At 62.0% G+C, this 101,861-nt stretch carries 101 protein-coding genes (1 of these 101 running past the window's edge); 36 read left to right on the forward strand and 65 right to left on the reverse strand.

Annotation, left to right across the window (positions count from 1 at the left end):
* On the forward strand, positions 1-247 hold the 3' portion of the coding sequence (locus M729_RS01000000136325; RefSeq protein ID WP_032809733.1) for an NAD(P)-dependent oxidoreductase. It extends 677 nt beyond the left edge of the window; only the last 247 of its 924 coding nucleotides appear in the window; its start codon lies beyond the left edge, outside the window; the stop codon is at positions 245-247.
* Between the two features lie 2 nt (positions 248-249).
* Positions 250-1,044 carry an N-acyl homoserine lactonase family protein gene (locus M729_RS0132070; RefSeq protein ID WP_027164007.1) on the forward strand — a complete coding sequence of 265 codons (795 nt, stop codon included), beginning with the start codon at positions 250-252 and terminating at the stop codon, positions 1,042-1,044.
* Positions 1,045-1,349: 305 nt separating this feature from the next.
* Here M729_RS0132070 and M729_RS0132075 read toward each other — a convergent pair whose 3' ends face one another.
* Positions 1,350-1,952 (reverse strand): general stress protein, encoded by a 603-nt coding sequence (locus M729_RS0132075; RefSeq protein ID WP_024502379.1) that lies wholly within the window; start codon positions 1,950-1,952, stop codon positions 1,350-1,352.
* Between the two features lie 20 nt (positions 1,953-1,972).
* Positions 1,973-2,716 carry a DUF4142 domain-containing protein gene (locus tag M729_RS0132080; RefSeq protein ID WP_027164008.1) on the reverse strand — a complete coding sequence of 248 codons (744 nt, stop codon included), beginning with the start codon at positions 2,714-2,716 and terminating at the stop codon, positions 1,973-1,975.
* A 163-nt stretch (positions 2,717-2,879) separates the two neighbouring features.
* Here M729_RS0132080 and M729_RS0132085 point away from each other — a divergent pair, with 163 nt between their 5' ends.
* The 3 genes from M729_RS0132085 to M729_RS0132095 all read left to right on the forward strand — a co-directional run bounded on the left by M729_RS0132085 (position 2,880) and on the right by M729_RS0132095 (position 3,883).
* A complete protein-coding gene (locus M729_RS0132085) occupies positions 2,880-3,059 on the forward strand; it encodes a hypothetical protein (RefSeq protein ID WP_024502377.1) in 180 nt (59 codons plus the stop codon).
* A gap of 152 nt (positions 3,060-3,211) precedes the next feature.
* The gene (locus M729_RS0132090) at positions 3,212-3,466 is read left to right on the forward strand and encodes a DUF982 domain-containing protein (RefSeq protein WP_013533177.1); all 255 of its coding nucleotides are present in this window, start codon (positions 3,212-3,214) and stop codon (positions 3,464-3,466) included.
* Between the two features lie 90 nt (positions 3,467-3,556).
* A complete protein-coding gene (locus tag M729_RS0132095) occupies positions 3,557-3,883 on the forward strand; it encodes a hypothetical protein (protein WP_027164009.1) in 327 nt (108 codons plus the stop codon).
* Between the two features lie 30 nt (positions 3,884-3,913).
* Here M729_RS0132095 and M729_RS0132100 read toward each other — a convergent pair whose 3' ends face one another.
* The 6 genes from M729_RS0132100 to M729_RS0132125 form a co-directional block, all read right to left on the reverse strand.
* A complete protein-coding gene (locus M729_RS0132100) occupies positions 3,914-4,246 on the reverse strand; it encodes a hypothetical protein (protein ID WP_013533179.1) in 333 nt (110 codons plus the stop codon).
* 2 nt (positions 4,247-4,248) lie between these two features.
* The gene (locus M729_RS0132105) at positions 4,249-4,608 is read right to left on the reverse strand and encodes a hypothetical protein (RefSeq protein WP_027164010.1); all 360 of its coding nucleotides are present in this window, start codon (positions 4,606-4,608) and stop codon (positions 4,249-4,251) included.
* Positions 4,608-5,828 (reverse strand): Nramp family divalent metal transporter, encoded by a 1,221-nt coding sequence (locus M729_RS0132110; protein ID WP_027164011.1) that lies wholly within the window; start codon positions 5,826-5,828, stop codon positions 4,608-4,610. Before M729_RS0132110 ends, M729_RS0132105 begins: the two co-directional genes overlap by 1 nt.
* Positions 5,825-6,280 (reverse strand): hypothetical protein, encoded by a 456-nt coding sequence (locus tag M729_RS0132115; protein ID WP_027164012.1) that lies wholly within the window; start codon positions 6,278-6,280, stop codon positions 5,825-5,827. The genes M729_RS0132110 and M729_RS0132115 overlap by 4 nt, the downstream gene beginning before the upstream one ends.
* A gap of 142 nt (positions 6,281-6,422) precedes the next feature.
* Complete coding sequence (locus M729_RS0132120) at positions 6,423-6,653, reverse strand: hypothetical protein (protein WP_013533183.1); 231 nt, start codon at positions 6,651-6,653, stop codon at positions 6,423-6,425.
* A gap of 84 nt (positions 6,654-6,737) precedes the next feature.
* The gene (locus tag M729_RS0132125; RefSeq protein WP_013533184.1) at positions 6,738-6,956 is read right to left on the reverse strand and encodes a hypothetical protein; all 219 of its coding nucleotides are present in this window, start codon (positions 6,954-6,956) and stop codon (positions 6,738-6,740) included.
* A gap of 218 nt (positions 6,957-7,174) precedes the next feature.
* Here M729_RS0132125 and M729_RS0132130 point away from each other — a divergent pair, with 218 nt between their 5' ends.
* Positions 7,175-9,475 (forward strand): FdhF/YdeP family oxidoreductase, encoded by a 2,301-nt coding sequence (locus M729_RS0132130; protein WP_027164013.1) that lies wholly within the window; start codon positions 7,175-7,177, stop codon positions 9,473-9,475.
* 84 nt (positions 9,476-9,559) lie between these two features.
* Here M729_RS0132130 and M729_RS0132135 read toward each other — a convergent pair whose 3' ends face one another.
* The 4 genes from M729_RS0132135 to M729_RS0132150 all read right to left on the reverse strand — a co-directional run bounded on the left by M729_RS0132135 (position 9,560) and on the right by M729_RS0132150 (position 13,825).
* The gene (locus M729_RS0132135; protein ID WP_013533186.1) at positions 9,560-9,778 is read right to left on the reverse strand and encodes a hypothetical protein; all 219 of its coding nucleotides are present in this window, start codon (positions 9,776-9,778) and stop codon (positions 9,560-9,562) included.
* Entirely contained in the window at positions 9,775-10,038 is a 264-nt protein-coding gene (locus M729_RS0132140; protein WP_013533187.1) for a hypothetical protein, read from the reverse strand. The genes M729_RS0132135 and M729_RS0132140 overlap by 4 nt, the downstream gene beginning before the upstream one ends.
* Before the next feature lie 299 nt (positions 10,039-10,337).
* Complete coding sequence (locus tag M729_RS0132145; protein ID WP_027164014.1) at positions 10,338-10,718, reverse strand: response regulator; 381 nt, start codon at positions 10,716-10,718, stop codon at positions 10,338-10,340.
* Positions 10,715-13,825, reverse strand: a complete 3,111-nt coding sequence (locus tag M729_RS0132150) for a CheR family methyltransferase (RefSeq protein WP_027164015.1) — start codon at positions 13,823-13,825, stop codon at positions 10,715-10,717. The genes M729_RS0132145 and M729_RS0132150 overlap by 4 nt, the downstream gene beginning before the upstream one ends.
* A 334-nt stretch (positions 13,826-14,159) precedes the next feature.
* Here M729_RS0132150 and M729_RS0132160 point away from each other — a divergent pair, with 334 nt between their 5' ends.
* Entirely contained in the window at positions 14,160-14,753 is a 594-nt protein-coding gene (locus tag M729_RS0132160; RefSeq protein ID WP_032809792.1) for a response regulator, read from the forward strand.
* A 102-nt stretch (positions 14,754-14,855) separates the two neighbouring features.
* Here M729_RS0132160 and M729_RS0132165 read toward each other — a convergent pair whose 3' ends face one another.
* Positions 14,856-15,128 (reverse strand): hypothetical protein, encoded by a 273-nt coding sequence (locus tag M729_RS0132165; RefSeq protein ID WP_013533191.1) that lies wholly within the window; start codon positions 15,126-15,128, stop codon positions 14,856-14,858.
* Positions 15,129-15,336: 208 nt separating this feature from the next.
* On the opposite strand from M729_RS0132165, the gene M729_RS0132170 reads away from it, so the two are divergent.
* The 9 genes from M729_RS0132170 (at position 15,337) to M729_RS01000000136330 (ending at position 24,560) form a co-directional block, all read left to right on the forward strand.
* On the forward strand, positions 15,337-16,443 hold the full coding sequence (locus tag M729_RS0132170; RefSeq protein WP_024502367.1) for an SDR family NAD(P)-dependent oxidoreductase: 1,107 nt from the start codon (positions 15,337-15,339) through the stop codon (positions 16,441-16,443).
* A complete protein-coding gene (locus M729_RS0132175; RefSeq protein WP_027164017.1) occupies positions 16,440-17,513 on the forward strand; it encodes an NAD-dependent epimerase/dehydratase family protein in 1,074 nt (357 codons plus the stop codon). Before M729_RS0132170 ends, M729_RS0132175 begins: the two co-directional genes overlap by 4 nt.
* A complete protein-coding gene (locus M729_RS0132180) occupies positions 17,510-18,802 on the forward strand; it encodes a TIGR04295 family B12-binding domain-containing radical SAM protein (protein WP_027164018.1) in 1,293 nt (430 codons plus the stop codon). Before M729_RS0132175 ends, M729_RS0132180 begins: the two co-directional genes overlap by 4 nt.
* Positions 18,803-18,825: 23 nt before the next feature.
* Positions 18,826-19,887 (forward strand): glycosyltransferase family 4 protein, encoded by a 1,062-nt coding sequence (locus M729_RS0132185; RefSeq protein ID WP_245267678.1) that lies wholly within the window; start codon positions 18,826-18,828, stop codon positions 19,885-19,887.
* Positions 19,888-19,889: 2 nt separating this feature from the next.
* Positions 19,890-21,020, forward strand: coding sequence for a glycosyltransferase (locus tag M729_RS0132190; protein WP_027164020.1), 1,131 nt, complete (start codon positions 19,890-19,892; stop codon positions 21,018-21,020).
* Positions 21,017-22,111: a glycosyltransferase gene (locus M729_RS0132195; protein WP_027164021.1), complete on the forward strand. Its 1,095-nt coding sequence runs from the start codon at positions 21,017-21,019 to the stop codon at positions 22,109-22,111. Before M729_RS0132190 ends, M729_RS0132195 begins: the two co-directional genes overlap by 4 nt.
* Complete coding sequence (locus M729_RS0132200) at positions 22,108-23,211, forward strand: glycosyltransferase (RefSeq protein ID WP_027164022.1); 1,104 nt, start codon at positions 22,108-22,110, stop codon at positions 23,209-23,211. Before M729_RS0132195 ends, M729_RS0132200 begins: the two co-directional genes overlap by 4 nt.
* Positions 23,212-23,234: 23 nt before the next feature.
* Positions 23,235-24,281 carry a UDP-glucuronic acid decarboxylase family protein gene (locus tag M729_RS0132205; RefSeq protein ID WP_013533199.1) on the forward strand — a complete coding sequence of 349 codons (1,047 nt, stop codon included), beginning with the start codon at positions 23,235-23,237 and terminating at the stop codon, positions 24,279-24,281.
* Between the two features lie 93 nt (positions 24,282-24,374).
* The gene (locus M729_RS01000000136330; RefSeq protein ID WP_013533200.1) at positions 24,375-24,560 is read left to right on the forward strand and encodes a hypothetical protein; all 186 of its coding nucleotides are present in this window, start codon (positions 24,375-24,377) and stop codon (positions 24,558-24,560) included.
* Between the two features lie 9 nt (positions 24,561-24,569).
* Here the strand turns inward: M729_RS01000000136330 and M729_RS0132215 are convergent, their stop codons facing one another.
* Entirely contained in the window at positions 24,570-26,312 is a 1,743-nt protein-coding gene (locus M729_RS0132215; protein ID WP_027164023.1) for a hypothetical protein, read from the reverse strand.
* A gap of 155 nt (positions 26,313-26,467) precedes the next feature.
* On the opposite strand from M729_RS0132215, the gene M729_RS0132220 reads away from it, so the two are divergent.
* The 10 genes from M729_RS0132220 to M729_RS1000000138155 all read left to right on the forward strand — a co-directional run bounded on the left by M729_RS0132220 (position 26,468) and on the right by M729_RS1000000138155 (position 35,310).
* Entirely contained in the window at positions 26,468-27,571 is a 1,104-nt protein-coding gene (locus tag M729_RS0132220) for a myo-inositol-1-phosphate synthase (RefSeq protein ID WP_013533202.1), read from the forward strand.
* Positions 27,568-28,164: a histidine phosphatase family protein gene (locus M729_RS0132225; protein WP_013533203.1), complete on the forward strand. Its 597-nt coding sequence runs from the start codon at positions 27,568-27,570 to the stop codon at positions 28,162-28,164. Before M729_RS0132220 ends, M729_RS0132225 begins: the two co-directional genes overlap by 4 nt.
* A 14-nt stretch (positions 28,165-28,178) precedes the next feature.
* Positions 28,179-29,279, forward strand: coding sequence for a glycosyltransferase (locus tag M729_RS0132230; RefSeq protein ID WP_027164024.1), 1,101 nt, complete (start codon positions 28,179-28,181; stop codon positions 29,277-29,279).
* A complete protein-coding gene (locus tag M729_RS0132235) occupies positions 29,279-30,082 on the forward strand; it encodes a sugar phosphate nucleotidyltransferase (RefSeq protein WP_027164025.1) in 804 nt (267 codons plus the stop codon). Before M729_RS0132230 ends, M729_RS0132235 begins: the two co-directional genes overlap by 1 nt.
* Before the next feature lie 2 nt (positions 30,083-30,084).
* Complete coding sequence (locus M729_RS0132240) at positions 30,085-30,846, forward strand: TIGR04290 family methyltransferase (protein WP_013533206.1); 762 nt, start codon at positions 30,085-30,087, stop codon at positions 30,844-30,846.
* The gene (locus M729_RS0132245) at positions 30,839-31,771 is read left to right on the forward strand and encodes a beta-xylosidase (protein ID WP_027164026.1); all 933 of its coding nucleotides are present in this window, start codon (positions 30,839-30,841) and stop codon (positions 31,769-31,771) included. Before M729_RS0132240 ends, M729_RS0132245 begins: the two co-directional genes overlap by 8 nt.
* A 7-nt stretch (positions 31,772-31,778) precedes the next feature.
* Complete coding sequence (locus M729_RS0132250) at positions 31,779-32,927, forward strand: glycosyltransferase family 4 protein (RefSeq protein WP_027164027.1); 1,149 nt, start codon at positions 31,779-31,781, stop codon at positions 32,925-32,927.
* Positions 32,924-33,910, forward strand: coding sequence for a GNAT family N-acetyltransferase (locus tag M729_RS0132255; protein ID WP_027164028.1), 987 nt, complete (start codon positions 32,924-32,926; stop codon positions 33,908-33,910). The genes M729_RS0132250 and M729_RS0132255 overlap by 4 nt, the downstream gene beginning before the upstream one ends.
* A gap of 3 nt (positions 33,911-33,913) precedes the next feature.
* Positions 33,914-34,828, forward strand: coding sequence for a class I SAM-dependent methyltransferase (locus M729_RS0132260; protein ID WP_027164029.1), 915 nt, complete (start codon positions 33,914-33,916; stop codon positions 34,826-34,828).
* Between the two features lie 305 nt (positions 34,829-35,133).
* Positions 35,134-35,310, forward strand: coding sequence for a hypothetical protein (locus tag M729_RS1000000138155; RefSeq protein WP_013533211.1), 177 nt, complete (start codon positions 35,134-35,136; stop codon positions 35,308-35,310).
* On the opposite strand, the gene M729_RS0132270 is transcribed toward M729_RS1000000138155, so the two are convergent.
* Positions 35,311-35,874: a sigma-70 family RNA polymerase sigma factor gene (locus M729_RS0132270; RefSeq protein ID WP_013533212.1), complete on the reverse strand. Its 564-nt coding sequence runs from the start codon at positions 35,872-35,874 to the stop codon at positions 35,311-35,313. It lies immediately after the preceding gene.
* Positions 35,875-36,165: 291 nt separating this feature from the next.
* Between M729_RS0132270 and M729_RS0132275 the strand changes: the two genes are divergently transcribed.
* Positions 36,166-38,277, forward strand: a complete 2,112-nt coding sequence (locus M729_RS0132275; RefSeq protein WP_027164030.1) for a catalase — start codon at positions 36,166-36,168, stop codon at positions 38,275-38,277.
* 74 nt (positions 38,278-38,351) lie between these two features.
* Here M729_RS0132275 and M729_RS0132280 read toward each other — a convergent pair whose 3' ends face one another.
* The 3 genes from M729_RS0132280 to M729_RS0132290 form a co-directional block, all read right to left on the reverse strand.
* Complete coding sequence (locus M729_RS0132280; RefSeq protein ID WP_013533214.1) at positions 38,352-38,846, reverse strand: hypothetical protein; 495 nt, start codon at positions 38,844-38,846, stop codon at positions 38,352-38,354.
* Between the two features lie 87 nt (positions 38,847-38,933).
* Entirely contained in the window at positions 38,934-40,229 is a 1,296-nt protein-coding gene (locus tag M729_RS0132285) for an Nramp family divalent metal transporter (RefSeq protein ID WP_027164031.1), read from the reverse strand.
* 244 nt (positions 40,230-40,473) lie between these two features.
* A complete protein-coding gene (locus M729_RS0132290) occupies positions 40,474-41,139 on the reverse strand; it encodes a LysE family translocator (protein WP_245265305.1) in 666 nt (221 codons plus the stop codon).
* A 147-nt stretch (positions 41,140-41,286) separates the two neighbouring features.
* Between M729_RS0132290 and M729_RS0132300 the strand changes: the two genes are divergently transcribed.
* The 8 genes from M729_RS0132300 to M729_RS01000000136335 all read left to right on the forward strand — a co-directional run bounded on the left by M729_RS0132300 (position 41,287) and on the right by M729_RS01000000136335 (position 50,714).
* Positions 41,287-42,297, forward strand: coding sequence for an ATP-dependent DNA ligase (locus M729_RS0132300; RefSeq protein ID WP_027164032.1), 1,011 nt, complete (start codon positions 41,287-41,289; stop codon positions 42,295-42,297).
* Positions 42,298-42,403: 106 nt separating this feature from the next.
* Positions 42,404-44,158, forward strand: a complete 1,755-nt coding sequence (locus tag M729_RS0132305) for a thiamine pyrophosphate-dependent enzyme (RefSeq protein WP_027164033.1) — start codon at positions 42,404-42,406, stop codon at positions 44,156-44,158.
* A gap of 94 nt (positions 44,159-44,252) precedes the next feature.
* Complete coding sequence (locus M729_RS0132310) at positions 44,253-45,134, forward strand: cytochrome c oxidase assembly protein (protein WP_027164034.1); 882 nt, start codon at positions 44,253-44,255, stop codon at positions 45,132-45,134.
* A 257-nt stretch (positions 45,135-45,391) separates the two neighbouring features.
* Positions 45,392-46,363 (forward strand): cytochrome c oxidase subunit II, encoded by a 972-nt coding sequence (gene coxB / locus M729_RS0132315; protein ID WP_348626689.1) that lies wholly within the window; start codon positions 45,392-45,394, stop codon positions 46,361-46,363.
* The gene (gene ctaD / locus M729_RS0132320) at positions 46,360-48,300 is read left to right on the forward strand and encodes a cytochrome c oxidase subunit I (protein WP_050596398.1); all 1,941 of its coding nucleotides are present in this window, start codon (positions 46,360-46,362) and stop codon (positions 48,298-48,300) included. Before coxB ends, ctaD begins: the two co-directional genes overlap by 4 nt.
* The gene (locus M729_RS1000000138675; protein ID WP_013533222.1) at positions 48,297-48,899 is read left to right on the forward strand and encodes a cytochrome c oxidase subunit 3; all 603 of its coding nucleotides are present in this window, start codon (positions 48,297-48,299) and stop codon (positions 48,897-48,899) included. The genes ctaD and M729_RS1000000138675 overlap by 4 nt, the downstream gene beginning before the upstream one ends.
* A gap of 1 nt (position 48,900) precedes the next feature.
* The gene (locus M729_RS0132330; protein ID WP_027164037.1) at positions 48,901-49,242 is read left to right on the forward strand and encodes a hypothetical protein; all 342 of its coding nucleotides are present in this window, start codon (positions 48,901-48,903) and stop codon (positions 49,240-49,242) included.
* A 233-nt stretch (positions 49,243-49,475) separates the two neighbouring features.
* Positions 49,476-50,714, forward strand: coding sequence for a cytochrome c (locus M729_RS01000000136335; protein WP_050596399.1), 1,239 nt, complete (start codon positions 49,476-49,478; stop codon positions 50,712-50,714).
* On the opposite strand, the gene M729_RS1000000138160 is transcribed toward M729_RS01000000136335, so the two are convergent.
* From M729_RS1000000138160 to M729_RS0132475, 25 genes are all read right to left on the reverse strand, one after another.
* Positions 50,686-51,111 carry a c-type cytochrome gene (locus M729_RS1000000138160; RefSeq protein ID WP_084652782.1) on the reverse strand — a complete coding sequence of 142 codons (426 nt, stop codon included), beginning with the start codon at positions 51,109-51,111 and terminating at the stop codon, positions 50,686-50,688. The genes M729_RS01000000136335 and M729_RS1000000138160 overlap by 29 nt on opposite strands.
* A gap of 70 nt (positions 51,112-51,181) precedes the next feature.
* Positions 51,182-51,505: a hypothetical protein gene (locus M729_RS1000000138165; RefSeq protein ID WP_027164039.1), complete on the reverse strand. Its 324-nt coding sequence runs from the start codon at positions 51,503-51,505 to the stop codon at positions 51,182-51,184.
* A 529-nt stretch (positions 51,506-52,034) separates the two neighbouring features.
* Positions 52,035-52,238 (reverse strand): CsbD family protein, encoded by a 204-nt coding sequence (locus tag M729_RS0132350; RefSeq protein WP_013533227.1) that lies wholly within the window; start codon positions 52,236-52,238, stop codon positions 52,035-52,037.
* Between the two features lie 713 nt (positions 52,239-52,951).
* Complete coding sequence (locus M729_RS0132355; protein WP_027164040.1) at positions 52,952-53,449, reverse strand: GNAT family N-acetyltransferase; 498 nt, start codon at positions 53,447-53,449, stop codon at positions 52,952-52,954.
* Positions 53,450-53,517: 68 nt separating this feature from the next.
* The gene (locus tag M729_RS0132360) at positions 53,518-54,792 is read right to left on the reverse strand and encodes a hypothetical protein (RefSeq protein ID WP_245267679.1); all 1,275 of its coding nucleotides are present in this window, start codon (positions 54,790-54,792) and stop codon (positions 53,518-53,520) included.
* A 472-nt stretch (positions 54,793-55,264) separates the two neighbouring features.
* Entirely contained in the window at positions 55,265-56,314 is a 1,050-nt protein-coding gene (gene fni / locus M729_RS0132365; RefSeq protein ID WP_027164042.1) for a type 2 isopentenyl-diphosphate Delta-isomerase, read from the reverse strand.
* A gap of 85 nt (positions 56,315-56,399) precedes the next feature.
* Positions 56,400-57,293 (reverse strand): hypothetical protein, encoded by an 894-nt coding sequence (locus M729_RS0132370; protein WP_027164043.1) that lies wholly within the window; start codon positions 57,291-57,293, stop codon positions 56,400-56,402.
* Positions 57,290-58,840: a hypothetical protein gene (locus M729_RS0132375; protein ID WP_027164044.1), complete on the reverse strand. Its 1,551-nt coding sequence runs from the start codon at positions 58,838-58,840 to the stop codon at positions 57,290-57,292. Before M729_RS0132375 ends, M729_RS0132370 begins: the two co-directional genes overlap by 4 nt.
* 298 nt (positions 58,841-59,138) lie before the next feature.
* Positions 59,139-60,137 carry a polyprenyl synthetase family protein gene (locus M729_RS0132385; protein ID WP_027164046.1) on the reverse strand — a complete coding sequence of 333 codons (999 nt, stop codon included), beginning with the start codon at positions 60,135-60,137 and terminating at the stop codon, positions 59,139-59,141.
* Between the two features lie 107 nt (positions 60,138-60,244).
* The gene (locus M729_RS0132390; protein WP_027164047.1) at positions 60,245-61,588 is read right to left on the reverse strand and encodes a cytochrome P450; all 1,344 of its coding nucleotides are present in this window, start codon (positions 61,586-61,588) and stop codon (positions 60,245-60,247) included.
* The gene (locus M729_RS0132395; RefSeq protein WP_027164048.1) at positions 61,588-62,433 is read right to left on the reverse strand and encodes an SDR family oxidoreductase; all 846 of its coding nucleotides are present in this window, start codon (positions 62,431-62,433) and stop codon (positions 61,588-61,590) included. The genes M729_RS0132390 and M729_RS0132395 overlap by 1 nt, the downstream gene beginning before the upstream one ends.
* Positions 62,420-62,728 (reverse strand): ferredoxin, encoded by a 309-nt coding sequence (locus M729_RS0132400; RefSeq protein WP_027164049.1) that lies wholly within the window; start codon positions 62,726-62,728, stop codon positions 62,420-62,422. The genes M729_RS0132395 and M729_RS0132400 overlap by 14 nt, the downstream gene beginning before the upstream one ends.
* Position 62,729: 1 nt before the next feature.
* Positions 62,730-64,019: a cytochrome P450 gene (locus M729_RS0132405; protein ID WP_027164050.1), complete on the reverse strand. Its 1,290-nt coding sequence runs from the start codon at positions 64,017-64,019 to the stop codon at positions 62,730-62,732.
* A 94-nt stretch (positions 64,020-64,113) separates the two neighbouring features.
* On the reverse strand, positions 64,114-65,316 hold the full coding sequence (locus M729_RS0132410; protein ID WP_027164051.1) for a cytochrome P450: 1,203 nt from the start codon (positions 65,314-65,316) through the stop codon (positions 64,114-64,116).
* 813 nt (positions 65,317-66,129) lie between these two features.
* Entirely contained in the window at positions 66,130-66,840 is a 711-nt protein-coding gene (locus tag M729_RS0132420) for an isopentenyl transferase family protein (protein ID WP_027164052.1), read from the reverse strand.
* 111 nt (positions 66,841-66,951) lie between these two features.
* Positions 66,952-68,133: a 5-demethoxyubiquinol-8 5-hydroxylase UbiM gene (ubiM, locus tag M729_RS0132425; protein WP_027164053.1), complete on the reverse strand. Its 1,182-nt coding sequence runs from the start codon at positions 68,131-68,133 to the stop codon at positions 66,952-66,954.
* A 675-nt stretch (positions 68,134-68,808) separates the two neighbouring features.
* Positions 68,809-68,964, reverse strand: coding sequence for a cbb3-type cytochrome oxidase assembly protein CcoS (gene ccoS / locus M729_RS0132430; protein WP_027164054.1), 156 nt, complete (start codon positions 68,962-68,964; stop codon positions 68,809-68,811).
* Positions 68,961-71,249 (reverse strand): cation-translocating P-type ATPase, encoded by a 2,289-nt coding sequence (locus tag M729_RS0132435; protein ID WP_027164055.1) that lies wholly within the window; start codon positions 71,247-71,249, stop codon positions 68,961-68,963. Before M729_RS0132435 ends, ccoS begins: the two co-directional genes overlap by 4 nt.
* A complete protein-coding gene (locus M729_RS0132440; protein WP_027164056.1) occupies positions 71,246-71,743 on the reverse strand; it encodes a FixH family protein in 498 nt (165 codons plus the stop codon). The genes M729_RS0132435 and M729_RS0132440 overlap by 4 nt, the downstream gene beginning before the upstream one ends.
* A complete protein-coding gene (gene ccoG, locus M729_RS0132445; RefSeq protein ID WP_027164057.1) occupies positions 71,740-73,299 on the reverse strand; it encodes a cytochrome c oxidase accessory protein CcoG in 1,560 nt (519 codons plus the stop codon). The genes M729_RS0132440 and ccoG overlap by 4 nt, the downstream gene beginning before the upstream one ends.
* A 134-nt stretch (positions 73,300-73,433) precedes the next feature.
* Positions 73,434-74,297, reverse strand: coding sequence for a cytochrome-c oxidase, cbb3-type subunit III (gene ccoP / locus M729_RS0132450; protein ID WP_027164058.1), 864 nt, complete (start codon positions 74,295-74,297; stop codon positions 73,434-73,436).
* A gap of 2 nt (positions 74,298-74,299) precedes the next feature.
* The gene (locus tag M729_RS0132455; RefSeq protein WP_027164059.1) at positions 74,300-74,449 is read right to left on the reverse strand and encodes a CcoQ/FixQ family Cbb3-type cytochrome c oxidase assembly chaperone; all 150 of its coding nucleotides are present in this window, start codon (positions 74,447-74,449) and stop codon (positions 74,300-74,302) included.
* A 12-nt stretch (positions 74,450-74,461) separates the two neighbouring features.
* Positions 74,462-75,193 carry a cytochrome-c oxidase, cbb3-type subunit II gene (ccoO, locus tag M729_RS0132460; RefSeq protein WP_027164060.1) on the reverse strand — a complete coding sequence of 244 codons (732 nt, stop codon included), beginning with the start codon at positions 75,191-75,193 and terminating at the stop codon, positions 74,462-74,464.
* Positions 75,184-76,812, reverse strand: a complete 1,629-nt coding sequence (gene ccoN / locus M729_RS0132465) for a cytochrome-c oxidase, cbb3-type subunit I (RefSeq protein WP_027164061.1) — start codon at positions 76,810-76,812, stop codon at positions 75,184-75,186. Before ccoN ends, ccoO begins: the two co-directional genes overlap by 10 nt.
* Positions 76,813-77,317: 505 nt before the next feature.
* On the reverse strand, positions 77,318-78,067 hold the full coding sequence (locus M729_RS0132475) for a Crp/Fnr family transcriptional regulator (RefSeq protein ID WP_027164063.1): 750 nt from the start codon (positions 78,065-78,067) through the stop codon (positions 77,318-77,320).
* 154 nt (positions 78,068-78,221) lie between these two features.
* Here M729_RS0132475 and hemN point away from each other — a divergent pair, with 154 nt between their 5' ends.
* A complete protein-coding gene (gene hemN / locus M729_RS0132480; protein ID WP_027164064.1) occupies positions 78,222-79,571 on the forward strand; it encodes an oxygen-independent coproporphyrinogen III oxidase in 1,350 nt (449 codons plus the stop codon).
* Positions 79,572-79,891: 320 nt separating this feature from the next.
* Here hemN and M729_RS0132485 read toward each other — a convergent pair whose 3' ends face one another.
* The 22 genes from M729_RS0132485 to M729_RS01000000136345 form a co-directional block, all read right to left on the reverse strand.
* Positions 79,892-80,164 carry a DUF2274 domain-containing protein gene (locus tag M729_RS0132485; RefSeq protein ID WP_027164065.1) on the reverse strand — a complete coding sequence of 91 codons (273 nt, stop codon included), beginning with the start codon at positions 80,162-80,164 and terminating at the stop codon, positions 79,892-79,894.
* A gap of 2 nt (positions 80,165-80,166) precedes the next feature.
* Positions 80,167-81,390 (reverse strand): TrbI/VirB10 family protein, encoded by a 1,224-nt coding sequence (locus M729_RS0132490; protein WP_027164066.1) that lies wholly within the window; start codon positions 81,388-81,390, stop codon positions 80,167-80,169.
* A 13-nt stretch (positions 81,391-81,403) separates the two neighbouring features.
* Positions 81,404-82,432, reverse strand: coding sequence for a P-type conjugative transfer protein TrbG (trbG, locus tag M729_RS0132495; RefSeq protein ID WP_027164067.1), 1,029 nt, complete (start codon positions 82,430-82,432; stop codon positions 81,404-81,406).
* Complete coding sequence (trbF, locus tag M729_RS0132500) at positions 82,422-83,153, reverse strand: conjugal transfer protein TrbF (RefSeq protein WP_027164068.1); 732 nt, start codon at positions 83,151-83,153, stop codon at positions 82,422-82,424. Before trbF ends, trbG begins: the two co-directional genes overlap by 11 nt.
* Complete coding sequence (trbL, locus tag M729_RS0132505; RefSeq protein WP_027164069.1) at positions 83,154-84,476, reverse strand: P-type conjugative transfer protein TrbL; 1,323 nt, start codon at positions 84,474-84,476, stop codon at positions 83,154-83,156.
* A 30-nt stretch (positions 84,477-84,506) separates the two neighbouring features.
* Positions 84,507-85,232: a P-type conjugative transfer protein TrbJ gene (gene trbJ, locus M729_RS0132510; protein ID WP_027164070.1), complete on the reverse strand. Its 726-nt coding sequence runs from the start codon at positions 85,230-85,232 to the stop codon at positions 84,507-84,509.
* The gene (gene trbE / locus M729_RS0132515; RefSeq protein ID WP_027164071.1) at positions 85,229-87,679 is read right to left on the reverse strand and encodes a conjugal transfer protein TrbE; all 2,451 of its coding nucleotides are present in this window, start codon (positions 87,677-87,679) and stop codon (positions 85,229-85,231) included. The genes trbJ and trbE overlap by 4 nt, the downstream gene beginning before the upstream one ends.
* Positions 87,673-87,942 carry a VirB3 family type IV secretion system protein gene (locus tag M729_RS0132520; protein ID WP_027164072.1) on the reverse strand — a complete coding sequence of 90 codons (270 nt, stop codon included), beginning with the start codon at positions 87,940-87,942 and terminating at the stop codon, positions 87,673-87,675. The genes trbE and M729_RS0132520 overlap by 7 nt, the downstream gene beginning before the upstream one ends.
* A complete protein-coding gene (locus tag M729_RS0132525) occupies positions 87,942-88,250 on the reverse strand; it encodes a TrbC/VirB2 family protein (protein ID WP_027164073.1) in 309 nt (102 codons plus the stop codon). The genes M729_RS0132520 and M729_RS0132525 overlap by 1 nt, the downstream gene beginning before the upstream one ends.
* Positions 88,251-88,261: 11 nt before the next feature.
* Positions 88,262-89,230 (reverse strand): P-type conjugative transfer ATPase TrbB, encoded by a 969-nt coding sequence (gene trbB, locus M729_RS0132530; RefSeq protein ID WP_027164074.1) that lies wholly within the window; start codon positions 89,228-89,230, stop codon positions 88,262-88,264.
* Entirely contained in the window at positions 89,227-89,640 is a 414-nt protein-coding gene (locus M729_RS0132535) for a CopG family transcriptional regulator (RefSeq protein ID WP_027164075.1), read from the reverse strand. The genes trbB and M729_RS0132535 overlap by 4 nt, the downstream gene beginning before the upstream one ends.
* Positions 89,641-89,757: 117 nt before the next feature.
* A complete protein-coding gene (locus M729_RS0132540; protein ID WP_027164076.1) occupies positions 89,758-91,788 on the reverse strand; it encodes a conjugal transfer protein TraG in 2,031 nt (676 codons plus the stop codon).
* A 343-nt stretch (positions 91,789-92,131) separates the two neighbouring features.
* Positions 92,132-93,955 carry a glutamine--fructose-6-phosphate transaminase (isomerizing) gene (glmS, locus tag M729_RS0132545; RefSeq protein WP_027164077.1) on the reverse strand — a complete coding sequence of 608 codons (1,824 nt, stop codon included), beginning with the start codon at positions 93,953-93,955 and terminating at the stop codon, positions 92,132-92,134.
* Between the two features lie 664 nt (positions 93,956-94,619).
* Positions 94,620-96,590 carry a relaxase/mobilization nuclease RlxS gene (gene rlxS, locus M729_RS0132550; protein WP_027164078.1) on the reverse strand — a complete coding sequence of 657 codons (1,971 nt, stop codon included), beginning with the start codon at positions 96,588-96,590 and terminating at the stop codon, positions 94,620-94,622.
* Positions 96,591-96,769: 179 nt separating this feature from the next.
* Positions 96,770-97,453: a lytic transglycosylase domain-containing protein gene (locus M729_RS0132555; protein ID WP_027164079.1), complete on the reverse strand. Its 684-nt coding sequence runs from the start codon at positions 97,451-97,453 to the stop codon at positions 96,770-96,772.
* Positions 97,441-97,992, reverse strand: coding sequence for a S26 family signal peptidase (locus M729_RS0132560; RefSeq protein WP_027164080.1), 552 nt, complete (start codon positions 97,990-97,992; stop codon positions 97,441-97,443). Before M729_RS0132560 ends, M729_RS0132555 begins: the two co-directional genes overlap by 13 nt.
* Complete coding sequence (locus tag M729_RS0132565; protein ID WP_027164081.1) at positions 97,989-98,225, reverse strand: helix-turn-helix domain-containing protein; 237 nt, start codon at positions 98,223-98,225, stop codon at positions 97,989-97,991. Before M729_RS0132565 ends, M729_RS0132560 begins: the two co-directional genes overlap by 4 nt.
* 150 nt (positions 98,226-98,375) lie before the next feature.
* Positions 98,376-98,699, reverse strand: a complete 324-nt coding sequence (locus M729_RS0132570; RefSeq protein WP_027164082.1) for a DUF736 domain-containing protein — start codon at positions 98,697-98,699, stop codon at positions 98,376-98,378.
* 521 nt (positions 98,700-99,220) lie between these two features.
* The gene (locus tag M729_RS0132575) at positions 99,221-100,948 is read right to left on the reverse strand and encodes a ParB/RepB/Spo0J family partition protein (RefSeq protein WP_027164083.1); all 1,728 of its coding nucleotides are present in this window, start codon (positions 100,946-100,948) and stop codon (positions 99,221-99,223) included.
* Positions 100,949-101,032: 84 nt separating this feature from the next.
* Positions 101,033-101,443 (reverse strand): DUF2958 domain-containing protein, encoded by a 411-nt coding sequence (locus M729_RS0132580; RefSeq protein ID WP_027164084.1) that lies wholly within the window; start codon positions 101,441-101,443, stop codon positions 101,033-101,035.
* Entirely contained in the window at positions 101,440-101,583 is a 144-nt protein-coding gene (locus M729_RS1000000138685) for a hypothetical protein (RefSeq protein WP_156949362.1), read from the reverse strand. The genes M729_RS0132580 and M729_RS1000000138685 overlap by 4 nt, the downstream gene beginning before the upstream one ends.
* A partial coding sequence (locus tag M729_RS01000000136345) for a zincin-like metallopeptidase domain-containing protein (protein ID WP_245267681.1) occupies positions 101,580-101,861 on the reverse strand: 282 nt, incomplete at its 5' end. The genes M729_RS01000000136345 and M729_RS1000000138685, both read right to left, overlap by 4 nt.

Consider the following 101,861-nt stretch of genomic DNA (forward strand, 5'->3'; position numbering starts at 1 on the left):
GCCGCGCACCTTCGATTTCGGTTTCGCCACAGGCCTGTCCTTCAAGGATGTCCGGCTGTGCGTGGATGAGGCGGAGGCAATGGGCGTGCCGATGGTGGTGGGCAGTGCCGTGCGCCAGTTGCTGAGCGTAACGAACCAGCTCTACGGGCCGGACTCCGATTTCACCTGTATGGTCAAAACGGTTGAGACATGGGCGCATGTGGAGGTCGGCTCAGCCCAGACCCCAGACGTCGCCAAAGCGAGCTGATCATGGGTCAATTCGAACGCTATGAAATCCATGCCGTTCGCTACGGCCATTTCGAGCGCCGCTCGGGCGAGAATTTCCTCGGCGGCGATACGCATGACGTTCCCATGCCGCTGGACTACTTCGTCTGGGCGATCGTCGGGCAGAAGCGCACCTTCATCGTCGACACCGGCTTCGACAAGCCGACCGGCGACAAACGCGGACGCAGTGTCGTCAGACCCGTCGACGACGGCTTGGCGGCAATCGGCATCAACCATGTGGATGTCAGCGACGTCATCATCTCCCACATGCATTACGACCATTGCGGGAACCATCATCTGTTTCCGAACGCGACCTTCCACCTGCAGGATGCGGAGATGGAGTTCGCGACCGGCCGCTGCATGTGCCACCATGCCATGCGCCATCCCTTCGAGGCCGAAGACGTCACCACCATGGTGCGGCGCGTCTTTGCCGGAAAAGTTTGCTTCCACGACCCGGAGTCGCAGATCGCGCCAGGCATCACGCTCCACAGGGTTGGCGGCCACTCGCGCGGATTGCAGGTGGTGCGGGTGGAAACCGAGAACGGCGCGGTCGTGATCGCGTCCGATGCAGCCCATTTTTACGCCAATATGGAACGCCAGACGCCGTTTCCCGTCTTCGATCGGCTAAGCGATGTCATCTTCGGCGTGGAGCGAATGCAACAACTCGCCAGTTCCCCGGCTCACATAGTGCCAGGTCATGACCCGCTGGTTCTCAAGCGCTTCGCGCGCACCCGCCAGGACGTCGAGGACATCGTAAGTCTTGCCCATCCTTTGCTCTGAGCCTGTGGCTTCGAGAGATGTGCGATCTGGCGACTTGAAAAGGAGGCCTTGCTAGCGGGCCGCCGCGCTACGAGAGCTCGTCGCGGAGAATTACTTTTACATTCAAGATCTTAAAGCAAAAAATGCACGCTCACGAGCCTCATTGGCCGTAACGGTCCTTTGAGCGGGCAGTATGCCGATGGCCCGTCACGCCAAGCTGCCAGCCGGCAAACCGTCTTGAGAGGCTAGGAAAATTGCGGGTATGTTCCCAACCGTAACACTTCGTGAAACCTCGTCGTTCGGTACGTGCGACCACACCTCCTCGTTCAAGGCCGATTGATCGTCCGAGCGCTGTCGCGATCGGTCTCGTCAGGGATATATTCGCCGGCATTGGCATCGAAGCCGGTCCAGCCGCCAGCCTCGTAAGCCCTGCGGCGTTCGGCAAGATCGACCGATCTGGATTGCCCCAGAATTTCCTCGGCATTTGCAATGAGTTCATCGTCCACCCTGGCCGTGACCAACGTGCCGCCGCGGCGTACGCCCTCCGCATACACGTGGGCATCGTTCTCGGGCACGCCGGACTCCGTCAGAGCGCCGACAATGCCTCCGACCGCACCGCCTGCCACCGCCCCGGCAACGACACCTGTCGCGGTGGCGGCGAGCCAACCCGCCGCGACCACAGGTCCGACGCCCGGGATGGCCATGACCCCCAGCCCTGTCAGCAATCCGCCGGCACCGCCGATCACGGCTCCAATCCCCGCGCCAGCCCCGGCATCCTCGGCAGCCTCCGAACGGTCGCCCTCGTACCAGTCATCCGAGTTGTTGGCGACGATGCTGATGTTCGCATGCGGGACGCCCGTGGCTTCCAGTTCGCGGACCGCGTCGGCCGCGTCGTCATAATTGTCGAACAGTCCAGTTACCGTTTTCATTGATTTCTCCTGATCCGTGCTCACTTGCTGGCGGCAACGACGTTGCCCTGATAGTCCAGGCCGACGGTGAGGCCTTCGCCTGCCTTGGTGGCATGGCCCCGCCAGATGCCCTGGTCGTCCTTGGTAAGCTTCGACACGTTGGTATAGCCTGCACCCTCGATGCGGCTCTTGGCCTGGGCTTCGGTGAAGCTGTTTGCGCCGGGAACGAGAGCGGCGGCATTGGGGGTATTGTCGGTCTTCACCGCCGGTGTTGTCGCTCCCGTGATGGCGTCCTGCCCGGCTGCGATCTTTTCGATCATCTGCTGGTGCGTCTTCAGCGTATCGACCGTTTGCTGGGCGAATGTCTTGAGCCCGTCGTTGTCGCCGCCGCTGGCATAGGTTTCAAACAGCTTGACGGCGTCGGCATGCGCCTTGCGCTGCATGTCGACATAGGCTGGATCGATCGGTGCCTGCGCATTCTTGAGCTTGTCGAGATCGCCCTGGTGCTGGGCATCAAGCGCCGACGGCACTTTCAATTTTTGTTCGCCGGCCACCGTTGCCAGCTTGGCATTGGCCGCGCCGTGATCGCGGATCATCATCTGGGCGAAGTCCTTGATGCTCTGGTCCTGAATCTTGCCCAAGGCAATCTGGCTCGAGTCGACTTCGAACTTGCCGCCGATGGCAGCCTTGTCGACGAAGGCCTGGGCGCTGTCGGCAGCAAAAGCAGGCACGGCGAGAAGAATGGAAGCAGCGGCGAGCGATGCGAAAAATTGTCGTGTTTTCATCGGCTTTGTCCTTGCCTGGGATGCGTCGCCCTAACAGGCCAAGATGCGCTTTGTTCCGATACCCAGACGACATGCCTGCAGGCCCGGCAGCACCACGATCCACGCATGAGGCTGCCGGATTATGTCGCGTGAGATCTGCCACATCGACGGAAAATGTGGAGAAGTGACAGGCGACAGGAACGCCGGCACCATGAACCAGCGTGGCTGCAAAAAAGCCGTGGTCGAGACAAGCAGTTTCCAGGCGCCGCTATTCTACATGCAGCATGGGTTCGAGGAATTCGGCAAAGTCGAATTCGGAATTCCAGGGCACGCACGCATCTTCCTTCGCAAGGACCTGTTGTAAGTCTTGGGACGGGCGCGCACGGATGGCCATCGGCTAGTTGTTTCAAACGCCAGGTGCTCTGGAACAAATCGACGGTTGCGGAGTTAAAGCGCGTCGCGACGCGCAGTCTTGCAGTCGCGTGTCGAATAGAGTGCATCCCGCTGGAGAGGCATGTGCGTACTGGACATTTCAGAAAGCCGATTGTCATTCAACCTGGCCGGATAGACCGCGACAGGGTTGTGGTTTCGGTGTCGGACGCAGCCGAAGTGCTGCTGCGGGACTGGCCAAAGCCGACATCCGAGAGGCGTCTTGCCGCGATCAGAGCGTGCCTTGCCGTCATGCGAGGCGAAAAGCCGACAAGGGCGGCACGACAGGCGTTCATCGTTGCGGCCAAGGACGCCAGGATTCTGCTGAGCGAGCAAGTCTGACCGTGGCGGGTCGCCTCAGTGCATGCAAGCTTGGTTCCGCCGGCGCCTGCAAGTGCGATACTGCCGAGATCGGTTCGAAGGGGAGAGATTATGGCTAAGATTTCAGGTCTCACGCCTGCCGCGGCCAGAGGCGAAGTTCAGGCAGGAGCAACGCACGACAAGACGCCGGGGTTCGATCCCGCCATTGCCCCGCTTGAGACAGACGCAGAGGCCGCGGACACACAAAATCCGGTCGCTGAGACAAGTCCGCCGCGCACTCGTCCAAAATTCGAAAACGATGCCAGCTTTGCCAATGCCATGCGTCCGGTCGAAGGCGAGCCGGAACTGCGGCCTGGCGGCAACTGGCCGGTGTTGGTGATTGCAGCTGTCGTTTTGACAGCAGCCGTGGTCTTCCTCGCGGCAAGCATGCTGCGCTGAGACTAATCCCGACGATGCAGCACCCACGACCTATTCCTGGAGGTCTGGCGCGTCCTTCATGCCTGAGAGTTCGGTCATTGGGCACAGCAGCCGCGGTCGCGCGGGATCGGAGATGTCGAGCTTGTCCCAAGGAATGCGGTATAGACCGTCGCGGCGGCGTAATCGGAAAAGATCCAGCACCGCCACGCCTATGGCCGAGGCCGAAAGACGCTCGAAAGCAGCGTAGACCCCGACGTGGAATTCGGTGACGACGAAATCGTCACCATCCCGTTCGGCGCGGATCTCCTCGATATAACCGACATTCTTGCCGCGCTGCGAGAGTACGCGCCGCCCCGCCAGATGCTCGAGATTGACCGTGATCATCATCAAGCTCCCGGAATGCGCCCGATGATATGGTCGCGCAACCAGTCCTGCCAGGCGAAGATCGACGTTTCTCGCACATCGATGTCGAACTCGATATCGATGCCGATATCTTTCACCTTGCGCCAGGCGACCCGATGAGGTTCGCCATGCTGCGTGCCGCCCAGCTTGACCGCGAGCCGCGCAATCCAGCGCCCGGGCCGTGCGCCGAGGCGACGCGCCAGGGTGATGGAGCCGAGCTCGATGGCAATGATCTGAGGCGGCTTGCCAGGCCGCAACTGCGCTACCAAACCGTCGACCTTGCCGATCTTGACCTGCTCGCGGTCGACCACCTGCTTGTCCAGGAGATCACGCAGCAACTTCATCATGTGCCTCCGAATATCTGCAGCGGGATGGTCACCACCGCCAGTACGAAGCCAAGCGCGATGATGAAGATGACGGCGGCATTTGACAAAATGCCGTTGCGATGCTCGCCGACATAACGTTTGTCGTTCAGCAGAAACAGGAACGGAACGACGGTCAGCGGAAGGCTGGCAGCCGTCAGCGCCATGGAAAAGATGGTGAGCCTCAGCGGGTCAAGACCAAGCGCGATGGGAATAGCCGCCAACAGCAATGATATCGTGTAGGTGGCGCTGAAACCCGGATCGTCGCGCGGCTTGCGATCCTCGCCCCAATTCCAGCCGAACCCTTGGGCCACAAGATAGGCCTGTTGCAACCCGACCTCGAGTGCGGCGCCGAAGCAGGCGATGGCGAGAGAAGCAACAAACAGCACGAAGCCCCAGAAGCCGAATATGGGGATCAGCATCAACGGCAATTGGTGATAGTCGTCCACCTGGGTGACGCCATGCGTGGCGAGCACGAGAGCGGCCACGATCAACACGCCGATCGAGATGGTGCCCCCGAAGGTCATGCCCAACCCCGCTATGGCCCGATTGGCGCCGAGATAGCTTTTGTCCCACCGGTCCTCGATGGCCCCCGAGGAATAGAACATGAACAGGTAGGGCGATATCGAGGCGCCCAGAATGCTGACCGCCATGAACCAGTAATTGGCGGCATCGTGGACCGGCAGCGAAGGCACGGCGCCCCTTGCGACTGCCGTCCAATCAGGTCTCAGCATCACCGCTCCGACGACGAAACACAGCGTCACCAGACCGAGAAACGACACGCCCTTCTCGATGACGCCGAACGTGCCTTTCCAGAGCAGCAGCCACGCCAGCAAAGCCACCGGCAGTGCCCACCACTGGAAGCCTATGCCCGTGGCAAGTTCGAGCGCGATGGCAACGCCGCCGATCTCGGCGGACAGCACCAGGAAATTGACCAGCAAGGCGGCAAGCAACGGCCATAGAAAGACGTTGAAACCGAACCTTTCGCGGATGCCGTCGGAGATCGTGTGATGGCTCACGGCCGCGAACCGGCCGGACATTTCGACAAGGAAGATGATGCAGACGGTGCCAAGCACCACCGCCCAGATCAACTGGAAGCCAAACATCGCGCCTGCCTGCGCCGCCGTCGCCATGGACCCAACTTCGAGGAAGCCGCCGACGCTGGTGACGACGCCGAGGGATATTTCCATGAGCTTTTTCATGGCTTCGGCGCGAAATACTTGGCGTAGGCGGCAGCGAGCGCACGCGACGCCAGCCGTAAATCCTGTTGCGCGTCTTGGACTTCCAGCCGGTCATCTGCCTGCAGTCCGGCCTCGGCACGCGTCACCGCGACCGACAAATCATTGACTGCTTTTGTCAGAGAAGCTTGCTCGGTGGGTTCACTGGTTTCGGCGGACCGGATTTGCGCCCCCGTATCTACGAGCGTCTTGCCGATCGATTGCAGCGTGTCCACCGTGTATGCGGTCGGCGCCGCCCCTGCCGCCCAGGCGTCCAGCGCCATCAACACGGTCTGCGATGCGGACGCCACGGTTCGTGATTGCTGCTCGATCTGATCGGAAGATGAGCATGCCGAGAGCATCAGCAAAAGCAGGCACAGGCAATCGAGCCTGAGATAGCGGCGGCTAACGATCAAATCAGGCGTTTGGTGCGCCACAGAATAGTCTCCCCGACGCAACAAACCGCGGCCGGCGTGAATCTGATCTAGAGCGCTCGACGAGTCCGTCAACAACCGCGGCTCCCGATCCGGAGCACAAGGCGATCTCATCAGGTTTCGGTTGCTAGTGGGGTGCTGAACGTCAATCGGGGCGATCCCCGCTCGAAGCGTCTTGGATTCCGTATTCGTGAATGAGGCCGAGAACCTGACTTCTGACTGTGTCGCGCGCGTCGGGCTGGATGAAAAACATCAGCCGTTCGACCGCTTCCACAACTGCTTCCGGCAGATCCGAAACCGCATCGGTGAGTTCGCTGCCATGCTCGTACATATTGTCCGTCAGCTTCTTGTCGAGATCGGAAAGGATGCCCATCATCCGCACTCCAGATCGGTGCTGTGTTGATCTCAGTTCGACAGCGTCACGGCCAGGTCACCCTCCCCTGTTGCTGCCAGCCATCGATCACTGTTGCCCCGGCATTTCCGTGTTTTCCCTGGGATTTTTCTGGACGCCGGCAGCCGGGGCGGTATCCGCCGGGGCATTGCCGCCCTGGTTCTGCTCCGGCGCGCGTTTCAGCGGCGAGGTCTGCCATCCCATGTCAACGTAGAAAAAGCCGACGACGAAACCGACAATGATGACCGCCGCTATCACCAGCGAGATTATTGCGTTGCGTCGCTCCATTTGCGGCTCCTTCCATCGCCGAACAGCCCATGACGGAAATAGTTCCACAGGCAAGCGCCCTCAGTGAGGACCGGGTCTGGCGCCTGCCGGCCTGGCCTCCAGCGGTGGGGCGATCCGGGATTGGCGGGATTGGATTGAACCAGCGACGTTCCCATCCCGGCAGCGGGGAACAATCAACGAGCGGCGAGGTTTGGTAGTCGCACTTGCGAGGTTCTGCCATGAAACCTGCCGTTACCGATCATGTCGAAATCAAGAAATACGACCACCCGACGGGCGGGTGGGGATCCCTGTCTTCCTTGATCCGTAAAGCCTATGGCGAAGGCCTTCTGATGTCTGGGATATGGAGCACTCTGCTCAAGCAGAACAAGGCAGACGGCTATATGTGCGTTTCATGCTCATGGGCCAAGCCGGCAGAGCCGCGGCCTTTCGAGTTTTGCGAAAATGGCGCCAAGGCCACGCTGTGGGATCAGACGAAGCTGCGCTGCGGCCCCGATTTCTTTGCACGACATTCCGTCACCGAACTGCTCGATTGGCCGGATTGCGAGCTGGAAAAGCAGGGCCGACTGACCGATCCGTTGCGCTACAATGCCGTCACCGACCGCTACGAGCCGGTGTCCTGGAATGAAGCCTTCGCCGAGATCGGCATGGAACTTCGGCGCCTCGATCCGAAATCGGTGGTTTTCTATACGTCCGGCCGGGCCTCTTTGGAGGCTTCCTTCATGTATCAGCTGTTCGCGCGCATCTACGGTTCGTCGAACCTGCCCGATTCTTCCAACATGTGTCACGAATCGACCTCGGTCGGGCTTCCCAGATCAATCGGCTCGCCGGTTGGAACCGTACAACTCGAAGACTTTTCGCAATGCGACATGATGTTCTTCTTCGGCCACAACACCGGGGTGACGGCGCCGCGGCTGTTGCACCCACTGCAGGAGGCCCGTGAACGCAATGTGCCGGTGTTCACCTTCAACCCCTTGCCGGAGCGAGGGCTCCAGCGCTTCAAGAACCCGCAGAATCCCGTTGACATGCTGTCGCCGGGGCCCGGCACGAAAATGTCCAGCGACTTCTTCCAGGTCCGCGGCGGCGGCGATATCGCCGCCATGACCGGCATCGCCAAGGCTGTGCTCGCGCTCGACGATGCGGCCCGCGAGCAGGGAAGCTCGCGTATCCTCGATATCGGGTTTATCGCGGAACATACGCATGGTTTCGCCGAATTCGAGGCCTATCTGCGCGCTGCCGCGTGGGATGACATCGTCGCCCGGTCGGGCATTGCGCGACCGGATCTGGAGCATGTCGCCGAAGTCTACAGCCGGTCCAATGCGGTGATCGGCAACTATGGCATGGGTCTGACACAGCACAGGCATGGCACCGAAAACGTGCAGATGTTGTGCAATCTGCTGCTGATGCGGGGCAATATGGGAAAACCCGGCGCCGGCATTTCGCCCCTGCGGGGTCATTCCAACGTCCAGGGCCAGCGCACCGTCGGCATATCCGAAAAACCTGAACTCGTTCCGCTCGACAAATTCGCCGAGTTCTATGCATTCGAGCCCCCGCGCGAGAAGGGCCTCGATACGGTCGAGACTTGCGAAGGCGTCATCGCCGGCTCGGTGAAAGGCTTTGTCGGCCTGGGTGGTAATTTCGTCCGCGCCGTGCCCGAAACCGGCCTCGTTGAGAAAGCCTGGCGCAGACTTGGCCTGCATGTCGAAATCGCGACCAAGCTCAACCGAAGTCATCTCCTGCCGGGGGCAGTGACCTATCTGTTGCCCTGTCTGTCCCGGTTGGAAAGAGATCGCCAGGCAAGCGGCGATCAGACCGTTTCCATGGAGGATTCGACCGCCTGCATCCATGGGTCCTTTGGATCGCGCCCGCCGGTTTCGCCAAACCTGCTTTCGGAACCGAAGATCGTCGCGGAGTTGGCCAAGGCCACCGTGCCAGACATGAGTTCGATCCCGTGGGACAAGTGGATTGCCGACTATTCTCGCATCCGTGATGAGATCGAGCGCTGCTTTCCACAGCATTTCCGCCAGTTCAACAAGCGGTTCCTGACACCCGGAGGCTTCCATCGCGACATCAAGGCATCGAAGCGAATTTGGGAAACGCCGAACAAGAAGGCCAATTTCAAGCCGCCCACCACGCTGGAGACAGATCCCGATATCGATGTCTCGGGCCAAAAGGTGCTGACGCTGATCACAGTGCGATCCAACGACCAGTTCAACACGACCGTCTACGGTTATGATGACAGGTTGCGCGGCATCCACGGTACACGCATGGTGTTGCTGATGAATGAGGCCGACATCCAGCGGTTCGGACTGACCGCGGGGCAGCAGATCGATCTCGAAACGCATGCCGATGACGGTGTGGAGCGGCGTGTGCGCGGCCTTCGTGTGACACCCTATTCCGTGCCGCAAGGCAACTGCGCCGGCTATTATCCGGAACTCAATCCCCTGGTGCCCCTATGGCATCGCGCTAAGGAGGCCCACGTTCCGGCCGTCAAGTCCGTTCCCGTAAGAATTGTTTGCTGAGGCCGGAGGCCTCGGTTCCGGCCGGAGAGACGTGTCCGGCGACCGCGCCGTTGGGCACAGAAGCGGCCGTAGCCGCCACTTGGCCTAGCCGCCACTTGGCTTTGGAGATGCCGGCTGGGTTGGCTGCGTACCTTGCTGCTCGCCGCCGGTGCTGGTCTGCGGTGTCGGGTTGGTGTCGGTCGTGGGATTCTTGTCGACCGGTTGGCTGTTCGTAGTGTCCGTCTTGGACTTGGCTGGATCGGCATTATCGTTGCACCCCGCCAAGGCGAGCAATGCCGCCGACATCAATAGCACTGCTCTCATGCTGACTTCTCCTGGAGTTCGGGCGAAGCCGCCTGCCAATGACCTATTCGGTCGAACCGCACCGAAAGCCCTTGCTTGACGGCGCTTCTGGCCAGCAGATGGTCCAGTTCGGCATCTTCAATCGGACTTCGTACGACCTGGCGGATGGCTTTGCAGGCAAGTTCCGTCGAGACGAAATCATATCTCCTGCTCCTGGCTACAACATATTGTTCGACCAGCATTTTTACGCGCCTGAGCGCGATTTCTTCGGCGAATTGCATTTTGTTCCTCCTGCACGCCGAACTGCCGAACCGGTACGTTGTTCCCACCCCGGTCCAAAAACATGATCGTCGAGATGATTAAAGGCTCGCGCTTTCCGAGAGAAAGCGCGAGCGGATCAGGCTGAGGGGGACCCGATCGTCCAGCATCAAACGAGGGGAGCGATGACGCTGCACGGCTACCGAACTCGCACGGACTTGAGTTGTTCCACTTCGCGGTCCCTGAGGTGTTCACAGTCGAATGAACCCTAAATCGGGCGGGCCGGAGACACCGGATCGATCGAGGCCAGCACTGCCTGAAATCACGGAGAATGCGTGTCGGGACGAAGCGATGCCAGGTCGGCCAGGGTGTTGAGAAGGGCAGCGTCGCCTGCCGGCTTCGGCACGAATTTGCAGTTTCGGAAGGGTTTGGGAACGTCACGGGGCCCAAATCCGGTCATGAAGGCGAAGGGGATACCGCGAGCCAACAGTGTTTCGGCCACGGGCAGACTTGTTTCACCGTTCAATTGAATGTCCAGCAGCGCCACGTCGACTTTGCCTGCATCGATAAGTTGACGAGCCGCGGCGACCGACGAGACCGGGCCGATCACGGGATAACCCGCCGCACGCAGGCGAGACGCGACGTCTTCGGCGATCAGCCATTCGTCCTCGACCACCAGAACGCGCGGCCTGTCGTCGCTCACGGCGCCTCCTTGTGGTTTGCCGGAAACGCAATCTGGACGCTGAGGCCGTCCTTGTGGAACGCGGTCTCGACATGGCCGCCCAGCCTGTAATCAATTTCACCCTGCAACAAGGTCAGCCCAAAGCCATTGTCCAACGGCGCCTTGACAGGAGGGCCGTCCTTTTCTCGCCAGCCAAATGTGAAACTGTCATCGTCGATCGACCATTGCACACTGACCTTGCCGTCGGTTTTTGACAAAGCGCCATACTTGGCCGCGTTGGTGGCCAGTTCATGGATGGCCATACTTAGGGAAAGCCCCTGTTGCGGACCTAGTTTGACATCCTTGCCATCGAGTTCGATCCGCTCGATGCCGAATGGTTCGAGCTCCTGCTGGAGCATTTCCCTGACCGAGGCTTCCTTCCATCTCTCCCGGGTCAGCAGGCCGTAGGCCCGCGACATGGCATGCAGGCGACCGATCAGCGCATCCGCGAACTCCTCCTTCGTGTCAGAACTTTCCCGCGTGCGGCTTGCAATGCTGGCGATCACCGCAAGCATATTCTTGACCCGGTGGTTGAGTTCCGAGATGAGCACCTGCTGATGCTCTTCCGCCTGTGCCAGAGTGGTGACATCGACAAGTGTCACCACCACGCCCTGGATCCTGTTGCCCTTGTCGCGATAGGGATTGATGCGGACCATGTGGAACAGGCCCCTGGCATCGCGTGCCAGATGGTGATTCAGGATCTCGCCTGTCTCGAAGACCTTGTCGATGTGCTGCTTCAACTCGGGGTAGTCGAGCTGGCTAGACAGATCCGTCAGCGGCCGGCCGACATCGGAGGGACGCAGGCTGAAGAAGGATGACGCCGCCGGCGTGAAGGTACGGACCACAAGGCTGCGGTCGAGGAAAATGGTCGCGATGTCGGTGCTTTCGAACAGGTTGCGCAGATCGCCGTTGGCGTGGTCGAGCTCATCTATCTTGGCCGTCAACTCGGCGTTGATCGTGTTGAGTTCCTCGTTGAGCGACTGCATCTCCTCCTTCGAGGCTTCGAGTTCCTCGTTGGTGGACTGCGCCTCCTCATTGACGGAGACGAGTTCCTCGTTCGACGATTTGACCTCCTCCAGCGCGGTCTCGTATTCCTCGATCGTCGATTGCAGGCGCTCCCTGGTGTCGCGCAGCTCCCGCTCGAGATCGGCGGTGCTGTCACTGTCACGGCCGCCGCCGTCTTCCTCTGAGCGGGCCTGGGTCGGCCCCGACGGTTCGAACAGGACGAGATAAAGCGGCTCGCCATTGCCACGTTCGGTGAGCGGTTCGATCGTGAGCCTGATCGGCTGGACCCGTTCGTCGTCTTCCTCTACGATGAGGTTTTCCCGCACCACTGTGCGGCGCGTCGTCGTCGCTTCCCGCAACGCGGCGCGGAGGTCCAGTCGCAGCCCACGTCTAGCCATCGTCAGCAACTGCCGGCTGGGAATCCCTTGCGGCGCTTCGAGATATCTGCCGGTCCTGGCCGAATAATAGACGACATCGCCCTCGGCGTTGACCAGGACATGCGGCGGAGCGAAGCGCTCCAGCACCTGCGCCTCGACAGCCTGGCGCAGCGGATAACCGGCGGCTCCCTTCCTTAAGCCGGCGCTTTCAGAGGGAAAGACGCCGGAACGGCTCTCACCGATCAAGGCGGGCAGCCTGATATGCGGCGAGGCATGCTCGCGCGCCTGGAAGAGACGATGTTTCTTGTCGACAGTGGCAAACAGATTGTCGTGCTGCCCAACGCTTTCGGAGGTGCCGAGGAACAGGTAACCGCCGGGCTTCAATGCATAGTGAAAGACAGGGATGACACGGCTCTGGATGCTCGGGCCGAAATAGATCAGCAGATTGCGGCAGGAGACCAGATCCATGCGCGAGAAAGGCGGATCGCGAATGACGCTGTGCGGCGAGAAGATGCACAGTTCCCGTATCTCGTTGCTAATGACATAGCTCTCTCCGTCGCCGTTGAAGAACCGCTGTCGGCGTTCGGGTGAAAGCCCTTGCAGCAAGGCTTCGGGATAGCGTGCCGCCCGGGCCACCGCCAGCGCAGGCTCGTCTATGTCGGTGGCAAATATCTGGACGCGCGGAACGACCGTAAGCTTCTCCATGTGTTCGCGCAGCAGGATGCCGATAGAGAACACCTCCTCGCCCGTGGCGCATCCGGGAACCCAGACCCTGACGGTGTCGCTGGCGGTCTTGCCTTCGAACAACTGCGGTATGATCTTTCGCTCGAGCAACTCGAAGGCATCGGGGTCGCGAAAGAAGTTGGTGACATTGATCAGCAGATCGCGAAAAAGGTTCATCACCTCGCGAGCATCTTTCTTCAGCCAGTCTATATAGGCGCTGATGGAATGGACCTGGGCGATCTGCATGCGTCGCTTCACGCGGCGCAGAAATGTCTTGGTCTTGTAGCCCGAGAAGTCGTGGCCGGAGTGGCTGCGCAGAATGGCGTATATCTGTTCTCGCACCTTATCGATGTCGGCCGTATGGTCGCCATCTTCTTCCGCCAGCCCTTCCAGCGTGTCGAAGCCGCGGGCGAAAGCCTCCAGCTTCGCCCCGATCTCCTCGGCGGGCACAGCGACGTCGACGAGCCCGCTGGCAATAGCGCTCTGTGGCATATCGGGATTGCGCGGCCCGTAGCCGTCGTGCGCTTGCGCGACAGTGAGGCCACCCCGCTCCTTGATCGCCTTGGCGCCCAGCGTTCCATCGGAATCACCGCCCGACAGAATGACGCCCACGGCATATTCGCCCTGGTCTTCAGCGAGCGCACTAAAGAAGATGTCGACGGGTTTGCGCTCTTGGGTAAGCCCGTTGGGCCGCCGCAGGCGCAGCACACCGTTGGCGATCGCCAGAGTGACGTTTTGTGGCATCACGTAGACGTGGTCAGGTACAACAGCTATGCCATCCTCGGCCACAACGACAGGCATCTCGGTGTAGCGGCTGACAACTTCATGCAACAGACTTTCTCGCTTCGGGCTGAGATGCGTGATGATGATGAACGCCATGCCGGGCTGGCTGGTAACGCCTTTGAACAAGCCTTCCATCGCGGGAATGCCACCCGCGGACGCGCCGATGCCAACGATGGGAAATCTAGTCGATCGGGCAGTCACGGCATGTCCCCCTTTCGCCGACCCGACATGAAGTCTCCTCAAGGCCGGATCGAACAGGACACAACCATATAGCGCGCAAGACGTATGGAACAAGACGTCAGGGATGACGTTGAACCCGATATCAATGGTGGTTCAATGACGAAACGCTCTGCTGACATAAAACTCCGAGCGCCAGTGGTGTCAGGGGCGCCTGGATCGCTAGCAGATTCCGATGCGGGGCCCGTCCCGGATCGCATGCTGATGCTTGCGAAGCGGTTGCAGGCGGCCCTGGATGACAGAATTCGGGAAGCGAATGCGCTGCATGCTAACCTCCGTTCCAAGAAAGGATGACGATGTGCGCGACCTGCGGGGGCTGCATATTCTGATAGTCGAAGACGAATGGACGCTGGCGGGAGATCTTGCGCGGTTCTTCAGCAATATGGGCGCCATCATTCTCGGGCCCGCCGCAACCGTCGAACAGGCATCCAAACATACCGAAACGGCCGAAGCTGCAATCCTCGATGTCAATCTCAATGGCCGACGTGTGTTTCCAATCGCCGATGAGTTGATGCGCCGGGGTATCCCCTTCGTGTTCTTCAGTGGCGATGACGACATCGCCATTCCCGATCATCTCCGCTACGCCAGCAATTTGCGGAAATCCTCGGGCAGCCAGGCGGTGTTCAACGCACTTTTTCCCCCGCAGGCACCGGGGCGGGCGAGTTCCACGCCGGACCCGTCCGACGATGTCTTCGCGCTTTTGCCTAAACTGCGACTTGCGGCTCGCCTTTTGCTGGGAGACGTCGACGCATCGGATCGGCTCGTCGAGAGGACGCTCGAGCAAGCGATCCGGGATGTCGACCGCAGACAGCTTGGTCAATCCACTGAAAACTGGCTCAACGGCATCATGCGAGAGATGGCGAAAACCCGCGGCGCAAACCTGATGCATTAGTTTTACCCTCCCTCTCAGGCTGAAGTGGTAAGCCGCGGGGCCGTCATTGTTGACCACATCTCGAAAACTGGGCCGTACAGATCAGCCGCTTGGCTTGTGTCATCAGTCCTTCTGATCGCGCTCGACGAATTTGTTGAAACGGCTGGCTTTCCCCTCCCCGGTCTTGGCCTGATATAGAAAGGCCAGATCGTTCTCGTCGAATATCCGGAAGAACTCGTCCCATTCGATGGGCTCGAATGCTTCCTCAGGCTCACCGAAGTCGATCCGCAGGATGCCGCCCTCGCCTTTTGTGCGCACCACTGCCGGCCGGCCGTCCCGCTCCTCGGCCCACTTGCGAATTTCGTCGTGGTCGGTGGTCGTTTGCGACTGAGACATTGAAATCTCCTTTGATCGGCGTTGCCCCCATGGGACACGCGGGCTGTCGGGCGCCCTAACAGCACAAGGGCGTCAATGTTCCAGCACCGCGCCGTGATCGCGATGCCGGCTCCCAACGAAGTCCGCCAAAGGAACTTTGTTGAAGCAAGGGAACAAACCTTTTGCCGAAAAGTTCGGGGCGCCGAGGTTACTTGTCTGAGGAGTCGTCGTGAAACGCATATTGGTTACAGGAGGCTGCGGCTTCATCGGCCGGCATGTCGCACAGGAACTCGTCGAGCAGGATTATTCGGTTCGCATCCTCGATGCGCTGCTGGAGCAGGTGCATGCAGGCGAAGCCGTCGCGCTTCCCGCCGGGACCGAACTGATCAAGGGTGATGTCCGAGACCGGGAGGCGGTCGCCAGTGCGCTGGAAGGTGTTGACGCGGTCATTCATCTGGCGGCGGAAGTCGGCGTCGGACAATCGATGTACGAGATCGCGCGCTATGTCGGCGCCAATGATCTCGGCACCGCAACGCTACTTGAAGCACTGATCAAGCACCCGGTCGAACGGATCGTCGTCGCCTCGTCGATGAGCGTCTATGGCGAAGGGCTCTATGCAACGCCAGACGGCCGGCGCATCGACAATGCCCGGCGCAAGGCGAGCGACATCAAAAGCGGGCAATGGAATCCGCTGTCGCCAGAGGGAGCCCCCCTCTCGCCGCTGCCGACGGACGAAGAAAAGCCGGTCGATCTCGCCTCGATCTATGCGCTGACAAAATACGCACAAGAACGCGCTGTGCTGATCTTCGGCGAGGCCTATGGCATCGATGCTGTCGCGTTGCGCCTGTTCAATGTCTTCGGCGCCGGCCAGGCATTGTCGAACCCCTATACCGGCGTGCTGGCCAACTTCGCTTCGCGTCTCGCCAACGGCCAACGGCCAATGATCTTCGAGGATGGCGAACAGAAGCGCGATTTCGTCCATGTGCATGACGTCGCCCGCGCCTTTCGCCTTGCACTGCAGCAACGCCAGGCAAAGGGTCATGTCATCAACATCGGCAGCGGCCGAGCCTACGCGATCAGCGAAGTCGCACGATTGCTGGCCGAGGCCATGGGGACACCGAACCGCTCGCCCGAACTGCTCGGCAAAGCGCGCTCCGGCGATATCCGCAACTGCTTCGCCGATATTTCCAAGGCCCGTGAGCTGCTCGGTTTCGAGCCGGTGCGGCAACTGGAGAATTCGCTCGGCGATTTCGTTTCCTGGGTGCGTAACACGTCCGCCGTCGACCGCGGCGCCGACATGAAACGCGAGCTCGAAGAACGCGGGCTGGTGTCATGAACACACGCAATCGACGCGACGCGCCGGTCGCCATCGTCGGCGGCAGCGGCTTCATAGGATCGAACCTCGCCGACAGCCTGTTGTCGGATGGCGAACCGGTGCTGGTGATCGACAATCTCAGCCGTCCGGGCGTCCAGCAGAACCTTGAATGGCTGGCACAAAAACACGCCAGTCGCCTCACGGTGGAGACCATCGACGTGCGGGACGCCAACGCCTTGGCGCCGGCTCTGACGGGTTCAAAGGCAATTTTCCATCTGGCCGCGCAAACCGCCGTCACCACAAGCCTGGTCCAGCCGGGCGAGGATTTCGACATCAACCTTCGCGGAACATTCAACGTACTGGAGGCGGCGCGACTGAGCGGTGAGTGTATTCCTGTTGTCTTCGCCAGCACCAACAAGGTCTATGGCAGCCTGCCCGACGTCGCGGTCCGCGAGGACGGCGACCGCTATGTGCCTTGCGACACCGTCATCCAGGCGAACGGCATCGATGAGGCTCGGGGCCTGGACTTCTGCACGCCCTACGGTTGCTCCAAGGGCGCGGCGGACCAGTATGTGCTCGACTACGCCAAATCCTACGGCATGCCGACGGCGGTGCTGCGGATGAGTTGCATCTATGGACCGCGCCAGTTCGGAACCGAGGACCAGGGCTGGGTCGCGCACTTCCTGCTCAGCGCGCTGACGGGACGCCCCATCACCATTTACGGTGACGGCAGGCAAGTGCGCGATATCCTGCATGTTTCCGATGCCGTCGCCGCCTACAGGGCCGTACTCGACCACATCGAGACGACCAAAGGCCAGGCATTCAATCTTGGCGGCGGCCCGGAAAATGCGCTCAGCCTGCGCACGCTGTTGAGCGAGATCCGTGGCCTGACCGGCCATGAGCTTTCAATCCGCCATGATGGCGAACGCACCGGCGACCAGCCCTTCTTCGTCGCCGACACCCGCAAGATCAAAACCGCGCTTGGCTGGATGGCCCAGGTTTCATGGCGCGAAGGCGTCCGCGACCTAGCCGACTGGCTGCAGCGCCACCGGCTCGAGCCTCACCCCGAAGCCGTGAGGTACGTCGCATGAAAATCGCTCTGGTAAACCCATTCTGGACCTACGACGACAGCATCTATTTCGGCTGCCGCCAACCACATCTGCCGCTGGAACTCGGCTATTCGAAGGCCCTGCTCGAAGCCGCCGGACATGAGGTGCTGATGCTGGATGGTCAGTTGCAGAAGCTCGACAATTCCGGTCTTTGCGAGCGGGTGGCCGATTTCGCCCCGGCAATGACTGTCGTCAGTACCGCGCCGACCTATCTGTTCTGGCGCTGCGCACCGCCGGAATTGCGCGTGCCGGCCGATTTCCTCAACCTTCTCGCCGGGCGCGGTGGACGCACGGTCGCCGTCGGGCCGCACGGCTCGGCCACGCCGGCGCCAACCTTGCGCAAGCTCGGCGTCGACATCGTCGTGCGCGGCGAATGCGAAGAAGTCGTCGAGCAACTTGCCCGGCGCGACGATTGGAGCGCAGTGCCCTCAACCGCTTATCTGCGGGATGCCAGGGTGGTTTCGAACGGCGGCGTCCACGCCAGCTCGTTTGTCGATCATCCACCCCTCGAATGGCCTGCGGACTGGATCGCAGCCCATTCGCATCACCATCACAGGTTCGATGACAATCAGGTCGGGTTCGGTGCGGAAGTCGAGGCATCGCGCGGCTGTCCCTACAATTGCAGCTTCTGCGCCAAGATCGATTTCCGTGATGCCTATCGCCGTCGAAACCACCAAGCGGTGGTCGCGGAGATCGATCGGCTGATTGCCCAAGGTGTCGGGTACATCTACTTCATCGACGAAATCTTCCTGCCGCAAAAAGCGCTGCTGGAAGCCTTGGTCGATCGCAATGTGAAATTCGGCATACAGACCCGCATCGATCTGTGGAAGCCCGAGCTGCTGGAATTGCTGGGCGCCGCAGGCTGCGTCTCCATTGAAGCGGGGCTCGAAAGCCTGACGGTTGAAGGCCGGGCGATGCTGGCCAAGCGCTGCCGGCTGGGCACCGAGGAACTTGCCGCGCTGCTCGTCGATGCTAGACGTCACGTTCCATTCGTTCAAGCCAATCTGATCGGCGTGGTCGAGGATGATCCCGCCCTGGTCGAGCACTGGCGAACCCACCTGATCGACCACGGCGTATGGGCCAATGAACCTGTTCCGCTTTATCCGTATCCGAGTTCGCCCAGCTATCGCGAGCTTTGGGGCGAACCCGACGACCTTGCCTGGGAGCGCGCCCATGACCACTATCTCGCATCCTTCCAGAAATTCAGTGACATCCAGGAGAAGCGGCCCCGGCCGCTGGCGGAACTGGAGGCGACATGTTGCGGACACTGACGCCGCGCTCGTGGCGCATCCTGATGACCGTCGATGCCGTGGGCGGCGTATGGCGCTATGCGCTTGATCTGGCAAGGGAACTTGTGAACGGCGGCGACAGTGTGGTGCTTGCCGGGCTCGGTCCCCAGCCGACGAGGCAGCAGGCTGCGGAGGCAGAGGCTTTCACCAGGCTGATCTGGTTGAACACGCCGCCGGATTGGATGACCCACAACGGCGGCGACCTGGATGCGTTACCGCGAGAATTGCTTGCGCCCATGCGCGACCACGCCATCGACCTAGTCCATTTCAATGCTCCGACGCAGGCGGCGGGATTCGATGCGCCGTGCCCAGCCGTGGCGGTCTCCCATTCCTGCGTGACGACATGGTTCCACGCCGTCAGGAAACAGGCAGTGGATGGCGCATGGGCCTGGCAGAAGGAGCGCAACAGGCGTGGCTTCAATCGGGCCGACGCAGTCATCGTGCCGAGCCGCAGCCACGCCGACATGCTTGAGACCTGCTACGGCCCGATCGCGCGTCTGAGTGTGGTGGGAAATAGTGCCAGTCCGGTGCCGAAGGCCGAAAAGCGCCAACCGCTCGTCTTCGCCGCTGCCCGCTGGTGGGACGAGGGGAAGAATGCGGCGGTGATCGACCAGGCCGCGTCGCTGACGCAATGGCCCGTCTTTGCCGCCGGTTCGATGCACGGTCCGAACGGCGGGCGTACCAGCTTCAGCTATGCTGTTCCTCTGGGAGCACTGCCGTCTCACGAGGTGCGCTCCTTGATGGCGCGCGCCGGCATTTTCGTGTCGCCGTCGATCTATGAGCCATTCGGTCTGGCCGCGCTGGAAGCTGCCATGTCGGCGACGCCCCTGGTGCTTTCCGACATCGCAACCTATCGCGAACTATGGGACGGGGCCGCGATGTTCTTTGACGCGCGCAATCCGCACGACCTCGCTGCCGGCCTCAATCGTCTTTCCAGCGATGCCGAACTCAGGCGAGAGCTCGGCCAGGCAGCGATGCGACGGAGCCGCCGGTTTACACTGGCCAGGCAAGCGGCAGCCATGCGAGGCGTCTACGACAAGGCGGCCCTGGCTATGGCGGGGCGTTGACCATGCGCTTTTTGTTCTACACCCACTCGGTCGTATCCGACTGGAACCACGGCAATGCCCATTTCCTGCGCGGTATCATGCGGGATCTGATCGCGCGCCAGCACCAGGCAGTCGCGCTGGAGCCGTCCGACGGCTGGAGCCGTTCGAACCTGTTGGCCGAGAAGGGATCCTTCGCCATCGAACGCTTCCGCAAGGATTTCCCAGAGTTGATGCCGGTGACCTACGATGCCGGGTTCGATCACGAGGCCTGGATCGCCGAGGCCGACGTTGTGATCGTTCATGAGTGGACGGATCCGGAGCTTGTCGCACGCATCGGCCGTGCCCGGGCCGCTGGCGGCAACTTCATCCTTCTGTTTCATGACACCCATCACCGGGCCGTATCGGCGACCGAGGCAATCTCGGCGCTACGGTTGGAGCACTATGACGGCGTCCTCGCCTTTGGCGAAGCGTTGCGCGAGAGCTATCTGCGCGCCGGCTGGGGCAAGCGCGTCTTCACCTGGCATGAAGCCGCGGACGATCGCCTGTTCAAGCCGCACCCAGGGATCCATCCCATGTCCGATCTGGTCTGGATTGGAAACTGGGGCGACGATGAGCGGACTGCCGAACTCAAGGAATTTCTGATCGAGCCAGTACACGATCTCGGTCTCGAGGCCACTGTTCACGGCGTACGCTACCCCAAGCCCGCACTTGCGGACCTGGCCGCCGCCGGACTGCGCTATGATGGATGGATCGCCAATGCCGATGTGCCGAAGGCGTTCGCCGCGCATCGTGTCACCGTTCACATCCCACGGCGCCCCTATCGTGAGGGATTGCCTGGAATTCCGACGATCCGGATGTTCGAGGCGCTCGCCTGCGGCATTCCGCTGATTTCAGCGCCCTGGTCCGATGTCGAGCAGTTGTTCAGGCCCGGCGTCGACTTCCTGTTTGCGGAGAACGGCTCTCAGATGCGCCAACACTTGCGGGCGGTATTGGCCGATGCGGATTTCGCGGCTTCCCTGGTGGCTTCGGGCCTCGAGACCATTCGCTCCCGGCATACCTGCCAGCACCGCGTTGACGAGCTGTTCCGCGTGCTCACGGCATGCACGACCGAACATACCATCAACAACACCACCGCAAAGGAAGCCGCCGCATGAAGATGGCATTCTACGGATCGAGTCTTTTGTCGTCCTACTGGAACGGTGCCGCAACTTACTATCGCGGGTTGCTGAAGGCGCTTTCCCAATTGGGCTACGAAATCACCTTCTATGAACCCGACGTCTACGACCGGCAGAAGAATCGCGACATCGAGGCGCCTGACTGGTGCACTGTCGTCGTTTATGAAGCGACCCAGCACGCGCTGATGCAGGTCGCGGCACGTGCCGCCAGCGCCGACATCGTCGTCAAGGCGAGTGGCGTCGGTTTCGAGGATGAGGCGCTGCTGCGCGCCGTTCTCGACCACGCCCGCAGCGACGCGCTGGTGGTATTCTGGGACGTGGACGCTCCGGCAACCCTTGCCCAGTTGCGCGACGAACCGGACCATCCGCTCCATAGCGCCCTGCAAGAAATCGACCTTGTGCTGACCTATGGAGGCGGTGACCCCGTCGTATGGGCCTACCGTGCCATGGGGGCGAACGAATGCGTGCCGATCTACAATGCGCTCGATCCCCAAACGCATTATCCGGTCACCAGCAATGCGCGTTTCGCTTGCGATCTGGCGTTCCTTGGCAACAGGCTGCCGGATCGTGAGGCACGGGTCGAAGCGTTTTTCCTCGATCCCGCATGCCAGCTGCCGAAACAGCGTTTTCTGCTCGGTGGATCGGGCTGGGGGGACAAGCCGCTTCCCGCCAATGTCGGCTGGCTCGGTCACGTCGGCACCCGGGATCACAATGCCTTCAACGTCACACCCAAGGCGGTTCTGAACATCAGCCGCGACAGCATGGCCGTAAACGGTTTTTCACCGGCCACGCGTGTCTTCGAGGCGGCCGGCGCCGGCGCCTGCCTCATCACCGATGCGTGGCTGGGCGTGGAACTGTTCCTGAAACCAGGCGAGGAGATCCTGGTGGCGCGCGACGGCGGCGATGTCGCCGAGATCATGTGCTCGCTGACCTCCAGTCGGGCAAAGGCAATCGGCCAGGCCGCACTTTGCCGCGTGCTGGCCGATCACACCTACGCGTTGCGGGCGGAGGTAGCCGATGCAGTCTTCAAACGTCACTTCGAGCAGGGGACCGTGGAGGCAGCGGAATGACCAAGCAATTGGACATCGTCTTTCTTGGCCTGTCGCTGTCCTCATCCTGGGGAAACGGCCACGCCACGACGTTTCGAGGCCTGCTGAAAGGTCTGCACGAACTCGGCCACCGCGTGACCTTTCTGGAGCGCGAGGTGCCGTGGTACGCAAACCACCGCGATCTGCGCGATCCGGATTTCTGCGCCTTGCGCTACTACGAAACCACCGCGGAGTTACAACGCGACTACGCCCGGTGCCTGGAGCAGGCCGACATCGTCGTCATCGGCTCGTTCGTGCCGGAAGGGCGCGTGGTCATCGACATCGTCGCTTCACTTTGCAAAGGGCGCTTCTGCTTTTACGACATCGACACGCCGGTGACCGTGGCGCAGCTTTCAGCCGACGATTGCGATTATCTGAGCTGGCGGCAGATTCCTTACTTCGACGTCTACTTCTCGTTCACCGGCGGGCCGATGCTTGGCCGTCTGGTGGAGGACTTCGGCGCGCGCCGCGCCGAGCCGCTCTACTGCTCGGTCGACCCGGAACGGCACCACCGGACCGGCGATCCGATCCGCTGGGATCTCGGCTATCTCGGCACCTACAGTGCCGACCGGCAGGCAACGCTGAACGCGCTGCTGCTCGAGCCCGCACGGCATATGCCGGACCGGCGTTTCGTCGTGGCCGGCTCGCAATACCCATCCGACATCATCTGGCCGGACAATGTCGAACGTATCGAACATCTGCCGCCCGCCGATCATGCCGCGTTCTACAGCCGTCAGCGCTACACGCTGAACGTCACACGCAGTTCCATGATCGCCGCGGGATGGTCGCCCAGTGTGCGCCTGTTCGAAGCGGCGGCTTGCGGCACGCCCATCATCAGCGATCGCTGGCCAGGGCTCGACAGATTCTTTCCCGCTTCCGCGATCCACACCGCCGGGGAAACGGACGATGTCGTCGAGATCCTCTTCGGCGAGTCCGAGCGCACACGCCTCGCCATGGCCCGCCGGGCCCGCGAACGCGTCCTCGCATCCCACACCGGTGCGGCCAGGACCCGCGAATTCGTGGCGGCGTTGACACAGCCAAGGGCGGCGGCCCTCGATTTCGACATCGGAAGCGCAGCATGACCAGCAGACAGGAGAAAACGGCGATGCGACAAACACGAAACGCGCGAAGGGCAAAGGCAGTGCTTGTTGCCGGCGGTGCGGGATTCCTCGGTTCGCATCTTTGCGAAACATTGCTCCGCAACGGCTGGCGCGTGATCTGCGCCGACAATTTTCTGACTGGGCGCATGGAGAACATCATCTCGATCATGGACCATCCGGGTTTCCGGTTGATCGAGCAGGATATCTGCCGGCCATTGGATCTCGGCGAGCCCGTGGAGCGTATCTTCAACCTGGCATGCGCTGCCTCGCCGCCGCGTTACCAGGCCGACCCTATCCACACCACGCGAACCTGCGTGATTGGAACGCTCAACCTGCTCGAACTCGCTGTCCGATATGACGCGCGGTTGCTACAGGCCTCGACGAGCGAAGTGTATGGCGATCCGGAACAGCATCCCCAGAGGGAGGATTATGTCGGCCATGTGAACTGCACCGGTCCGCGCGCCTGCTACGACGAGGGCAAACGCACCGCCGAAACGCTTTGCTTCGACTATCTGAGAGCCGGCAAAGCCGACGTGCGCGTCGCGCGCATCTTCAACACCTACGGCCCGAGAATGGATCCGGCGGACGGCCGCATCGTCTCGAACCTGATCATGCAGGCGCTCGAGAAACGTCCCCTGACGATCTTCGGCGACGGCTTGCAGACGCGATCCTTCTGCTATGTCTCCGATCAGATCGATGGATTGAGGCGCCTGATGGATATCGATCCCAATCCAGGCAAGCCGGTCAATCTGGGCAATCCCGGAGAATTCACCATCGTGCGACTGGCTGCGTTGGTGAAGGCGATGACGGGTACCAAATCGGATCTGAGATTTCTACCGCTGCCGCAAGACGATCCTCGGCGCAGGCAGCCCGATATTTCGCGTGCAAAAGCGCTGCTCGGCTGGACGCCGAAGGTGCCCCTCAACGAAGGGCTCAAGCTGACGATCGATTATTTCGCAGCTCTCGAAGGCAGCCGCATCGGCGATCAGATGACGGGCTTTGCCAAAAGAGCGAGGCCCGCACCCGGAGGGCTGCAGAACCTTCCGGCGTGATGCGAGATGGCGCCGAACCTTTCCCGAGATCGTGCGGAACATCCGCCCAGGCTTGTGGTTTGGCAGGAGGACCCGATACGGAGGATCACCCTCATGCAACCCAAGCGCCCCTCGAGGGATATCGACCAGATGGCCGAACGCGAGACCGCTGCCTATCTGCGGCGCGCCTCGATTACCTATCTCGAGTGCTGCGTCAGTCTGATGATGACGCATCTTCAGCGCGAGGAAGTGGCCACTATTCTCGAGCAGGAAGCAGACATGCTGCGAAGGCTGGACTGATCGGAACGATCATATCCGGCATTCGTCCAGGAACCGTATCAGCGGCATCCTATATCGGTCTGCCATCTCGGCCAGCCTTGTTTTTTCCCCGCCGTTTTCGGATTGCGCAGCCGTGCTCCAGAGCCCGAGTTGGAATGCCAAATAGCATGGTTCGAAAAAGCCGATGTGGTCATGGTCGATGGCAAGTTCCATTCCCTCGACCAAGGTCCTCACATCGCTGTCGGACAGTCCATACTCGACGCGGGCGCCGGCAATGTCCCACTCAATCGGTTGGCAGCCGATCAAATCATGTGCCCGGCAGTGGTCAACAGCATCTGTCTTGAGCACCGTGCCATCTGCACGAACGAGAAACTCCCACGGTTGAAGCTTTCCGTCGATTTCAACGCGCTGCAGCACATGCGCGGAGGTCCGTTTCGAGAGCCAACCGCGCAACGTCGCTGCGCGTTTCTCGTCCAAGGCTTCCGAGGCATTGGAAACAGCCATCTCCGCGAGCGCAAGCAATGATGCACCCGGTTCGCAAGTTCGAAGATTGAGCGCACGCCAGGTCAGGTAGTTTGTGAGCTCCGCGATCAGTTTTTCCCTGGGCAGCGGCGCCTGATCCATCGTGCTGCCATCAATCCACCGTTCAACCAGAAAGCCATGGCAAAGCGCGACAACTTGCGATCCGAACCCGGCTTCGTGCAACATCGCCGCGGCTCGTTTCTTGCGCGGTCCGGTTTCGCCGAGGCCGGCGAATTTGACAAGCCAGCGGTCACGCCCGGCGGACGCCAGGAATTTACGCCGCTCGGCGCCGCGTCGGCTCGGCGGCCAGCGCCCTTCGTCGGCGTAGTGGGCGGCCCGCCACTCGCCACCAGATAGTTCGGTCAGGTTTAATTCCGGCCTGCCGACCGCCTCGGCCACCCAATCGCGCAGCGTGGGAATTTTCGAGCTTTCGGAGAAGGTGCATTCAAACGCCGTCGCCACATGTTTCGGACAGCGCGACCACGTTTCCCGAGCCTCCGGCGACGCTTCGCTGCCCGGGCCGCCTGAATGGCTGGGAAACAGGTGAATGCGGTCCGTATCGACATCCAGTTCACGCAGCCAAACGACAACGGCATGCATCGAACTGCCGGACAGGCCGGGACCCTCGTCGACAACGGCGAAACGCGCCGATGGATTGTTCTTCCAGGCGGTGATCGACCGCGGATCGGCGTTGATGTGCCTGTGGAAGGGATGGCCGATCGGACGAACGCTGAATGGCGCCGGCGCGCCAATCGAGGCCGCCACCATAGCTGCGAGCCCAAGGCCAATGCTGCGGACACCGATAACGCATGTGTTCGCATCGAGCCCCGACTTCTGCGCCGCGTCCAAATAGCTTTCGGGATAAAGCGCATAATGCGCATAACCCTCGGCGGAGCCGGTCAGAACCTCGGCCTGACAGTCGAGCCCGGCCAGTAGCTTAAGAAGTCCCGGATCGATGCCACCGCCAACGTTGAAACCGCTTCGCCACGACTTCGCTACCTCTGCCGCAAGTCCGACCAGCAGCCTGGCGCCTTGCTGTTGCCGTGGCGAAAAAATGTCGATGCCGCAGGTTCCGAAATCGACGTCGGCAAGCGCCTGAACCAGCTCCGACACGCTGATGAACAGTCCGACCAATGCAGCATGGCGTCGGATGCCATGAGACATCCGATCAAGTCTTACGGCCATTTCGCCTGCTGCTTCGCGAAGTTGTTGTGCGTCCTGCGTCCGCTTGTGGTCGCCGTAGACGATCATCGATCGGTTTCCAATGCTTGCCGTGCGGGAACGCATCGGATGCGGCTTCGATCCATGCTGTCTCGCGCAATTTTTCGATGGGTGGAGGAACATTCCGGCAAGCTGATGGTTCGGCGCCAGGAACTTACCTTTGAACAACATAGGGTGGCGGTTTCGTGGGATCGAAAAAGGTTCGTGTTGGTATCGTTGGGGTCGGCAATTGCGCATCCTCCCTGGTGCAGGGCCTCTCGTTCTATCGTCACGCTAAAAGCAACGAACCAATCCCTGGGCTGATGCATGCCGACCTCGGCGGTTACCATGTCGACGACATCGAGATTGTCTGCGCATTCGATGTCGCCAAGAGCAAGGTTGGTCTCGACGTCGCGGAGGCGATCTACGCCGCCCCCAACAACACGTTCCGCTTTGCCGACGCCATGACAACCGGCGTTCGCGTCGAGCGCGGACCGACGCTGGACGGGATCGGCAAATATTTGCGCGACGAGATTGAAGAAGCTCCCGAGCCGGTTGCCAATGTCACCGAGATCCTGCGTGACAGCAGCGCTGACGTGCTGGTTTCCTACCTGCCGGTGGGTTCCGAGGAGGCGACCTGCTTCTATGCCGAATGCGCACTCGAGGCCGGCTGCGCCTTCGTCAATTGCATACCGGTCTTTATCGCGTCACGTCCGGAATGGCGACGGCGCTTTGAGCAGCGCGGGCTGCCGCTGGTCGGCGACGACATCAAGAGCCAGGTCGGCGCGACCATCGTGCATCGGTTGCTAGCCAATCTCTTCCGTGAACGCGGCGTACGCATCGACCGCACCTATCAACTGAATTTCGGCGGCAACACCGATTTTCTCAACATGCTGGAACGCGAGCGGCTGGAATCGAAGAAAATCTCCAAGACACAGTCCGTGGCCAGCCAGTTCGATGTTCCCCTGGAGCCGGGCAACATCCATGTCGGCCCGAGCGACCATGTGCCTTGGCTCACCGATCGCAAGTGGGCCTATATAAGGGTCGAAGGCACGACCTTCGGCGGCGTACCGCTCAATGCCGAGCTCAAGCTGGAGGTCTGGGATTCGCCCAACTCGGCCGGCGTGGTGATCGATGCGGTACGCTGCGCCAAGCTGGCGCTCGATCGCGGCATAGCTGGCGCGCTGACCGGTCCCTGCAGCTATTTTATGAAGTCGCCTCCCGAACAGTTCACCGACGCCGAAGCGCGGCAGCGCACGCTCGCTTTTATCGCAGGCAAGGACGAGCCTTTGCTCGATGCCGCAGAATGACGACGACCTTCTTTCTGATCCGCCATGCGGCACACGAAAATGTCGGCTCCTATCTGGCAGGCCGTATGGACGGCGTTTGCCTCGGCGATGCCGGTAAGGCGCAGGCAACGCAGCTTGGCTGCCGCATGGCCCGGGAGCCCATCGTCGCGATCTTGTGCAGCCCGCGCGAGCGTACCCGAGAGACGGCGCTGCCAGTTGCGCTCGCCTGCGGTGTCGGAGAAATCGCGATCTGCGCCGAACTTGACGAGATCGACTTCGGCGACTGGTCGGGAAAGACTTTCGATGAGCTGAATGGCGACGCCAGCTGGCGAGCCTGGAATGATCAGCGGCAAGTGGCAAGGACACCGAGTGGCGAGACCATGCACGATGTCCAGCAGCGCGTCGTCGCGGTGATGAATGCTGTCCACGAGCAGCATCCGAATCAGTGTGTCGCCCTGGTCAGCCACGCCGATGTGATCAAGGCCGCCGTCTGCAAGGTCCTTGGCTTGCCGGCCGGCGACTGCTTTCGCTTCGACATCGATCCCGCTTCGATCACGACGATCGTGTCGGGGGACTGGGGGGCGAAGCTGATCCGATTGAACGAAGTTGCCTGACGAGGATTTGCCGGATGCAGATGGTCATTTTCGGTCTTACCGTCACGTCTTCATGGGGCAACGGCCATGCCACCTTATGGAGGGGACTGATCCGAGCCCTCGCCCGGCGCGGCTGGTCCGTTACCTTCTTCGAACGCGACACGCCCTACTATGCCGGAGCGCGCGATCTTGATCGCCTGGACGGCGGCAACGTCGTGCTCTACCCGGACTGGGAGGACATCCGCCGGGTCGCGGAGCAAACAGTCAAACAATCGGATGTCGTTATCGTCACCTCTTATTGTCCCGACGCCGTGGACGCCTCGCGGCTGGCACAGCAGGCAGGCCGCGGACTGCGTGTGTTCTACGATCTGGACACGCCGGTCACGCTTGCCCGCATCGAACAAGGTGAGCGTCCACCCTATTTCGGCCCTGAGGGTCTTGCCGATTTCGACCTCGTCCTGAGTTACACCGGCGGCTCGGCGGTCGACGCGCTGAAGACGGTTCTGGGTGCGCGCCATGTGGTGCCGCTCTATGGGCACGTCGATCCCGACCAACACCGGCCGGCAGAGAAGCGGGCCGAATTCGCCGGTGATCTGTCCTATCTCGGGACCTACGCGGCCGATCGCCAGGCCGGCGTCGAAAAGCTGCTGGTCCGCACCGCCGCGCGTCTACCGGATCAACGCTTCATCATCGGCGGCGCACAGTATCCGCAGGAATTCCCTTGGGGCGACAACATCTTCTTCGTCAGGCATCTGCCACCGGCCGATCATCCGGCGTTTTTCTCATCCTCCCGACTGACGCTGAATGTCACCCGCGAGGCGATGGTGCAAAAAGGCTGGTGTCCTTCGGGCCGGTTGTTCGAAGCGGCGGCATGCGGGGTGCCGATCATAACCGACACCTGGCCCGGCCTGAGCAGCTTCTTCGAACCCGGCAGCGAGATCCTGCTGGCCCACGACACCGATGACGTGGTCGCGGCGCTCGCCTTGCCGGCAGATGAACTCGATGCCATCAAAACCCGTGCGCGCGAACGGGTTCTGGACGAACACACTTCTGCCCGACGCGCGGCGGAGCTGGACCACATTCTAAACGACGCCTTTCAAAGATCTCCCGGCGAACCGATGATGGAAGCAGTCTGATGTTGGGCATCGTGCCCGCTGCCGGGCGCGGCAGCCGCATTCAACCGCTCGGCTTCTCGAAAGAGCTGCTGCCGGTAGGCAGTCGGATCGATGGACAGACGGAGCGTCCCTGCGCGGTGAGCGAGTACCTGGTGCGGCGGATGGTGCGCGCCGGCGTCGACAAGATCTGTTTCATCATCGGATCGGGCAAATCCGATATTCTCGAATATTACGCTGCCGGCTATGGTGACGCTGCGGCTCTGTTCGTGGTGCAGCCCAACCCCGTTGGACTTTGCGATGCGATTTTTCGGGCAGCGCCTCTCGTCGCGCCCGACGAGACGGTTTTGATTGGTTTGCCCGATACGATCTGGTTCCCCGAGGACGGCTTCTCCTGCCTGCCGAATAGTTCCCTATCGTTTCTGCTCTTCCCGGTGGACCGCCCGGAATTTTTCGATGCCGTGGTTCTCGACGAGGGAGATCGGGTGAAGGAAATTCAGGTCAAGCGGCAAGACGCTGCCACGAACTGGATCTGGGGGGCGTTCAAGATGCCGGGCCGGATCTTGCACCAGCTCGCTGCACTCTGGCGTGAACGGGACCGGCGTGACGAATATATCGGCACCCTGATCAATGCCTATCTGGCTGCCGGCGGTGAAGCCTACGGTGTCAGGGCCGGAGTCTCCTACGTCGATGTCGGCACCTTCAACGGCTATCGCACGGCTCTTCGGCTGCTCGAAGAGGGCGTCGCATCCGAACAACGCCAAACCGCCATGCTTGTGGGTGGAGCACACCCGCATGTGCCTGTCGTTCCCGGCGAAGGAGCCTGACCATGCTGCATTCCCATGCCGAAATCCGCCGCCGTATCGATGCTCTCGGCCCATGGTTCCACAACATGGAACTGGCCGGTGTCGAAACCGCTCCCAACCATTTTCTCGGCAATTACCCGCTGATCAAATGGCGCAAATTCGCCGAGGCCATTCCCGCGGATCTGACAGGCAAGACGGTGTTGGATATCGGCTGCAATGCCGGCTTCTATTCCATCGAGATGAAACGGCGAGGTGCTGCCCGTGTCCTCGGCATTGATTTCGATGAGGCTTATCTGGCGCAGGCCCGCTTTGCCGCCGAGATCGCCAATTGCGAGATCGAATTCCAGAAACTGTCGGTCTACGACGTCGGCGCCCTGCGCGAAACATTCGATATCGTGCTGTTCATGGGGGTGCTTTATCACTTGCGCCACCCGTTGCTTGCGCTCGACCTTATCCGTGAGCATGTCGCCGGTGATCTGATGATCTTCCAGTCCATGCAGCGCGGCAGCACCGATCTTCCCGAGATGGAAGAGAACTATCATTTCTGGACGCATGACCTGTTCGACCGGCCGGAATTTCCCAAGCTCCATTTCATCGAGCACCGCTATGCCGACGACCCGACCAACTGGTGGATACCCAATCGAGCCTGCACCGAAGCGATGCTGCGCAGCGCCGGTTTCGAGATCGTTCTGCACCCTGAGCAGGAGGTCTATTTCTGCCGGGCCGCAGGCGACCCGGCCAGTGGCGGTCCCGTCTACCCCTCGAAAGGACAGCGCCATGATTGAAGCCGCGATGATCTGGAACGAGCCCAACAACAAATCGCATTGGGATCCCGAGCTCGACCCCGACTGGAGCCGCTTCGCCAGGATGGCAATCCTGGCGGCGGACGCAATCGCATCTGAAAACCCGGCTTTGACCAAAGTGCTCGGTGGCATCTCGCCGATAGACCCGGGATTCATCACCCGCATGAAGGAATTCGGCGTGCTGGATCATGTCGACGCCGTCGCCGTGCACGGCTTTCCGCTCGACTGGAACCTGTGGCAAATCCAGGAATGGCCGCAGAAGATCGGCGAGATCGCGACCGTCACCGACCTTCCCATCTGGGTCAGCGAAGTCGGCGTATCGACCTTCGGCGCCGAGGAAATCCAGGTCTGGGGGCTCAAGCGAACAGCTGAATTGCTGCTCGGCAATGCACCACGCGTCCAGTGGTACAGCCTCTACGATCTTCCGCGTGAATGGGAAGCAACGACGCGTCACCGCGAAGCCGAAGGCTCCTCTTATTACCGTCATTTCCATATGGGGCTGCTGCGCCAGGACGGCACGCCAAAGCCCGCGCTCGAGGAATTCCTGCGCTATACACCCGCAATGGGTCTGGTGCAGTGGTTTCATTTCGAAGATCCGCGGCTGGACGACGCTGTCGCCTGGATGAAGCGGCTGGGTGTCACCAATATGCGTACCGGGCTTTCCTGGGCGGACAGTTTTCGGCCGAATGCGCTGGACTGGTTCGACCGGCAGATGGAAGCACTCGCCGATTTCGACGTGACGGTCACCTTCTGCTTCACACCTCAGCATCGCGGAATGATGCCCCACCACACCAGCCCGCCACTGGTGCCGGAGGAGTTCGCGGAATTCTGCTCAACCATGATCCGCCGCTATGCGCCTGGCATGACATCCGCCTCGCTCCCCACGCGGCGGGCCTCGGCCGCATGAAATCGTCATGCTGCCCATGCATCAGATGCCGGACTTCGCGACACCACTGACAGGTGGGGATGCGGCGCAGGGCACCGGGACGCAACCGGCCGCGACACTCACCGTTCTCAATGTCGCCTACCCTCTCGCGCCCGTCGGACCCGACGCTGTCGGCGGTGCCGAACAGGTTCTGTCGATGCTCGATCGGGCATTGGTTCACGCCGGCCATCGATCTATCGTCATTGCTTGCCGTGGCTCCAGCACGAGCGGCACGCTTGTGGAAATACCGGCCGAAAACGGCATGCTCGACGAGGCGGCGAAGCGCCGCGCGCAAGAGGCCCATCGCAAAGCGATCGCCACTGCCCGCGCCCGATGGCCCATCGATGTGGTTCATCTGCACGGCATCGATTTCGACGCTTATCTGCCTGACGATGGTCCGACCTTGGTGACCCTCCACCTGCCGTTGGATTGGTATCCGGCCGCGGCATTGCGCCCGACGCGTGGCGACCTCTGGCTTCATGCGGTCTCGCCCAGCCAGCAGAAAACCGCGCCGTCAGGCGCCAGGCTGACGGCACCGATTCCGAACGGCGTCGACATCCAAGCACTGAACCTGCCGCAACCGAAGCGCGACTTTGCCCTGGTTCTGAGCCGGATTTGCCCGGAGAAGGGCATTCACCTGGCGCTCGATGCAGCCAAACTGGCAGGCGTTCCGCTCGTCGTCGGCGGTAAGGTCTATCCCTACGAAACGCATACGCGGTACTTTCGCGACGAGGTCCAATCTCGCCTCGATGGCCGCCGCCGCTTCCTTGGTCCGCTCGGCTTCACCGCCAAGCGACGCTTTCTCAACGCAGCGCGCTGTCTGGTCATTCCGAGCCTCGCAGCCGAGACCAGCTCGCTTGTGGCCATGGAGGCCCTCGCCTGCGGGACCCCGGTAGTCGCCTTTCCAAATGGTGCGCTTCCCGACGTCATAGAGCACGGCAGAACGGGCTTTCTCGTCGACACGGTCGACGAGATGGCCCAAGCCATTCTTGCGGCGCCCAGCTTGGATGCCGAGACATGCAGGGCGGAGGCGCGACGGCGATTTTCGCTGGAACGGATGATCTCGTCTTACATGGATGCCTATCAGGCGCTGGCACAGCTTGGCACTGGTCGCCGGCGCTTGGCTGCGACGCCGTGAGCAAAGCGGTGCTGCGCTGCGAAATCATCGGTGACCCCGCGCAGTTCGACGCCTTGACGCCGCACTGGTGGAAACTGTGGCAGCAGAGTCCCTCGGCGACGCCGTTTCAATCTCCCGCCTGGCTGGTGCCATGGTGGCACGCATTCGCACCCGGTGAACTGGCGACAGTCGCGGTCTGGCGCGGCGGCGATCTGGTCGGGCTGGCGCCGCTCTATCTCGAGCACGGGACGGCCGGTTCGAAGCTGCTTCCGGTCGGCATTTCGCTCAGCGACTATCTGGACATCCTGGCTGTCCCTGGGATCGAAGCCGAGGTTGTCGGCATTATCAGCGAGTCGATCTTCTCGATCGGGTGGGCGCAATGGATCTTGTCGGACTTGCCGCAGGACAGCGTCGCCCTTGCGATGAAGCATCCCGAGATGGATCGGCCGACCGCCCATGCCGCCTGCCCCGTGCTCGCCATCGCCGGCGACGAAACGCTGGCAGGCTGCGTCCCCGCAAGACGCAGACGCCAGTTGCGTCGGGCGCGCCAGGCGGCATCAAGATGCGGCGGGATTGCGCTGTCATCGGCATGCGGCAGTCCGCAAACCTTCCTCGATCAATTGATCCGCCTGCACAATGTGCGATGGGCCGAACACGGAGGGGGGGTGTTGGCCAACCCCGCCGTCGAGCAATTCCATCGGCTCTCGCTTCCCTTGCTCGATGCTCATGGTCTGGTGCGATGCTGGCTGCTCGCGATCGATGACAGGACCATCGGTGCCTATTACGGATTTCACCACCGCGGCCGTGCCTACGCTTATCTGGGTGGGTTCGACCCTGCTTATGCCGAGGAGAGCCCGGGCGCGATCCTGATTGGCCACGCAATCGTGGAGTCGATCCGCGAAGATGCGCGCGAGTTCGATTTCCTGCGCGGCCAGGAGGCCTACAAATATGGCTGGGGCGCCGCCGACAGGTGGACGATGCGCAGGGTCTGGACGCGGAGTTGACCCATGAGTGTAACCGCACCGAAAGGCGCCCAGCGCCGGACATCGGTCAGGCTGGCGGTTGAAGACTGCATGGCCGACGGTATTTGCGCCGAAGGTGTTCTCGTCAGGCTGGCGCTCCACCTGCCGCCCACAATTGGGGCAGCGGAATTGGCGGAGGTCGTGCTGAAAGTCCGTCCGGCGGATACCGGCGACGCGGCAAGATTGCGGAAGGTCGCCGGACTGCTGCGCTGCAAACCAGACGTCTTTGCCATGTTGCGAGCGACGGGCGGCGCCGTTCGCCATGAGCGCAATGAGGACGAGACGAATGCCGCTGTCGTCATGCGGCTGGCGTCCAGCTTCGATGCCGCGGCAGCGATTTCGGGAGCCGCGAGTGTCCAACTGGCATCCCTCGGCGATGAGGAAAGGCTCACAGCCACGACCAACGAAATCGTCGCATGGCTGGAAGGCCGAGAATTCACCGGAAGGGAACGGAGCATTCTCGACATCGGTTGCGGCATCGGCCGTTTCGAGCGTGCGCTGTGCAAATCCTTCAAGCGGATGGTCGGTATCGATATATCGTCGCGAATGATCTCCATCGCCTCAGAGCAATGCGCCGCACTCGGCAATGTCGAGTTACGACAAACCTCCGGTCTCGATCTGGCCGATTTCGACGATGCCAGTTTCGATTGCGTGCTGGCGGTCGACAGCTTTCCCTATCTGGTTCTGGCCGGCATGGCAGAGCGGCATTTCGAAGAAATTGCGCGCGTTCTGAAACGGCCGGGCTGGCTCGCCTTGCTGAACTATTCCTATCGCGGATCACTTTTCTCAGACCGCGACGATATCGGCCGTCTGGCGCAAGCTCATCAATTGCGGGTCCTCATCGACGGTGAGAAGCCGTTTCGATCATGGGATGGCAACGCTTTTTTGCTCGCTCGGTGAGACGGAACATTACAGCACGATGCCAGTTCGGACGTCGAGCAAAGGGCACCAACGAGTGTCCTCGATTCGAAGGAGGAGCGCGGGCTGGACGGCAATCGGATCAAGTCCGATGGATTACGCCGCTAATCGATTGCCGAAGGACTGAACGCCACCGCGCGGGCCTGTGGTCCGCGGGACGACCAAGGAGCAAGGAAATAAACCTGTGCAAGGGTCCGCCGGTCAGCTTCTCGGCGGTGGACACAGGCTTGTAATGCCGGGCGCTTATCACCACACTACGATCAAGGGACCGCTATCAAGAGAATGTGATGTCTCGTTCGAGCGACGATACCGCGGATCCGCATGTCGAGATGGCGGTGGATCGGGAGATTGCCTCCCTGCTGGCAGCCATAGAGCAGGAAAAGATTCCGGACCGCCTCACCAAGCTGGCGATCGAATTGCAGAACGCGCTCGTCGAGAAGCGTCGGCGCGACGCGAACAACTGACTATCTGCGGCTGTCGACCTCGACGTCGAGCTGACCGTCCGACAGCTGGTTTCTCCTCTCCATCAATGTCTCCAGCGAACTCTCCCCTAGGAGTTCAAGGATGTTGGCGCGCGCACGGTTCAGGCGGCTTTTGACCGTCCCGACCGCGCAACCGCATATGTCGGCGGTTTCCTCGTAGCTCACTCCCAAAACGCCGATCAGCATCAGCACCTCGCGTTGGTGTTCAGGCAGTCTTTGAATGGCGCCGTGAACTTCCCTGCTCTGAACGGTCCATTCCTGGGTGGCTTCCGAAATTGGTCTCGAAGAGGCGCAGTCGAGCAGGCCTGGCGCCTCCCGGGCAGCGATCTTGACCCGGGTATAATAGGTGTTGCGCATGATGGTGAAGAGCCACGACTTCATTCGCGTACCGGGTTCGAACTTGTCGATGTTGGCGAGACCCTTGGTCAGTGTCTCCTGCACGAGATCGTCAGCATCGTCGGGGACGCGGCAGAAGGTGCGGGCGAATGCCCGCAGGGCGGGTATCAGGTCAACGATGGAAACTTCATTGGTTTCCTGGTCGGCCAAAAGGCAGCCTCCGGATGACAATGGTCCAGCTCCCAGCAGAAAGAGTGTGTGAACGCAGCCTCAGCTAAATGCATGGAAGTTTGGTTCGTTCCTCTTGCTGGAGACAACTCTTCATAATTCTTCGCGGGCGGAGATGTCTGTCATGCGATCGGCGCATACCATCGCCGCAGCAGCGACGCCTCCTTCGACAGTGGTATCTAACAGCGTCCGCTTTTTTACGGGAACAAAGCCGTTCACCGGCAGTTTGATGGCTTGCCACTTCAACCTTCCAGTATCGATCGAGGACCTGTCATGGCCAAATCCGCTCGCCCCTCCGCTCGCCAATCGGCAAGTGGACTGGATCAGAATAGCGCGCGCGGAAATGGCGGCGAGTTGCACCAGATTGCGGGAGACGACACGCCTGTCCTTACCACGGCGCTCGGAACGCCTGTCTCCGACGACCAAAACACATTGCGGATCGGTGAACGCGGACCATCGCTGATCGAAGACTTTCACTTTCGCGAGAAGATTTTCCACTTCGACCACGAACGCATCCCGGAACGGGTCGTCCATGCCCGCGGCTATGGCGCGCATGGTTATTTCGAGACCTACGACTCACTGGCCAAATACACACGTGCCGACATTTTCCAGCGAGCTGGTGAAAAGACGCCGGCATTCGTTCGTTTCTCGACGGTTGCCGGCAACAAGGGCTCGTTCGATCTCGCCCGCGACGTGCGCGGCTTTGCGGTCAAGCTCTACACCAAGGAAGGCAATTGGGATTTGGTCGGCAACAACATTCCGGTCTTCTTCATCCAGGACGCCATCAAGTTTCCCGATCTGATCCACGCCGCCAAACAGGAGCCCGACCGTGCTTTTCCGCAGGCACAGACGGCGCACGACAATTTCTGGGACTTCATCAGCCTGATGCCGGAATCGATGCACATGGTGATGTGGATCATGTCGGATCGCGCCATCCCGCGTTCCTTCCGCTTCATGCAAGGCTTCGGTGTGCATACGTTCCGCCTCGTCAACGCCAAGGACGAATCCACCTTCGTCAAGTTCATCTGGAAACCCAAGCTCGGCATGCAATCGGTGGTCTGGAACGAGGCGGTCAAGATCAACGGCGCCGATCCCGACTTCCATCGCCGCGATCTGTGGGAGGCCATACAGGCCGGCAATTTCCCGGAATGGGAGTTGACGGTGCAACTGTTCGATCAGGCGTTTGCCGACAGTTTTGACTTCGATATCCTGGACGCAACGAAGATCATTCCCGAAGAGGTTCTCGAACCAATTCCGGTCGGTCGGCTGGTGCTCGACCGGATGCCGGATAATTTCTTCGCCGAGACCGAGCAGGTTGCATTCATGACGCAGAATGTGCCGCCCGGAATCGATTTCTCCAACGATCCGCTTCTGCAGGGCCGCAACTTCTCCTATCTCGATACCCAATTGAAGCGGCTGGGCAGTCCGAACTTTACCCATCTGCCGATCAATGCACCGAAGTGCCCGTTCGCCCATTTTCAACAGGACGGGCACATGGCCATGCGTAATCCGGCCGGGCGCGCCAACTATGAACCGAACTCATGGGGACTGGGACCGCGCGAGGATCCGCAGCGTGGCTTCCGTTCTTTCGCCGATGTCGAACAAGGGCAGAAAGTACGTCTGCGCGCGGAGAGCTTCGCCGATCACTACAGCCAGGCCCGGCAATTCTTCAACAGCCAGACACCACCGGAGCAGCGTCACATCGCGATGGCGCTGACGTTTGAACTGAGCAAGGTCCAGGCGCCGGCGATCCGCGAACGCATGGTTTCGCATTTGTTGAACATCGATGAAACGCTGGCGACCACGGTCGCCGACAAGCTCGGCATCCGTGACATGCCCGAACCTGCCGAAGCCGCCGTTCCACCGCGCGATGACTTGCCGCCGTCGCCGGCGCTCAGCATCATCCAAAACGGGCCCGACAGTTTCGAAGGCCGCAAAGTCGGTGTCATGCTCAGCGATGGAGCCGATGTCGCGCTGTTCGAGGAACTTCGTTCCGCCATCGAAGCGGAAGGCGCGGTGATGGAGGTGGTTGCGCCCAAGGTGGGCGGCGTCGAAGCCGCCGACGGCACCCACATCGAAGCAAGGCACATGATCGACGGCGGTCCATCCGTTTTGTTCGACGCGGTGGTGCTGCTCCTCTCCGAGGCGGGCGCCGAGCTACTGGTCACGGAGGCCGCTGCGAAGGATTTCGTGTCTGATGCGTTTGCGCATTGCAAGTTCATCGGCTTCACCTCCGGGGCCGAGCCGCTCCTGATCAAAGCAGGCGTCGCTCCCGATGCCGATGAGGGGCTGAGGCGGCTGGATTCGGCAGCTTCGGTAGCTGCGTTTGTGCAGTCATGCCGCAAACTGCGGCTCTGGGCGCGGGAGGCGGCTGTCAAACTTTGATGCGATGGCGTCAGCTGTTTCCGTTGGCGCGTCCGCACTCTTTGGTTTGCCGCCAACCCAGCCGGCACCGCGGTCTACGAGCGATCTTCCTTGCTGGACGCTTGTCGCCGCTGCTTCTCCAGGACCTCGTCGGTCCCGACCAGCTTCTTTGCTCCGCCTGAAATGGTCGTGGACACCACCGAAGGCGGATCGCTCGCCGGAAAGGAATCCTCCAACCCCGCCTGCAGTTGGTCCTCGAGCGTGCGTGGTTCTTCGGACCGGCCGGGCGTTCTGCGCGTGTCGATCTTCTCCAGCGACTGTTTCTTTTTCGGCGAATCGTTGGCGTTCCGGACCAGGGCGTAAAGCTGCTCGATCGCGAGTTCCTTGATCGTTTCGAAATCGGCCCGATCGTCCTTGGCAGCCTCGATTTGATCAACCATGGCTTTCTCGAAGCGGTCGAGGCTGTCGCCTCCGCAGGCATGGGAAAGGCGCAACAGGGCTTCGTTCAGCATCAACGGAGCGAAATGTGCTGAAGCTTCAAGCCTGAGTTGCCTTAAACGGTCCGGAGTTGCGGCCTGCAACTTTGACATGGACAACCTCCTTTCTCCCACAAGCGTCTCAACGGGATTTGACCGCCGATGTTCCACCGTGCCTGAACATCTGTCATGCCATGCGAGCTACAGGAACCAGCTTGCCACCAATCCCGCCGACGCCGCAAAAATCGCCAGGGTCGTCACGCCGCCCAGGATGTTCGTGCTTGTGCTGTTGACCTTGTCGCCCATGATCTTGCGATTATTGGTCATGATGAGGATGAAAAGCAGCAGCGGCGGCGTTGAAAATCCTTGCACGATGCCGGACCAGACGAGAGCTTTCATCGGGTTGAAGCCGAAGAAATTGAGACCCACCGCCACCAGCGTTATGACCCCGATCGCGATGTAGAATTTGGGAGCCTGCCGGGGTTTGGCATGCAGGCTATTCTTCCATCCCATCGCCTGGGCGAAATCGAAAGCAGCGCCAGCGGTCATGATCGGCACGGCCAGGAAGCCGACGCCAATTACACCGGCCGCAAAGAGAATGCCGGCAGCGTCGCCGGCAAGCGGCCGCAGCGCTTCGGCCGCCTGTGCCGCTGTCTCGATCTGCGTGTGTCCGGCCTTGTAGAGCGTCGACCCGGTCGAAAGGATGATAAAATACATGATCAGATTGGAGAACGTCATGCCGATCAGGATATCGCGGCGGGATCGGCGCAGTTCACCCTCGGTGGCGCCTTTGCGCTCTTCGAGGCTCGTTCGACCCTTGGCGATCTCCTCCTCCACCTCCTGATTGGACTGCCACGTGTAAAGGTATGCGGAGAGAGTGGTCCCGACGATGGCGACGAGGATGGACAGGTACTCTCGGCTGAACTCGATTTGTGGCAACAGCGTGCCACGCAGGACGGAAGCGGCATCCGGTTTGGCAAGCACTGCGGAGACCACATAGGCAAGCAGAGCCAGAGCCAGCCACCGGAACACATTTCGGATCAATTTGTACGACCCGAGCACCTGCAGGGCAAAAATGACGACCGCAACGGCAGTGACGACCAACGGAGCAGGCAGCGGAACGAACAGCACAATAGCCGCCGACATGGCGCCAAGGTCGGCGGCTGCCTCGATCGTGTTGCCGATCAGCACGCCCACCAGCACGAACCATAGCAGCCAACGCGGATAGAAGTCCGATATGACCTGGAAAAGCCCGCGACCCGAAACCTGGCCAAGTTTGGATGAAAGGTAGACGACGAGATACATCATCGGCAGCGTGACAGGTGCCGTCCACAGCAGGTCGGGGCCGAACCGCGCTCCGGCGCTTGCGTAGGTACCGATGGCCGAGCAGTCGTCATCGGCCGCGCCGGTGATCAGGCCAAGCCCAAGCGCCCGAACGACGTCGCCCCCTTTTCGCCTGCTTTCCCTTTGGCCAGCATTCTCAGGCGGCTTGTTCATTGAAGGCGCGTCTTTACCGAGGCCACGCAAGAAATCATGACGAACATTCCAATCGGATGGCGATGAAGCGTTGCAGCTGCATTGAGATCGAGGTTCGAACCTCCGGTCAGGTTTTTTGTTCCTGGACACGGTCCCGGCCCGCGACGGCGGCGGAGCCGACGTCAAAGCGAATGCTCCGTTTGCCTGAAGAAGAGAATGCATGTGTCAAAGCCAGTCCTTCAGGCACAAAAGCTATTTCTTGAAGTCAGCGGCTCGTACTGCCGCCGATCACCATCCGCACGCCGAGGCCGATGATGAGACAGCCGGCGAGCCGCTGCTGCCAAAGCCTTGCGCGAGGGTGCCGCATGACCCATGCGCCGACCGCGCCCGATGCCAAGGCGTAGGCTCCCAGCACCAGCACACCGGTTATCTTCTGTGTTGCGCCGAGCAGCACCAGTTGCAACGTGACGGAGCCCCTATGCGGGTCGACAAATTGCGGCAGGAACGCAACCATGAACATCAAAGGCCAGGGATTGCTCAGATTGGCGATCATTCCTTCCCGGGCGGCGGCGAGCGGCCGCAGGGCCTTGATGTCACCTGTGGGAATGGTTGCCGAGGCTGAAAGCAGCAGCCGGAAACCCAGCCACATGATATAGGCCGCCCCGGCCCATCGAAGCAGATTGAACGCCACCGGCGAGGCGTGGACAAGCGAAGACAGGCCGAATGCAATCAGCGGAAGCTGCACCAGTCCGGCGCCCAGCGTCATGCCGAGTACCGTGAACAACGCCACGCCGCGCCCGTGTCCGATGCCGCGGGCCATCACCAGCATGCTGTCGGGGCCTGGCGGCACCTGCATCAGAATGACGGTTCCGACAAAAGCTGTCCACAATGAGAGGTCGATGGGCATCTCCTTTCGCGCCGCCGATGACATCAAAGCGGCCAGCCGTCACCGGGTTCCGGCGGCAAATGAAAATGTCCATCGCGAAGAACCTCCATGAAACCGTCAGATGGAACGCGGTGCAGTCCTGGAAGTTGAAAAGCCGGAGCCGTTCCTGAACCGGTTTTGGAGGCCTGATCCGTGCATGAACCGATAAACGCCTTCCCGCTCCCGCTGGATACGTCTCCGATGGAGGCCAGGCTTGCCGATGCAATCCCAAGGGATGGGAACCGCTGGCAGTACGAGCCTAAATGGGACGGATTCCGCTGCCTTGCTTTCAAGAGCGACGACACCGTTGACCTGCGCGCCAAATCCGGCAAGCCGCTAGGCCGCTATTTTCCGGAAATCACGGAGATCCTGCGTGACCTCAAGCGCGGGCATTTCGTCATCGACGGCGAGATTGTCATCGAGGTGGACGGTGAGCTTTCCTTCGAGGCGCTGCAGATGCGTCTTCACCCGGCACAAAGCAGAATCCGCAAACTGAGTTCGCAGACGCCTGCCAGTCTGATCCTCTTCGACATGCTTGCCAGGCCGGGCGGCGAGGTCATCACGGGCAAACCACTTGTCGAAAGGCGGCGAGCGATCGAGGACTTCGTGACCTCCTCGAACAGTCCGGATCTTCGCCTGTCGAAGTGCACTTATGATGCAGCGACGGCGGCTCGATGGCTGAACGGGGCCGGCCATGCATCGACCGACGGCATCGTGGCCAAAGTGCTCGACGAGCATTATCTGTGCGGCGAACGTGCGATGGTGAAGGTAAAGCCGAGGCGCACCGCCGATTGCGTTGTCGGCGGTTTCCGCTATCTCGCGGGTAGCCGTGAGGTCGGCTCACTGCTCCTCGGCCTCTACAATGACGACGGCAAGCTCGATCACGTCGGCTTCACGTCGACCATCGCCAGGACCGACCGAGGAGCGCTCACGCGCCGGCTGGAAGGGCTGCGGTCAGAGCCCGGATTCACTGGCAAGGCGCCCGGCGGCCCGAGCCGCTGGAGCACGGAGCGCAGCGGACAATGGGAGCCTTTGGAACCTGAACTGGTGGTGGAGGTCCGCTTCGACCACGTCACCGGCAATCGGTTTCGCCATGGCACCAAACTGCTGCGCTGGCGCCCCGACAAGGCGCCACGGCAATGCACGTTCGAGCAGATCGAATAGACCGCCCCAGGAAGATCGCCCCAGAAACCTGTCACGATTTATTGCGACGAAGGAACCAACTCGGGATTCACCGGTTCGGACACCATCCACCCGGAGCTACCCTGACATGCCAAATGCAGCAGAAATTCTGATCGACACACTCGTCGCCTGGGACGTGGAGGTGGTGTTCGGCTTGCCGGGAGACGGCATAAACGGGGTCATGGAAGCGTTGCGGACGCGGCGCGATAAAATTGCCTTCGTTCAGGTCCGGCATGAAGAGTCGGCTGCCTTCATGGCATGTGCGTATGCCAAGTGGACAGGAAAGCTGGGCGTGTGCCTTGCGACGTCCGGCCCCGGCGGAACACATCTTCTGACCGGCCTCTATGACGCCAAGCTCGACCAGGCTCCGGTGCTGGCGATTACGGGCATGCAGTTCCACGATCTGATCGAGACGTTCACGCAACAGGATGTCGATCTGACGCGCGTGTTCAACGATGTCTCCGTTCATAACGCCCATGTTGCCGATGCCGCGCATATGGAAAACGTCGCCAGCCTTGCCTGCCGAACGGCGCTGGCGCGCAAGGGCGTCGCCCATCTTTCGATTGCCAGCGACATCCAGGAGCAGGAGCGCGATCCGTCGAAGCGCTCCAAGCGCAATCGCCCGGCGCACACGCCGCAGGATATGTTCGCCGGTCACAGCGTACCGCTGGACGTTGAGCTCGACAAAGCCGCCGCCATTCTCAATGACGCTTCGCGGGTTGCGATCCTGGCCGGGCGCGGCGCCATCGGCGCGGCCGCCGAACTCGAACACACGGCGCGCCTGCTGCAGGCGCCTGTCGCGAAGGCTTTGCTGGGCAAGGCGGTGCTGCCGGACGACCATCCCTACACCACCGGCGGGATCGGCATTCTTGGAACCCTTGCTTCGCAAGAGGCGATGGAGAACTGTGACGCGGTGCTGATTATCGGTTCGACCTTTCCCTACATCGAATACTACCCGAAGCCCGGACAGGCCCGTGGCGTCCAGATCGACTGCGATGCGCAACGGATCGGCTTGCGCTTTCCGGTCGAGGCCGGCCTTGTCGGCGACGCGGCAGAGACATTGCGCGCGCTCAACCAGCGCCTGACGCAAAAGCCCTCGGATGAATTCCTGCGCCGTTCCCAGGAGACCATGAGAAAATGGCGCGAGATGATGCGGCAGTCGGAAGACATGCAGGCGCAACCATTGAAGCCACAAGCGATTGCCCGGGCTTTCGGACAAAGATTGGCCGACGACACAGTGCTGGCCACGGATTCCGGTCAGAATACGGAGCTGGCCGCCCGCCATGTCGATCTTCGCAGCGGCCAGGCATTCGGGGTGTCCGGATCGCTGGCGTCGATGGCGTGCGGTCTGGCCTACGCCATCGCTGCCGGCATAGCTTTTCCCGGTCGACCGGTCGCCGCTATCGTCGGCGATGGCGGCTTTGCCATGCAGCTCGGCGAATTCTCGACGGCGGTGCGCTACAAGATCCCGCTGAAGGTTCTGGTGATCAAGAACAACATGCTCAATCAGATCGCCTGGGAGCAGATGATGTTTCTGGGCAACCCGCAATTCGGTTGCGAACTGCAGCCGATCGATTTTGCCAAGGCGGCAGAAGCAATGGGCGCAAAGGGTTTTCGCATCGAGCGGCCCGATCAGATCGAGACGGTTCTCGACCAGGCTTTCGCCACGCAAGGCCCTGTCGTGATCGAAGCGCTGGTAGATGCCTATGAGCCGCTGATGCCGCCCAAAATGCCGGCAGACTACGCCAAGAACTTCCGCCAGGCCCTGCCGCGGACGCCGGGACACGAACGCATAGAAGAAAATATCGCCCGTGAGCCGGCGAAATCGATGATGGATGCCTAGAGGCGGCGCAGGGAGGTGGAACAGCGCGCCTCAGTGGCTTCATTCTGAATCTTTCCAGATGAACCCGCGCTCTTCCGGGTGACGGATGCGGATCATGAGCTTCGACGCGCTCTTTTCGACCTCGATTTGCTATGGCAACGGCGCTCCGCAGGCTGGTTGGACTCTGGCGCTACCCATCACATTGCCACTGGCGGCAATCCTTTTGCTGTATGTTGCCGGCGCTGGCCGGCTGTGGCGACGGAGCGGACGTGGACGTCGCTTGCGATCCCGGCAGGCCTTGCTGTTTGCTGCCGGCTGGTCCGTCCTGGCGTTCGCCCTTGTAAGCCCGATCCATGCATTGGGCGAACATGTGTTTGCGGCGCACATGATCGAGCACGAATTGCTGATGGCGGTCGCAGCGCCTCTGCTGGTTGCCTCCCGCCCGACGGCGGCGATGATGTGGGCCCTGCCGGTACAGCTGCGCCAGATATTCGGAGCGGCCGGACATGCAAATGCGCTTCGGGCGGTCTGGGCGTTCATCGGCCGTCCTGTGGTCGCGACCGTCCTGCACGGAGCCGCGATATGGATCTGGCATGTCCCGGCGCTGTTCGAGGCTGCCCTCCAGCAGGGCTTCCTGCATTATGCCCAGCACGCGAGTTTCCTCGGTAGCGGGCTTTTGTTCTGGTGGGTGCTGCTGCCTCGCCTTGGCCGCGAGCAGGCTTGCGGCAATGCCGTGATGCATCTTTTCTTCACCTCCCTCCACACCGGGCTGCTCGGGGTGTTGCTCGTCGTCTCGCCCAGGCTGTGGTATCCGGATAATGCGATCGGCTCGGATTTATGGGGGCTCAACCCGCTCGAGGACCAGCAACTTGCAGGCTTGATCATGTGGATTCCCGCCGGCCTGATCTATGGCGGAGCCGCACTGCTCCTGGTCGCTTTCTGGATTCAAACGAGCGGTCGGCGGCAACAGGCTTTCCAGCAGTTGCGCATCGTCTAACCCGCACCGCTTCGCGTCGGTTTTCAGCCGGGCGGTGTTGCCAAGCATCCTTTTTCAGTCAGCCGCGTTATGGCCTTGGCAACGATGGTGGATCCTTCATGGCGAGGTGCATGAGTCCGTTGGCCAGCTCTCGCAGGCTGACACGACCGCGAATGTCGCTTGCCCCCACATGTCCTAGGCAAATCTTGCCTGGCACCGTTCAGGGAACGGCCGCGCAACGGCGTTTGAGGGCGATCAGCGCAGCGCCGATATTGGCCTTGGCAGGATGCGGCGACAGGCAATCGGCCCTCCATGCACACGGTGCGAATGCCCGGAGAATCCTTGATCTGATCTGGTCCTTCACCGCAATCGCAGTGGCCACGTGGCTGCTTGTCATGTTGATCCTGGCGGCAGCGCTTTTGCGTCGTCGCCTGTCCGAGACAACGCGCTCGCCGCTCGAGATCGATTCTCGTCAGGAGCGCCGATTTACCCGCGCTGTCGGCAGCGCCATTGCGTTGACCGTTCTGGTGCTCATCATGATGACGATAGCGAGTTTTTTCGCCGGCAAATCCATTGCTTCGCTGAGTGGAACGGAAACGCTTGCCGTGCGCATCACCGGGCACCAATGGTGGTGGGAGGTCCGGTATCCCGGAGATGATCGGTCCCAATCGATCGTCACGGCAAATGAAATCCATGTCCCGGTTGGCGAACCGGTCAAGGTCGAACTCGATTCGCTCGATGTCATTCATAGCTTCTGGGTGCCGAACCTTGCCGGCAAGCGCGATCTCATTCCGGGCCGGCCGAGTGAGCTTACACTCATCGCCGATAAGCCCGGCATCTATCGTGGCCAGTGTGCCGAATTCTGCGGCTATCAGCACGCCCATATGGCCATCACCGTCATCGCGGAAAGCCGCGAAGCGTTCGAAGCATGGCAATCCAGGCAAAACGCCGTCGCATCCGCGCCTGGCGGCGACGAAGAGCGCCGCGGCCAACAGGCATTTCTGTCCACCGGCTGTGCGCTCTGCCACACGATAAGAGGCACGCCTGCCAGCGGAACGGTGGGACCTGACCTAACTCATCTCGCCAGCCGACGCGCACTGGCCGCGGATACGCTCGCCATGACCCCTGGCGCGCTCGCCGCCTGGATCGCCGATCCACAGTCGATAAAGCCCGGCGCCAAGATGCCGCGCATTGCCCTTAGCGCCGACGATTTCAACGCGGTCGTCACCTATCTCGGAAGCCTCGAATGAGTGGCCTTGCGGGAAAGCCGGCCGAGCACACTCAGGAGGCCCTGAAAGGCATCCGTGACACCGGTCTCGAAGAGGTGAGACTGCGCGCCTTTCTGGCGCATGCCTGGCGAACGCCGAAAGGCTTCTACGGCTGGCTGGTCACGGTCGATCACAAGCTGATCGGACGGCGCTATATCGTGACGGCTTTCCTGTTTCTCACCCTTGCGGGTCTGTCAGCGCTCGCCATGCGCTTCCAGCTTGCCCAGCCTGAGGCCGGCCATATCGGTCCCGATCTCTACAACCAGCTGTTCACCATGCACGGCACGACGATGATGTTTCTGTTTGCCGTGCCGGTGATGGAAGCTTTCGCCATTTACCTGGTGCCGCTGATGATCGGCACTCGCAATGTCGCCTTTCCGCGGCTCAATGCATTCAGCTACTGGGTCTATCTTTCCGGCGGGCTGATGATCTGGATCGCCTTCGCCTTCGAAACCGGTGCGGATGCCGGCTGGTTTTCCTATGTGCCGCTCGCCGGACCCGAATATGGCATCGGCAAGCGCCCCGATTTCTGGGCGCAGATGGTGACCTACACCGAAGTGTCCGCCCTCGCGGTAGCGGTCGAGATCATCGCGACAGTTTTCAAACAACGTGCCCCCGGCATGTCGCTCGACCGCATCCCGCTCTATGTCTGGTCCGTCCTCGTTACGGCTTTCGTCATCCTGTTCGCCATGCCGGCCGTGATGGTCTCGAGCACAATGCTGATCCTCGACCGCCTGGTCGGCACAAAATTTTTCGACCCCGCAGCAGGCGGCGATGCACTGCTGTGGCAGCATCTGTTCTGGTTCTTCGGCCATCCCGAGGTCTATATCATCTTCATTCCGGCGACCGGCTTCGTTTCCGCGATCCTGCCGACCTTCGTTCGCCGCCCGGTGTTCGGCTATCTCGGGATCGTGCTGTCGTTGATCGCGATCGGTTTTCTTTCCTTCGGCCTGTGGGTGCACCACATGTTCGCTACCGGCCTGCCGCAACTCGGCGAGAGCTTCTTCACCGCTTCCTCGATGATGATCGCCATTCCGAGCGGCGTTCAGATCTTCTGCTGGATTGCGACGATCTGGGGCGGCCGGCCGATCTTCGCCACGCCCATGCTTTTCGTTCTCGGCTTCATCTTCACCTTTGTGATCGGCGGCCTGACCGGCGTCATGGTCGCCTCGGTGCCGCTCGACCTGCAGGTGCACGACACCTATTTCGTGGTTGCCCATTTCCATTATGTGCTGGTCGGGGGCGCCGTCTTCCCCCTGCTCGGCGCCGTTTATTACTGGTTTCCCAAGATCACCGGACGCATGCTGTCCGAGAGGCTCGGCCGCTGGAATTTCTGGCTGGTCTTCCTCGGGTTCAATCTCACCTTCTTCCCCATGCATATTCTCGGTCTGCAAGGCATGCCGCGCCGCGTTTATACGTATCCGCCGGCGAGCGGCTGGGGCGAGATGAACCTCTTCATCAGCCTCTCTTCGCTGGTGGTGTTCGCGGGCTTCGCGCTTTTCTTCCTGAATCTCTTTCTCAGCCTCCGCAACGGCCGCATTGCAGGAGACAATCCCTGGGGCGCGAGCACGCTCGAATGGGCGACGACGTCGCCGCCGCCCTCCTACGATTTTTCGCGGCTGCCCGTGGTAACTCACCGCGAACCGCTTTGGGCCGAGCCCGATGTGCTCCCAGTGGTCGAAGGTCTGCGTGTCGACGCCCGCGAGGTGCTCGCCGGCACGGTCGTCGATGCGATGCCGCAAGTAAGGGTACCATCGGCTGACAACTCGATCTGGCCGTTGCTGTCGGCCATCGCAGTCGGCGGCGCATTTCTCGGTTCGATATACACGCCGTGGGCGGTGGTCTGGGGAGCGATCCCGGTTTCGATCGGCTTTATCTGCTGGTTCTGGCCGAAGGGCGAACCGGAGGACGAGGAATGAGGCACCGCCCCGTCGCCGACGTCAGTCACCTGCCCACATACGATTTCGGGTCAGCGAGCCCGATGTGGTGGGGAACCCTTGCCTTCATTGCCCTCGAGGCAACCGGTTTTGCCTTGGCGATAGGCACTTACTTCTATCTGGCCGTGCTGGCCCGGCATTGGCCCATTGGGGCCCCTGCGCCAGATCTGCTGCCGGGGACGGCAGTACTGGTTATTCTGGTTGCGAGCGTCGTGCCCAACCACATGATCGAGGTTTGGGCACGTCGCCAGGACCTGGCGAAAGTTCGCCTTGGCATGGTCGTCATGTCGATCGTCGGCATTCTTCCGCTGATCGTCCGCATCTGGGAATTTCCGGCTCTGCGGATTTCCTGGGATCAGAACGCTTACGGATCGATCGTCTGGTTCCTGCTCGGGCTGCATACGACGCATCTCCTTACCGATGTCGGCGACACGATCGTCCTGGCGGTTCTCATGTTCACGCAAAAAGGCAAGGCAGGCCGCCGCTTCAGCGACGTCTCGGACAACGCCTTCTACTGGGACTTCGTCGTCGTCTCATGGGTCGTGCTCTATCTTGTTATCTATTGGGCTCCGAGGATGTGAGATGCAGGCGATCCGTACCGGCGTTTCCTGGGCAGGCCTGGTCAGCGGACCAGTTGCGTGGGCAATAACGCTGCAGCTCGATTATTCGATTGCATCCTGGCAATGCCAGGCCGGCTTTCGTCCCACTGCCTTGTTCTCGTTGATAGGCGCCGCGGTCGCCCTGGCAGGCGCGCTGCTGTCATGGCACGCCGTTCATGACCGCGGACATGGTACGGTTCCGCCCCGGAAGGCGCGCACGCGCGCATTCCTTGCCAGGACTTCCGTGGGCATCGGGGCGCTGTTCACGCTCATCTTGCTGGCGCAGCTGATGGCAGGGCTGATCTTCAGCGGGTGCGAACTGTGACGAGGTCAAAGACCCGGAGATTGGCCGTCCGCCGGTGCCCGCCTTGGCCTGCCGCGGGAATTCCATTCCCGGCCGTCACCTCCCGGGCGGTCGCGCTCGTCTTGGCATCGTTGGCGCTTTGCACTGAGCTGCGGGCGAGCGAAATCCAGAAGGGTGAATACCTTACCCGAGCGGCCGACTGCATCGGCTGCCACACGTCCAATCCGAGCCGCCCGTTCGCTGGAGGCTATCGCGTGCCGACACCCTTCGGCGACGTATACTCGACCAACATCACACCTGATCCTGACACGGGCATTGGACGCTACTCCGCGGACGAGTTCGTGCGGGCCGTGCGGAAAGGTATCAGGCGCGACGGAGCCGATCTCTATCCCGCCATGCCCTATGACAGCTTCGCCGCGATGAGCCGCGAGGACGTGCTTGCGATCCGGATCTACCTCCTGGCGCAGCCGCCGATCTCGCAGCCGCAGCCGCGAAACATCCTGCCTTTTCCATTCAACCAGCGCTGGACAGTTGCGCTGTGGAAGCTCGCGAACCTGCATACCGGCAGTTTCACGCCCGATCGGAACCGGACCGCCGCATGGAACAGGGGAGCCTACCTGGTCGAGGTGCTCGGCCACTGCGGTGCCTGCCACACGCCAAGGAATGCGACGTTCGGCATGGATGAAGACCACAAGCTTGCCGGCGGCACCGCCGGCATCTGGCAGGCCTTCAACATCACCAGCGACAAGATCGCAGGCGTCGGCGGCTGGAGCAACGAAGAGCTGTCTCGATTTCTCAAAACCGGCGCAGTGCCCGGGAAGGCTTATGCCGGCGGGCCGATGGCGGAAACGGTCATGAACAGCCTGCAACATCTTTCCGATGACGATATCCAGGCCATCGTCGCTTATCTCAGGGACGTGCCCGCCCAATCGGGAGACGAAAAGCAGCCGCGGTTCTCATGGGGTAACGCGGCCACGGCCGACGGCGATGCTGGAACCGAAGGGATGACGCAAGGCAGCGGGACCGCAGCCGGCGATGATCTCTATCGATCGCTCTGTTCGACGTGCCATGGGGCGAACGGAGGCGGATCGTCAGACGGATCCTATCCGTCCTTGACCCGCAACAGCACCCCCGGCGCGGCCACGCCCGAGGATGTCGCCATGACCATCCTTGAAGGCGTCAAAGCTGGCGACGTGGCGAGGCGTAAATCGATGGCGGCCTTCGGCGGCTGGCTGGACGATGGCCAGGTGGCAGCCCTTGCAAATTACGTCACCGCTCGGTTCGGAAATCCCGACGTCAGCGTTACCGCGGCCGATATACGCCAGATGCGAGCCGGCTCGACAACAGGCCAGACAATCATGGTTCTGGCGGCTCAATCACTTGTGGCGTGCGCCGCCGTGTTGATGCTTGGGCTGCTGCTTCTGCTGGCAAGGCGCCTGCGCCGTCGGACCAGTTCAGTGCGCCTCATGTCCGCGCATAGAGATAGGCGGTGATGTCGCGCGCCTCTTGAGGCGACAGATTTGTATTGGGCATGGCCGCGTTCGGGTCTACGTCCCGCGCTCTGCTGATCCAGCGCATCATCGCATCCGGGCTGGCTCGCGATGCCCCGATATATCCTCTTTCGACGACGCCCTGCAGGGAGGGACCGACGGTACCACGGGCGCCGGGCACCCCCGGGATTTCGTGACATCCGCCACAGCCGTTGCGGATCATGGCCGGGATGGCTCGTTGAGGGTCGCCGCCGATCGCCTGCACAAGCGTGGTTTCTCGCAGACTGTTGCTGCGAACCAAACCGCTGGCAAAGACGGCAAAACCGATGACGACAGCCGATGATGCTCCTGCCAACCACCAGAATCGGGGCGGCGCTTGCTTGGCGGCCTGCCGGTTCATCTGCGCTTACCGCTCTCAGCGCTCAATGCGCTGCCGAAGCACTGGTCCGGCAACGGATTGAGGAGCCGGCTCATTTATTACAGTTCTGCACATTCGATGTTGTCGTGCCGGTCGCGGTGTTGTTGTCGATGTCGTTGCCTGCCGAATCTTTGCAGCGGTCAGTCATACCACCTGATTTCGTTGTGGAATTTGTCGAATTTGTAGTGCTCGGATCGGAAGGATTCACGGACGTTCCAGAGCCGGTGCCGCTGTTGCCGCCGGTATCTCCAGACGTAGCGCCGGTGCCGTCGTTCGAGCCCGAACCGCTGTTGGAGCCGGAACTGTTCGACTGTGCCACTGCCGATGTGGCCAATGTGAGCGCGAGCACAGCGGCGGACAGAAGTTTGACGATCATGGTGGATCTCCTGGTTGGGTGTACCGCCACCAAACCAATCGTTTCCTGATATGTTCCCGGCGAAATCGTGTTCAGCAAGATTCTTGTGAAACAGGTTTTTGTGCCGGCACTGCAGACCGGCTAGCCGCGCGATATAGGTGCGCCGCCTTGGCGTCGTCCGGCCGCGGAAGCAGCGCTGGCCGCATGCCCTCGCCTGAAGCATAGTTGCTCACTGGTGGCCGCTGCCCGCGTCCCCGACCAATGCCCGATCATCCCCGGATCGGAGACAGCTCAATCATCGCCATGAAAGTCATAGCAACGGGCCGAACACGAATATAGCCAGTAGAGCAAGAAAAATCACGGCGATAACTGCGATCGCCCACGTGACAATTCTTCTTGTCCCCCGTTGCTCCTGCTTGCGAGAGATATTTTCAGCCACAGTACGAAATCCTTGCTGCAAAACTCAACCGACGACAAGGCTCAGCGCCCGCATGGTCCTGCCGGACTGTTGGGCCGCGTCCTGGAATGGCCACAGCCGGGGCTCACATGCCTACCAACCCTGCCGCCCGTACCAATCGTCGACATCGCGCCGCACGCGGTCCTTTTCGATGCCGTAACGCTCCTGGATCTTGCCTTCGAGTTGATCGCGCTTGCCGGCGATGCGGTCAAGGTCGTCATCGGTGAGTTTGCCCCACTGCTCCTTGACCTTGCCTTTCACCTGTTTCCAGTTTCCTTCCACGCGGTTCCAGTCCATGACACCGTTCTCCCTGTTTTGGAAAGGTCCGGAATAGGAAACGCAATCCAGTCAAGGATGTTCCTGGAAACAGCCAACGCGCTGCCCGATGCCGAATCGGTTGCCAGAAGTTATCGCCCCTTGCGGTCCGCAAAGTACGTTCGAGCCAACTTTCAGCCGAGCCATCGTCGCTCGCTCAAACCCGCCTATTGCACGCCGTCATATGCCAAGGCTCTAAACGGCTCCGACGATGCTTTACATTCGTGCCCGATCACGTTTGAGTGCTGTCAGGCAATCAGCGCTAACTCCAGCGGAGGCGACAACACACCATCGCCGCCTAATCCCCCTACTCCCACTCAATCATCAACAGGAATGCTAAATACATGATTATTCGTGTAAATTTCGTCAACTTCTTCTCAATATACCGTCAAAAATACCGTCGGATTCCTACGCTGTTGAAAAGGCTACAACAATGTAGCCGCTCGTGCGGCATGCACACTTTTGACTGCATCATCTATCGCGAATGTTTCGAGTAGCCCAGCCGGCTCAGTCGCAAGATGTTATGAATCGGACGCGACGGCCATAATCCGCACGACGGCTCCGAACTCAGCGTTCCAGGTACGCTCCGTCGGTGCGGCTTCATTGCAGAGCCCGGGTTTGGCGAACAACGGTTCCGCGTCGTGACGCGCCCCTTACATTTGACCTACATATATGAAAGGCGGATGGTGGGACACTCAGCAGAAACCAACAGCATCGTGGCCGGAGAGACACTTCTTGTAGAAGATCACGGTATATCCATGCAACGTCCCTTCCCCGCGGCTAATATAGCCAGCCGTCTCATAGAGTTTTTGAGCCCCTTCTTGGATTGTGGTCGTCTCGAGCACTATGTATTTGAATCCGAGAGCAACGGCTCGCGATTCCAATTTGCTAAGAATTCTCCTTCCAAGCCCTCGTCGTTGAAAGGCGGGATCGACCCGCATACGTTTGAGCTCTGCGATTTCTTCGTCGACAGGCTGCAATCCGCCCATAGCTGCGAGCTGGATACCAATATGCCCAACCACGAAGTCTCCGCCAGACTCGATATATACTTCTCCGACATTACGCAAATCATCCTCCCACACCCCTTCCGGACCATACACACCAACAGCCTCGGATGCACTCCTATGCAGGTGCCATACATTATCGACATCCCCACGTTCAAACCTACGAAAGACCACGTCGTCGTGAGACATCGACCATCACCTATTGAACGCCGGCGGGGCTGGAGCCGCGCCAGTTTTCACGCAGACAATTGCGCCAGTTAGCTTTGATCCGCCGCCGTTAGCAGCCGTTGTGAAAGCACAGCGGCCATGCTTTCCGACGCCTCAACTCCAGCGATGGGGCGACCTGGTTCAATCGTATGTTTAAAAGCCCTCTTCCGATGCATCCGGGTGAACCGATCCAGCGCATCGACACAGGATGCGTACAGCTCTCGGATTTCAGTGCCTTTCCGCTCCACGACGGGCGAGACGGTTGCTATTTTAGGAAAAGCTGCTTTGCCTTCAAGCCAGCCTGGCCGGACCCCCGCGCGCCTCTTATCTGATGACAACCAGCCAAAGACCGCACCAATGCATCCTCTGGGATAGTATTCTGACAGCCGATAAACATCCCGATAGAATTGCGGTTTTTGGCGGAAGATTTCTTGACCGACGAGTAGTACAGAGACCGCGACAACGCTGGCCGAGAACCGGCCACTTGGAGCCAGCCTATTCTTGTAAGGGTTTTTTCCGTAGAACTCGCGAAATTCGCCAAATAAATCGGGCGACATAGAATCATGAAAGCGCGTCAGAATGTAATTCGCCGACTCCAGGTGCTCTAGGAACAGCGTAAGACACTGGCGCGCATCCGCCCCGGCCTCGTCACGCAATATAAGCAGGGTGTCGATTGCAAAATGCAAGTCTCTCTCAATGAGTTGGTGACCTAGGCAGAAATCTCGCTCCTCGACGCCAGCTGAGTCGAGACAATATACTCGGGGATCGCTCTCTACTGGATTGGTAAGGATCATATCTTCATAGGAAAGAACATCTATGCTAGGATGCTGCTTGCAACTTAAATCTGCAATACGCCTCAGACGCCCTCCTACCGCTAGCTCCGCATCGTCATGGTTTAGTCCCGCAAATGCGGACATCTGATAAGCAATATTGACGAGATATTGGATGTCTGTCTTGGCGACCCCAAACTCTGACTGGGTCAGATTCAGCAGGTTCGCCTCGTAGTCCTCTCCCGCCAGCATCGTGTCAATGCTACGCCCAAGCGCCTTGACCGCTTCAGCACGCCGTTCACTATTTTTGACCTCCGCGATACGGTGCGGGAGTTGGTCGGCGACAAAATCGCTAACCATCCCAAGCGGGCGTATTCGCAGGCGGCGATTGATGTTGTCAGCTCGGTGAGAGAAGATCCCCCGCGCGGCCCGCTGATCTGGCAAGGCCGCGGAATAACTCGGCACGTTCATTTCTTCAGGGCTCCTTTGGGTCTTTCCTGGGAAGTCAGGCGCGATGGAGTTGCGCTTGGCAACATCGCTGTCAGCTTGGTGCACGGCGGAGTTCGATGAGCGGCCCCGCTCGGTGATTTCCAGACGCGGACGAATGCTAGGGGATGGACTTAGCGGTGCTGGTCCGTGGCATCGACTGATCGAATCGAGGTCATTTGAACTCCGGCGTAGGGACTGCGAGACCCGTGGTCGTGCAGGTCCTTTGCGGGGACCATGCAACCGGCATGCCAACAGGGGTTTTTTGCGGGGGCTGCTCTTGAAGGACGGGAAAACATGGCACGACTGGCCCGCCGACGGAATTACTCGCGGCCTCAGCGTTGGTTTTCGAACAACCCCGTCTGTAACCGCACACGGCTGAACTTTAAGACAGTTTTCGAGCACGTGAAAATAGATGCCTCTTGCGCCCTACAGATCACCCCTAAGGAATAACTAGAAGCGGCGGGGCAGGCCGAGACCTCTCACGACGAAGGCACTCTGTTAGCCTAGGCGCCTGCCGAACGCGTGGGCGACGTTGGCATCAACCGGCGGGCTGATGCGCCGAGGGCAACAAGCGCGCCTGCCGCAACGCTGCCAGATCAGCCGAGCCGGTGCAGAAGCAAGCGACGGCTAACTGGCGGATGACGATCTCGAAATGCGCGACAACCGCCTCGGTGGACACCGTCGCCGCCCGCAGTACGCCGGCCGCCTGCCCGGCGATGTCCGCGCCCAAGCGGATGGCCTTGGCCACATCGACGCCGTCGCGGATCCCGCCCGACGCGATCAGCTTCACCGCTGGCAGCGCCCGACGTACCACCTGCACGCTGGCCGGGGTCGGAATCCCCCAATTGGCGAACGCCATCGCCACTGCACGATCGGCGGCATCGCGGGCGCGCTCGCCCTCCACCGCGGCCCAACTGGTGCCGCCGACGCCGGCGACATCGATCACCGCCACGCCCGCCTCGACGAGCGCAGAAGCCACCGACGCGGACAGGCCGGACCCCACTTCCTTGGCCACGACGGGCACGCCCACGCTGCGCGCGACGCGAGCGATCTGCGCCAAGACTCCGCGCCAGTCGCGGTCGCCCTCCGGCTGTACCGCTTCCTGCAGCGGATTGAGATGGACTATAAGTCCATCGGCCTCCAGCGCATCCACCGCCCGGCGCGCCAGGTCCAGCCCGTCGGCCTCGCGCAGTTGCGCGGCGCCGATATTGGCCAGCAAGGGGATGTCTGGGGCCAGGCGGCGCAACTTGCGCGTCAGCCCCTGAGAGTTGCGGGATTGCAGGCTCACGCGCTGCGAACCGACGCACATGGCGATCCCCAAGGCTTGCGCTGCCTCGCTCAGATGCCGGTTGATCGTCTCGGCGCGCGGCATGCCGCCGGTCATAGAGCTGATCAGCAGCGGCGCGCGCATGGTCTTGCCCAGGAGCGAGGCACGCAGGTCGATCTGCGTCAGGTCCAACTCGGGCAATGCGCAGTGTGCGAAACGGATGTCCTCCCACCCGGCGGCGACCGTGGCCGGCGCCATTCGCGGATCCAGTAGGATGTCAAGATGATCGTCCTTGCGCTGGCTCAGGGCGATGTCGTTCATGCTCGCTCCATCAGTCGCATCGGGCGACGGCGTTGCGGCGGATCGGACCGATGGCAGCGAGCGCACGCCGCCGCCTCCCGCGCGTTCAGGACGGCCCATGCTGGCCTGCGTCGCTGCTATAGCGGTTAGGCGAGGTCTGGTAGTACTGCGCGCGGATAGCCGCCATGGCCTCGATCAACGGTTCCCACGGCACGGGTAAGCGTGCTTCCGCCATCACCCGGTGCAGCATGCGCGTATGGCCGGCCAGCTCGTCGTTGAGGAACTCCAACACGGGCATGGCCGGATAGCGCTGCAGTAGCAGGATCGCCGCGTTGTCGGCGTCGCCAGCCGACCTGTCCTTGTCGCGTCCATGCAAATCGTTCTGCAGGCGCCCTATCGCGGAGATGAGCCGCAGGACCTGGCGAAACGCCGGGCGAGAGCGCATGGTCGCCATGTCCAGCCCCCACAACAGCGACAGGCAACACAACACGTTGCTGTAGGCGATCGAATCGATGCCGTTTTGCAGGTACTCGGCGTAGGACCAGCGTTCCGCCGCTGCCGCCTGCGCGTCTCCCCCGCGCAGCGCCGCGCAGTAGCACCGAGTATCGTCGAGAAGCTGAGTATAGTCGCGACGGTCATAGGCGAGCGCGGCCAGCGAAGCGCGCAGCACAGCACAGCCCTCGAATCCGGGGAGTGCGCACGGCACGCCCTGCCCCAGCGCCTGCTCTACCGCGGCGAGTTGCTCCGGCGCGATCAGGCCAAGGTCGTTGCAATCGTCGAGCCAAAACAGCAGCGCCAGTTCGCGATAGAACGCCACGATCAGCGTTTCGTCCTGCGGATCGCGGCCGGTGCGGGCGCTGGTGTCGCGCAGGCTCGGGTGGATTCGCTGCAGGATGTACTGGCCGCCCCTGACCGCTTCCAGGGCATGCTCGTCGGCGAACCCGATCAGGGAACGCCCCCACTCCAGCACCTGGGGCAGCGCGCGTTCGGGCTGGATCATGGCGCCACTCCTCGTCCCTCGGCTAGAACGCGCCGCCCCCAACGAAGCGCCAGCCATAACCCGGCGAGTTCGGCCACGCGCACGACCCGGGTGGGGCAATACAGTTCCTTGCCGATCCACAGCGGCGTCTGCGGCAACACATGCGCCGCATAGCGGGCGAGCATCCACTCCAGCGCTCGCGCCACCGCCTGCGCGATGCGCCGACGCCCTGTCGGCCCTTCGCTCCCGTCCATCACGTGCAACGCGAACAGCGCATAGGCAGTTTCCTCAAACGTTGGCGCGTGACCGGCGCCCCAGCCGCCGTCGTGGCGCTGCGCCTGCAGCAGCGCCGCCAGCGCGCGCTCGTCGCGCCACCGGGGCCTGCCTTGCGCCAGCGCAGCGACCGCATGCGCGGTGGGATACAGCCACGAAACGTGCCATTTTTCGTTGTCCCATAGACCGTGCGGATTGCGATTGGCCTCGACGTAGGCGGTGGTGCCGGCGGCGGGCTTTCCCAACATGCGCAACGCATGCAGCGCGTGGATGTTGGTCGACACCGATGCGTTGCGCTCGCCGGGGAAGGTGACGAATAGCTCGCCGATTTCGAAATGGCGCAACGCGTCGACAGACACGTCCCGGCCTCCAAGGCGCAGGACGCACAACGCAACGGCGGTGTCGTCCGCATCGGCCGCGAAGTGCAAGGCCGGACCCAAACCGCGCACGCCCAGGCGGGCGTCGAGCTCCAGGACGATCACGCGCACCGCCTCGGCGAGCGCGGGATGCGCGAACAGCCCGGCCAGATGCAGGGAGTACAGCGACCAGCATGGCTCGAATACATTGATCGGCCAGACGTTGGGAACGACACCTTCGATGCCGCTGCACGTCGCACGCGATGCAGCCTGCAGATACGCGTCGGCGCGCCCGACCTGCAGCGTGCTCCCCTGTGTGGCGGCGTGCGCACGCCACGCGGCGGTGGCCGCCGGACTGATGCCGATGCTGCCGTCGTCATCCGGGCATGCGGCGGCCGACGAGGTGCCCCAGGCTTCCCAGGAGTGCAGCAACGGATGGCCGCTCGGCAACGTCGCCACCGCACCTAGCTTGACCAGGCGCGCTTGCCGCAACGGCAACAGCGCCGGGTGGCGCGGAAACGCCACGCCGCCCAGCAAGGATGCGGCCTCGCTGCACAACTGCGGAAGAATCAGCTCCGCGCCGATCGGCGCGTCTTCCGGCACCGCATGCGCATAAGGATCGGGCTGGCGCTCGAGGAACCGAGTTGCAGTCTGGACTGCATCGGCAGCCCCGGGAAGAAGATCGGCACGCTGCAATGCCAGCAACGCCGCCCAGGTGGGCGCATGGCGGAACAGCGGGAAGTCCGAGCTTCCCCATCCGCCATCGGCTTGTTGCTGCGCGATGAGCCACGCGTAGGCATCCTGCCGACCGGTGACGTTGCCGTGGAACTGCAGAACTCGCGCCGTGTCGTAGACGGACGGACCGACGCTGCCGCCGTCGCTCATCTCGCTCAGCAGATGGCGCAGTTCGGAAAGGATCTGTTCGGATAGCGCGCTCACGCGGGATGTTCCTTCTGCAGGCAGTTGACGAGAATCAGGATCGGGCAGACGCCGCGCACCTCGTCGCAGCCGTCGCGGCCCGGCGCATGTGCAGCCCGGACGGCAGCCCTGCTCCGGCGCGGGGCGCGCGCCAATGCCGGCGCCGGTCCGCCGAATAGGCTTGCGCGCAGCGCGCCGTGCGCCGCGGCCGCGCTGGGCAACGCTGATCATCGCCGCGGACTAGGACACGGCGCAGCATGCACCGCTGCCGCCGGCCGATCGCTGCGGCACAGGGCCGACTCCATGCGGACGGGCGAGCTCATGCGCAGGGCGTGTGATTGAAGAGATACGCTTTTGCCCGCTGCAGCATCTGCCCCAACCGTTCCGCACGCGGTCCCAGCGGGGCGATGGCCTCCCCGGCGTCGCGCAATAGATCCAGCGCGAACTGGCGCGCTGCCTGTAGCCCCATGATCGAGGCGCAGGTCGGCTTCTGCGCTGCCGCGTCCTTGCCGGGGGTCTTGCCCAGCGTCGCGGTATCCGCTGTCGCGTCGAGAACGTCGTCGACCACCTGCAACGCCAGACCGAAACAGGCGCTGTAGCGATCGAGCGCACAGTACAGCGCAGCGTGCGCGGCATCCTCCGCGATGGCGCATAGCGCGCCCATGCGTACGGACGCGCGCACTAGCGCTCCGCTCTTCATCCGGTGCATCGCCACGATCCTGTCTAGCTCGACGTCCTTTCCGACCAGCGACAGATCCATGGCTTGACCGCCTGCGGCACCCTCGGCGGACACCGCCTGCGCCAGTTCGCGCACGAGCGCTATACGGTTGTTGCCCGGCGCATCCAACCTCGCCAGGGCCAGAAAGGAGTGCGCCTGCAGCGCATCGCCAACCAGGATCGCAGTGGCTTCGCCGAACTTAACGTGCACGGTCGGAAGGCCGCGGCGAAGCACGTCGTCATCCATCGAGGGCAGGTCGTCGTGGACCAGGCTACAGGCGTGCATCATCTCGATGGCTGCGCCGACGTCGTCGAGCATGTGCGCCGGCGTGTCGGCCAGTGCGCCAGCAGCCAGACAGAGCAAGGCGCGGGTGCGCTTCCCGCCGTGCAAGGTGGCATAGCGCATGGCCGCCATCAAATCGGTCTCACCGTCATTTTCGGCGCAGAGAAGACGCGCCAGCGCCTGTTCGACCCGCTTTGCGCCGTCCTGCATCCAGATCTCCGGCAGCAGCCTGCCGGATGCGCCGCGCGCCTGAGCGCCCAATTCGCCGGGCGCGGAAACGCCAGTTCGGTCGTTGTGTAGTGTGGAACCGGTCTGCATGTTGTTCATAGTCCTTGTACCTGACACGGCCACTGCGAGCTCCTAACCGCCGCGGTATTGCCGGTGTCGCACTGAGTGCAGCGCGCCTTTCCGGCGCCGATGCCAGCTCATGAGAATCCGATGCGGACTGCCATGGACGGATGTGCGGTCGGGTAATAGCGTCGGCCTTTTTCGACACCGCTCAGCAGCCGCGGCCTCACCCCAGCCCCGTGCATGGTCAGCGCCAAAGCGATGCAGAACTGCACCATTTCCAGCCATACCAAGTGGTAGCCGATGCAGACGTGTGGGCCGGTACCGAACTGCAGCATGTCCACCGGCCGGATCGGCTCTGTGCGTTGCAGCCACCGCGCCAGCTGGAACTGATCAGGCGACTCGTGCAGCAGCGCCGAGGTCGAGAAATGCAGCAGCGGGATGCACAGATGGGTGCCCGCCGGAATGCGTCGTTGGCCGAGTTGCAATTCCTGCAGCGCGCGACGCGGCAGGAGCGTGGTCGCCGGATGCATGCGCAGCGTCTCGCGGAACAGCGCCTCGGCGACCGGACACTGCGCCAGGTCCGCGTGCCGGGTCGGCACCGCGCCCACGCGTTGCGCCTCCTCGACCAGGGCGTCCCACAGCACAGGCTGCCGAGCCAACTCGATCACCATCCAGGCCATCGTCGAGGCGGTGGTGTCGTGACCGGCAAGCAGCAGCAAGCGGATGTTGGCAACCAGTACGTCATCGGAGAGCACATCGTCACTGTGATCGAAGGCGCTCACCATGTCGTTGATCAACCCGGTGCGCGCGGCATGCGCGCGCGCGTCGCGGACGAACTGGCGCAACTGCGCATCGATCCAGTCGCGGGCGGCGCGGCCGCGCCGCAAGGGCAGTCCGGGAAGGTCGATCGGGGGCGCGACGATCAACTGCAGCAGTTGCCGGTACTTTCGATGCCATCCCGGCAGATCCTGCGCGGGGATTCCCATGAGGCTGAAGATGAGCTTGAGCATCAGGTCGCCGGTTTCGCGCAGGATGGTTACGTCGCCGCGGTCGCGCCATGCCTGCACCCGCGCTCGGATGACGGGCGCGAACAGGTTGCCAATGCCGGCCTGGGTCAGCCCCTTGGGCAGGAACGCCGCCTTGATCGCATCGCGCGCCTGGCGGTGCGCGCCGCCGTCCTGGGCTACCAACGTTCCGCCAAGCAATTCGGGCGCGATCTCTTCGATCAGCGCCGAGGACACGTCCTTGTGCCGGAGCAGTGCGAACGCATCCGGATCCACGCAGGTCATCAGGTGTCCGGCAGGGCCGAAATCCAGCCAGAAGTGGCTGCCCAGCGTCCGTTCCCCGCGCCGCAGCAGGCGCGGCAGGTCGCAGACGATCGCGGGAAGATGCCCGATCAGGGGGAAAGCGCCGGGCATGACCGGAATGTCGTGCCGCAGCCGGTGCCGACGGTCCAGCGGGTTGAGCAGCATGTCCATCAGCAGCGCGGCGCCGCGGCCGCTTCGGTGATGCCGCCGGCAGGCCGCGCTGCGGGGCTGTTGCCACCGTCGGCGAACGTCGGCACATGCGCCAGCAGGCCGCCGTCGACGCACACGACCTGGCCGGTAATGAACGCAGCATCGCCAGAGAGCAGGAACGCCACCAGCGCGGCCACGTCCTCGGGGCGGCCGACGCGCGGCAGGAGCTGGTGCCGGCGCAGATGCCGTTGCATGCACTCGTCCAGCTTGGCGAGGAGACGCTCGGACATGATGAGACCCGGCGCAACAGCGTTGCAGCGAATCTGCGCATGACCGTACTGGGTGGCGAGCGAGGCCGACAACATGTTCATCGCCGCCTTCGACGCGGCGTAGGACGTCTGCGCGGTGTCACCGCTGAGCCCCTGGCACGACGACATGTTGACGATCGCGCCACCGCCGCGGGCGATCATCCGTGGGATGGCCTGTCGGCAGCAGAGCAGCGTGCCGCGCAGATTGGTCGCCATAGTCTCATCCCAGACCGCCAGGTCCAGGTCGAGGATCGCGCAGTCGCATGGGGTCAGATGCATGGCGCTGGCGTTGTTCACCAGCAGGTCGACCCCACCGAAGTGCCGCTCGGCCGTCTCGAACAGCGCTGCCACCGCCTGCGCATCGGCGATGTCCGTGGCCAGGGCCAGCCCGTGGCCCGCTTCGGCCGCGATCTGCGCGGCGCAGGCGATGGCCGCCGGGGCATCAATGTCGGCCACCACCACTCTGCCGCCCTCTCGGGCGATGGCGAGGGCGCATGCCTTGCCGATGCCGGCGCCGGCGCCGGTCACCACGGCCACCTTGCCTTCAAACCGTCCCACCGTGTCCTCCTGGGTTGCCTTGGTCTTTCGCGGCGTGCTGCTCAGCCTCCGCCGGAGAAGGCGCAGGGTCGGCGCCGGCGCGCTCGTCATCGCTAGCGTCGCTTTCGATGACCCGAATGGCGGCGACCGGGCACTGGCTGGCCGCGATCCGCACGGCGGCGTGCAGCGCCTGCGGGACCGTCGCCACGCATAATTCGGCCACTCCGTCCGGTTCGCGCTGGCGAAAGGTGCCCGGCAGCGTCAGCGCGCACTGCCCAGTGGTTCCGCACAGATCCTGGTCGACCAAGACGCGCATCTCAGCCCCCCTGCGCATGCAGCCGCACCGGCAGCGCGCGGAACGTCCTAAGGAACGCGGAGGGCTCCCTGGTCGGCTGCTCGGCCAACGCCAGCGTGGGAAAGCGCGCCTGGATCCGCGGCAGGCTCTCGGCCAACTGCACCCGGGCCAATTGCGCACCGAGGCAGAAGTGGATGCCGTGGCCAAAGCTCAGCATGATCTTCCCGTCGCTCGACATGCCAGGACTGGTGCCGTAGAACCGCGCGGGATCGAAGCGGTCGGGATCGGCGAAGGCGTCCGGGTCGCGATTGCCGGCCGCGATCAGCACGCGCACGTCCGCGTTCTTCGGGATTACCACGCCGCCCAGTTGGATGTCGCGTTGGGCGATACGCGGAATGGAGCTGAACATGGCGGGCGCGTCGCAGCGCAGGACCTCTTCGACGAATGCCTTCACTCCCACGGCGTCCCCCTGAAGCCAGTGCCGCTGTTCGGGAAACGCCAGCATCGCCAAGACCCCATGGTCGATGCTCGCAGCAGTGGTGGCGAAGCCGCCCAGCAGCATGCCCCACAGCATGCTGATCAACTCCGCATCCGACAGCGTGTCGGCATCGTCGTCGTGCGCGCCGACTAGCATCGACACGATGTCGTGGCGGGGATCGGTGCGTTTGCGCTGTATGAGGTCGCCGAAGTAGGCCTGCACCCTGGCGCTGGCCGCGTCCGCCGCGGCGAGCTGGGGATCACTGGCGTGCGGGCTCAGGCCTTCCAGAATGGCGCCGATGCCAGTGGCGAGCCCGAACATGTCGTCCTGGGGCATACCGAACAGTTCGGCGAAGACCAGCATGGGCAAGGCCAGCGCGAATTCCCGATGCAGGTCCACCGCCTCCCCCCGCTCAAGCGCGGGCGCCATGAAGTCCAGGCGCTCTGCGACGATGCGCGCGATGCTCGGCCGCAGGTTGTCGATCTCGCGCATAGTGAAATCGCGCGAGATCAGCCGGCGCAGACGCGTATGCGTCGGTGGTTCCTTCATCGCTAGCGTGGACGCCAGCAGACTGAGCGACAGGCTGGTCGCCGCACGCGGGAAATAGCGCGCCAGTTCGCCCGGCGCTGGTCCCCGAAACGCATCGCCCGTGACCTTGAGCACCCAGTAAATATCGACGTGGCGGCTCAACAGAAAGAGGCCCGACGCCGCGCGGTGCACCGGATCGTGCTCGCGCAACCACCGCATGAACGGATAGGGGTCGTGGATACACGCTGGCGACGCCAGTTCGGCGAAGGCATCCCCGCATGCTGCCGTGGTTTCTTGCACGTCCATCTTGATTACCTGTTGGCTAGCTGATCTGACCGGCGCGTTCTAGGCACGCCGGCAAATTGCAGAGAAGATCGCGATTCCGGGCGGCGTCCGCACATCACCAGAGCACCGGGAACTCCTCGAACCCGCCAGTGATAATCTCCTTGCGCAACTTCAGCGCTTCGGGCGCCACGGCCAGGCGCAGCGCGGGAAAGCGCTGAAAGATCGAACCGACCACCACTTTGAGTTCCAGCCTGGCCAGCGCCATGCCAATGCAGTAGTGCGGCCCGTGGGAGAACGCCAGGTGGGGGTTTTCGTCGCGTCCGATATCGAAGATTTCCGGGTTATCGAAATGGCGCGGATCGAACGACGTCGCCGGCAGGCCGACGAGCACCTTGCTCTCCGCGGGAATGTGCACGCCCGCGATAGTCACGTCGGTCCTCGGATAGCGCATGACGCCGTCCCAGCCCGCGCCCGGCGGGTACATGCGCAGGATTTCCTCCACCGCCTTGTCCACCAAGGATGGATCGCCGACCAGGCGTTCGCGCTGTTGCGGATGGCGGAGCATGGCCAGCAGGCCGAATTCGATCTGCGCAACGGTGCTCTCATGCCCCGCCACCAGCATGCCCGCCGCCAGGCCGATCGCCTCTTCCTCGGACGCCTTGCCCTGGTCGACCGCCGCGAGCAGATCCGTCAGCAGATTGTCGCCCGGATCCTGGCGCTTGTCCCACATCTTGCCGCGAATGTAGGCGCGCAGTTCTTCCCAGGCCAGGCGAGACGCGCTGCGCGGACCGCTTTCATGCTGGTGCGTCATCACCTCGTCGGACAGTCCCGCGAAAAAGGCGTGATCCTCATAGGGCACGCCAATCAGCGCGCTGATGACCATGGCCGGAAGCGGAAAGGAGAGGTAGCGCCTCAGATCGGCGGGCTGGGGCTGGGCGGCCAGCGTCTCGAACAACTGCGCGGCGATCGTCTCGACCTGCTGCGCGAGCAGCTTCACCCTGCGGTTGCTGAAGGCCGGCGCCACGATCATGCGTAACCGGTCATGCTCGCCCCCCTCGTGCGAGACCAGCCATCCCGGCGAACCGAGAATTACTGAATCCGGGGTGAATGCCGCCGGCGGCATTCCCGCGGGGCGGAACGCCGCGTCGGACAGCGCCGCCTTGGCCTCATCGTAGCCTGTCACCCACCAGCCTTCGTGCCCTGACGGGAAGCGCACGCGGTGGATCGGACCGTTGGCGCGTAGCGCCAACATCTCGGGCGAGGGCTCGATGTGATCGACGCGCCACATCGGCAGCGTCGGCAGTGGTTGTTGGGACATCGTGGCACTTCAGTCTCTATGGAAGGGCGAAAGCGCTGCGGCAGCCAATGCGTAAGACGGCATGTAGACGTCCCGCAGCGTAGACTTATCCTGCGCCTTCGAAATCAGAATAAGGTGAGTGTAGTAGGCCGGCCTTTGCGTCGTAGCCCGCCATCAACATTTCGTGCGCAAGGGTCGAAAAGGGCGGCAGCCTGTGGTAGCGGCGGCTTCGCCGGGGCTCCCTTCCCATAGAATGCTGTCTGATGCGGGTTTGACATTTTACTTTTCTTTCTTCGTTCAGTTGATCGCGACGTCGTCCACAAAAAGACCGTCGGTCGGCGGCTCCGGCTTGCAACGAAGGCGTTTCAAAACTCGTGCCAATTTGGCGACCCAGCAGAGGAAAAAATATTGTGATTGTTCTCACCGAGTTAGCCTGAGGCCAGACAGCTCGCCGAAAAAGGCCGGTGTCGCGGACCCGACAAAAGGCGACAGAACAGGTCGGAAAGCGGTCGTCACACGCCAGACTGGCGACTTCATGAGTTGTCTGTCCTGGAATGATGGCAGGCTGCCTGACCTTTTTGAACCATGGGCCACCTCTCGATGTAGTCATCTGGGGCGAACGAGGCCTGCTCGATGACAACGCCTGCCTCGCAGGTCCCATTTCGGATGTCCTGCAGATGATCTGCTGAATGATCGTGTGACTGGCAAAGTATCGACGGAGATTCGCTAGCGCGGCCTCTGCCGCAGCAGCAATTAATGGGGTCGCCGCGCGAGCTCATTGACGTGGTTTTATATTTCTGAATTCGTTTCAACTGCGGCCCAGGTCGACACTCTTCACCTGCCGCTCTTCCACGCCGCAGGAATGCAAGGAAATTCACGTTCCTGCCAGCGAGCATGCGCCAGATACTCAAGCGCGATTGCCTGAGAAAGGTAGACGATCTGAGTTGGCTGGATCGCACGCGGGAGGTCGCCCAGTGCGATTCCTAGGGTTTCGGCATACGCTATGACTGTACGGTAGCCCGCGAGGCCTCGCAGGAACACATGCGAGCGCGGGTCAGGCCACAATTGAGCAATCTCGTTAAGCATCGAGCGGCAACCATTTACGGGAGCTAACATTTCACGGACGCGCGACCTCGCTTTGGCAATGTAGTCCGCGCGTGTCTTCAAGTGGAGGCGTTCGTAGGTCCAGCGGTGCGATTTCCATTTCTGATCGGCGACCATTGCTCGCAGGAGTGAAACCGAGCCGCCTTCCAAGATAAGCAACGGCACGTGCTGATCAAATTGCGCTACATGATCGTGCAACAGGGAGTTCGCCTCTGCGGCATAGATCTCTCCAGCAATAACTGGCCTTTGAGCAAGGTAGATTCTACGGGTGAACCGCAGTTCGGCGTTTGAGGGTCGGCCGCTTCCGACAGCGAGTTCGGGATAGCATTGAATTCGGTCTAGAACGAGCACCGGCGCGCCCGTACGCTGAGCGAGTTCGAGGGACGCGACGGTTTTGCCGGCCGTCGTCGGTCCAATAATGAGGTGCAGTCGCGGACTCATGACAGCGCAGCAGCAAGACGATGATTCCGGACGTGCGCAAACACGTATTGTAGCCAAGGAGTAAACTCGGAAGGTTTCTCACTCAGAAGAAGGATTTCCAATCTGGTGCTTTCATCGTTTGAGCATGGCCGAGATGACATGCCGGACGAGGGGAACATGTTGGGCGAACCGAAGCCCCGCATGGCGTGCAAGCCGTGCCACCGGTTGCTCGCTCGAGTAGAGGCCGACGAGTATATTCGTAGCATGGTAGAGAGGCGCCGCGGACAGGCGCAGCCACCTTTCGTATCTGTGCAGCATGGCGGGATCGGCAATGTCACGGCCGTGGCGACTTGCAGTTAAGATTGCATCGGCAAGTTGCTTTTGGCTGCTGAGACCGATGTTGAAGCCATGCGCAGTCACCGGATGCATTCCGATAGCAGCGTCCCCGATGAGTGCCGCGCTCGGAGCCTTAAATTTGTGCGCCCACGTGGTGACCAGCGGATAGGTGTGGCGGTTGCTTGCCAATTCCATATTCCCGAGTCGGCCTCGACACCGGTTCGTCAATTCCAAGAGGAACAAATCGTCGGTGAAGGCAAGCAGTCTGTCGGCCTCGCTTGAGGGCAGAGTGAGCAGCAACGAGGACATCCCCTCCCCGACAGGCAACATCGCTATCGTTTGATGATGATCGAACCATTCGGTTGCCACCTGGTGATGGGCGCCCTCATGTCGCACCCGGCAGATCAGCATCGAGTGGCCAAGCCGATTAATGTCGGCGCCGATGCCGAGCAGATCACGCGTGGGCGACAGGCGCGAATCCGCGGCAACAACAAGCCTGGAGCTCAACTGCATGCCGTCAGAAAGCGTTATCACTGCTCCTTTGTGGCTGGTCGTTGCACGGACAACCGGGTGGCCGCACAGCAGAAGTGGCTCATCACGCAGCCGAACGACTTTGAACAACGCATCGCGAATGCGGCAGTTCGGGACCAAGATTCCGAGGGGTTCTCCAGACGCCATGGGAGCGGCAAAACGCAGTGCGAAAGCGCTCGAACCGTTGAGCACGCGCGCGCCATAAAGCGGCGATTTCTCCGAAGCTGGGATCGTATCCCACGCGCCGAGCTGGCGAAGGATTCTGATGGAGGCGAAAGTCAGAGCGATTTCGCGGCCATCGAAAGGCGCATTCGCGAGACGGTCGATGGAGTTCTGTTCAACAACTGCCACCTTGAGTTGGCTTTGGGCGAGCGAAGCCGCGAATGAAAGGCCGACCGGCCCGGCTCCCACGACAACAATATCGAAGCTATGGTTAGGGCTGCACATCACCGTACCGCCATGGGTGGATTGTGCAGGGCAGATACAGGTTACGCTCGGACCAGTGCTGTGCGCCGCCTTCGGGCGACTGCGTCGCCCCAAGGCGCAGGGCAGTAAAACCCGAAGCATACCATCGGTTCAATCGCGGACGCGCATGATTGGACCGGTCATAGCCGGCTGTTGACGGGCAAAGCGCCACAATCACGCTGCGCACAGGGTCGGCGCGCGTCAGCCCAGACCCACGGAATGATCTGGCCGCCGCCCGCGCTCCCACATCGCCTAATCTGGCTCTGCTCATTCTTCGCGGCCGTTTTGATCGAAAGCGCGCGCGGCTCGTCGAAGCAGCAGAGCCGACCGCTACGGTGAAAAGCCAAAACCGTCGAGACGGTGACACTGGCGACCAAACTCCACTGAGCATTCGTTCTCCCTTGCAGGGCCGATAAACCACGGTGATGAGGAGAAAGTCCTGATCTGAATCAGTCAGACGCGTTGGAAGGTAGCGCGGGCTCCCGCTCCACTGGTGATCGCGATCTCGCACTCCCGTACGCCGCCAACTCCGCACGTGGACTGGCAACGCAACCACTGTCTGAGAGAGGCTTTTCACAATCAACGTCAAGTCGGGCCTGGGAATTGCAAGCTGCTGAGCATCCGCACCTTGTTCCAGAACATGGACAGCGGCTTCATTCAGCGTTCCAGATCGTCATCCTGGTCGATGAGGATCCGCTCGGCGGCGCCGTCGAGATCCTGATATTGACCACTGCTCAAGGCCCACACAACGCCAGACAGCCCCAGCGCGCCGAGAAGCAAAGCCACCGGAATGAGATAGACAAGCGTCGTCACGACGGCTGCGCCGATGCATGAATGCCGGAACCAGCGGCTGTCGAAGAAACTCTCGTCATCCGGTTCGGCGCAAAGCCTTGCAGACGCAACGCGTTCCCGATCACGAGCAGCGATGAAGCGGACATCGCGATCGCCGCGATAAGAGGCGTGGCGTGGCCCAGGATGGCGATCGGCACGGCGACGGCGTTGTAGACGATCGCAATGGCTATGTTCTGGCGGATCAGGTGCCCCGCCTTGCGCGAGACGTCCAGCGCGAGCGGCACTGCCAGAAGACTTTCGCGTAGGAATACGAAGTCGGCCGCATTGCGGCCAATGTCGGCGGCGGTGGCCGGTGCGATCGAGACATGCGCCGCGCTCAGTGCAGGCGTGTCGTTGAGGCCGTCACCAACCATCAGAACCTTGTGTCCGTCTTTGGCCAAGGTCTCGATGCCTTCGACCTTGCCTGACGGCAGCAGGCACGGAGCGAAGTCGTCGACACCCAGCATTTCTGCAACTTCGGCGCATGCGCCCCCAGTATCGCCCGACAGCATCTGCACCGACACCCCGGCGTCGCTCAATCGCTTGATCGCCAAGCCGGCGTCGGCGCGCAGCGCATCCTCGAAATTGAAGGTCGCGACAATGAGCCCGTCCTTTGTCAGCACCGTTCCGCCATAGCCATGTTTGCCTTCACCACCGGTCCGGGCCTTCCATCCAGCCCATCCGCGTCGACCTAGCCGCCAGGTGCTTCCGGCGTCGGTGGCTTCGATGCCAAACCCTGGATGCTCGGTCACGGTATCGAATTTGTGCCGCGCGCCAGGAGCGGCAAAGCCGGCTATGGCCCTTGAAAACGGATGGCGGGAATGCGCGGCCATGTCTCCCGCGACTGCCAGCATGCCCGGATCCATCGAGCCAGCATTGACTAGCCGGGGCTGGCCGAGCGTGAGGGTCCCGGTCTTGTCGAACACTGCTGTATCAATCGTCGCCAGGCGCTCCATGGCCGAACCGTCCTTGACCATGATGCCGTTCTCGAACAGGCGCCGCGCCGCGACCACCTGCACGATCGGCACGGCGAGGCCGAGCGCGCACGGGCAGGTGATGATCAGAACGGCAATGGCGATGGTTGTCGCCCGGTGCCAGTCGCCCGTCGCCGCCATCCAGCCAAGGAAAGTCACGAAGGCGGTGAGATGAACCACCGGAGCATAGAGCGCTGAAACGCGATCGGCGATCCGGCGATAATGCGCGCGACCGCCCTCAGCGGCTTCCATGAGCCGAACCATTTCCGCCAGAAACGAATCCTTCGCGGCGGCTGTCGCCTCGATCGTCAGCGGGCCGGTCAGGTTGAGGACACCAGCCTGCACGGGCTCGCCTGCTGCAACGCTTCGGGGCGTGCTCTCGCCCGAGACAAGCGAACAGTCCAGGTCCGACGTCCCTCGAGAGACCTTGCCGTCGACGGGTATCCTTTCACCGGCTGCGATCAACAGCAGCATGCCGGGTTCGATCTCGCCAACCGGCAGATAGTCGCGTGCGCCGTCGCCGCGCAGCACCATGGCGCCACGTGCGGCCAACTGGGACAGGCCTTTCACGGCGGTCCGGGCACGTTCGCGCATCACGTGATCCAACGTGCGGCCGATCAACAGGAAGAACAGCAGCGACACCGACGCATCGAAATAGGCGTGGTCGCCATGGTTGATCGTCTCGTAGAGGCTCATGGCGTAGGCGAGGGACACCCCGACCGCGATCGGCACGTCCATGTTCATGCGGCCGTGACGCAGCGCGTTCCCGGCCGAGCGGAAGAAGATGCCGCCCGCGAAGGCAAGTGCCGGGATCGCGATCAGCGCCGAGACCCAATGAAACAGGTCCCGCGTTGCGCCTTCGGCGCCAGACCAGACCGACACTGAAAGCAGCATGATGTTGCCCGCCGCAAAGCCGGCGACAGCAACGGCGCGGATCAGCTCCGAAAGCGTTTTGTCCTTGTTGTCGACCTCGGGGTCGAACAGATGCGCCTCGTAGCCTAGCCGTCCCAGCGCGGCGACGAACGGTGGCACCTGGTTTCCACGCCAGCGGACCGCGACCCGCTTCGTCGACAGGTTGACCCGAGTGCTCTCCACTTGATCGAGCTTTCCCAATGCCGTCTCGATCGCCTCGATGCAGGCCGCGCAATGAACCGTGGGGACTGAAAGATCGGTCTGGCGGAGATCATCGCCAAGCGATCGGCTCGCCAGCCTGATCTCCTGGCTGGACGGCAGGACCGATCCGGTGTTGACCAGATCAAGCGCCATTTCGGCGCCCGGTGCACAACAACTCATTGCAGCGCTCCATTGGAAATCATGATCCTGCGGACGTCGCGATACGGCTTATCCAGACCGGCGTCGGCGTCGACTTCCACAATCCAGACGCCGTCCTTCGGCATGTGCTGGGCTGCGAATTCCTGGTCCGAGGCGGGCGCGAGGATGACCGACCTGTCCTCTTTCTCGTAGGCGGGATGGCGAAACAGCACCTTGACGCCATGCAAGGGAACCGGCTTGCCGGCGGCGTCGGTGAGGACGTAGCGAACTTCGCCCCATGCAATGGTCAGCTTGCCGATCCAGCCAAGGGCTGCCTGCGCGCGCCCCTCCTCGGCCTTCTTGTTGAATTGCTGGCTCGCCACATAGGTGTTCTCGACGACAAGGCCGGTCCAACTGGTGTTGGCGAGCGTGGCCATCGTCAGATTGACCGCGATGACCACGCCGAAGAAGGCAAGGATGGTGAACAGCATGTGCCTGCCGGTGAATTCGCGGGTTTTTTCAGCGTTAGCGGTCATCTGGCGATCTCCGGCGCGTTGAAGGTGGCGGTGTATTCGTCCGCCTCGAAGCTCGACTTGTCCTCGACACGGAACGTGAAGGTTTGCGTTGCGCCACGGATTTGGTCGGCCGGCTGGCGCACGAAGACCTTCAGCATTTTCAGGCGATCGGGCTCGACCGGGATGGCAAAGGAGCGACCCGCCTTGATGTCGTCCCCGACCACGCTCATTTCGCCTCCTTGCAAGCCCTGCATGGTGACAACAATGATCCGCGGCTCGGGGATCATGTTGAGCAGTTTGACGGTGTAGCCGTTGCGGATCGAGCCGTCGGACAACGTTACGAATTGCGGATTGCGGTCGTGCAGCACATTGACTTCGAGCCTGTCGCGCGTCAGCAGCGAATAGAGCAGACCCAGGCCGATCAGCGACCACAGACCCATGTAGACGTAGGTGCGTGGCCGGAAGATCTTGCTGACATGGAAATGGGCCACCTTGTCGGAGAACAGGCCATCAGCGGTCCTGACCAGCGACGGGTTGACTGAACTGGAGCCGCCCGCGGTCGCCAGCATCATGTTGGCGTTGTAATCGGAGAGCGTTGCGTAGGAAATCAGTCCGCGTTCCCTGCCGAGCTTGCCCATGACGCCGTCGCAGGCGTCGATGCAAAGCGCGCAGGTGATGCATTCGAGCTGCTGGCCGTCGCGAATGTCGATCCCCATCGGGCAGACCGCGACACAGGCATTGCAGTCGACGCAGTCGCCGACCGACTGTCCCGCGGCTTGCACCTTCTTGGCATGACGCGAACGCGGTTCGCCGCGCCAGTCGTTGTAGGTGACGGTGAGAGAGTTTTCGTCGAGCATCGCCGCCTGGATGCGGGGCCACGGGCACATATAGGTGCAGACCTGTTCGCGCATCAGACCGCCGAACGTGTAGGTGCTAGCCGTCAGGACGGCGACGGTGATGTAGGCGACGGGTGCGGCGGTGCCGGTGAAGAGTTCGCCAACCAGCGTCGGCGCATCGGCAAAATAGAAGATCCAGGCGCCGCCGGTCGCCACCCCAATGACCAGCCAGACGGCGTGCTTCGATACGCGCAGCATCAGCTTGCGGGCGGTCCAGGGACCGGCATCAAGTTTCATGCGGGCGTTGCGGTCCCCCTCGATCGCACGTTCGACGACCAGAAACAGATCGACCCATACCGTCTGCGGACACGCATAGCCGCACCAGGCACGCCCGACAGTCGAGGTAATCAGGAAAAGACCGACGCCGGCCATGACCAGAAGGCCGGCCACATAGTAGAATTCCTGCGGCCAGATCTCGATGAAGAAGAAGTGGAAGCGCCGGTTGGCGAGGTCGAGGAGCACGGCTTGGTCTGGGGCAAATGGACCTCGATCCCATCGCAACCACGGTGTCAGGTAGTAGATGCCAAGGGTGATCGCCATCACCAGCCATTTGAAGCGGCGAAAGCTGCCTGAGGCGCGCTTGGGGAAGATTTTCTCGCGTCTGGCATAATGCGGCTGGCGCGGATTGGGGGAATTCATGGCCGAGGCTTCGAGCCGTTCTATTCGCGTACTACTGCACACATGCGTCTCCACTCCCAGCCAATGTCCGAAGCGTGCCGCATTGATGATGCGGCGCAGCCGAAATGGTGTCGAGGCCCGGCTCGCGCCGGGCCTCGTCGCTTGGCAGGGGGAGGCCGAGAATAGGGCTTTCCTTCCTATTCTCCGCCGCCAAGCGAATGGACATAGACCGCAAGTTCCTTGACTTTGATCTCGCCGAGACGGCCGACCCAGGCCGGCATGACTCCCTGTTTCGGTGCACGGACCTGCGCGGCGATGGCTGCCTCGCCGGACCCATAGAGCCAGATCGCATCGGTCAGGTCGGGGGCGCCGAGTTCCTTGTTGCCCTTTGCATTGTCGCCATGACAGCCCACGCAATTTTCAGCAAAGACCTTGGCGCCGGGCTCGATCAGACTTGCGTCCTGGACCTCGCCGGAAAGGCTGGCGACGTAGGCGCTGACCTGAGCGATCTGGTCAGCGGCTATGATGTCGCCAAAGGCAGGCATTTCCGACAGGCGCGTGTCCGGATCGGACGCGAAGCGGATCCCGTGCGTAATTGTCTGCTGGATCTGCTCGGCCTTGCCGCCCCACAGCCAGTCGTCGTCGTTGAGATTGGGAATGCCCTTGGAACCTTGGGCGCCGGAGCCATGACATTGGACGCAATTGATCTTGAAGGCGGCGCTACCGGCGGCAATGGCGAATTCGCGCAGGGCATCATCCGAGACGATTTCCCAGACACTTTTCGACTCCACCGCCGCGAGGTATTTGCCCTTCGCTGCTTCCGCATCCGCCAGCTCGTGCTTGACGTCATTGCGGCTCGAATAGCCGAGAACACCCGTCGTCGCCGAGTGCAGCAGCGGCCATGCCGGATAGGCGATCGTGTAGCCGATCGCCCAGACGATGGTGACGTAGAAGATGGTGATCCACCAACGCGGAAGCGGGTTGTTCAACTCCCGGATGCCATCCCATTCGTGGCCGGTGGTTGGGACCCCAGAGGTTTCATCGATATGCTCCTCGCTCATGATCACTCGTCCTGAAGCGGAATTCGGGCAGCTTCGTCGGCCAGAGCGCGGCTTCCGGGGCGGAGCGCGAAGACACTTGCCCCCGCAAAGAAAAGCGCCATGGCAAGCAGACCCCAGCTATCCGCAAACTCCCGCATCAAATTGTAATCCATGGAAAACACTCCTCAGCGGTAGCCGGCGGCTTCGTCGTAGTTCTTGAAATCGACCAACGTGCCGAGCATCTGCAGATAGGCGACGAGGGCGTCCATTTCGGTGACTTGTTGCGGATTGCCATCGAAGTCGCCCACCTTTGCTTTCGGATAGCGCTTCTCGAGGCCGGAGGTGTCGGCATTCGGGTCAGCCTGCGCTTTCAGATCGGCATTGGCGTTGGCAATCATGTCATCCGAATAGGGGACACCGACGCGCGCATTCGCAACCAGATGTGTCGAGAAGTCCTTCACCTCGATCGGTGCGTCCTTCAGGAAGGCATAGCTCGGCATGACCGATTCCGGCACCACGGAACGCGGATCCGAAAGATGCGCGACATGCCATGCATTGGAGTAGCGGTCACCGACCCGGGCCAGATCTGGCCCCGTCCGCTTCGATCCCCATTGGAAGGGGTGATCGTACATCGACTCGACGGCCAGGCTGTAGTGGCCGTAGCGCTCGACTTCGTCGCGGAACGGCCTGATCATCTGGCTGTGGCAGACATAGCAGCCCTCGCGCACATAGATGTTGCGTCCGGCAAGTTCGAGCGGCGAGTAGGGCCGCATGCCTTCGACTTTCTCGATCGTGTTGTCGAGGTAGAAGAGGGGTGCGATCTCGACGATGCCGCCGACGGTCACGACAAGAAGGGAGCCTACGAGAAGAAGCGTGGCGTTCTTCTCGATAATGGCATGTTTGTCCATCAAGCCCATCGGTTTGGCTCCCTGGCAGGCTGCAGGACAGGCGCGGCACCCGACATGGGCCTCTCCTCACGCTGGTGGCCGAGGATTGTCATGGCGACGTTCCAGGCCATGATCAGGGCGCCGGAGAGGTACATCGCCCCGCCAATGGCGCGCATCACATAGTAGGGGTGCATGGCGGCGACGGTTTCGGCGAAGGAGTAGACCAGGAAGCCCTGCTCGTCGTATTCGCGCCACATCAGACCCTGCATGATGCCGGACACCCACATGACCGCGGCGTAGACGACGATGCCGAGCGTCGCCAGCCAGAAGTGCCAGGTGACCAGCCGCAGCGAATAGAGCCTGTCGCGGTTCCAGAGCTTCGGAACCATGTAGTAGATCGCGCCGAAAGAAATCATGCCAACCCAGCCGAGCGCGCCGGAGTGCACGTGACCGATGGTCCAGTCGGTATAATGCGACAGCGAGTTAACCGCCTTGATAGCCATCACCGGGCCTTCGAAGGTCGACATGCCGTAGAAGGCGACGGCCATCACCATCATGCGGATGATCGGATCGGTGCGCAGCTTGTCCCAGGCGCCGGATAGCGTCATCAAGCCGTTGATCATGCCGCCCCATGACGGCATCCACAGCATGATCGAGAACACCATGCCGAGCGTCTGCGCCCAGTCGGGCAGAGCGGTGAAATGCAGGTGATGCGGCCCGGCCCAGATGTAAAGGAAGATCAGTGCCCAGAAGTGGATAATCGACAGTCGGTAGGAATAGACCGGGCGGTTCGCCTGCTTCGGCACAAAATAGTACATCATGCCGAGGAAGCCCGCGGTGAGGAAGAAGCCCACGGCGTTGTGGCCGTACCACCATTGCGTCAGGGCGTCCTGGACCCCGGAAAAGGCGGAGTAACTCTTGGAACCGAGGAAAGAGGCCGGCATCGACAGGTTGTTAATCACGTGCAGCATCGCGATGGTCACGATGAAGGACAGATAGAACCAGTTGGCGACGTAGATGTGCGGTTCCTTGCGCTTCAGGATCGTGCCAAGGAACAGGATGAGATAGGCGACCCAGACGATGGTCAGCCAGATGTCGACATACCATTCGGGTTCGGCGTATTCGCGGCTTTCCGTGATGCCGAGCAGATAGCCGGTCGCGGCCATGACGATGAAAAGCTGATAGCCCCAGAAGACGAACCAGGCGAGATCACCGCCGAACAGGCGGGCGCGACAGGTGCGTTGAACGACGTACAACGACGTGCATAGCAGCGCGTTGCCGCCGAAGGCGAAGACGACGCCGGACGTATGCAGCGGCCGCAAGCGTCCGAAATTGAACCAAGGCTGAATGTTGAGATCGGGATAGGCCAGCTGCAGCGCGATGACCACGCCGATCAGCATGCCAATGACGCCCCAGAACATGGTGGCGATGGCGCCGTAGCGGATCGGATCATCCATATAAGCGGATCGGTCGATCGGAGTTGCCGGCTTGAACTCCGTGTTGCGCAACAAGATCCCGGTGAAGGCAGTAAGGGCAAAAAACAGCACCCACATGTGCTGGCGGAAAGGTCCGTCAATGCCGAAGCCGGCAGCCACCAGGGCTGCAAAAGCAAACAAGCCCACCACGACGATCGCTGTCCCGAATTTCATCGCAAATCCTGATCCCGAATCGCGCGGACGCCCAATCCGCTGTGCATCAATTGCGCAGCTGCCCTCTGCTCGCCCTGATCCATGTCAGGCGCCAGGTTTGTTCGGTAGAATCGAGTTCGCGCAAATCAGAAGGTGGCATACGGAAGCGCGCGACGGGCCTGCCCCGCTCACGACAAGTGGATTGAAGTCGAGCGAACGTCGAGGCGGGCGATATGTCGAGTCGTGCCCTCCGCGACTTGGAAGTACTGCTGGTAGCGTCGCTTGGAACGGCTCGGGAACGACGTAAATGGCGACATCGTCACTACCATTGCGGGTACGAGGACCTCAACGATCAATGCTTCATCGGCGAGCGAAACACTCATGGCGGGTGGCTAGCTTATCCGATAAGGGTCGCGGATGCTCTCGTGTCCATGCTACCGGGGGCTCGAAGGCTGCAGCGACCGTTCGAACGCAGCATGTCCTGCCGCGGCTTCGGAGTTGGCGGCGCAGACCCCGCCGCTTGGGGTTATTCAAACTGCCGCGGCCTTCGGCCGCCGCAACGCTGCTCCAGCCGGCCGACGCTCTCCACCATCACATGGCGTTTGTTCTCGATCCGGATCACGCCTTCAGCTCGCAATCGAGTCAGCTGCCGGCTCACGGTCTCATTCGTCAGTCCAAGGAAATCAGAGATGTCGGCACGAGTCAGCGGCAGATCGAAGGACGCCGAGCTGGCAGTCGGATTAACATTGGTATCGATATTCAGGGCGATCATGAGAAGAAAACTCGCCACCTTTTCCGATGCCGTCTTGCGCCCGAGCGTCACCATCCATTCGCGTGCTGCGTCAAGTTCGTCCAGCGTCTGCTTGAGCAGGCGGCGCTCGAGTTCCGGTGAATCCTTCATCATCCGTTCGAGGGCTGGCTTGGGGAACGAACAAAGGGTGACAACAGTTGCCGCTTCCGCACTGATCTCGCTTTCCACCTTGAAGGGTCGCCCCAGAAAATCCGGTGCAAACTGGAGAGCTACGATCTGCTGGCGCCCGTCCGAAAGGCTCTTCGTCAGCTTCACCACGCCTGAAAGCACATTCGAATAGCTGCCGACAGCCTCGCAGTCGCCGATCAGTTCGACTCCTGGCTCGACCTTGTGCCGCGACGAAGTCTTGGCGAGCCAAACCAAACGCTCTGGATCGAGCGCGCCGCAAATACCACGACGCCTTCCCTCGCAAGAGCGGCAAAGAACGGGAATGCCGGAACTGTGAATGTCTTGCCGTAATGTCATGCGCTCGCTCTACCCTGTCCCAAGCACCGACAGGATAGCAATCCAGGTAGAAAAATCCTTGCGGCAGTTTGTCCGAGCTGCACTTGATCGAAATCAGGGCGTTGGCCGGCCAATCAGTCAACAGTTCCAGCGATGCAAACATGGTGACCACGACATGCAGTCGAAAGTAGCTGCCTGGATTGTCGAAAACGTCCCTCGCTACACCAGCTATCCGACGGCACCGCATTTCCATGAGGGCGTCGATGCTGCGGCTTATCGTGGCTGGCTGGAGGCGCTCGGCGGGGACGATGAGATATCGCTCTACGTGCACATCCCATATTGCGACAAACTTTGCTGGTTCTGTGCGTGCCACACCAAGCAGACACGCCACTACGAACCGGTTACTACCTATTTGCGGTCATTGCATGCTGAGATCGCCACCGTCGCCAGTCTTGTCGCAGGCAAGGGCCGCGTGCGTACTATCCATTTCGGCGGCGGTTCGCCGACGATGCTCAAACCCGAAGATATGGTGGCCTTGGCAACCGTCCTGCGCAACAGCTTCACATTTCTTCCCGGCGCCAAGATCAGCGTCGAAATCGAACCCAACGATATGGACGAAGCCCGCCTCGACGCGCTTGCCGAAATCGGCATGACGAGGGCGAGCCTCGGCGTGCAGGATTTCGATCCGAAGGTGCAAAAGGCCATCAATCGCGAGCAGACCTTCTTGCAGACCAAAACAGTTGTCGACGGCGTTCGGTCCCGCGGCGTCGAATCGGTCAACCTGGACCTGCTCTACGGCTTGCCGCACCAGACCAGGGAGAGAGTCCTGTCCACAGTCATGCAGGCGCTGACGCTGCAGCCGGACCGGATCGCCCTTTTTGGCTACGCCCATGTGCCATGGTTCAAGAAACATCAGACCATGATCGACGAGGCCTGGTTGCCAGGCCCGGAGGAGCGGCTTGCCCAATCGCAACTGGCAGCACGCGCCATCCTCGACCGAGGATACGAAGCAATCGGGCTCGACCATTTCGCCAAACCGAACGATGCGCTGGCGCTTGCCGCGCAGGCGGGGACTTTGCGTCGCAATTTTCAGGGCTACACCGAGGATCGTTGCGAAACCTTAATCGGCCTCGGCCCCTCGTCCATCAGCCAATTCAAGCAAGGCTACGTCCAGAACATGCCTTCAACCGCCGAATATTGCCGCATGGTGGATCAGGGTGGCTTGGCTTCGGTCCGCGGAATTGTTTTCTCCAACGACGACCGCGCTCGCGGCTGGATCATCGAGCGGCTGATGTGCGATTTCGGCTTCTCGGCAGTCGAATTGGTGGAACGCTTCGGCAAAGCCGGCCAGAAGCTCCTTCTCCGGTCGAGTACCTTGGCCCTCGACAACCCCGTCCGATTGCTTGAACTCGATGGCGACCGTTTCGTCGTGCCGGTGGAAAGTCGTCCCTTTGTCAGGAGCGTCGCTGCGAAGTTCGACAAATATCTCGAAAGCGGAAAGGCCAGGCACTCGGTGGCAGTTTGAGCCAGAGCGCGTCGCAGACCGGGCAGGGTCCATCATCGGTGACCTTTCGCCATGCCACGATGTTGTCAGCGCCCCCCTCTCGTTGAAGAATCAACGACAAGCACGCAGGCATACGAATCGCATCGGAAAAACCTAAGCTGACGCGCTGCATCCACGCTGCCTGCACACGACGCTGCCGCCTTAGTGGTTGTCTTCCCGGTCGAGATCGGCTGCCGCATGATGGCGATGGACCATCGCTTGGCGACAGCTCGGCCTCATATGGATGGACCCGCCGAGCGGGCGGTGCGCCACCATTGCACTTGACCAACTCTCTGCTGCGGTCATTTGGAATCTGAAGCTGGCTGAGACCGCGACTTGCCCGGGACGCTGGCCGTCGCCATACGTTCTTTTCTGGCCTTGGCAAACGCTCGGTCGCCTTCCAGAAATCCCGCCAGCATGAAAGGGATGAGTTCCGCCACCGTTTCAGACTCGCCGTAGGTCTGACGATAGAGCGCAGCATACGCATTGAGTTCTTGGCTCAACTCCGCGCTCACGGTGATGGTGATCTTCAAAGGCGTTCGATCTGGAAGCTTACCAAGTTTCAAATTGGCCATAATCACTCCCGTTCAACTTTGTACGGCCGCAGCAAAAGGTCCTTGTGCACGATGACGCGCAGCGGCCAGCCTGGCCGGATAGTGATGGTGGGCTGAACATTGAGATTCTTCTCAATTATGCGCTGGCCGGCTCGACTAACATTCTGCTGGGCGGATTCGCGGATCGCCTTGACCAGATCGCTTTCATTGTCTCCGAGGCTCAATTCGGTGCCCACGCCAAGCAAGGTCGCAAGCGCGACCCCCCTGATCAGCTGCCAGGTGTGGAAATCCACCTTGTCCTCAAGCCCTGCATATCCCGCGCTGTCTGTTGCCGGCAGATTGTCGATTTCGATCGAGGAACCGTCCGGCAGGATTATTCGCTGCCAGACCAGCAATGCGCGCCTTTGCCCAAACGCCACCACGCTGTCATAGGCGCCGATCAGCCGTGAACCTTGTGGAATGAGCAAGATGCTGCCCGTGACTGTGTCTTGGACATTCTCTGTGACCTGCGCGACGACAAGGCCGGGTAGGTCGGAATTGATGCCGGTGATCAGGCTAGCCGCGATCACGCTGCCAGCCATCAGCTGATAGGGCGAGGCCGGCGTCTGGAGCGCGTGCGGATTGTAGATCCCGCTTGTGCTCCGCTGACTGACAAAATCCAGCTTGCGCTGTTGGTTGTTCTGATCGCCCTCGGCTGGAGCGACGGAAGCCGACGCGCCTGCCGCTCCCGGTTGCGGAAGCGCCTCAGGCCGCTGCTGTATACTCTCCCCGCCGCCGGCGAGATCTGTCGGTCTCGGTCGATTGTCGATCCGGAACAACACTTGCGACTCGCGCGCTTCGATCGCCTGCTGGGCAAGGCGTTGATCCTCGGCTGAGACCTCCTGTCCCGGCGCGATGCCGAGCTGGCGCTGCCGCTCGAGGATGGGGCGGCCGAGATCACCGGGTAGCGGCGGCCCAAGCACCGGGGCCTTAGACTTGACGCCGGAATAATCCCTGGGCAGCCCATCGAGTCCCTCGGCGGTGGGCTTGTGGTCAGGATGGTAAAGGTCTTCCGCATGCCCTTTGAATCGCAATGCCGGTCCCTGAAGCGCAATCATCATGACGCCCAAAATGGCACCGCATCCGGCGGCAGCGATCGCGACAATTACACCTCGCCTGAAGCGCACAGCCGCGCGGGGTGAGGCGCGCAGCTGGAGCTGGTCGGGATCAAGTTTCGGCGGCGCATTGGAGTGGGACGTATCGGTCATGAGCCTTGTCCCCTCACCTGCCAAAACCGGCAAACAGTGGCATCCGACGCGGCAATTGCCGACCGTCAATCCTTGTGATGCGCACGACCTGCTGCGGCTTGGCGCCGAGGCGCAGTTCGGCCGCGGCGAACAGGCGATCGACGATGTAGTAGTTGCCGCGCATGCGGTAGTTGACCAGCTGATTGCCGCCGCCAGCACCGACGATGAAGAGCGGCGGCGCCTCGCCCTGATCGATGCGGCGCGGGAATTCGATATAGACCTTGCTGCCGTCGTCAAAGGCCCGTGTCGGTCTCCAGGGCGGTGTGTCGCCGGCTATTGAATAGCGGAATCGGATATTTTCGAGCGCAACATTCGACGCGACCGGCGTAGCAGCCTCGGCCTGAACGTTTCGCCGGCGCAGCGCAAGGATCTGGTCTTCGCTGTAAGTCCAAGAGATGGCCGCCATTGCGGTCTTCTCCGTGCTTTGGAGCTGCAAGTGATAGGTGCGTCGATCCGTGGTGATCACCAGATTTGTGGTAAGCTCGGGCGCAAACGGCTTCACCAAAACATGGGTGCGCTGACTGTCACCGGTGCCACTGACGGTATCGCCTATGACCCACCGGACCGTGTCCCCGGCGGACACGGCTGTCAGCTTCTCGCCCGGCTGCAGAGCGATATCGGTGACGCGCTCCGGCGCGGCAAAGAGCTGATAAAGCGCACCGTCGGTGAAGGGATAGATCTGGACCGCGTTGACATAGCCATACCTGGTTGGCTGCCGGGTTGCGGCCTTGTTGGCATCGGCAACGCGTTCTTCAGGTGAGCGCTTGTCTTCGGCGACCTTGACCGGGTCAGGCTGCAACTGGCCGGGAAGCGGTAGCGGCTTTGGCACCTCGACGATCTTGACCGGTTGCTCCGGCGGCTTCTCGATCGACGCTGCCTTGAAGTCGGCCGCGTCATAGGAAATCTCGGGCGGTGGCACCGGCTTGGACGCGCAGGCCGACAGCACCGCGGCTGAGGCCGACAGGATCAGCGCGGCACGGAGCGATGGGACTCTATTTGTCATTGGCGGGCTCCTTGGGGGAAACGGATGACGGCGCGGCGCTGTCGAGCTCGCGCGACCAATCGATGGCGTTGATGAAGACGCCGAGCGGATTCTTGCGCAGTTGGTCCGCATTGCTTGGCGGCCGGATCATGACCGTGAGGATCGCCGTCCAGCGGGTCGTGCTGGCAAGGCTGCCGCGCTCAAATACCTGCTCGGTCCATTTGACCTGGAACGAGCTGTCGGAAGCCCGCACCACGCTGGTCACCTGGACGGACACGCTGCGCGTGCCGATCTGACCGAAAGGGTCGTTCGCCTTGGCATATTCGTTGAGAAAGTGCGCGGCGCGGTCGGTGGCAAAGTCATAGGCCGCCAACCAGTTCTGCCGCACCAACACCGGATCGGTGGAAACGGAACGGATATTCTGGATGAAGCGGCCAAGATGCCATGCGATCTGGGCATCCGTTGGCTCGTAGTCCTGGATTGCCGGGGCTACGGCGCGCGCCTCGCCAAAGCGGTCGACCTCGACGACGTATGGCACAACCCGGCTCTGCATGGACTGCCAAATGAGCCCGCCCGAGAGCCCGGTTGCCAACGCCAGGCAGCCAAGAGCCATCAGCCGCCAATTGCGGGCCTGCACCCGCGATGAGCCGATGCGCTCATCCCACATGTGGCCCGCCCTCTGGTACGGTGTAGTGGGCTCGGGTGTCTTGCCGTAGCGTTGAACGGATCGCCTGAAGAGCATCTAGTCGTCCTTGTCGTTGAGAGAGGGATTGGCGCTACCGCCCGGTCTGTCACCATCACGCACGGCCTGCATGGCGGCGTGGCGGTGAGCTCGCGCAGACTGCTGGGTACGCAGGCGCCTGGCCCAGCCAGGGGCCGCATCGGCGGTCGAACCCGCAGCACTTTCAGTTATCGTCGCGACAGGCGATCCGCCGGTCGCGGTCCATGCGGCTTGGCGCCCGGCATCGGCGCTGCGCCCGAAGGTTCCCGCGGCAGATCGTGCCGCTCGCATCGCGGCGCCACTGGCGGCACCCGCCACGCCCTGCATCCCAGCAGCCACACCGGACAGGCCGGAGTCAGGCGAGGTTGCACGCCCCAACTGCCACGCTGAGGAAGCTGCCGAACCGATGGTCGTGCCGGCTCGAATTGCGGCAAGCCCGCCATCAGCTGCCACGCGCGCGCCAGCGACCGCGGCACCTCCGGCAACGAGTGATGCACCGGCCGCGGCCGCGGCCGTACCCAGTGCGGCGCCCGCACCAAGCTGCGGGGCGCCCGAGACGAGACCGGATGCTATTCCAGGCCCGAAGATCCCTAGCCCAAGAAGCGCCAACGCGCCCAACACCTGCGACATGGCTGCGGCCAAATCCGGCTCCTTGCCTTGCAGCGCGGAAGCGAACTCGCCGAACAGTGTGGAGCCGATGCCGACGACGACGCCAAGCACCATCACCTTGATGCCCGACGAGATCACGTTGCCGAGCACACGCTCGGCCAGAAACGCCGACCGGTTCCAGAGTGCGAAGGGCACCAGAACGAATCCGGCGAGAGTGGTGAGCTTGAACTCCAGAATGGTGATGAAGAGCTGGATGGAAAGAATGAAGAAGGCGATGATGACCAGGAACCAGGCCACGAGCAGCACGAAAATGGTGAGCGCGTTGCCGAAGATTTCAGGAAAGCCAAGAAGCTGGCTCGCTTGATCGAGCAGCGGCCAGGCGCCCTCAAAGCCTGTGGCGGCAATACGTCCGGGCCGCAGGAGATTGTCGGGGGAAAGATTGTCGGCAGAAGCGTTGATGCCCAGCCCGGCAAAGGAGCGGTATATAATGTCGGCGAGGTTCTTGAAATTGTTCAGGATGAAAGCGAAAACGCCGACATAGAGCACCTTGCGGACGAGGCGGCCCAGAATGTTGGGCTCGCCGGCGAATGCCCAAGCGAGCCCGGCTAACGTGATGTCGATGCCGATCAGCGTCGTGGTGAGGAAGGCGACATCGCCCGACAGCAGACCGAACCCGCTGTCGATATAGCGGATGAAAGTCTCCATGAAGCGATCGATGACCCCGAGGTCGTTCATTCCGCCTTCCCCTCGTGAAAGAACTGGTGATCAGTTGGCGGGATAGGCCGTGCCGGTGCCGAGGAATCGCTTTGTCGTCTGGCGGGCGGCTTCTTCAGACTGCGCCTTGCGAGCCGCGTCCTCCGCCTCAGCGCGAAACTGCGTCGCGAGCAGCGTCTGGATCTGCATCTGCTGCTTGGTTGACAGCGCGATCAGTTGGTTGGTGGCCTGGCTTGCCTCAAGCGCACCGGCAGCACCCTGGCTGCGGTTGACGAGATCAGCAAGCAGGTCGCGATCGCCGCGGACGTTCGCGAGGATCTGCGACTGGACACCCATCGTCTGCCGGAACGCCTGCATGGCGCTCTGCCAGCGCTCGCGCGCTGCGGTTGCCACATCGCTGACCTTGATCGTGGCGTCGTAGCTTTCGGGATATTGATTGCGCCACTGGTCCTGCAGCTTGCCCAGATCAAAACTCAGGCCACTCGCCTGGTCCATGAGGCCGTCGATTCGCTGCAGCGAACCGGTGAGCTGGCCCACCGAAGAAAAATCCAGCCTATGAAGGTTGCGCGCCATGTTCTGCAGCATGGTCGCCTGGTTCTGGAGCGACTGGATCTGGTTGTTGATCTGCTCCAGCGAGCGCGCCGCCGTCAGCACGTTCTGGGTATAGTTCGACGGATCGAAGACAATGAGCGCATAGGCTGGCTGGACATAGTCGGCCATCGGTTTGGCGAGGAGGGAAAGGGTGATCAGGCCGGAAAGGAAACGGCGCCGCATCATGACGATTGCTCCATGTCTGGTTGAGGGAATTGGCGGAGAAGCTCGGCGGCCCACTCGTGACCGCGGGCATTTAGGAAGTGGGAGGCAAAGCCGTCCTGCCCGTGCTCCGACAGGATCCTGTCGATCAGAGTCTGGCTGGCGGGATCGGAGGCACCGCATAGCGCAAGCGCGATGACGCCCAAGCCCAGGTCGAACAGACGATTGCCGCGGCGCGATTGCAGATAGTAGTGCCGCTTCGGCGTGGCGCGCGCGACCAGTTCGATCTGCCGCTCGTTCAGGCCGAAACGCTCGTAGGCTTCCCGTGCCTGCGGTTCCACGGCACGATCGTTGGGAAGAAAGATGCGCTGCGGGCAGCTCTCGATGATAGCCGGTGCGATTGCAGAGCCGGCGATGTCGGCCAGTGACTGCGTGGCGAAAATGACGGAGACGTTCTTCTTGCGCAGTACCTTCAGCCATTCGCGCAGGCGGGCGGCAAAGAGCGGATTGTCGAGATAGAGCCAAGCCTCGTCGAGCATGAGCAAGGTCGGTCGCCCATCGAACCGCGCTTCGAGGCGATGGAAAAGATAGGTGAGCACCGGCAGAACAGCGCCTTGGCTGTGCATCAGCTCTTCGGTCTCGAAGCACTGCACGTCCGACAAGGCCAGCCGATCGTCATCCGCGTCGAGCAATCGGCCGAAGGGGCCGTCGAGCGTGTAGGGCATCAATGCGGACTTCAGCGCGTTGGACTGAAGCAAGAGCGACAAGCCGGTGAGTGTGCGTTCCTGTGCCGGCGCGGTTGCAAGACTGGTGAGCGCCGACCAGATTGCCTCTTTCGCTTCTGGGGTGACGGTGACGTTCTCATGAGCGATGAGTCCGGCGATCCATTCGGCCGCCCAGCTGCGGATGGCCGGATCATCAACCTTGCGCAGCGGCTGGAAGGCAAGCGCACCGTGCGCACGCAGCGCGTGGTGCTCTCCACCCATGGCAAGAATTGCGGCGCGGGCTGAATTGCCTTTGTCGAAGACATAGACCTGCGCGCCGGCATAGCGTCGGAACTGCAGCGCGAAGAGGGCAACGAGAACCGACTTGCCGGCACCAGTCGGTCCCACGATCAGCATGTGGCCGACATCGTCGACGTGGGTGGAGAGCCGGAACGGTGTCGACCCGCTGGTTGAGGCGAAGAGAAGCGGCGGGGCCTCTGCCTGGATTGCCTTGGCGAGATGCTCGTTCGCCGCCGGGCCGGCCCACATCGAGGAAAGCGGCATCAAGTGGGCGAGGTTCAATGTGTGAACGAGCGGCTGGCGCACATTCGCGTAAACATGGCCGGGCAACGAGCCGAGCCAGGCCTCGACCGCATTCACGCCTTCACGGATCGTGGCGAAGCCGAGGCCATTGACGACGCGCTCGACCGCGCGAAGTTTGGCCGCGGCGGCTTGATGGTCCTCGTCCCATACCGTCACCGTCGTCGTCAGATAGCCAAACCCGACATGATCGCCGCCTAACGCCTGGAGTGCGGCGTCGGCATCGAGCGCCTTGTTTTCGGCGTCGCTGTCGACGAGCGGGACAGGTTCACTGGTCACCACCTCGCGCAGGATGGCCGCGATCGACTTGCGCTTGGCAAACCACTGCCGCCGAAACCGTGTCAGCGTCTTGGTGGCCTCCGTCTTGTCGAGCGGAATGAAGCGTGTCATCCAGCGATAGGCGAAATCCTGGTGGTTGAGCGCGTCGAGAATTCCGGGCCGTGTGACATTCGGAAAACCGAGAATGGTGAGCGTGCGCAGATGTTGGTCGCCAAGCATCGGCTCCAATCCGCCAGTAAGCGGCGCATCGACCAGGATGCCGTCGAGATAGATCGGCGTTTCCGGCACGGCGACTGGATTGCGGCTGGTCGAGATCGTGCCGTGCAGGTAAGTCAGCGTCTCGGCATCATCCAGTGCGCGTATTTCGGGCATCAAGCTCGACAGGAGATCCTGCACGCGGCCGGTCTCGTCCCGGAACCGCGCCAGTTCCTGGCGCCACTCTCTCTCGCCTTGTGAATGATGCGAGTCGACGAGAGCGCTTTGCGCCCGCGCCTGGCTATCCGGCGGCGGCATGAACGCCAGCGTCAGGTGGTAGCGGCTCTCGTAGTGCGCGACCTTGCCTTGAAAGGCCGCGCGCCGTTCTTCGTCGACCAACCATGACGCAGCGTCGGGGAAGCGCGAGTCTGGATAGCCCAGCGCCTCGATGCGCTCGGCCTCGAAGAACAATGCCCAGCCAGAGCCGAGGCGTCTGAGCGCATTGTTGGCTCGCGCGCAGATGCCGATGAGTTCGGCTTCTGTTGCACTCTCGAGATCAGGGCCGCGAAATGCGAATGTGCGCTGGAAGCTGCCGTCCTTGTTGAGCACGATGCCTGGTGCTATCAGTGCGGCCCAAGGCAGATGATCGGCAAGCCGGTCGGCCTTGCCCCGATATTCCGAAAGATTCAGCATGCAAGCCACCCCCTCAGGCGAAGGTGGCGGACGAGCACGCCGGCGAAGTCCGGGTCGCGGCGGGCCGCGAAGACAGCCACAGTGTGCCCGCAGATCCACAGCACCAGTCCGGCAATCCACTGCTGCAAGCCAAGCCCGATGGCCGCGGCAACGGTGCCATTGAGGATCGCCACCGCTCGCGGCGCGCCGCCGAGCAGGATCGGTTCGGTCAGTGCCCGGTGAACCGGAACCTCGAAGCCTTCTATGTGCTCTCCGGCCAGCATCAGACGAGTGCCCCGCCGCCAAAGGAGAAGAAGGAGAGGAAGAAGCTCGATGCGGCAAAGGCGATCGACAGACCGAAGACAATCTGGATGAGCCGACGGAACCCACCTGCCGTGTCGCCAAAGGCGAGTGTCAGGCCGGTGGTGATGATGATGATGACCGCGATGATCTTGGCGACCGGACCCTGCACCGATTCCAAGATTTGCTGCAGCGGCTGCTCCCAAGGCATGCCGGAGCCGGCGGCGTATGCCGGAAACGTGAGAAGAAAAGCGAGCGCGGTGGCCCAGAGAAAGCGAAGCTTCTTGCGCATGAAATGACCTTTCAGAGTTGCTGGAGTTGCGGAAGCGTGAGCTGGGTGACGGCGTAGTCGCCACTGCTGTCGAGACCAGTGACCTCGGCGATCGCCTCGATGCGGCGCGAGGATCCGCGGCCAGCGATGAAGACGATCAGATCTATCGCCTCGGCGATGAGCCGGCGGGGAACGGCGACCACGGCTTCCTGTGCGAGCTGCTCGATGCGGTAGAGGGCAGACCGCGCCGAGTTGGCATGAACCGTGGCGATGCCGCCTGGGTGACCGGTGTTCCATGCCTTCAGCATGTCGAGCGCTTCGGCGCCTCTGATCTCGCCGACGATGATGCGATCGGGTCTGAGGCGCAGTGTCGAACGCACGAGATCGGCGAGCGTGACCGAACCCCGCCTCGTCCTCAGCGCAACGCAGTCTTTTGCTGCGCATTGAAGTTCGCGCGTATCCTCGATCAGGATCACCCGCTCGTCGCAGTCGGCGGCGACGGCCAGCAGCGCATTGGCAAGGGTTGTCTTGCCCGAGGACGTGCCGCCTGCGATCAGGATGTTGCGCCGCTCGCGGACGGCTCCCTTCAACGCATCGGCCTGCAGCGGCAGCATGACGCGGTCGGCGACATAATCGGCCAGGGTGTAGAGTTTTGCGGCAGGCTTACGAATAGCAAAGCATGGCGCCAGCACCACGGGTGGCAGCAGGCCTTCGAACCGCTCGCCCGACGGCAGTTCGGCGCTGACGATCGGATTATCCGCATGCGCTTCGGCGCGCACATGGGAAGCGACGAGGCGGACGATGCGCTCCGCCTCGGTAGGATGGATGTGCACGCCTGTGTCGACCAGGCCTTCTCCGAGCCGATCGAGCCGCAGTGCTCCGTCGGGATTGACCATCACCTCGATGATCAATGGATCGGAGAGCGCTTTGGTGATCGCCGGACCCATGGCGGTGCGCAGCATCGCGCTGCGGCGGTGGTCAGCTTCCGGATGAGAGTTCACCCTTCCCCTCCCACGTCATTGTCTTTGCCAAGCGATCGCTTCCCGGAAGCGATCTGCCGACCCACCTGCTCGACAAATTTGTCGAAGCGCTCCTGGCCAACGGCCTGCGTTGCCCTGTCCGGGACCGGCGTGTGGGCGTGAAGCGTGATCGAAAAGCGGATGAAGAGCGCCAGGCTCTCCAGCATCATCTCGACGTCGCGCCTGACATAAGCGAGGTCGCGAGAAAGACGGTCGAGCCGTACGCCGTAGCGTTTGTCGAGCTCATTCTCGCCACGGCGCTCGATGAAGGCTTCCACCGCCTTCGCGACAATCGCCGATTTGGTGGTCGAAGGATCACGACTGAGTTTGTCCAGCTTCTCGCTCAGCTCAAACTCAAGCAGAAACTGGTGACGAATGCGGCGGGGCTTCATGTGGCTTGTTCCAGCTGCCAGCGCCGGCGCGCCGGCGACGGGAACAAGCATCCGCCAGATGCCCAAGAAAGCTTATCGCCGTTATCTACGCCGAAATACGCCGTCAGGAAGCGGCGTTCAGAAGCCGGGCACGATGTCTTTGTCGTCGCCCCTTCCCTCGTTGATGCCGTAGGCGCGGGCAGCCGTCGAAATCCGATCCATGACACGCTTGTCGGCGACCGGCTCGCTGTCATCGTCAACAGATTTGAAAAGATCGCCCTGGTCAGTTTCTTGAGAAAGCACGACTTGATCTTCTGGCAGAGCTGGATGTCGCTGCTGCTGGACGCCACCCTCGTCCCCGATCGCCGCGTCGGCAATCTCGTCGCCTGCAGCCAGACGGCTGTCAACGCCGCGGACCTGTCCAGTCCAATCGTCCGGGCGCGAAGCGGGACAGTCGGCGTAAGTGCCGTCCCGCAGCACCGGGGACGGTAGCACGCGTTCCGTGAAATTCCGATCCTGGTAGTAGCGCAGCTTCTGCGCGCGCAATGGCGGCAGCCCTGAAATCAGCACCAGCTCGTCGTTCAGGGGCAGCTGCATCACCTCGCCAGGAGTCAGCAGCGGTCGGGCCGTTTCCTGGCGGCTGACCATGACGTGCGACAGCCAGGGGGCCAGACGATGGCCGGCATAGTTGCGCATGGATCTCAGTTCCGTCGCCGTGCCGAGCGCGTCCGAGATGCGCTTGGCCGTGCGGTCGTCATTTGAGGAAAAGGCAATGCGCACATGGCAGTTGTCGAGAATGGCACTGTTCTCGCCGTAGGCCTTGGATATCTGGTTCAGGGATTGCGCGATCAAGTAAGCGCGAATGCCGTAGCCGGCCATGAAGGCGAGCGCGGTCTCGAAGAAATCTAGCCGACCGAGCGCCGGGAATTCGTCGAGCATCATGAGGAGCCGATGTTTGCGACCCTTGTTAGGGTCGCCCTCAAGGCGCTCCGTCAGGCGCCTGCCGATCTGGTTCAGGATCAGTCGCACCAAAGGCTTGGTGCGCGAGATGTCCGACGGCGGCACGACCAGATAGAGCGACATCGGTCGCTCGGCATCCATGAGATCGACAATGCGCCAGTCGCAGGCCGATGTTGCCGCCGCAACTGTCGGGTCGCGATAGAGCCCGAGGAACGACATGGCGGTCGATAAAACACCCGAACGCTCGTTTTCCGATTTGTTCAGCACCTCGCGTGCCGCCGAGGCCACCACCGGATGGACCTCAGGCTGGTCAGGCGTGCCCAGATGGTTGGTGGTCATCATCCGCTGCAGCGTCGCGGAAAAGGAACGTTGCGGGTCCGACAGGAAAGTGGCGACGCGGGCAAGCGTCTTTTCCTCTTCGGCATAGAGAACGTGCAAAACGGCGCCGACGAGGAGGGAATGACTTGTCTTCTCCCAGTGGTTCCGGCGATCCAGCGCACCTTCCGGATCTACCAGGATGTCGGCGATGTTCTGGACGTCGCGGACCTCTTGCGGACCCTTTCGCACCTCAAGCAACGGGTTATAGCGCGCCGACCTGGGATCCGTCGGATTGAAGAGAAGACAATAGGAGAATTTCGACCGCCAGCCGGAGGTCAATTGCCAATTCTCGCCTTTGATATCGTGAATGACGGCCGACCCGGTCCAGGACAGAAGCGTTGGAACAACCAGTCCGACGCCCTTGCCTGATCGTGTTGGGGCAAAGGCCATGACGTGCTCGGGTCCGTCATGTCGCAGATAGCGATCCTTCAGCTTGCCGAGGAAAACGCCGCCCGGTCGAAACAGGCCTGCCCTCTCGATCTCCTGAGTTGTTGCCCACCTTGACGAGCCATAGGTCGTCACTGATCCGAGCTGTCGCGCGCGCCAGAGCGAGCCCGCGATGGCTGCGGCACAGCCCACGAACCCACTGGCGCCGGCGAGCGCACCGGCCTTATCGAAGACCTCGGGCGCATAGGCGTCGAAATGGTACCACCATTCGAACAGTTTCCACGGCTTGTAGATCGGCCAGCCAGCCACGACAAACCACGGCGTGCCGAGTGGCGGCTGATGACCCAGCATGTGGGCGCACCACTGCGTGGCCGCCCACACCCCGAGGATGACGATTGCGAATACGACGGCAATCTGCCCAATCAGCAACTTCGTGGGCGTCATTGGCTTGCTCCGCTGTTCTGAACGTCGGGGGCAAGCATCGCGCAGCGCGATGTGAACTGAAATGCACACTACGCACGACCAGGTGCGATGGGGAATGGGCCGGATCGCTCACAGAGCAGCCTTTTACGTGCCTGGAGCCCGCGCCGCAGACTGGGTCACCGGCCATGGCCGCCCTCGGCGATCGCGACCTATTCTGTGTTTTTGCTTCGTCTGATCAAAACGCATGCATGCGTTTAGCGCGAGCGATCCACAGGCAGCTCAACGGATCGGCATCTCCTCGACATCCAAGTGGCCGATGACGCGCTTTGCTCCGGCGTGTTTGGTATGGACGGGCCGTCACAAATCATTCGACGGTAACCGATTTTGCGAGATTGCGCGGTTGGTCGACATCTTTGCCCATGAAGACAGCCGTGTCATAGGCAAGAAGCTGTATCGGCAGGGCAAAGATCATTGGCGCGATAATCTCGTCGACGGTCGGCAGGACAATCGTGTGCATCGTTTTGAGTTTCGAAGCAGCGGCGCCTTTCTCATCAGTGATGAGGATGATCCGTCCTCCCCTGGCGGCCGCTTCCTCCATGTTGGAGACGGTCTTGTCGAAAAAGCGATCATGTGGCGCGATGACGATCACTGGCATGTTTTCGTCGACCAATGCGAGCGGACCATGCTTCAATTCACCAGCCGCATATCCCTCGGCATGGATGTAGGAAATCTCCTTGAGCTTCAGCGCACCTTCCATGGCCAGTGGGAAACTGGTGCCGCGGCCGAGATACAGGACGTCATGGCACTTTGACAGTTCGCGCGCCAGGAGCTCGACATCTGGCTTGATGCTGTTCAGGACCTGGCGCATGATTCGCGGCATTTCGGCAAGGCTCGCGACGAGGGCCCTCGCCTCAGCTTCGGTTACCGTTCCACGGGCCCTGGCAGCACCAATGGCGAGTGTGGCAAGAACCACAAGCTGGCAGGTGAAAGCCTTGGTGGAGGCGACGCCGATCTCCGGCCCGGCAAGGATTGGGAAGACCGCGTCGGCCTCCCGCGCGATGGTCGATTCCCGGCTGTTGACGACAGCGCCGGTCGTCAGCCCACGCCCCTTGCAGTATCTCAGAGATGCGAGCGTGTCGGCGGTTTCACCGGACTGCGAAACGAAAAGAGCCGCCGAGTGCGGCGGCAATGGGATCTCCCGGTAGCGGAATTCGGACGCGACGTCGATTTCGACCGGCAGGCGCGCATAGCGCTCGAACCAGTATTTTGCGATCAGTCCAGCCAGATAGGCTGTGCCGCAAGCCGAGATCGCCAGGCTCGGGATGCTGGCAAAATCTATGCAAGAAGCCGTGTCGATGGGATTCCCTTCGGAATTGATGTGATGAGCGAGCGCACGGGCGACAACCTCGGGCTGCTCATGAATTTCCTTCTCCATGAAATGGCGATAATTGCCCTTATCGGCCAAGTATGCCCCGGCAAGGGAAGTCTGGCGTGGACGCTCGACGGGATGGCCATCGAAATTGAAGATATCGGCGCCTGTCTTGCTGATAACGGCCCAGTCGCCGTCGACGAGATAGGTGATTGCATTTGTGAAGGGAGCAAGCGCGATGGCGTCGGAGCCCAGGAACATCTCGCCGTCGCCGTGACCGATCGCCAATGGGGGTCCGTTGCGCGCCGCCATGATGATCGACGGATCATCCTCAAAGAGAACGGCAAGGGCGTAGGCACCGCTGACGCGCTTCAGCATGGCGTGCATGGCCTCGCCCCGCCCCATGCCCTCCCTGCGGTATCTTGCCAAGAGATGAACGACGACTTCGGTGTCGGTATCGGTCTGGAACTCGGCGCCCGCCGCCGCCAGTTCGTCCTTCAACTCGGCGAAATTCTCGATGATGCCGTTGTGAACCACGGCCACACCCTCCGCAATGTGCGGGTGCGCGTTGCGCTCAGTGGGTGCCCCATGGGTTGCCCAACGCGTGTGTGCGATGCCGATGGTGCCGTTCAGCGGCTCTTCCTTCAATCTTCTCTCGAGATTGACAAGCTTGCCCTTGGCGCGCCGGCAGTTCAACGAGCCCTCGCAAATGGTGGCAACGCCGGCTGAGTCATAGCCGCGATATTCGAGCCGCTTCAACGCGTCAACCAACCGCTCCGACACTGGCTGATGCCCAACGATGCCAACAATCCCGCACATGATCGTCTCCGAATTCTTCTTCCCGGTAGCCTCAGTCGGCGCGAAGGAACCCGCCACCGCTCAGCCCCTAGTGGAATTCGGCGAAAGAGGTAAAATCGATTGTTGGGATAGCTGCCATCCAGCCAGCGGATAGTCGGGAAACGTGTTTGACGACCCGGCGAGAGGACCTTTGACCTCGGCTAAACAGGTCTCCTGACCCCAGCTTCACCCGTCTCAGAGAGTGAGAAAGCCGTCAAATTCGCCACCAACTGTCGTGATTTGCGGGCTTTCGACCGAGCCGGCCGCGCAAATCGTCCGTGCAAGCTGTCCCTCGTGGCACTAGGATTGTCCGGTGGCCGACCTAGTCGCGGAGTTTCCTGCGCTGCCGCCGCAACCGGGCTGTGTCGATCTTAGACAAAGCGGAATGCCAGGCTCTGCCGATGGCCCTAAGAATCATTTGCAGTGCTACTTTCCTCTGCTGCCCAGCGCATTCCCGTCTTCCGCGTTGGTCGATTGATCGTGCATCAGAGATCGATGCCGATGCGAATGGGGCGCTATCAGCCCCAATTTTGGCTGCCCATGCAAGCGGGCGGACGCGTCGTGCCACCTTTATGCCTCATGGCATGTGGAGCGCATCCACGGCAGACAACCCTAAGACCGCGCCTGCGCATGGCTGCCATGAAAGTCACGAAACGCTTGGCCCACTCCTTTGCCGACCGATGTTCCAAGAGATACCCTCGCGTTGCACAAGGCCGGAAACCTCTTTGCCGATATGCCGCTCGAGCACCGGCCGCCACGGGACGAGCACGAATTCGCGCGATTTCTCGATAACGGCATATTTGCCGCTGGCGAGCTCAACTGAGCGGCGGAGCGTGCCCTCTACCCGGTCTCCGGGTCGCGTTTCAGCATAAGATAGACCGAGCTCTTCCGAGAGCTGGCCGGCAACACGGTTCAGCTCGCGCTGGCGGAGGATCGCGATCATATTGGCGCGATACACGATCCGATCCTGCTCCTCATGGGCAAGGCCTTGCGCGATCAGCCACTGCTGTCGGCGGCTCCGCGCCTCCTGGGCTTCACGGCCGAAGCCCGAATTTCGCCACCTCTCTGATCCATCGGAGACCAGCTGGCTGTCGAGCCAGGTGGCGCCGTCAAAACCAACCTGCCGCTGCAGAGGCATGGAAGAGAGCTTGTCGACCGTGACAGGTTGGGTCCTCGCCTGCTGGCGCTCGTAGGCGGTGACACGATGGAGGTGATCCGGCGCGATGATCCAGGTGCCGTCGGGCTGGCGCTCCACGCCGACGGTAGCGCGCCGGATCGCCTCCAGCCGACGGACATGCGTTTCGGCGAAGCGGTCGTTGGCGGTCGGATCGTGCTTTAGGTGAATGTCGATGCTGTAGCGGCCGTCATGGGCAGCCGCGATTTCGGCCACCGTGCGGTCAACCTGCCTGGGTTCTGTGTTCCTCGGCGCGACACGCACGATGTAGCCGTCGGGCGTCGGCTCTGTCGCTTCGCCTTTGCCGATGTCGATGTATCGGGTCTTGCCGTCAACACCGTCGACGATCAGGTAATGCCGGTCGGTGAGCTCGTCGGCCAGCCCGCGCGCGACAACACGGCCGACGACAGGGTCGACCAGCTCGCCGGATCGATCATGGATCACCCAATCGGCGGCCCTGCGGGAAATCCCTCTGCCCGTCAGCTCGCGATGCATGGTCTTGATGATGTCGCCGCGTTCCCCCATGCGGCGTAGCGTCGCTTCTAGCCCGTCATCGAGGCGCCAGCGACCCGAGCTGATCTCTTCGGCCAGATGCATCCGCTCGAGCTTGCGCAGGCGCCCCTGCTCCAAGGTTTGCCGAAACGCGTCGCGCCTATCCGGCGAAACGAGCCCACTGTCGTCACGCAGTTGCAGCAGGCGGCGGTCGATGCTGGTGAACCGTTCCTGCTCCATTTCCTGACGCAGGCGGTGCTCGATCTCGTGGTCGGTGCGCGGACCGAGATCGAGGCTGACCAGCTCGGCGGCGCGCTCGCGGATGCCGCTCGAGATGTATTCGCGCGCTATGACGAGATTCTCACCGCGATCGTCCTTGCCACGCACGATGATGTGGGTGTGCGGATGACCGGTGTTGAAATGATCCACGGCAACCCAGTCGAGCTTCGTGCCGAGATCCTCCTCCATCTGCGCCATGAGCCGCCGCGTCAGCGGCTTGAGGTCGTCAAATTCGATGCCGTCCTCGGGTGCGACGATGAAGCGGAATTGATGGCGATCGCCATCGGCACGATCGAGGAAGTCCTTGCCGGCGACGCGGTCGCTTTCGGCGCCATAGAGCTCGCCAGGCGCGCCGTCCCGGGTGACGCCGGCGCGCTGGATGTAGCGCAGATGCGCACGCGCCCCGTCCGCGCTCTTGCCGGAAAGCTTGACGACACGCGCCTTGATGACGACCCGGCGCTGGCGGAAGGCTGCATGGCGATCGCGTGACTTCAGCAGCGCGGCCGTCGCCCCGCCGCGGCCCGTCCGGCTCCCCACGAAGCGGCCACCACGCTGGGGCCGGCCACCGGCTCGGTTGATCGCCGCCCGGACCTGGCCGGCAAAGCGTTTGCCTGCCTTCGAGCCACGGGAGCCTATCTTCCCGAGCTTGGGTCTGAACTCGTCATCCTGCATGTAGCCTCCGCGTTTTTACAGAGTCGAACCAGCCATTTGCGCTCCAAAGCTCTCCTGGCGCTGGACGCTGCCTCCGGCAAAAAAGATGTGCAGACAAACACTTCACCGCCTCATGGAGGCGGTGCCTTTATCTTGCCTTACGCGCCCTGCCCCTTCGGACGCGTCCGGCCCGCCCTTGGCTAGCGGTCCGGCTGCTTGACCTGTGCGACGTCCGTCGCCAGCGGCACGAAGAGATCGCCGTTTCGCGCGCCGGCGCCAACACCATTTTGCAGGAAAAACAGCGAGCCCCCCGAGAGCGCATTTTGCCTGGCTGGAGCGACAGATCTGCCCTTGAAACCATTCATGTCGGTGGCCGATACCCCGGCCGCTCCGAGCTGCTTGAGGTAGTCGACGGTCTCTTTCGGCAGCGGCTTGCCGCGCTTCCGATGCGCCTCGTAGCGCTCGGGGCCGGCGTTGTAAGCGGCAAACAGGCCGGGGAACCCGAAGCGGTCATACATGGTGCGGAGATAGGCCGTGCCGGCCAGAATGTTGTCGCGCGGATCGTGTGGATTTGGGCCGAGACCATGTGCCACGCGCATGTCCTCATACGTTTCCGGCATCAGTTGCATGAGACCCATGGCACCGGCGCGCGAGGTGATTGGCCGGCCGTCGAGCATCGTCCTGCCCCTGCTTTCGGCATCGATCACCGCGTAAATCCACGCCTGGGGAATACGGAAACGCTTGCTTGCTTCGGCAACGAAGTGCTGCCATTTTCCAAGCTGCGGACTTTGGGAGATGGCGACCGGCTCAGCGCCGGTCGAGGCGGAACAGGCGCATGGCGCGACAGCGATCATGCCAAGCATCAGGAGGGTCACTCGGTCCATAGCGGCACGAGCCTCCCGATGACATTCGCGGCCGGCACCGGCCCGAAATAGCGGCTGTCGAAAGAGCGCGGCGCCTCGCCGTTCAGCACGAAGAATTCGTCGTCGGCGAGCGCGCGGCAGCCGCTCCACCAGGGCAGCGGACGGCCTTGGATGTCGGTTGCGAGCCGACGCGCAACGATCTTGCCGCCGATGATGATCGCCTCGTTGAAGGCGCAGACACGTTCGTGCGGCAGCGCGGCAATGTGCTTTACAAGGGGAACGCGGTGCGGGAGATAGCCGCGTTCGGCAGCGAGGCCGGCGATGGCTTCGGGTGCGTCTGTGAGCACCAGGTCGCCGCGTGCGGGCGGTCCCGCCACGACGCGATAGAGGCCGACCGGCGCGCTCGCCGAGGCGTTCCAGACCAGCCAGGGGGACGGGTTTGCAAGGGGGCCAAAGGCAATCAGCCCCAGGGCAATCCCGGTCGCGGCGATCGCCCTTGTCGCGCGAACGCGACGCAGGCGGCTGCCGGTCAGACGGATGGAGGGACGCCGCCGGCTCATGGGCGGCCCCCATCCCCGGAACCGGTTACCTTCTGGCCTTTCGACCACTCGTCGAGTTCGTCGATGTGGTAGCGCACATAACGGCCATGCTTGCGGAATTTCGGGCCGCCGCCGATGAGCCGCATCTTTTCCAGCGTGCGCTGGGAGAGCCCTATGTAGAAGGCGGCTTGGGCTGTGTTGAGAAACGGACTGCCCTTCTTGGCGCGGGCGGCGCGTTCGTTTTCGTCGTCCATAATTGTCCTCGTGTCGCTTAAGGAGAAGCGACGGCGAGGATGGGCGAACGAGGTCGCCCCGGGGACGGGCGAAGAGTGGGGGGCGAGTTTTCGCCGCTCTTTGGCAAGAGCCCCGCGCCGGTTGCGGCGCGAGGCTCGGGGCCGATCGGATCAATCGGCCGGGTTCCAGATGATGGCGTAGGTGTCGTCATCGTCCTGGCCGGCGGCGCGGCCCAGATTGGCGTAGAGCTTGCGGGGTCCGAACTCCGGCGCTGCAATCGACAGGCTCACATAATCCTTGCCGGACGTCTCACCGGTGCGGATCCAGCCGGCGCCAACTTCGACCCCTTGCGTCAGCACCCGGTAGTCGGGATGGTTGTCGGCGCTCTTGGCCTGGTTGGGGATGATGTCGATCTCGGCGCGGACGCTGAGGGTCTTGAGCTGGCCCTTGTAGGCGCCGTTTTCCTGCTTGTTGACGTAACCGATCGCGGTCATTTCGAAGTCTCCTTTTGCTGTCGCCGGGGACCATCCCCTGCGATGGCGGACCGTGATGGACGCGTCCGGAGCGCCTGAACCCGACAGGGCCGAAGCGCCAGCGGAGGACCCGAGCAGGCAGCTTTTTTGCAGCGGAGCGGCGCGAGGAAGCCGCCGCAGGCGGCGGGGAAAAAAGCTGCTGGCGAAGGTTTCGGGCGGCCGGACCCGTCCATAGGTCAACAAGCCAGCCGCAGGGGATGGTCCTGGCAACGAGCATGGAGTTCGTGGCAAGCGCGGTCGCTGCAGCCAACCAGGAAGGGCCGGGATCGGAGGACTGCGGCTGATGCCGCGCCATGCCGATCGAGATCGTGCGCACAGGTCGGGACCCACGCAAGCATCCGGTTGGCTGATTGATCGGCGGGATCAAGGCGGTTTGGACCGTGCCGCGTGAGACGGGGCAAAGGTCACGAACATGCGGCCATTGCGACCGGGGTACGATGCCGAGCGGCGGCCACTTTGGAGGCCGCCGCCCAGCCTGACGTCTATTGGCAGCCGAACAGGGAGCGGACCCGGGCCCATTGATCGGCGGTGCGCAAGCCGCCTCGCTGCGTGTAGCTTTCGACCGGGAATTTCATCCAGCGCGGCAGCCAGCTTCCCACCTTCTCGCGGCCGTTCTCGCCGGAAAGAAAGTCGCGGATGATCGTCTTTTGCGTCTTCACCTTCTCGGCGACATTGCCGTCCGCGACATGCTTGCCGCCGAGTTCGGCTAGCATGGAATTGGCAATTTCCTTGTCGCGCAACAGCTCGAAGAAGGCGTCGTCCGGTTGCCAGCAAGCGGCGAGGTCGACATTCAGATGATTGCCGAGCGCCTCGATGACGGCGCTGCCGGCTGCAAGCGTCTCGGCCATGACGATGCCAAGGACGCGCAGGACATCGTCGTCGGACAGCGTCAGCAGATGCGCAAACAGGCTTGCCGTGCCGATGTCGCCGCCATTGCCGCCAGCGATTGTGCCATCCTCGTCGGATCGTCCAAGCAGCGCCAGGACCGCACGCCGCTTATTCGCGAAGGCGGCCTCGGCCTTGCAGGCTGCGAGGCTCGCGGCCACGATCTGGTTGGCGGCGCGCTGCGGCTCGATGCGCACCTGCCACAGGCTTGAGCCGGCGATCGCATGCGCCACCATCAGGCGAAGTGCCGCTGGCGGATGGTCGAGCAGGTCCAAGCGCACGGCGGCATGGCGGTGCAGATCGACATAGTTCTGCATCGGTCCGGTGAGTTCGGGCCGCGACAGTTTATCCGGGGTCTCGGCCTCAGCGGCCTCGCCATTGGCGCGGGCGCGGCGGGCTTCCTTGCGCGATAGCCAGCCCTCGTGACACCCGACCTCGCCGCGATGCGAGACTGATATGAAGACCTTGCCGCCCTTCTTCTTCGGCGTCTTTTCGTAGTCCCATGCGTGGAAATGCTGACCCGGCTCGAGCACGATCACGTCGCTCCATCCGGCCTCACGATAGGCGTCGCGTCTGGCGGCTATCGCCTCGTTCTGCTTGAGCCAGAACAGGTCGGCGTCGGCAAAATAGCTTTCCTCGCCGAACAGATCGGAGACGATCAGGCCGGGATAATCCTCGATGGCAAAAAGCGCCACCTTGGTCGAGATCGACTGGCCGCCAAACAGCCATTGCTTCAATTGCCAGCCGCGCGGCGCGCGGTTGTCGGGATCGGCAAAAAGCGCCAGCCAGTCCTTCTGCTGCGCCTTCGAGGCCATGGTGAGGTGGCGCACCGTCTCGGCGTCGATTTCCTCGCGGCGATAGGCTTCGCGAATCCTAGGCAGAAGCTCGCCGAGCGCCAGAATGCGCTTCACCTGATGCTGGGTGAGGCCGAAAGTGGCCGCGATATCGGCAATGGTGCGACCTTCCCTGATGAGGCGGGTAAAGGTTTCCCATTGCGAGACCTCGTCGGGATCGAGGCGGGTGATGTTTTCGATCAGGGAGGCTTCGAGCGCGTCGGCGTCGTCACCATCCTCCATGATGGCGCATGGCAGCGGCTCGGCCTCGCCGCGCTCGTCGGCGACGGTCTTGGCGGCGAAATAGCGTCGCCGTCCGGCGACGATCTCGAACGTTTCGGGCGAGCCGTTGGGCCGCACCAGTAGCGGAACGAGGACGCCGCGCGCACGCACCGACGGCAGGATGTCGGAGATGTCGGGCGCGCGTTTGGAATGTCGCATGTTGGCGGCGGCGACGCTCAATTGGTCGATGGAAACGTGGGCAAGCTGCATGGTCTTTCTCCTTTGCTGTGGCCTGAAAGTGTCCGACCGCGAGGCCGCAGGCCGAGCGGCGCGACGGTTTTGCGCCGGATGGCGCTATTGTTCCGCCCGGTCGGGCGGAAGCTCGGGAGAGGAAAGCGAGAGGGCGGCGGCGGCCTGCCGCAAGAGCCGTTCGGCCTCGGTGATGTGGCCGCATAGCCGAGCGGCTTCGGCATAGACAGAGAGCGGAAACCGCGCCTTGAAGTACAGGTCGCGCTCGATGCCCAGGCCAAGCGGTCCCTTGACTGCCTGGAGCTCGGCAAGGCTGACGCTGCCCAGTTCAGGGAAGCCGAAACCGAGATCACAAAGGCCGAAGAGTGTATCGCCGTCGGCGTCGAGATCGCTCAGAAGCCAGGTGGCGGAGCCGACCGGATTGAACAGTTTCACGACCGGAACATGGTCGGTTTCGGTCTCGGCAGCGCCATTGGTAAGCAGAAGAAGGCGCAGTTCGTCGGTGATGAGGATCATTGCGGCGTTCCTTCAAAACGGTTGGTGCTGATTGAGAGCGGCTGAGACAACACGCCGATCGAGTGGCTTGTGCGCGGCGCGGCCGCATCGCGCGCCATCCGGAGCGCAAGCCTGTCGGCATGGCGATCGGGCGCGCTCATGCGGCGATTTCGGCATGCGCCTCGCCTTCGACGTCGGCATTGAAGCCGAGCAGGAGATCGGCGGCTTTCGAGGCATGGCTGGCGGCGCGGAAGATGGCGCGATTGTCCTCACGCAGGACCGTCAGCCATGAGCCGATATAATCGGCATGGCGCACGGTCGGCTCGATGCCGATACTGCTGCAGACGAAGGCTGCGCAGATTTCAGCGACCAGTTCCTCGCGCGCATAGGCCTTGCAGCCGAACGAGCCGGAGAGGTCGCGCGCAAGGCGCGTCGGGTG

It is taken from the genome of Mesorhizobium sp. WSM1293 (assembly GCF_000513875.1).
Lineage (GTDB): Bacteria > Pseudomonadota > Alphaproteobacteria > Rhizobiales > Rhizobiaceae > Mesorhizobium > Mesorhizobium ciceri.

Bases quoted from the DNA above. Each gene is read 5' to 3' on its own strand.
- M729_RS0132260 (WP_027164029.1), top strand. From the start codon at position 33,914: ATGAGTGTAACCGCACCGAAAGGCGCCCAGCGCCGGACATCGGTCAGG.
- M729_RS0132475 (WP_027164063.1), bottom strand. From the start codon at position 78,067: ATGACATTACGGCAAGACATTCACAGTTCCGGCATTCCCGTTCTTTGC.
- M729_RS0132520 (WP_027164072.1), bottom strand. From the start codon at position 87,942: ATGCTGGCCGGAGAGCACATAGAAGGCTTCGAGGTTCCGGTTCACCGG.
- M729_RS0132230 (WP_027164024.1), top strand. From the start codon at position 28,179: ATGCAGATGGTCATTTTCGGTCTTACCGTCACGTCTTCATGGGGCAAC.
- trbL (WP_027164069.1), bottom strand. From the start codon at position 84,476: ATGAACGACCTCGGGGTCATCGATCGCTTCATGGAGACTTTCATCCGC.
- rlxS (WP_027164078.1), bottom strand. From the start codon at position 96,590: ATGCAGGATGACGAGTTCAGACCCAAGCTCGGGAAGATAGGCTCCCGT.
- M729_RS0132225 (WP_013533203.1), top strand. From the start codon at position 27,568: ATGACGACGACCTTCTTTCTGATCCGCCATGCGGCACACGAAAATGTC.
- M729_RS0132105 (WP_027164010.1), bottom strand. From the start codon at position 4,608: ATGAAGTTGCTGCGTGATCTCCTGGACAAGCAGGTGGTCGACCGCGAG.
- ccoN (WP_027164061.1), bottom strand. From the start codon at position 76,812: ATGAAATTCGGGACAGCGATCGTCGTGGTGGGCTTGTTTGCTTTTGCA.
- trbG (WP_027164067.1), bottom strand. From the start codon at position 82,432: ATGACAAATAGAGTCCCATCGCTCCGTGCCGCGCTGATCCTGTCGGCC.
- M729_RS0132525 (WP_027164073.1), bottom strand. From the start codon at position 88,250: ATGCGCAAGAAGCTTCGCTTTCTCTGGGCCACCGCGCTCGCTTTTCTT.
- trbJ (WP_027164070.1), bottom strand. From the start codon at position 85,232: ATGATGCGGCGCCGTTTCCTTTCCGGCCTGATCACCCTTTCCCTCCTC.
- M729_RS0132405 (WP_027164050.1), bottom strand. From the start codon at position 64,019: ATGGACGTGCAAGAAACCACGGCAGCATGCGGGGATGCCTTCGCCGAA.
- M729_RS0132165 (WP_013533191.1), bottom strand. From the start codon at position 15,128: ATGTCTCAGTCGCAAACGACCACCGACCACGACGAAATTCGCAAGTGG.
- M729_RS0132355 (WP_027164040.1), bottom strand. From the start codon at position 53,449: ATGTCTCACGACGACGTGGTCTTTCGTAGGTTTGAACGTGGGGATGTC.
- trbE (WP_027164071.1), bottom strand. From the start codon at position 87,679: ATGCTGAATCTTTCGGAATATCGGGGCAAGGCCGACCGGCTTGCCGAT.
- M729_RS0132195 (WP_027164021.1), top strand. From the start codon at position 21,017: ATGAAGATGGCATTCTACGGATCGAGTCTTTTGTCGTCCTACTGGAAC.
- M729_RS0132485 (WP_027164065.1), bottom strand. From the start codon at position 80,164: ATGGCCAATTTGAAACTTGGTAAGCTTCCAGATCGAACGCCTTTGAAG.
- M729_RS0132400 (WP_027164049.1), bottom strand. From the start codon at position 62,728: ATGCGCGTCTTGGTCGACCAGGATCTGTGCGGAACCACTGGGCAGTGC.
- M729_RS0132390 (WP_027164047.1), bottom strand. From the start codon at position 61,588: ATGGACATGCTGCTCAACCCGCTGGACCGTCGGCACCGGCTGCGGCAC.
- M729_RS0132410 (WP_027164051.1), bottom strand. From the start codon at position 65,316: ATGTCCCAACAACCACTGCCGACGCTGCCGATGTGGCGCGTCGATCAC.
- M729_RS0132350 (WP_013533227.1), bottom strand. From the start codon at position 52,238: ATGGACTGGAACCGCGTGGAAGGAAACTGGAAACAGGTGAAAGGCAAG.
- M729_RS1000000138155 (WP_013533211.1), top strand. From the start codon at position 35,134: ATGTCTCGTTCGAGCGACGATACCGCGGATCCGCATGTCGAGATGGCG.
- M729_RS0132420 (WP_027164052.1), bottom strand. From the start codon at position 66,840: ATGAGTCCGCGACTGCACCTCATTATTGGACCGACGACGGCCGGCAAA.
- M729_RS1000000138685 (WP_156949362.1), bottom strand. From the start codon at position 101,583: ATGAGCGCGCCCGATCGCCATGCCGACAGGCTTGCGCTCCGGATGGCG.
- M729_RS0132285 (WP_027164031.1), bottom strand. From the start codon at position 40,229: ATGAACAAGCCGCCTGAGAATGCTGGCCAAAGGGAAAGCAGGCGAAAA.
- M729_RS0132370 (WP_027164043.1), bottom strand. From the start codon at position 57,293: ATGATCCAGCCCGAACGCGCGCTGCCCCAGGTGCTGGAGTGGGGGCGT.
- M729_RS01000000136330 (WP_013533200.1), top strand. From the start codon at position 24,375: ATGCAACCCAAGCGCCCCTCGAGGGATATCGACCAGATGGCCGAACGC.
- ccoP (WP_027164058.1), bottom strand. From the start codon at position 74,297: ATGAGCGAGGAGCATATCGATGAAACCTCTGGGGTCCCAACCACCGGC.
- M729_RS0132290 (WP_245265305.1), bottom strand. From the start codon at position 41,139: ATGTCATCGGCGGCGCGAAAGGAGATGCCCATCGACCTCTCATTGTGG.
- M729_RS0132330 (WP_027164037.1), top strand. From the start codon at position 48,901: ATGCAGGCGATCCGTACCGGCGTTTCCTGGGCAGGCCTGGTCAGCGGA.
- M729_RS0132280 (WP_013533214.1), bottom strand. From the start codon at position 38,846: ATGTCAAAGTTGCAGGCCGCAACTCCGGACCGTTTAAGGCAACTCAGG.
- ubiM (WP_027164053.1), bottom strand. From the start codon at position 68,133: ATGTGCAGCCCTAACCATAGCTTCGATATTGTTGTCGTGGGAGCCGGG.
- hemN (WP_027164064.1), top strand. From the start codon at position 78,222: ATGCAGTCGAAAGTAGCTGCCTGGATTGTCGAAAACGTCCCTCGCTAC.
- M729_RS0132490 (WP_027164066.1), bottom strand. From the start codon at position 81,390: ATGACCGATACGTCCCACTCCAATGCGCCGCCGAAACTTGATCCCGAC.
- M729_RS0132080 (WP_027164008.1), bottom strand. From the start codon at position 2,716: ATGAAAACACGACAATTTTTCGCATCGCTCGCCGCTGCTTCCATTCTT.
- M729_RS1000000138165 (WP_027164039.1), bottom strand. From the start codon at position 51,505: ATGATCGTCAAACTTCTGTCCGCCGCTGTGCTCGCGCTCACATTGGCC.
- M729_RS0132560 (WP_027164080.1), bottom strand. From the start codon at position 97,992: ATGAGCCGGCGGCGTCCCTCCATCCGTCTGACCGGCAGCCGCCTGCGT.
- M729_RS1000000138160 (WP_084652782.1), bottom strand. From the start codon at position 51,111: ATGAACCGGCAGGCCGCCAAGCAAGCGCCGCCCCGATTCTGGTGGTTG.
- M729_RS0132565 (WP_027164081.1), bottom strand. From the start codon at position 98,225: ATGGACGACGAAAACGAACGCGCCGCCCGCGCCAAGAAGGGCAGTCCG.
- M729_RS0132235 (WP_027164025.1), top strand. From the start codon at position 29,279: ATGTTGGGCATCGTGCCCGCTGCCGGGCGCGGCAGCCGCATTCAACCG.
- M729_RS1000000138675 (WP_013533222.1), top strand. From the start codon at position 48,297: ATGAGGCACCGCCCCGTCGCCGACGTCAGTCACCTGCCCACATACGAT.
- fni (WP_027164042.1), bottom strand. From the start codon at position 56,314: ATGAACGACATCGCCCTGAGCCAGCGCAAGGACGATCATCTTGACATC.
- M729_RS0132135 (WP_013533186.1), bottom strand. From the start codon at position 9,778: ATGAGAGCAGTGCTATTGATGTCGGCGGCATTGCTCGCCTTGGCGGGG.
- glmS (WP_027164077.1), bottom strand. From the start codon at position 93,955: ATGTGCGGGATTGTTGGCATCGTTGGGCATCAGCCAGTGTCGGAGCGG.
- M729_RS0132305 (WP_027164033.1), top strand. From the start codon at position 42,404: ATGCCAAATGCAGCAGAAATTCTGATCGACACACTCGTCGCCTGGGAC.
- M729_RS0132125 (WP_013533184.1), bottom strand. From the start codon at position 6,956: ATGGAGCGACGCAACGCAATAATCTCGCTGGTGATAGCGGCGGTCATC.
- M729_RS0132575 (WP_027164083.1), bottom strand. From the start codon at position 100,948: ATGCAGCTTGCCCACGTTTCCATCGACCAATTGAGCGTCGCCGCCGCC.
- M729_RS0132580 (WP_027164084.1), bottom strand. From the start codon at position 101,443: ATGATCCTCATCACCGACGAACTGCGCCTTCTTCTGCTTACCAATGGC.
- M729_RS0132100 (WP_013533179.1), bottom strand. From the start codon at position 4,246: ATGATCACGGTCAATCTCGAGCATCTGGCGGGGCGGCGCGTACTCTCG.
- M729_RS0132190 (WP_027164020.1), top strand. From the start codon at position 19,890: ATGCGCTTTTTGTTCTACACCCACTCGGTCGTATCCGACTGGAACCAC.
- ccoO (WP_027164060.1), bottom strand. From the start codon at position 75,193: ATGGGCTTGATGGACAAACATGCCATTATCGAGAAGAACGCCACGCTT.
- M729_RS0132180 (WP_027164018.1), top strand. From the start codon at position 17,510: ATGAAAATCGCTCTGGTAAACCCATTCTGGACCTACGACGACAGCATC.
- M729_RS0132455 (WP_027164059.1), bottom strand. From the start codon at position 74,449: ATGGATTACAATTTGATGCGGGAGTTTGCGGATAGCTGGGGTCTGCTT.
- trbF (WP_027164068.1), bottom strand. From the start codon at position 83,153: ATGCTCTTCAGGCGATCCGTTCAACGCTACGGCAAGACACCCGAGCCC.
- M729_RS0132275 (WP_027164030.1), top strand. From the start codon at position 36,166: ATGGCCAAATCCGCTCGCCCCTCCGCTCGCCAATCGGCAAGTGGACTG.
- M729_RS0132095 (WP_027164009.1), top strand. From the start codon at position 3,557: ATGGCTAAGATTTCAGGTCTCACGCCTGCCGCGGCCAGAGGCGAAGTT.
- M729_RS0132110 (WP_027164011.1), bottom strand. From the start codon at position 5,828: ATGAAAAAGCTCATGGAAATATCCCTCGGCGTCGTCACCAGCGTCGGC.
- M729_RS0132440 (WP_027164056.1), bottom strand. From the start codon at position 71,743: ATGACCGCTAACGCTGAAAAAACCCGCGAATTCACCGGCAGGCACATG.
- M729_RS0132570 (WP_027164082.1), bottom strand. From the start codon at position 98,699: ATGACCGCGATCGGTTACGTCAACAAGCAGGAAAACGGCGCCTACAAG.
- M729_RS0132120 (WP_013533183.1), bottom strand. From the start codon at position 6,653: ATGATGGGCATCCTTTCCGATCTCGACAAGAAGCTGACGGACAATATG.
- M729_RS0132215 (WP_027164023.1), bottom strand. From the start codon at position 26,312: ATGATCGTCTACGGCGACCACAAGCGGACGCAGGACGCACAACAACTT.
- M729_RS0132175 (WP_027164017.1), top strand. From the start codon at position 16,440: ATGAACACACGCAATCGACGCGACGCGCCGGTCGCCATCGTCGGCGGC.
- M729_RS0132250 (WP_027164027.1), top strand. From the start codon at position 31,779: ATGCTGCCCATGCATCAGATGCCGGACTTCGCGACACCACTGACAGGT.
- M729_RS0132140 (WP_013533187.1), bottom strand. From the start codon at position 10,038: ATGCAATTCGCCGAAGAAATCGCGCTCAGGCGCGTAAAAATGCTGGTC.
- M729_RS0132310 (WP_027164034.1), top strand. From the start codon at position 44,253: ATGAGCTTCGACGCGCTCTTTTCGACCTCGATTTGCTATGGCAACGGC.
- M729_RS0132535 (WP_027164075.1), bottom strand. From the start codon at position 89,640: ATGAAGCCCCGCCGCATTCGTCACCAGTTTCTGCTTGAGTTTGAGCTG.
- M729_RS0132540 (WP_027164076.1), bottom strand. From the start codon at position 91,788: ATGACGCCCACGAAGTTGCTGATTGGGCAGATTGCCGTCGTATTCGCA.
- M729_RS0132200 (WP_027164022.1), top strand. From the start codon at position 22,108: ATGACCAAGCAATTGGACATCGTCTTTCTTGGCCTGTCGCTGTCCTCA.
- M729_RS0132385 (WP_027164046.1), bottom strand. From the start codon at position 60,137: ATGCAGACCGGTTCCACACTACACAACGACCGAACTGGCGTTTCCGCG.
- M729_RS0132245 (WP_027164026.1), top strand. From the start codon at position 30,839: ATGATTGAAGCCGCGATGATCTGGAACGAGCCCAACAACAAATCGCAT.
- M729_RS0132240 (WP_013533206.1), top strand. From the start codon at position 30,085: ATGCTGCATTCCCATGCCGAAATCCGCCGCCGTATCGATGCTCTCGGC.
- M729_RS0132075 (WP_024502379.1), bottom strand. From the start codon at position 1,952: ATGAAAACGGTAACTGGACTGTTCGACAATTATGACGACGCGGCCGAC.
- M729_RS0132185 (WP_245267678.1), top strand. From the start codon at position 18,826: ATGACCGTCGATGCCGTGGGCGGCGTATGGCGCTATGCGCTTGATCTG.
- M729_RS0132130 (WP_027164013.1), top strand. From the start codon at position 7,175: ATGAAACCTGCCGTTACCGATCATGTCGAAATCAAGAAATACGACCAC.
- M729_RS0132205 (WP_013533199.1), top strand. From the start codon at position 23,235: ATGCGACAAACACGAAACGCGCGAAGGGCAAAGGCAGTGCTTGTTGCC.
- M729_RS0132070 (WP_027164007.1), top strand. From the start codon at position 250: ATGGGTCAATTCGAACGCTATGAAATCCATGCCGTTCGCTACGGCCAT.
- M729_RS0132555 (WP_027164079.1), bottom strand. From the start codon at position 97,453: ATGGACCGAGTGACCCTCCTGATGCTTGGCATGATCGCTGTCGCGCCA.
- M729_RS0132435 (WP_027164055.1), bottom strand. From the start codon at position 71,249: ATGAGTTGTTGTGCACCGGGCGCCGAAATGGCGCTTGATCTGGTCAAC.
- ctaD (WP_050596398.1), top strand. From the start codon at position 46,360: ATGAGTGGCCTTGCGGGAAAGCCGGCCGAGCACACTCAGGAGGCCCTG.